The sequence below is a fragment of the Streptomyces sp. MP131-18 genome, assembly GCF_001984575.1.
Classification (GTDB): domain Bacteria; phylum Actinomycetota; class Actinomycetes; order Streptomycetales; family Streptomycetaceae; genus Streptomyces; species Streptomyces johnsoniae.
Window position 1 is genome coordinate 3,000,948 of the sequence record NZ_LZNS01000001.1, and the last position, 112,584, is coordinate 3,113,531.

104 protein-coding genes and 2 pseudogenes (1 of these 106 cut by a window edge) are annotated in these 112,584 nt (G+C 72.5%); 46 read left to right on the plus strand and 60 right to left on the minus strand.

The genetic code is table 11. From position 1 onward, the window contains the following. Positions 1 to 109: 109 nt before the first annotated feature. Positions 110 to 1,420 (minus strand): metallophosphoesterase, encoded by a 1,311-nt coding sequence (locus tag STBA_RS13265; RefSeq protein ID WP_077059445.1) that lies wholly within the window; start codon positions 1,418 to 1,420, stop codon positions 110 to 112. 198 nt (positions 1,421 to 1,618) lie between these two features. Here STBA_RS13265 and STBA_RS13270 point away from each other — a divergent pair, with 198 nt between their 5' ends. Then, positions 1,619 to 2,830: a serine hydrolase gene (locus STBA_RS13270; protein WP_253195227.1), complete on the plus strand. Its 1,212-nt coding sequence runs from the start codon at positions 1,619 to 1,621 to the stop codon at positions 2,828 to 2,830. 64 nt (positions 2,831 to 2,894) lie between these two features. Here STBA_RS13270 and STBA_RS13275 read toward each other — a convergent pair. The 3 genes and pseudogenes from STBA_RS13275 to trpS form a co-directional block, all read right to left on the minus strand. Beyond that, a pseudogene (locus STBA_RS13275) lies at positions 2,895 to 3,653 on the minus strand (YihY/virulence factor BrkB family protein); the annotation flags it as partial. Between the two features lie 84 nt (positions 3,654 to 3,737). Next, the gene (locus STBA_RS13280; protein ID WP_077059447.1) at positions 3,738 to 4,322 is read right to left on the minus strand and encodes a 2'-5' RNA ligase family protein; all 585 of its coding nucleotides are present in this window, start codon (positions 4,320 to 4,322) and stop codon (positions 3,738 to 3,740) included. Between the two features lie 59 nt (positions 4,323 to 4,381). Next, on the minus strand, positions 4,382 to 5,398 hold the full coding sequence (trpS, locus tag STBA_RS13285) for a tryptophan--tRNA ligase (protein WP_077063304.1): 1,017 nt from the start codon (positions 5,396 to 5,398) through the stop codon (positions 4,382 to 4,384). Between the two features lie 213 nt (positions 5,399 to 5,611). Between trpS and STBA_RS13290 the strand changes: the two genes are divergently transcribed. Continuing rightward, the gene (locus STBA_RS13290) at positions 5,612 to 6,601 is read left to right on the plus strand and encodes a malate dehydrogenase (RefSeq protein WP_077059448.1); all 990 of its coding nucleotides are present in this window, start codon (positions 5,612 to 5,614) and stop codon (positions 6,599 to 6,601) included. Between the two features lie 89 nt (positions 6,602 to 6,690). After that, positions 6,691 to 7,575, plus strand: a complete 885-nt coding sequence (locus tag STBA_RS13295; protein ID WP_077059449.1) for a glycine betaine ABC transporter substrate-binding protein — start codon at positions 6,691 to 6,693, stop codon at positions 7,573 to 7,575. 9 nt (positions 7,576 to 7,584) lie between these two features. Here STBA_RS13295 and STBA_RS13300 read toward each other — a convergent pair whose 3' ends face one another. Both STBA_RS13300 and STBA_RS13305 read right to left on the minus strand, forming a co-directional pair. Then, positions 7,585 to 7,998, minus strand: coding sequence for a DUF3017 domain-containing protein (locus STBA_RS13300; RefSeq protein WP_077059450.1), 414 nt, complete (start codon positions 7,996 to 7,998; stop codon positions 7,585 to 7,587). Between the two features lie 13 nt (positions 7,999 to 8,011). After that, the gene (locus STBA_RS13305; protein WP_077059451.1) at positions 8,012 to 8,875 is read right to left on the minus strand and encodes a bifunctional methylenetetrahydrofolate dehydrogenase/methenyltetrahydrofolate cyclohydrolase; all 864 of its coding nucleotides are present in this window, start codon (positions 8,873 to 8,875) and stop codon (positions 8,012 to 8,014) included. Between the two features lie 271 nt (positions 8,876 to 9,146). Here STBA_RS13305 and STBA_RS37135 point away from each other — a divergent pair, with 271 nt between their 5' ends. The 3 genes from STBA_RS37135 (at position 9,147) to STBA_RS13320 (ending at position 11,014) form a co-directional block, all read left to right on the plus strand. Continuing rightward, a complete protein-coding gene (locus STBA_RS37135) occupies positions 9,147 to 9,932 on the plus strand; it encodes a DUF4234 domain-containing protein (protein ID WP_077059452.1) in 786 nt (261 codons plus the stop codon). Positions 9,933 to 10,092: 160 nt separating this feature from the next. Then, entirely contained in the window at positions 10,093 to 10,722 is a 630-nt protein-coding gene (locus STBA_RS13315; protein ID WP_077059453.1) for an HNH endonuclease family protein, read from the plus strand. Between the two features lie 22 nt (positions 10,723 to 10,744). Then, positions 10,745 to 11,014 (plus strand): hypothetical protein, encoded by a 270-nt coding sequence (locus tag STBA_RS13320; RefSeq protein WP_253194710.1) that lies wholly within the window; start codon positions 10,745 to 10,747, stop codon positions 11,012 to 11,014. Between the two features lie 46 nt (positions 11,015 to 11,060). Here the strand turns inward: STBA_RS13320 and purH are convergent, their stop codons facing one another. Continuing rightward, positions 11,061 to 12,641 (minus strand): bifunctional phosphoribosylaminoimidazolecarboxamide formyltransferase/IMP cyclohydrolase, encoded by a 1,581-nt coding sequence (gene purH / locus STBA_RS13325; protein WP_077059454.1) that lies wholly within the window; start codon positions 12,639 to 12,641, stop codon positions 11,061 to 11,063. Continuing rightward, positions 12,638 to 13,273, minus strand: a complete 636-nt coding sequence (purN, locus tag STBA_RS13330) for a phosphoribosylglycinamide formyltransferase (protein ID WP_077059455.1) — start codon at positions 13,271 to 13,273, stop codon at positions 12,638 to 12,640. Before purN ends, purH begins: the two co-directional genes overlap by 4 nt. A gap of 155 nt (positions 13,274 to 13,428) precedes the next feature. Here purN and STBA_RS13335 point away from each other — a divergent pair, with 155 nt between their 5' ends. Further along, positions 13,429 to 14,175: a hypothetical protein gene (locus STBA_RS13335; protein ID WP_077059456.1), complete on the plus strand. Its 747-nt coding sequence runs from the start codon at positions 13,429 to 13,431 to the stop codon at positions 14,173 to 14,175. 19 nt (positions 14,176 to 14,194) lie between these two features. On the opposite strand, the gene STBA_RS13340 is transcribed toward STBA_RS13335, so the two are convergent. Together STBA_RS13340 and STBA_RS13345 are read right to left on the minus strand one after the other, a co-directional pair. After that, positions 14,195 to 15,091: a carbohydrate kinase family protein gene (locus STBA_RS13340; RefSeq protein WP_216355925.1), complete on the minus strand. Its 897-nt coding sequence runs from the start codon at positions 15,089 to 15,091 to the stop codon at positions 14,195 to 14,197. A 50-nt stretch (positions 15,092 to 15,141) separates the two neighbouring features. Next, complete coding sequence (locus tag STBA_RS13345) at positions 15,142 to 16,566, minus strand: DUF6350 family protein (RefSeq protein WP_077059457.1); 1,425 nt, start codon at positions 16,564 to 16,566, stop codon at positions 15,142 to 15,144. A 124-nt stretch (positions 16,567 to 16,690) separates the two neighbouring features. Between STBA_RS13345 and STBA_RS13350 the strand changes: the two genes are divergently transcribed. Then, positions 16,691 to 17,353, plus strand: a complete 663-nt coding sequence (locus STBA_RS13350; RefSeq protein ID WP_077059458.1) for a sigma-70 family RNA polymerase sigma factor — start codon at positions 16,691 to 16,693, stop codon at positions 17,351 to 17,353. 100 nt (positions 17,354 to 17,453) lie between these two features. Here the strand turns inward: STBA_RS13350 and sucD are convergent, their stop codons facing one another. The 3 genes from sucD to STBA_RS13365 form a co-directional block, all read right to left on the minus strand. Further along, a complete protein-coding gene (sucD, locus tag STBA_RS13355; RefSeq protein ID WP_077059459.1) occupies positions 17,454 to 18,338 on the minus strand; it encodes a succinate--CoA ligase subunit alpha in 885 nt (294 codons plus the stop codon). 28 nt (positions 18,339 to 18,366) lie between these two features. Beyond that, positions 18,367 to 19,542, minus strand: a complete 1,176-nt coding sequence (sucC, locus tag STBA_RS13360; RefSeq protein ID WP_077059460.1) for an ADP-forming succinate--CoA ligase subunit beta — start codon at positions 19,540 to 19,542, stop codon at positions 18,367 to 18,369. Positions 19,543 to 19,764: 222 nt separating this feature from the next. Then, entirely contained in the window at positions 19,765 to 20,169 is a 405-nt protein-coding gene (locus STBA_RS13365) for a cobalamin B12-binding domain-containing protein (protein ID WP_077059461.1), read from the minus strand. 316 nt (positions 20,170 to 20,485) lie between these two features. Between STBA_RS13365 and STBA_RS38780 the strand changes: the two genes are divergently transcribed. The 5 genes from STBA_RS38780 to STBA_RS13390 all read left to right on the plus strand — a co-directional run bounded on the left by STBA_RS38780 (position 20,486) and on the right by STBA_RS13390 (position 25,471). After that, complete coding sequence (locus tag STBA_RS38780; protein ID WP_077059462.1) at positions 20,486 to 21,820, plus strand: M23 family metallopeptidase; 1,335 nt, start codon at positions 20,486 to 20,488, stop codon at positions 21,818 to 21,820. Between the two features lie 199 nt (positions 21,821 to 22,019). Further along, complete coding sequence (locus tag STBA_RS13375; RefSeq protein ID WP_079251902.1) at positions 22,020 to 22,892, plus strand: ABC transporter permease; 873 nt, start codon at positions 22,020 to 22,022, stop codon at positions 22,890 to 22,892. Continuing rightward, positions 22,889 to 23,728, plus strand: a complete 840-nt coding sequence (locus STBA_RS13380) for an ABC transporter permease (protein WP_077059463.1) — start codon at positions 22,889 to 22,891, stop codon at positions 23,726 to 23,728. The genes STBA_RS13375 and STBA_RS13380 overlap by 4 nt, the downstream gene beginning before the upstream one ends. Further along, positions 23,721 to 24,488: an ABC transporter ATP-binding protein gene (locus tag STBA_RS13385; protein WP_077059464.1), complete on the plus strand. Its 768-nt coding sequence runs from the start codon at positions 23,721 to 23,723 to the stop codon at positions 24,486 to 24,488. Before STBA_RS13380 ends, STBA_RS13385 begins: the two co-directional genes overlap by 8 nt. Beyond that, entirely contained in the window at positions 24,485 to 25,471 is a 987-nt protein-coding gene (locus STBA_RS13390; protein WP_077059465.1) for an ABC transporter substrate-binding protein, read from the plus strand. Before STBA_RS13385 ends, STBA_RS13390 begins: the two co-directional genes overlap by 4 nt. A gap of 76 nt (positions 25,472 to 25,547) precedes the next feature. On the opposite strand, the gene STBA_RS13395 is transcribed toward STBA_RS13390, so the two are convergent. Continuing rightward, positions 25,548 to 25,733 (minus strand): hypothetical protein, encoded by a 186-nt coding sequence (locus tag STBA_RS13395; protein WP_077059466.1) that lies wholly within the window; start codon positions 25,731 to 25,733, stop codon positions 25,548 to 25,550. A gap of 59 nt (positions 25,734 to 25,792) precedes the next feature. On the opposite strand from STBA_RS13395, the gene STBA_RS13400 reads away from it, so the two are divergent. Beyond that, positions 25,793 to 26,116 carry a cupin domain-containing protein gene (locus STBA_RS13400; RefSeq protein ID WP_077059467.1) on the plus strand — a complete coding sequence of 108 codons (324 nt, stop codon included), beginning with the start codon at positions 25,793 to 25,795 and terminating at the stop codon, positions 26,114 to 26,116. Here the strand turns inward: STBA_RS13400 and STBA_RS13405 are convergent. After that, complete coding sequence (locus STBA_RS13405) at positions 26,091 to 27,374, minus strand: MFS transporter (protein WP_077059468.1); 1,284 nt, start codon at positions 27,372 to 27,374, stop codon at positions 26,091 to 26,093. The two genes, STBA_RS13400 and STBA_RS13405, sit on opposite strands and share 26 nt — an antisense overlap. 165 nt (positions 27,375 to 27,539) lie before the next feature. Between STBA_RS13405 and STBA_RS13410 the strand changes: the two genes are divergently transcribed. The 4 genes and pseudogenes from STBA_RS13410 (at position 27,540) to STBA_RS13420 (ending at position 30,004) form a co-directional block, all read left to right on the plus strand. Beyond that, positions 27,540 to 27,992, plus strand: coding sequence for a MarR family transcriptional regulator (locus tag STBA_RS13410; RefSeq protein WP_077059469.1), 453 nt, complete (start codon positions 27,540 to 27,542; stop codon positions 27,990 to 27,992). Positions 27,993 to 28,133: 141 nt separating this feature from the next. Beyond that, positions 28,134 to 28,361: a hypothetical protein gene (locus STBA_RS39470; protein ID WP_366510790.1), complete on the plus strand. Its 228-nt coding sequence runs from the start codon at positions 28,134 to 28,136 to the stop codon at positions 28,359 to 28,361. Continuing rightward, positions 28,345 to 28,731: pseudogene (locus STBA_RS38785) on the plus strand (VOC family protein); the annotation flags it as partial. The gene STBA_RS39470 and the pseudogene STBA_RS38785, both read left to right, overlap by 17 nt. Before the next feature lie 136 nt (positions 28,732 to 28,867). Continuing rightward, a complete protein-coding gene (locus tag STBA_RS13420; protein WP_077059470.1) occupies positions 28,868 to 30,004 on the plus strand; it encodes an aromatic acid exporter family protein in 1,137 nt (378 codons plus the stop codon). Positions 30,005 to 30,029: 25 nt separating this feature from the next. Here STBA_RS13420 and STBA_RS13425 read toward each other — a convergent pair whose 3' ends face one another. From STBA_RS13425 to pcrA, 6 genes are all read right to left on the minus strand, one after another. Beyond that, positions 30,030 to 30,812, minus strand: coding sequence for an IclR family transcriptional regulator (locus STBA_RS13425; RefSeq protein WP_077059471.1), 783 nt, complete (start codon positions 30,810 to 30,812; stop codon positions 30,030 to 30,032). A 51-nt stretch (positions 30,813 to 30,863) separates the two neighbouring features. Beyond that, complete coding sequence (locus STBA_RS13430) at positions 30,864 to 31,748, minus strand: fumarylacetoacetate hydrolase family protein (RefSeq protein ID WP_077059472.1); 885 nt, start codon at positions 31,746 to 31,748, stop codon at positions 30,864 to 30,866. Then, entirely contained in the window at positions 31,745 to 32,860 is a 1,116-nt protein-coding gene (locus STBA_RS13435; protein WP_077059473.1) for a cupin domain-containing protein, read from the minus strand. The genes STBA_RS13430 and STBA_RS13435 overlap by 4 nt, the downstream gene beginning before the upstream one ends. A gap of 33 nt (positions 32,861 to 32,893) precedes the next feature. Beyond that, positions 32,894 to 34,147: an NAD(P)/FAD-dependent oxidoreductase gene (locus STBA_RS13440; protein WP_077059474.1), complete on the minus strand. Its 1,254-nt coding sequence runs from the start codon at positions 34,145 to 34,147 to the stop codon at positions 32,894 to 32,896. A gap of 174 nt (positions 34,148 to 34,321) precedes the next feature. Next, the gene (locus STBA_RS37775) at positions 34,322 to 35,023 is read right to left on the minus strand and encodes a hypothetical protein (RefSeq protein ID WP_077059475.1); all 702 of its coding nucleotides are present in this window, start codon (positions 35,021 to 35,023) and stop codon (positions 34,322 to 34,324) included. Between the two features lie 154 nt (positions 35,024 to 35,177). Then, on the minus strand, positions 35,178 to 37,604 hold the full coding sequence (gene pcrA, locus STBA_RS13450) for a DNA helicase PcrA (protein WP_077059476.1): 2,427 nt from the start codon (positions 37,602 to 37,604) through the stop codon (positions 35,178 to 35,180). 122 nt (positions 37,605 to 37,726) lie between these two features. Here pcrA and STBA_RS13455 point away from each other — a divergent pair, with 122 nt between their 5' ends. From STBA_RS13455 to STBA_RS13470, 4 genes are all read left to right on the plus strand, one after another. Further along, the gene (locus tag STBA_RS13455; RefSeq protein WP_077059477.1) at positions 37,727 to 38,344 is read left to right on the plus strand and encodes a DUF1707 domain-containing protein; all 618 of its coding nucleotides are present in this window, start codon (positions 37,727 to 37,729) and stop codon (positions 38,342 to 38,344) included. Between the two features lie 218 nt (positions 38,345 to 38,562). Next, the gene (locus STBA_RS13460) at positions 38,563 to 39,789 is read left to right on the plus strand and encodes a C40 family peptidase (protein ID WP_077059478.1); all 1,227 of its coding nucleotides are present in this window, start codon (positions 38,563 to 38,565) and stop codon (positions 39,787 to 39,789) included. 80 nt (positions 39,790 to 39,869) lie between these two features. Then, positions 39,870 to 40,205 (plus strand): trypco2 family protein, encoded by a 336-nt coding sequence (locus STBA_RS13465; protein ID WP_077063308.1) that lies wholly within the window; start codon positions 39,870 to 39,872, stop codon positions 40,203 to 40,205. Next, positions 40,192 to 44,463 carry a trypsin-like peptidase domain-containing protein gene (locus STBA_RS13470; protein ID WP_077059479.1) on the plus strand — a complete coding sequence of 1,424 codons (4,272 nt, stop codon included), beginning with the start codon at positions 40,192 to 40,194 and terminating at the stop codon, positions 44,461 to 44,463. The genes STBA_RS13465 and STBA_RS13470 overlap by 14 nt, the downstream gene beginning before the upstream one ends. 45 nt (positions 44,464 to 44,508) lie before the next feature. On the opposite strand, the gene STBA_RS13475 is transcribed toward STBA_RS13470, so the two are convergent. Continuing rightward, positions 44,509 to 44,859: a hypothetical protein gene (locus tag STBA_RS13475; RefSeq protein WP_077059480.1), complete on the minus strand. Its 351-nt coding sequence runs from the start codon at positions 44,857 to 44,859 to the stop codon at positions 44,509 to 44,511. 240 nt (positions 44,860 to 45,099) lie between these two features. Here STBA_RS13475 and STBA_RS13480 point away from each other — a divergent pair, with 240 nt between their 5' ends. The 4 genes from STBA_RS13480 (at position 45,100) to STBA_RS13495 (ending at position 50,495) form a co-directional block, all read left to right on the plus strand. After that, positions 45,100 to 47,646, plus strand: coding sequence for a glycoside hydrolase family 9 protein (locus STBA_RS13480; RefSeq protein ID WP_253195228.1), 2,547 nt, complete (start codon positions 45,100 to 45,102; stop codon positions 47,644 to 47,646). A 108-nt stretch (positions 47,647 to 47,754) separates the two neighbouring features. Beyond that, positions 47,755 to 48,570 carry a thioredoxin domain-containing protein gene (locus STBA_RS13485; RefSeq protein ID WP_077059482.1) on the plus strand — a complete coding sequence of 272 codons (816 nt, stop codon included), beginning with the start codon at positions 47,755 to 47,757 and terminating at the stop codon, positions 48,568 to 48,570. A gap of 141 nt (positions 48,571 to 48,711) precedes the next feature. Continuing rightward, positions 48,712 to 49,785: a C40 family peptidase gene (locus tag STBA_RS13490; protein WP_079251904.1), complete on the plus strand. Its 1,074-nt coding sequence runs from the start codon at positions 48,712 to 48,714 to the stop codon at positions 49,783 to 49,785. A 155-nt stretch (positions 49,786 to 49,940) separates the two neighbouring features. Next, the gene (locus STBA_RS13495) at positions 49,941 to 50,495 is read left to right on the plus strand and encodes a DoxX family protein (RefSeq protein ID WP_077059484.1); all 555 of its coding nucleotides are present in this window, start codon (positions 49,941 to 49,943) and stop codon (positions 50,493 to 50,495) included. Here the strand turns inward: STBA_RS13495 and STBA_RS13500 are convergent. Both STBA_RS13500 and STBA_RS13505 read right to left on the minus strand, forming a co-directional pair. After that, positions 50,452 to 50,754: a hypothetical protein gene (locus STBA_RS13500; RefSeq protein ID WP_077059485.1), complete on the minus strand. Its 303-nt coding sequence runs from the start codon at positions 50,752 to 50,754 to the stop codon at positions 50,452 to 50,454. The genes STBA_RS13495 and STBA_RS13500 overlap by 44 nt on opposite strands. Further along, positions 50,751 to 52,085: a PspC domain-containing protein gene (locus tag STBA_RS13505; RefSeq protein WP_171987702.1), complete on the minus strand. Its 1,335-nt coding sequence runs from the start codon at positions 52,083 to 52,085 to the stop codon at positions 50,751 to 50,753. Before STBA_RS13505 ends, STBA_RS13500 begins: the two co-directional genes overlap by 4 nt. Before the next feature lie 121 nt (positions 52,086 to 52,206). On the opposite strand from STBA_RS13505, the gene STBA_RS13510 reads away from it, so the two are divergent. Next, positions 52,207 to 53,469 carry a PspC domain-containing protein gene (locus tag STBA_RS13510; protein WP_077059486.1) on the plus strand — a complete coding sequence of 421 codons (1,263 nt, stop codon included), beginning with the start codon at positions 52,207 to 52,209 and terminating at the stop codon, positions 53,467 to 53,469. Continuing rightward, positions 53,466 to 54,146, plus strand: a complete 681-nt coding sequence (locus STBA_RS13515; RefSeq protein ID WP_077059487.1) for a response regulator transcription factor — start codon at positions 53,466 to 53,468, stop codon at positions 54,144 to 54,146. The genes STBA_RS13510 and STBA_RS13515 overlap by 4 nt, the downstream gene beginning before the upstream one ends. Before the next feature lie 39 nt (positions 54,147 to 54,185). Here the strand turns inward: STBA_RS13515 and guaA are convergent, their stop codons facing one another. Next, positions 54,186 to 55,760, minus strand: coding sequence for a glutamine-hydrolyzing GMP synthase (gene guaA, locus STBA_RS13520; protein WP_077059488.1), 1,575 nt, complete (start codon positions 55,758 to 55,760; stop codon positions 54,186 to 54,188). Positions 55,761 to 55,892: 132 nt separating this feature from the next. On the opposite strand from guaA, the gene STBA_RS39275 reads away from it, so the two are divergent. Then, complete coding sequence (locus STBA_RS39275; protein ID WP_079251906.1) at positions 55,893 to 56,339, plus strand: chorismate mutase; 447 nt, start codon at positions 55,893 to 55,895, stop codon at positions 56,337 to 56,339. A gap of 622 nt (positions 56,340 to 56,961) precedes the next feature. Here STBA_RS39275 and STBA_RS13530 read toward each other — a convergent pair. The 5 genes from STBA_RS13530 to STBA_RS13550 all read right to left on the minus strand — a co-directional run bounded on the left by STBA_RS13530 (position 56,962) and on the right by STBA_RS13550 (position 66,937). After that, the gene (locus STBA_RS13530; RefSeq protein WP_077059490.1) at positions 56,962 to 58,785 is read right to left on the minus strand and encodes a GMC family oxidoreductase; all 1,824 of its coding nucleotides are present in this window, start codon (positions 58,783 to 58,785) and stop codon (positions 56,962 to 56,964) included. After that, the gene (locus STBA_RS13535) at positions 58,785 to 60,359 is read right to left on the minus strand and encodes a succinic semialdehyde dehydrogenase (protein WP_077059491.1); all 1,575 of its coding nucleotides are present in this window, start codon (positions 60,357 to 60,359) and stop codon (positions 58,785 to 58,787) included. Before STBA_RS13535 ends, STBA_RS13530 begins: the two co-directional genes overlap by 1 nt. Positions 60,360 to 60,458: 99 nt before the next feature. Next, the gene (locus STBA_RS13540; protein ID WP_107485045.1) at positions 60,459 to 62,999 is read right to left on the minus strand and encodes a serine/threonine protein kinase; all 2,541 of its coding nucleotides are present in this window, start codon (positions 62,997 to 62,999) and stop codon (positions 60,459 to 60,461) included. 101 nt (positions 63,000 to 63,100) lie between these two features. After that, positions 63,101 to 65,158 carry a serine/threonine-protein kinase gene (locus tag STBA_RS13545; RefSeq protein ID WP_079251907.1) on the minus strand — a complete coding sequence of 686 codons (2,058 nt, stop codon included), beginning with the start codon at positions 65,156 to 65,158 and terminating at the stop codon, positions 63,101 to 63,103. Positions 65,159 to 65,230: 72 nt separating this feature from the next. After that, complete coding sequence (locus STBA_RS13550; protein WP_077059492.1) at positions 65,231 to 66,937, minus strand: glycerol-3-phosphate dehydrogenase/oxidase; 1,707 nt, start codon at positions 66,935 to 66,937, stop codon at positions 65,231 to 65,233. A 206-nt stretch (positions 66,938 to 67,143) separates the two neighbouring features. On the opposite strand from STBA_RS13550, the gene STBA_RS13555 reads away from it, so the two are divergent. Together STBA_RS13555 and STBA_RS13560 are read left to right on the plus strand one after the other, a co-directional pair. Further along, positions 67,144 to 68,376, plus strand: a complete 1,233-nt coding sequence (locus STBA_RS13555) for a nucleotide sugar dehydrogenase (RefSeq protein ID WP_077059493.1) — start codon at positions 67,144 to 67,146, stop codon at positions 68,374 to 68,376. A gap of 63 nt (positions 68,377 to 68,439) precedes the next feature. Next, positions 68,440 to 69,915 carry an alkaline phosphatase PhoX gene (locus tag STBA_RS13560; RefSeq protein ID WP_077059494.1) on the plus strand — a complete coding sequence of 492 codons (1,476 nt, stop codon included), beginning with the start codon at positions 68,440 to 68,442 and terminating at the stop codon, positions 69,913 to 69,915. Positions 69,916 to 69,936: 21 nt separating this feature from the next. Here STBA_RS13560 and STBA_RS13565 read toward each other — a convergent pair whose 3' ends face one another. From STBA_RS13565 to STBA_RS13580, 4 genes are all read right to left on the minus strand, one after another. Beyond that, complete coding sequence (locus STBA_RS13565) at positions 69,937 to 71,052, minus strand: GuaB3 family IMP dehydrogenase-related protein (protein ID WP_077059495.1); 1,116 nt, start codon at positions 71,050 to 71,052, stop codon at positions 69,937 to 69,939. Between the two features lie 27 nt (positions 71,053 to 71,079). Next, entirely contained in the window at positions 71,080 to 72,585 is a 1,506-nt protein-coding gene (guaB, locus tag STBA_RS13570; protein ID WP_077059496.1) for an IMP dehydrogenase, read from the minus strand. Between the two features lie 59 nt (positions 72,586 to 72,644). Then, positions 72,645 to 73,220: an RNA polymerase sigma factor ShbA gene (gene shbA / locus STBA_RS13575; RefSeq protein WP_107485046.1), complete on the minus strand. Its 576-nt coding sequence runs from the start codon at positions 73,218 to 73,220 to the stop codon at positions 72,645 to 72,647. A 255-nt stretch (positions 73,221 to 73,475) separates the two neighbouring features. Beyond that, entirely contained in the window at positions 73,476 to 74,087 is a 612-nt protein-coding gene (locus STBA_RS13580; protein ID WP_019431595.1) for a response regulator transcription factor, read from the minus strand. A gap of 317 nt (positions 74,088 to 74,404) precedes the next feature. Here STBA_RS13580 and STBA_RS13585 point away from each other — a divergent pair, with 317 nt between their 5' ends. Beyond that, positions 74,405 to 74,722 carry a WhiB family transcriptional regulator gene (locus STBA_RS13585; RefSeq protein ID WP_077059498.1) on the plus strand — a complete coding sequence of 106 codons (318 nt, stop codon included), beginning with the start codon at positions 74,405 to 74,407 and terminating at the stop codon, positions 74,720 to 74,722. Between the two features lie 19 nt (positions 74,723 to 74,741). Beyond that, positions 74,742 to 75,527: an SDR family oxidoreductase gene (locus tag STBA_RS13590; RefSeq protein WP_077059499.1), complete on the plus strand. Its 786-nt coding sequence runs from the start codon at positions 74,742 to 74,744 to the stop codon at positions 75,525 to 75,527. A 99-nt stretch (positions 75,528 to 75,626) separates the two neighbouring features. Here the strand turns inward: STBA_RS13590 and groL are convergent, their stop codons facing one another. The 3 genes from groL to STBA_RS13605 form a co-directional block, all read right to left on the minus strand. Beyond that, on the minus strand, positions 75,627 to 77,252 hold the full coding sequence (gene groL, locus STBA_RS13595; protein ID WP_077059500.1) for a chaperonin GroEL: 1,626 nt from the start codon (positions 77,250 to 77,252) through the stop codon (positions 75,627 to 75,629). Between the two features lie 95 nt (positions 77,253 to 77,347). After that, the gene (gene groES, locus STBA_RS13600; protein WP_077059501.1) at positions 77,348 to 77,656 is read right to left on the minus strand and encodes a co-chaperone GroES; all 309 of its coding nucleotides are present in this window, start codon (positions 77,654 to 77,656) and stop codon (positions 77,348 to 77,350) included. Between the two features lie 299 nt (positions 77,657 to 77,955). Then, positions 77,956 to 78,906, minus strand: a complete 951-nt coding sequence (locus tag STBA_RS13605) for a polysaccharide deacetylase family protein (RefSeq protein ID WP_253194712.1) — start codon at positions 78,904 to 78,906, stop codon at positions 77,956 to 77,958. A 114-nt stretch (positions 78,907 to 79,020) separates the two neighbouring features. Between STBA_RS13605 and STBA_RS13610 the strand changes: the two genes are divergently transcribed. Next, the gene (locus STBA_RS13610; RefSeq protein WP_077059503.1) at positions 79,021 to 80,211 is read left to right on the plus strand and encodes a class I SAM-dependent methyltransferase; all 1,191 of its coding nucleotides are present in this window, start codon (positions 79,021 to 79,023) and stop codon (positions 80,209 to 80,211) included. A 31-nt stretch (positions 80,212 to 80,242) separates the two neighbouring features. Here the strand turns inward: STBA_RS13610 and STBA_RS13615 are convergent, their stop codons facing one another. Genes STBA_RS13615 through tsaB form a run of 4 tightly spaced genes read right to left on the minus strand, consistent with a single transcriptional unit; the run spans position 80,243 to position 82,719 of the window. Beyond that, complete coding sequence (locus tag STBA_RS13615) at positions 80,243 to 80,491, minus strand: hypothetical protein (protein ID WP_077059504.1); 249 nt, start codon at positions 80,489 to 80,491, stop codon at positions 80,243 to 80,245. Then, positions 80,488 to 81,540 (minus strand): tRNA (adenosine(37)-N6)-threonylcarbamoyltransferase complex transferase subunit TsaD, encoded by a 1,053-nt coding sequence (gene tsaD, locus STBA_RS13620; RefSeq protein ID WP_077059505.1) that lies wholly within the window; start codon positions 81,538 to 81,540, stop codon positions 80,488 to 80,490. Before tsaD ends, STBA_RS13615 begins: the two co-directional genes overlap by 4 nt. After that, entirely contained in the window at positions 81,533 to 82,063 is a 531-nt protein-coding gene (rimI, locus tag STBA_RS13625) for a ribosomal protein S18-alanine N-acetyltransferase (protein WP_077059506.1), read from the minus strand. Before rimI ends, tsaD begins: the two co-directional genes overlap by 8 nt. Further along, the gene (tsaB, locus tag STBA_RS13630) at positions 82,060 to 82,719 is read right to left on the minus strand and encodes a tRNA (adenosine(37)-N6)-threonylcarbamoyltransferase complex dimerization subunit type 1 TsaB (protein WP_077059507.1); all 660 of its coding nucleotides are present in this window, start codon (positions 82,717 to 82,719) and stop codon (positions 82,060 to 82,062) included. Before tsaB ends, rimI begins: the two co-directional genes overlap by 4 nt. A gap of 97 nt (positions 82,720 to 82,816) precedes the next feature. Here tsaB and STBA_RS13635 point away from each other — a divergent pair, with 97 nt between their 5' ends. Next, the gene (locus tag STBA_RS13635) at positions 82,817 to 83,413 is read left to right on the plus strand and encodes a hypothetical protein (protein ID WP_077059508.1); all 597 of its coding nucleotides are present in this window, start codon (positions 82,817 to 82,819) and stop codon (positions 83,411 to 83,413) included. A gap of 58 nt (positions 83,414 to 83,471) precedes the next feature. Here the strand turns inward: STBA_RS13635 and tsaE are convergent, their stop codons facing one another. From tsaE to alr, 3 genes are read right to left on the minus strand one after another with little or no spacing between them, the layout of a single operon-like run. Beyond that, positions 83,472 to 83,990, minus strand: coding sequence for a tRNA (adenosine(37)-N6)-threonylcarbamoyltransferase complex ATPase subunit type 1 TsaE (tsaE, locus tag STBA_RS13640; RefSeq protein WP_077059509.1), 519 nt, complete (start codon positions 83,988 to 83,990; stop codon positions 83,472 to 83,474). Next, entirely contained in the window at positions 83,974 to 85,161 is a 1,188-nt protein-coding gene (locus STBA_RS13645) for an alpha/beta hydrolase (RefSeq protein ID WP_253194714.1), read from the minus strand. The genes tsaE and STBA_RS13645 overlap by 17 nt, the downstream gene beginning before the upstream one ends. Next, positions 85,158 to 86,318, minus strand: a complete 1,161-nt coding sequence (gene alr, locus STBA_RS13650; RefSeq protein ID WP_077059511.1) for an alanine racemase — start codon at positions 86,316 to 86,318, stop codon at positions 85,158 to 85,160. The genes STBA_RS13645 and alr overlap by 4 nt, the downstream gene beginning before the upstream one ends. A 51-nt stretch (positions 86,319 to 86,369) precedes the next feature. Between alr and STBA_RS13655 the strand changes: the two genes are divergently transcribed. Then, positions 86,370 to 87,839 carry a bifunctional ADP-dependent NAD(P)H-hydrate dehydratase/NAD(P)H-hydrate epimerase gene (locus STBA_RS13655; RefSeq protein WP_077059512.1) on the plus strand — a complete coding sequence of 490 codons (1,470 nt, stop codon included), beginning with the start codon at positions 86,370 to 86,372 and terminating at the stop codon, positions 87,837 to 87,839. On the opposite strand, the gene STBA_RS13660 is transcribed toward STBA_RS13655, so the two are convergent. Both STBA_RS13660 and STBA_RS13665 read right to left on the minus strand, forming a co-directional pair. Further along, positions 87,823 to 88,191, minus strand: a complete 369-nt coding sequence (locus STBA_RS13660; protein ID WP_077059513.1) for a holo-ACP synthase — start codon at positions 88,189 to 88,191, stop codon at positions 87,823 to 87,825. The two genes, STBA_RS13655 and STBA_RS13660, sit on opposite strands and share 17 nt — an antisense overlap. Continuing rightward, positions 88,188 to 88,913, minus strand: a complete 726-nt coding sequence (locus tag STBA_RS13665) for a hypothetical protein (RefSeq protein ID WP_077059514.1) — start codon at positions 88,911 to 88,913, stop codon at positions 88,188 to 88,190. Before STBA_RS13665 ends, STBA_RS13660 begins: the two co-directional genes overlap by 4 nt. A gap of 34 nt (positions 88,914 to 88,947) precedes the next feature. Between STBA_RS13665 and coaA the strand changes: the two genes are divergently transcribed. Further along, positions 88,948 to 89,883: a type I pantothenate kinase gene (gene coaA / locus STBA_RS13670; RefSeq protein WP_253194716.1), complete on the plus strand. Its 936-nt coding sequence runs from the start codon at positions 88,948 to 88,950 to the stop codon at positions 89,881 to 89,883. A gap of 57 nt (positions 89,884 to 89,940) precedes the next feature. On the opposite strand, the gene glmM is transcribed toward coaA, so the two are convergent. The 4 genes from glmM to STBA_RS13690 all read right to left on the minus strand — a co-directional run bounded on the left by glmM (position 89,941) and on the right by STBA_RS13690 (position 94,256). After that, positions 89,941 to 91,299 carry a phosphoglucosamine mutase gene (gene glmM, locus STBA_RS13675; RefSeq protein ID WP_077059516.1) on the minus strand — a complete coding sequence of 453 codons (1,359 nt, stop codon included), beginning with the start codon at positions 91,297 to 91,299 and terminating at the stop codon, positions 89,941 to 89,943. A 112-nt stretch (positions 91,300 to 91,411) separates the two neighbouring features. Then, the gene (gene rpsI, locus STBA_RS13680) at positions 91,412 to 91,924 is read right to left on the minus strand and encodes a 30S ribosomal protein S9 (RefSeq protein WP_077059517.1); all 513 of its coding nucleotides are present in this window, start codon (positions 91,922 to 91,924) and stop codon (positions 91,412 to 91,414) included. A gap of 41 nt (positions 91,925 to 91,965) precedes the next feature. Next, on the minus strand, positions 91,966 to 92,409 hold the full coding sequence (gene rplM / locus STBA_RS13685; RefSeq protein WP_077059518.1) for a 50S ribosomal protein L13: 444 nt from the start codon (positions 92,407 to 92,409) through the stop codon (positions 91,966 to 91,968). Between the two features lie 233 nt (positions 92,410 to 92,642). Next, positions 92,643 to 94,256, minus strand: a complete 1,614-nt coding sequence (locus tag STBA_RS13690; RefSeq protein WP_077059519.1) for an ATP-binding cassette domain-containing protein — start codon at positions 94,254 to 94,256, stop codon at positions 92,643 to 92,645. A 75-nt stretch (positions 94,257 to 94,331) separates the two neighbouring features. On the opposite strand from STBA_RS13690, the gene STBA_RS13695 reads away from it, so the two are divergent. Beyond that, a complete protein-coding gene (locus STBA_RS13695; RefSeq protein ID WP_077059520.1) occupies positions 94,332 to 95,210 on the plus strand; it encodes a hypothetical protein in 879 nt (292 codons plus the stop codon). 3 nt (positions 95,211 to 95,213) lie between these two features. On the opposite strand, the gene truA is transcribed toward STBA_RS13695, so the two are convergent. Next, positions 95,214 to 96,074 (minus strand): tRNA pseudouridine(38-40) synthase TruA, encoded by an 861-nt coding sequence (gene truA, locus STBA_RS13700; RefSeq protein ID WP_077059521.1) that lies wholly within the window; start codon positions 96,072 to 96,074, stop codon positions 95,214 to 95,216. 185 nt (positions 96,075 to 96,259) lie between these two features. On the opposite strand from truA, the gene STBA_RS13705 reads away from it, so the two are divergent. The 5 genes from STBA_RS13705 (at position 96,260) to STBA_RS13725 (ending at position 105,707) form a co-directional block, all read left to right on the plus strand. Beyond that, positions 96,260 to 98,395, plus strand: a complete 2,136-nt coding sequence (locus STBA_RS13705) for an AIPR family protein (protein ID WP_077059522.1) — start codon at positions 96,260 to 96,262, stop codon at positions 98,393 to 98,395. A gap of 122 nt (positions 98,396 to 98,517) precedes the next feature. After that, entirely contained in the window at positions 98,518 to 102,078 is a 3,561-nt protein-coding gene (locus STBA_RS13710) for a DEAD/DEAH box helicase family protein (protein WP_077059523.1), read from the plus strand. After that, a complete protein-coding gene (locus tag STBA_RS13715) occupies positions 102,075 to 103,481 on the plus strand; it encodes a restriction endonuclease subunit S (protein WP_077059524.1) in 1,407 nt (468 codons plus the stop codon). Before STBA_RS13710 ends, STBA_RS13715 begins: the two co-directional genes overlap by 4 nt. Continuing rightward, a complete protein-coding gene (locus STBA_RS13720; RefSeq protein ID WP_077059525.1) occupies positions 103,478 to 105,046 on the plus strand; it encodes a class I SAM-dependent DNA methyltransferase in 1,569 nt (522 codons plus the stop codon). The genes STBA_RS13715 and STBA_RS13720 overlap by 4 nt, the downstream gene beginning before the upstream one ends. Positions 105,047 to 105,056: 10 nt before the next feature. Further along, positions 105,057 to 105,707 (plus strand): hypothetical protein, encoded by a 651-nt coding sequence (locus STBA_RS13725; protein ID WP_077059526.1) that lies wholly within the window; start codon positions 105,057 to 105,059, stop codon positions 105,705 to 105,707. A gap of 42 nt (positions 105,708 to 105,749) precedes the next feature. Here STBA_RS13725 and STBA_RS13730 read toward each other — a convergent pair whose 3' ends face one another. Beyond that, on the minus strand, positions 105,750 to 105,971 hold the full coding sequence (locus STBA_RS13730; protein ID WP_077059527.1) for a DUF397 domain-containing protein: 222 nt from the start codon (positions 105,969 to 105,971) through the stop codon (positions 105,750 to 105,752). Beyond that, entirely contained in the window at positions 105,949 to 106,803 is an 855-nt protein-coding gene (locus STBA_RS13735; protein ID WP_253194718.1) for a helix-turn-helix transcriptional regulator, read from the minus strand. The genes STBA_RS13730 and STBA_RS13735 overlap by 23 nt, the downstream gene beginning before the upstream one ends. Positions 106,804 to 106,920: 117 nt before the next feature. On the opposite strand from STBA_RS13735, the gene STBA_RS13740 reads away from it, so the two are divergent. The 3 genes from STBA_RS13740 (at position 106,921) to STBA_RS37780 (ending at position 108,652) form a co-directional block, all read left to right on the plus strand. Next, positions 106,921 to 107,268: a hypothetical protein gene (locus tag STBA_RS13740; protein ID WP_077059529.1), complete on the plus strand. Its 348-nt coding sequence runs from the start codon at positions 106,921 to 106,923 to the stop codon at positions 107,266 to 107,268. Positions 107,269 to 107,387: 119 nt separating this feature from the next. Beyond that, a complete protein-coding gene (locus STBA_RS13745; RefSeq protein WP_077059530.1) occupies positions 107,388 to 108,014 on the plus strand; it encodes a Uma2 family endonuclease in 627 nt (208 codons plus the stop codon). A 491-nt stretch (positions 108,015 to 108,505) separates the two neighbouring features. After that, positions 108,506 to 108,652, plus strand: a complete 147-nt coding sequence (locus STBA_RS37780) for a hypothetical protein (protein ID WP_171987703.1) — start codon at positions 108,506 to 108,508, stop codon at positions 108,650 to 108,652. Positions 108,653 to 108,799: 147 nt separating this feature from the next. Here STBA_RS37780 and rplQ read toward each other — a convergent pair whose 3' ends face one another. The 7 genes from rplQ to infA all read right to left on the minus strand — a co-directional run. Further along, positions 108,800 to 109,333: a 50S ribosomal protein L17 gene (rplQ, locus tag STBA_RS13750; RefSeq protein WP_077059531.1), complete on the minus strand. Its 534-nt coding sequence runs from the start codon at positions 109,331 to 109,333 to the stop codon at positions 108,800 to 108,802. A gap of 161 nt (positions 109,334 to 109,494) precedes the next feature. Then, positions 109,495 to 110,517: a DNA-directed RNA polymerase subunit alpha gene (locus STBA_RS13755; RefSeq protein WP_077059532.1), complete on the minus strand. Its 1,023-nt coding sequence runs from the start codon at positions 110,515 to 110,517 to the stop codon at positions 109,495 to 109,497. A gap of 115 nt (positions 110,518 to 110,632) precedes the next feature. After that, positions 110,633 to 111,259 carry a 30S ribosomal protein S4 gene (rpsD, locus tag STBA_RS13760; protein ID WP_077059533.1) on the minus strand — a complete coding sequence of 209 codons (627 nt, stop codon included), beginning with the start codon at positions 111,257 to 111,259 and terminating at the stop codon, positions 110,633 to 110,635. 29 nt (positions 111,260 to 111,288) lie between these two features. Next, the gene (gene rpsK, locus STBA_RS13765) at positions 111,289 to 111,693 is read right to left on the minus strand and encodes a 30S ribosomal protein S11 (RefSeq protein ID WP_016473404.1); all 405 of its coding nucleotides are present in this window, start codon (positions 111,691 to 111,693) and stop codon (positions 111,289 to 111,291) included. A gap of 66 nt (positions 111,694 to 111,759) precedes the next feature. After that, the gene (gene rpsM, locus STBA_RS13770) at positions 111,760 to 112,140 is read right to left on the minus strand and encodes a 30S ribosomal protein S13 (RefSeq protein WP_077059534.1); all 381 of its coding nucleotides are present in this window, start codon (positions 112,138 to 112,140) and stop codon (positions 111,760 to 111,762) included. A 160-nt stretch (positions 112,141 to 112,300) separates the two neighbouring features. Further along, positions 112,301 to 112,414 carry a 50S ribosomal protein L36 gene (rpmJ, locus tag STBA_RS13775; RefSeq protein ID WP_049567412.1) on the minus strand — a complete coding sequence of 38 codons (114 nt, stop codon included), beginning with the start codon at positions 112,412 to 112,414 and terminating at the stop codon, positions 112,301 to 112,303. A 43-nt stretch (positions 112,415 to 112,457) separates the two neighbouring features. Next, positions 112,458 to 112,584, minus strand: the 3' portion of a protein-coding gene (infA, locus tag STBA_RS13780; protein WP_003948620.1) for a translation initiation factor IF-1. The gene runs 95 nt beyond the window's last position; 127 of the gene's 222 nt are visible here — the last part of the coding sequence; its start codon lies beyond the right edge, outside the window; it ends in the stop codon at positions 112,458 to 112,460.

A 112,584-nucleotide genomic window follows, 5' to 3' on the forward strand; every position in this document is an offset into this window, starting at 1 on the left:
CAGCGTGGCGCGAATAGTTGACTCAGAAGCGAGCTTGAGACGAAAACTGGACAATCGCACGTTCTTTTTGGGCTTCGACCACGGGGCCGCGGGACCGCGGGACCGCGAGTCAGCTCTGGCGGGAGGCCAGTTCGACGACGGTGATGTCCGGGTCGGCGCCGATGCGGACCGGCGGGCCCCAGGCCCCCGCGCCGCGGGTGACGTAGAGCTGAGTGTCCCCGTACCGCTCCAGGCCCGCGAGGGTCGGGTTGGCCAGCCCGGCGAGATAGGTGACGGGCCACAGCTGCCCGCCGTGGGTGTGCCCGGACAGCTGGAGGTCCACCCCGTGGTCCACGGCCTCGTGTATCTGCACCGGCTGGTGCGCCATGAGCACCGTGGCCCGCTGCCGGTCCCGGTCGCCGAGCGCCGCCTCGTAGTCGGGGCCGCCGAAGTCGGTCCCCTTGCCGTCCTCGTCGTTGACGCCCGCCAGGTCGAAGTGGGCCAGTTCGTCGCGGGCGTTCTCCAGCGGCCGCAGCCCCAGCTCCGCCACGTGCTCCAGCCACTCGCGCGGGCCGACCCGGTACTCGTGGTTGCCGGTGACGAAGTAGGCGCCGTCGCGCGATCGCAGCTGCGCGAGCGGCGCGGCGGCCGACCGCAGGTCGTCCACCTCGGCGTCGACCAGGTCGCCGACGACGGCGATGAGGTCGGGCTGGGTCGCGTTCACCGCGTCCACCACGCGCTGGCAGTGCGAACGGCCCGCGACCGGGCCGAGGTGGATGTCGCTGACGACGGCGATGCGGTAACCGTGTCCTGCCCGCGGCAACTTGGCCAGCGGGACCGTCACGTGTTTGGTGGTCAGGTTCCGCGCGGCCCACGAGCCGTAGCCGAGCAGCCCGGCCGTCACCGTTCCCGCGCCGACCGCCACGCCGCGCGACAGCAGGACCCGGCGGCGCAGCCCCGCGGCATCGGGACCGCCCGCGGCCTCCGGGCTGCCGTCCCCGTCCCCGTCCCCGCCGGCCTCACCCACGGGCGCCGACGGCACGGCCGGCGCGGCCGGGCCGGCGGCGGCGCCGGCCGGCACCGGCTCGGCCACGGGCTCGGCCACGGGCTCCGCCTGCCGCTCCGGCGCCGCGCGCCGCGCCCTGCGCAGCACGGCGAAGCGGATCGGCTCGGAGACCAGGAGGGTCAGGACGAGGTAGAGGAGGGCCGCGTACCAGTAGAAGCCCGGCCAGCCCACGACCTGCTGGGCGGCGAACGGCACACCGAACTCGCCGCCGGTCGTCGCCGTGATGGCCAGTAAGGGCAGCGCCACCAGCAGCCCGGTGCCGGCTCTCCGGTACCAGCCGCCGGGCCGCGACACGTCCCGCACGAGGCGTTTCCAGAGGTACCAGTGGACCCCGGCCATGAGCAGGACCATGGGGATGATGGCGCCGATGGGCATGAGCGTCCTTCCTCGTCTGTGATGTCAGTATCCGTGGGCCCGCCGTCCCCCGGATGATCGGGGGCACTCACCGGTTTGGGCCGCTCCGCCCGACCGCTTCCCGGGCGGCAACGGTAGGTTCGCGGTGTGCCGTTCAATCGCTCGTCTTCTTTTCGGACGCCCGTTCGCGCCCTGGTGCTGTCGATAGTCACCACCGGGCTGCTCTCTCCCGCTCTCGCCGCCCGTGCCGAGGACCAGGCGCCCGCCATCGGCGGTGAACTCCTCGGCCGGCCGGGCACACAGGCGCACACCGGTGACGGGGTGCCCGCCGTGCCAGAGGAGCTGACCGCGGAGTCGTGGCTCGTCGCCGACGCCGAGACCGGCGAGGTGCTTGCCGCCCACGACGCCCACCAGCCGCTGCCGCCCGCGAGCACCATCAAGATGCTGTTCGCCGACGCGCTGCTGCCCAAGTTCGACCGCGATGACCTGTACCGGGCCCAGCCCGAGCACTTCGCGGACCTCGGGCCCGGCAGCAGCGCGGTGGGCATCGACGACCACAGGACCTACACGGTCGAGGACCTGTGGCACGGTGTCTTCCTCGCCTCCGGCAACGACGCCGTCTACGCGCTGACCGCCATGAACGGCGGCAAGGAGGAGACCGTCGCCGAGATGAACGCCCGCGCCGAGGAGCTCCAGGCCGCGGACACCCACGTGGTGAACCCGGACGGCTACGACGCCAGGGGCCAGGTCTCCTCCGCCTACGACCTCACCCTCATCGCCCGTTCCGGGCTCCAGAACGCCGACTTCCGCGAGTACGCCGCCACCCCGGACGCCGACTTCCCCGGCGAGGGCGAAGGCGAGGACCGGGAGACATACGAGATCCAGAACACCAACCGGCTGCTCGTCGGCGCCCCGGGGCTCGACCCGTACGAGGGCATCGCCGGCGTCAAGAACGGCTACACCAGCGCCGCGGGCTACACGTTCACCGGTGTCGCGGAACGGGACGGCCGCGTGCTGCTGGTCACCGTGATGGACCCGGACAGCGGCGACAACCTCGCCGTCTACCGGGAGACCGCGGCCCTGTTCGACTGGGGCTTCTCGGTGGCCGGGACGATCCGCCCCGTCGGCGAACTGGTGCGGCCGCTGAGCGAGACCGCCGGCGGGCCCGACGAGCCCGCGGAGGGCGAAGGCGGCAGCCCGCAGGGCGTCGGCGAGGGCAGCGGCGACGGCAAGAACGCCGGGGACGTGCCGCTCGAAGGCGCGGCGGGCGGCGGGAGTTCCGGGGTCGGGCCCGCGGTGGTCGGGTTCACGGCGGCGGGCCTTGCGGTGCTTGCGGCGGCTGCGTGGCTGTTCCACCGCCGTCATCCGCTGCCGGCCGCCGTTCGGGCTCCGCGTCCAGCGCGTCGGCCTCGGGACGCTCCCGGGGAGTGACCGCGGTGGCCGTCCAGGCGCAGCACACCAGCAGGAGTTTGGCCATCAGGTTGATCCAGACCAGAAGCGCGACGGGCACGCCGAAGGCGCCGTACACGTTCCGGGTGGCGACCTCCGTCAGGTAGCCGCCCAGCAGCTGCTTCAGCACCTCGAAGCCGACCGCGCCCATCGCGCAGGCCGTGAGCGTGGCGGTGCGCGGCGGCCTGACCCCGGGCAGCCACACCAGCAGGTACACCAGCAGGAAGAACGTGACGACCGTCGCCAGCAGGTAGGCCAGGAGCTGGAACGGCAGCGCGGTGTCCACCCGCCGCGAGGCCCAGTGCACCGCGCCCACGCCGAGCGCGGACGCGGCGAGCGACAGCAGCGTCACCGCGCCGAGCCCAACCAGCACGCCCATGTCCCTGGCACGGCGCAGGAAGACGTTGTCCTCGGGGTCGGCCAGGTCCCACAGCTCCCGCAGGCAGCCGCGCAGGGCGTCCACCCAGCCGGCGCCCATGGGCAGGACCAGCGCGAGCGAGACGAGGCCGATGGTGCCCGCGTGGTCGAAGAGCGCACCGAGGTTCATCTGGTCGGAGATGCCGGGCACCTGGTCGGACGCCCACTGCTCGATGTCTTCCAGGTGCTGGTCGCTGAGCAGCCAGGCGCCGGTGGCGGCTGCCAGGCCGAGCACGGGGAAGAGGGTGATGAAGCTGGTGAACGTGATCGCGGCGGCCAGCCGCGTCCACGTGCGGTCGTCGAGGTGCCGGTACACCTGCCAGGCACGGCTGCGCAGGAACCAGGCCACCGCCGGTCCGATCCCGGGCAGCCGGGTCAGTTTCTCCATAGCGCCGCTCACGCTATGGCCGTGTGCCCCCTCACGACCGGCCGACACGCGACCGGCCGCGGGCGCCCTCCGCGGCGGCGCGGGCTACGCCGCCTCCTGGGCCCGTTCGAACGCGGAGGAGGCGGGCCGCCGCTGCCGCGGGCAGGGCGCGAACCGGAACTCGCGCCGCAGCGCCCAGGCGCCGTCCCCGCCCTGCTCGTACAGCGCGAAGCCGGCCACCGTCCACGCCGCCTCGTACCGGGCGAGGTCCGCCTGCGCGGCGTCCATCGCGTCCTCGCCGATGCCGTGCGCGACGGTGACGTGCGGGTGGTAGGGGAACTGGAGCTCGCGGGCCAGCGGCCCGCCGTCCTCCCGGACGCGCTCCTGGAGCCAGCCGCACGCCGACCCGCCCTCGACGACCTGCACGAACACGACGGGCGACAGCGGGCGGAAGGTACCCGTGCCGTACAGCCGCATGCGGAACGGGCGCGCCGCCGCGGCGATGCCCGCGAGGTGCTCGTCGATGGCCGGCCGGGCCGCGGCCTCGACCGCGGTGGGCGGCAGCAGGGTCACGTGCGTGGGGATGCCGGCCGCGGCGGCGTCCCCGAAGCCCAGGCGGCGGCGCTGGAGGCGGCTGCCGTGCGGCTCCGGGACCGCGATCGACACGCCGAGCGTGACGGTCCCCGCCAATTCCCTCTCCTGTCAGTGCTGGTCGTGCTGGTCGTTCCGGGTGTCCGGCCGGGCGGCGCTCAGGTCCGGGCCGCGGGCAGGAAGCCCGTCTTCTCGTAGACGTCCGCCAGTGTGCCGACGGCGACCGAACGCGCCTTCTCCGCGCCCAGGGCGAGGATGCGGTCGAGCTCGGCCGGGTCGTCCAGGTACTCCTGGGTGCGGCTGCGGAACGGCGCCACCCAGTCCGCGAATATCCCGGCCAGCTCCGTCTTCAGCGGGCCGTAGAGCTGGCCGGCGAACTTCTCCTCCAGCTCGGCGACGCCTATCCCGGTGAGCGCCGAGTAGATCGACAGCAGGTTGCTGACGCCGGGCTTCTCCTCGGGGTCGAACCTGATCACCGTGCCGGTGTCGGTCACGGCGCTGCGGAACTTCTTCTCGGACTTCTTCGGCTCGTCCATCAGCCACACGATGCCGCGGGGCGAGGAGGCCGACTTGCTCATCTTGACCGAGGGGTCCTGGAGGTCGTAGATCTTCGCCGCGTCCTTCAGGATGTGGGCCCCCGGCACGGTGAACGTGTCGCCGAAGCGCCCGTTGAACCGCTCGGCGAGATCCCGGGTCAGCTCGATGTGCTGCCGCTGGTCCTCGCCTACGGGCACCTCGTTCGCCTGATACAGCAGGATGTCGGCGGCCTGGAGCACCGGGTACGTGAACAGGCCGACGGTGGTGCCCTCGGTGCCCTGCCTGGCCGACTTGTCCTTGAACTGCGTCATGCGGGCGGCCTCGCCGAAGCCCGTCAGGCAGTTGAGCACCCAGGCCAGCTGCGCGTGCTCGGGCACCTGGCTCTGGAGGAACAGCGTGCACCGGGCAGGGTCGAGGCCCGCACCCAGGAGCTGGGCCGCGGCGAGCCGCGTGGCCTCGCGCAGCGCCCCGGGGTCCTGCGGAATGGTGATGGCGTGCAGGTCGACGATCGAGTAGAAGGCGTCGTGCGTCTCCTGGAGCGCCACCCACTGGCGGACCGCGCCCAGGTAGTTGCCCAGGTGGAAGGAGCCCGCGGTGGGCTGGATTCCGGAGAACACGCGGAGACGTCTCAAGGCCATGCGGCCCATTGTCTCAGGTCCGCCTGCGCCCCCGGCAGCCCAGCCCGCGGCCGCGGTGGGGCGCGGAGGTATCTTGATGGCGAGACAGTGAACGGCCGGGAGGCGCGCGGCGCGGGCCGCGGTCGCCCGGCACGGACACCCGTCCGTCCCAGGGCGGACGGGCGGGGGATAATCTGGCCGCGAAGCGGCCGTCATTGACCCGGAAGGCCCCACATGCCCCGCACACCCGTCAACGTCACCGTCACCGGCGCGGCCGGCCAGATCGGCTACGCCCTGCTGTTCCGCATCGCCTCCGGGCACCTGCTCGGCCCGGACACCCCGGTCCGCCTGCGGCTGCTGGAGATCACCCCCGCCCTCGGCGCCGCCGAGGGCACCGCCATGGAGCTGGACGACTGCGCGTTCCCGCTGCTGGCCGGCATCGACATCAGCGACAACCCCGACGTGGCGTTCGACGGCGCGAACGTCGCGCTGCTCGTCGGCGCGCGCCCCCGCACCAAGGGCATGGAGCGCGGCGACCTGCTGGAGGCCAACGGCGGCATCTTCAAGCCGCAGGGCAAGGCCATCAACGACCATGCCGCGGACGACGTGAAGGTCCTGGTCGTGGGCAACCCGGCCAACACCAACGCGCTGATCGCCCGTTCGGCCGCCCCCGACGTGCCCGCCGAGCGGTTCACCGCCATGACGCGCCTGGACCACAACCGCGCGCTGTCCCAGCTGTCGAAGAAGACCGGCGTCCCGGTCGCCGAGATCCGCAGGCTCACCATCTGGGGCAACCACTCGGCGACCCAGTACCCGGACATCTTCCACGCCGAGGTCGCGGGCAAGAACGCGGCCGAGGCCGTCGCCGACGAGACCTGGCTGGCGGAGGACTTCATCCCGACGGTCGCCAAGCGCGGCGCGGCCATCATCGAGGCGCGCGGCGCCTCCTCGGCCGCCTCGGCGGCGAACGCGGCCATCGACCACGTCCACACCTGGGTGAACGGCACCGCGGAGGGCGACTGGACCTCCATGGCCGTGCCGTCCGACGGGTCCTACGGCGTTCCGGAGGGCCTGATCTCCTCGTTCCCCGTCACCACCGCGGGCGGCGAGTACCGCATTGTCCAGGACCTCGCCGTGAACGCGTTCTCCCGCCCCCGCATCGACGCCTCCGTCGCGGAGCTGGCGGATGAGCGCGAGGCGGTTCGCGCCCTCGGCCTCATCTGAAACACTGCGGACGTAACCCCTGTGGCCCCCACACACGCTGTCGGGGCCACACTGCGTCCGCCGCCGCACCTGTCGAAGGAACCCTGCCGATGCCCATACGTCACCCCCTCCTCGCCGGGGCAGGTGCCCTCAGCCTGGTCGCGATGAGCGCGTGCAGCCTGGCCGACGGGGTGACGGAGACCGAGGAGCGCCCGCCCGTGCTCATCGCCATGCCCGCATGGCCCGGCGGCCAGGCGAACGCCGCGGTCGCCGCCCACGTCCTGGAGAACGAGCTGGGCGTGCCGGTCGAGCGGGTCGAGTCGGGCCAGGCGGACGCCTGGGACGCGCTGGGCAGCGGCGCCATCCAGGCGATCCTGGAGGACTGGGGCGCGGTGCCGGACAAGGCCGAGCTGTACGTCGAGCACAAGAAGTACGTGGTGGACGCAGGTGCGCTCGGGATCACCGGGCACGTCGGCTGGTACGTGCCCAGGGCCTTCGCCGAGGCGCATCCCGAGGCCCTGGACTGGCACCGTCTCGGCGAGTTCACCGATCAGTTCGGCGGCCGGATACTCCAGGGCGACCCGCAGTTCGCCACCCGCGAAGAGACGATCATCGAGGACCTCGGCCTCGATCTGCGGACCGCGGCGGCGGGCAGCGAGGACGCCCTGGTCGCGGAGATATACCGCGCGGAGCGCGGCGGCACGCCGCTGCTCACCTACTTCTGGCAGCCGCACTGGCTGGCGGAAGAGGTCGAGCTGGTGGAGGTCGACCTGCCCGGCTACTATCCGCACATCGAGCTGCGCAAGTACCTCAACGCCGAGTTCGCGGCGGAGGGCGGCGAGGCCGCCGAGTTCCTCCAGCGGTTCTCCTGGACGGAGCACGACCAGAACGAGGTGGCCGGGCTCATCGCCAACGAGGGCATGACCCCGGCCGCCGCCGCCGAACGCTGGGTCACCGAGCACCCGGACGCGGTCGCGGCCTGGCTCGGGGAGTGACCCGGCCCGTCAGCCCGCGGAGAACCGCAGCACGTCGCTCAGGAACGGCACTTCCAGCCACGGGTCCGGCTCGGCCATCAGCGTCAGCAGCACGATCACGCCGCCCAGCAGCGAGTACGTCACCACGTCGGTGAACCGGGACCTGACCGCCAGCATGCCCACCGCGGGCAGCCAGCCGCGCAGCAGCCCGCCCCCGATCAGCCCGCCGCCCACCGCCAGGAGCCCGATCCGGAAGTCGGCGAGGGTGATGAGCAGCCCGGCCAGGACCGTACCGAGCACGGCGAGGAACGGCCACTGCCTGATCGGGGCCGGGGCGTCGCCGCCCGCGCTGCGCCGGCCGCCCTCGGGCCTGGCGGTGCCGCGCGTCGGGTACTTGTCGGCCGTCCTGCGGCGCCTGCGCCAGACGGTGCCGTTCGCGCCCATGGAACGCCTTCCCTCACTCTTCGGCCGCGGCCGCGCGCTCGGCGGCCTCGACCACGTTCGTCAGCAGCATCGCCCGGGTCATCGGGCCCACGCCGCCGGGGTTGGGCGAGATCCAGCCCGCGACCTCGGCCACCCCCGGGTGGACGTCGCCGACGATTTTGCCCTGCTCGTCGCGGCTGACGCCGACGTCGAGCACGGCCGCGCCCGGCTTCACGTCCTCCGGCTTGACCAGGTGCGGCACTCCCGCCGCGGCGACCACGATGTCCGCACGCCGCAGGTGCGCCGACATCTCGCGGGTGCCGGTGTGGACCTGCGTCACGGTCGCGTTCTCGCCGCGGCGGGTGAGCAGCAGCGGCAGGGAGCGGCCGACGGTGACGCCGCGGCCGATGACGACGACGTGCGCGCCGGCGAGGGCGACGCCGTACCGGCGCAGCAGCGCGATGATGCCGTTCGGCGTGCAGGGCAGCGGGGCGGGCTCGCCGAGTACGAGACGGCCGAGGTTCGTCGGGTGCAGCCCGTCGGCGTCCTTGGCCGGGTCCACCAGCTCCAGCACGCGGTTGACGTCGATGCCGCGGGGCAGCGGCAGCTGCACCAGGTAGCCGGTGCAGGCGGGGTCCGCGTTCAGCTCCTGGACGACGGCCTCGACCTCCGCCTGGGTGGCGGTGGCCGGCAGGGCGCGCCGGATCGAGGCGATGCCGACGGCGGCGCAGTCGCGGTGCTTGCCCGCGACGTACTTCTGGCTGCCGACGTCGTCGCCCACCAGCAGCGTGCCGAGCCCGGGGGTGACCCCGCGCTCCCGGAGGGCGGCGACCCGGGTGGTGAGATCGGATTTGATCGCGGCTGCGGTGGCCTTGCCATCGAGAATCTCGGCGCTCATGCCCCCATCCTCGCGGATGCGGGGGCCTGCCCACCAATCCGCCCCCGGAACACCGCACGCCCGCCGTGCCGGACGATGTATCAGCTTTGCCACAGTCCTGCCGCCCAGGTGGACAGCGGGGAAGGCGCGGCTGTGGAATAGCGGCCCTGGCCGGCCGGGGGAACGTGCCGTCGGCGCCGTGGGGCGCCCAGGTCGCTGCGGGCCTTCCGCGCCAGCGGGCCGAGCGGCCGTCCCGGCCATGCAGGACTTCATCGCAAGGAGCCCACTGGACGTGAGCAACTATCAGAATCCGCCCGGGCAGCCGCCGCAGGGGCCCGTGCCCCCGGGTGGGCAGCCAGGACCGTACCCGCCGCAGGGCGGGCCGCAGCCGGGCCCCTACCCGCCGCAGAACCCGCCGCCACCAGGACCGTACGGAGCGCCGGACGCGGCCACGCAGTCCGCCCCGCCGCCGCAGCAACCGGGTCCGTACCCGCCGCAGGGCCCGCCGCCCGCGCCGGGCCCGTACGGGGCGCCGGACGCGGCCACCCAGCCGGGTCCGCCGCCGCAGCAGCCGGGCGGCCTTCCGGCGCCCTACGCGCCGCAGGGCGGCCCGCCCGTGTCGTATCCGCCGGAGGGCCAGATGCCGCCGGGGATGCCCGGCATGCCGGGGCAGCCGGCCGGGTTCGGCTACGCGATGCCGCTGCGCGGGCCCGGTGTCACGTGGCTGCTCGGGCTCATCACCTGCGGGATCTACGCCCTGGTGTGGTGGTACAAGATCCAGAAAGAGCTGAACCAGTTCGACCAGCGCATCGAGGTCAGCCCGGGCATGAGCGTCCTGGCGTTCCTGCCGGGCGCATACCTGCTGGTCCCGCCGTTCGTCTCGGTGGCGAACACCGCCGGCCGCATTTCGGCGGCGCAGCGCGCCGCGGGCCTGCCGCCGACGTGCAGCGGCGGCCTGGGGATTCTGCTGTACATCCTGCTGGGGACGCACATGATCTACTACCAGTCGGAGATCAACAAGATCCACCACCACTACCAGGGCCCGCCGCCCGGTACCCCGCTCCCGCTGGTCGCCTGAGGGCTCCGGCGGGGACGCCACGCGCCGGTTCGTCCGCCGGTCGCGCGCCGGGCATCTCCGGCGCGCGCCCCGGGCGTTCCGGCGCAAACTGATCATGGACACTTCAGCCCGCGGGTAACGCTCCATCAGGCCACCTCCCCCCACCGCACGGAGCCGCCTGATGCGACGCAGCACCGCGACGTTTTCCGGCACGGTCCTCGCCCTCCTCCTCACCGCCGCCCTGCTCGCCCCGGCCGCGGCCGCGGCCCCGCCCGGCATTCCCGACGCCGCGACCGCGCGGGCCGAGCTGGCCGCCCTCACCGTGGCGCCCCCCGGCTCGATGGCGGGCTACTCGCGCCGCCTGTTCCCCCACTGGACCAGCCGCGACGGCTGTTCCACGCGGGAGGAGGTGCTGAAGCGGGACGGCGAGGGCGTCACGGTCGACGCGGACTGCCGGCCCGTCTCCGGCACCTGGTACAGCCCCTACGACGACGTCACGGTGCCCGCCTCGTCCCGCGTCGACATCGACCACGTCGTCCCGCTGGCCGAGGCGTGGCGTTCGGGCGCGGACGCCTGGACCACCGACCGGCGCGAGGCGTTCGCGAACGACCTCGGCCGCCCCCAGCTCATCGCGGCCAGCGCCGCGTCCAACCGTTCCAAGGGTGACCAGGACCCCGCGGAATGGCAGCCCCGCGCCGCCGCGTACCACTGCACCTACGGGAAGATGTGGGTCAGGGCCAAGTACCACTGGCAGCTGACGATCGACGACGCGGAACGCACGGCACTGCGGGAGATGCTCAGCACCTGCTGAGTTTCCTGCTGAAATACGCCACATGACCACGAAGAGCGACATGACCGAAAAGTTCTCCGTCTTCACGGCCCCGCGCGGCGGCGTGATGACCAAGGAGGTCGGGGTCGTCACCGGCGAACTCGAACTGCACACCGCCGCCGAGGCCGACGGCACCCTCACCCTCCGCATCCGCTACGCGGGCGCGGACGAGTGGTACACGGTGGACGGCGGCCCGTACCGGCTGCACGACCCGCGCGACCACGAGGTCCTGCACGACGTGCTGGTCGGCCTGCTGCACCGCCCGCAGCCGTGACCTGCGGGGGCGCGGCACCCGCGGGTGCCGCGCCCCCCGATCCGCGTCAGTGGAAGAAGTGCCGCGTACCGGTGAAGTACATCGTCACCGAGGCCGCGCGGGCCGCCTCGGTCACCTGCTCGTCGCGGACGGAGCCGCCCGGCTGCACCACGGCCCTGACGCCCGCCTCGGCCAGCACCTCGAAGCCGTCGGGGAACGGGAAGAACGCGTCCGACGCCGCGTACGCCCCCGCCGCGCGCTCCGCCCCCGCACGCTGCACCGCGAGCCTGGCGGAGTCCACCCGGTTGACCTGGCCCATCCCGACGCCGACGGTGGCACCGTCCTTGGCCAGCAGGATCGCGTTCGACTTCACGGCCCGGCAGGCGCGCCAGGCGAACGCCAGCTCGGCCAGCTCCCCCTCCGGCAGCGGCTCGCCCGCCGCCAGGCGCCACGTCGCCGGGTCGTCGCCCGGCGCCTGGAGGCGGTCGGTGACCTGCACCAGCGTCCCGCCGTCGATCGGCCGGTACTCGGTGGCCGCGGCCGGCGGCTCCAGGCAGCGCAGCACCCGGATGTTCTTCTTGCGGGCCAGCACCTCCACCGCGCCCTCCTCGTAGCCGGGCGCCACGATCACCTCGGTGAAGATCTCCGCGACCTGCTCCGCCATGGCCACCGACACCGGCCGGTTCGCGGCGATGACGCCGCCGAAGGCGGACAGCGGGTCGCAGGCGTGCGCCCTGCGGTGCGCCTGCGCCACGTCCGCCCCGACCGCGATGCCGCAGGGATTGGTGTGCTTGACGACCGCGACGCACGGCAGTTCGTGGTCGTAGGCCGCCCGGCGGGCCGCCTCGGTGTCCACGTAGTTGTTGTACGACATCTCCTTGCCGTGCAGCTGCTCGGCCGCCGCGAGGCCCGTGCCCGAGCCGTCCCCGTAGAGGGCCGCTGCCTGGTGCGGGTTCTCCCCGTAGCGCAGCACCCGTTCCAGCGAGAACGCCAGACGCGCGTTCTCCACGAACAGCTCGCCCTCCGCCGCCTCGGCGGGCCCGGCCGCGTCGAGCTGCGCGAACCAGCCGGCCACCGCGGCGTCGTAGGCCGCGGTGTGCGCGAACGCCTGCGCCGCGAGCCGGCGCCGCTCCTCCAGCGTGAACCCGCCGCCCGCCGCCGCGGCCAGCACGTCCGGGTAGCGCGCGGGGTCGGTGACCACCGCGACCGACGGGTGGTTCTTGGCCGCCGCGCGCAGCATCGCCGGGCCGCCGATGTCGATCTGCTCCACGCACTCGTCCGGCGAGGCACCGGACTCCACCGTCAGCTGGAACGGGTAGAGGTTGACCACGACCAGGTCGAACGCCTCGATGCCCAGCTCCTCCAGCTGCTCCCGGTGGGCGGGCAGGCGCTGGTCGGCCAGGAGGCCGGCGTGCACCCGCGGGTGCAGCGTCTTGACCCGGCCGTCCAGGCACTCGGGGAAGCCGGTCAGCTCCTCGACCGGCGTGACCGGCACCCCCGCGGCGGCGATGCGTGCCGCCGTGGAGCCGGTCGACACGATCCGCACCCCGGCCGCGTGGAGCCCGCCGGCCAGCTCCTCCAGGCCGGTCTTGTCGTAGACGCTGACCAGCGCGCGGCGAACGGGCCGCCTCGTCTCTTCCGCGGTCACGGGATATGCACCTTCCGTCCCTCGATCCTGTACCCGTCGCGGGCGAGCCGGCCCACGACGTCGACGAGGAGCCGCCGCTCGACGTCCTTGATGCGCTCGTGCAGCGCCGCCTCGTCGTCCGCCTCGCGGATCGCCACCGCCTCCTGGGCGATGATCGGCCCCGAGTCCACCCCGGCGTCCATGAAGTGCACCGTGCAGCCGGTCACCCTGACCCCGTGGGCCAGCGCGTCGCGCACCCCGTGCGCGCCGGGGAAGCTCGGCAGCAGCGCCGGATGCGTGTTGATGGTCCGGTCGCCGAAGGCGGCGAGGAACGCCGTGCCCACGATCTTCATGAACCCGGCCGACACCACCAGGTCCGGCCGGTGCGCGGCCACCGCGCCGGCCAGCGCCGCGTCCCACTCGGCGCGGGTCGCGAAGTCGCGGACCCGGCACACGAACGTCGGCACCCCCGCGCGCTCGGCGCGCCGCAGGCCCTCGATCCCGTCCCGGTCCGCCCCGACCGCCACCACCTCGGCGCCGTATGCGGCCCCGCCTTCGGCCACGGCGTCGAGCAGTGCCTGAAGGTTCGTGCCCGAACCGGAGACGAGGACGACGACGCGCGCCGGAGACGTACGCTCGGGGGCAGCAGCCACGATCGGGGTCTTTCGTCAGGGGGAGCCGTGAGCCGCAACGATACCGGTACGCCTCGCTCCCCCCGTGCCCCGGTGGGGCCCGGCTCCAGGTACCGTCGATGGCACCGGCGCCTTTCCAGCGGTCCGGCACCTAAGAGGGAGACTCGACGACCACGATGACGGACCGACGCCGCGCCGCCGGCCAGCAGGACCGGAAAGGCGAGGAGGACAACCCCTTCGCCCCGCCACCCGAGGGACAGCCGGACCGGCCGTGGCAGCCGCGTCGGCCGGAGGGGTCCGACGGGGGCGGCGAGGACGGATCGCAGGAGGGGCCACCGCGCCAGCGCTGGGGCAGCCAGTGGAGCAGGCGCCAGCCGAAGCGCCAGAACGGCGGGTTCGGCGAGCCGCCCTCCGACCCCGACCGCAAGCCCGGCGGCCCGGGCGGGGGTTCCCGCTGGGACCCGTCCGACCCCGCGCAGCGGCACGCCCGTTACGCCGTGCTGGCCGGCATGTGGGGAGTCTTCGGCGGTCTGCTCGGCTGGGAGTGGCTGGCGCTGCTGCTGGGGGCGCTCGCCCTGTACTGGGGCATCAGCGCCCTGCGCGGCGGCCCGAAGGAGAAGCCGGAGGGCAGGAACCGGCGCCTGGAGAAGCTGGAGGGCGAGCCGCTCCCGCCGTCCGGGCCCCCCTCCCCCGGCCCCGCGGCGCCCGGCGCGCGCCCCGCGCGCCCGCAGTTCGCCGCGGCGGTCTCCGGGGTCGTGCTGGCGTCCGCGGCGCTGGCGATCGTCGCGGCCACGTACACCGTGCAGCTCGTGTACAAGGACTACTTCGACTGCGTGAGCGACGCGCTGACCAGGCCGTCGCAGCAGGCGTGCGAGGAGCTGCTGCCCAGTCAGCTCCGCCCGATACTGGGCGAACAGGACTGACGACCGGCTCCTTCTGCGGTCAGGCGAGCGCGCGCGCCAGCTCTTCCGCGGTGATGAACGAGGTGTGCGTGCCCGCCGTCAGGCAGGCGTGCGCCCCCGCCACCGAGCCGGCCCGCATGCTCGCCCGCCAGTCCTTCCCCGCCAGGCGGCCGTGGAGGAACGCCGCGACGTAGGCGTCGCCCGCGCCGTCGGTGTCCACGACCGGTCCTGGCACGGTGGCGGCGGGCAGGTGGCGCAGCGGGCCGCCGGGCAGCGCGAGATAGCTGCCGTCCGCACCTGCCATCGCGACGACGGCCTCGGCCCGGCCCCGGGCGAGGATGTCCCGCGCGGTCTCCTCCGTACGGCCCCCGAGCGCGGAGGTGGAGATGAACACCAGGTCGGCGCCGTAGGCGAAGTCGCGGTGGTAGTCCTGCACGCCGTCCCAGTCGTGCAGGTCGGTCGAGGTGGACGGGCCGGCCCCGGCGGCCTCGGCCAGGGCGTGCCGCGCCCAGTCCGCGAGGGAGGCGTGCACGTGCCGGGTGCGGGCGAGCGCCGGACGGTACAGGCCGGGGTCGACGGTCATGCCCACGGGGTGGCGGCCGTCGTAGAGGGACACCCGCCTGCCGTTCGGGTCGACCAGGTTGACGCTGCGCCTCGTGCCGCTGGGATGGGTGCGGTGGTCGAAGGACAGGCCCGCCGCGGCGTAGGCGCCGCGCACCTGATCGCCCTCGGGGTCGGCGCCGATCACGTCCGCGAGGTGGGTGCGCAGTCCCAGGTGGTGGCAGCCGAACGCGACGCCGTTGCCGGTGTGCGCCACGTACCGTTCGATGGGCGGCACCATGATGGTCTCCCGCTCGGGCAGCGGCAGCCGGGGGACCCGGACGATGGTGTCCACCCCCGTCCCGCCGACCACGAACACGTCCAGTTCCGTTGTCACGTCCCTGCCTCCAGCTGGTTCCGGGAGACCTGGCCGCCGGCCTGCGGATGTCACGGGCGGTGCCGCGGCTCCTCCGTGATCTCGGGCACCAGGGTGCCCGAGGACTTCCTCAGCGCGGCCCAGCGCGTGTCGCGGGCGGCGGTGGTGTGCCACGCATCGGCCGCCGCGCCGCGCTTCCCGCGCCGCCGCCCGGGGCGGCGGGGCAGCAGCCGGGCGGCACGGGTGGCCGCGGCGCCCACGGCGGCCCTGATCCAGCGCGGTCTGCGCAGCCGCCAGGCGCGCAGCACCAGCGCCGCCGGTACGGCCGGGCCGGCCGTCCAGGCCGCCGCGGCCAGGCCGGTCGTCCAGGGCTCAGGACCGAACGTGGCGAGCGCACCGGTGCCGAGCGGCCCGCCGGCGAACGCGGCGAGCAGCCCGAACGCGGCACCGGCGCCGCAGGCGGCGAGCAGCACGGTGAGCGCGGTGCCGCCCCAGCCGGACGCGGTGGCCCGTTCGCCGCGCTCCGGCACCGCGAGCCGGGCGGCGGTCCACGCGACGGCCGCCGCCCCCGCCGCGGGGACGAGCGCGGCGGCGGTCAGCAGCCAGGGGCCGCCCGCGGTGGCGGGCAGCGCGGCGAGAAGCGGGAAGGGCGGCAGGTCGGGCGGGGTGCCGGTGACGGCGAGGGGCCCGAAGGCGCTGCCCGCGCCGGCGGTGAAGCCGGGGCCGAGGCCGTAGGCGACGGCCCAGACGACGGCGTTCGGGAGGAGGGCCAGGGTCAGCAGCAGTACCGCGAGCCGCCCGGCCCAGTCCGTGGCGAGCTGCCCGAACGCGGCTTGCGCGCTCGCGGCGCTGAGCAGCAGTCCGCCGAGGAACAGCAGCGTTCCCGCGGCGCAGCAGGCGGCGACGCCGGTCAGTGCCAGGCGCCGGGCGGCGGACAGGCGGCGGCCGTCGAGGGCGCCGCCGGTCCCGGGTCCGCCCGCGAACGGCGGCCCGCTGATGGTGAAGGCGGCGGTGAGGGTGACGGCGAGCGCGAACAGCGGCAGGTGCCAGGCGGCGCTGAGGGGCTGTGCGGCCAGGGTGGCGGGGGCGGTGCACAGGACGGCTCCGGCGGCGGCCAGGAGGTAGCCGCTGGTGATCCACAGCGCGGCGAGCGCGCCCTGTCCCGGCTGGGGCGCCCAGTCGCAGGCGCGCACCGCCCGGTTCAGCAGCCAGGCGGGCAGGGCGGCGAGCAGCAGCGGGGTGACGCCGACCGGGGCGGTGGACGCGCCGCCGGGGCCTTGGCGCACGAGGTCCGCGCCGTGTGCGAGCAGCCACAGGTCGGCGGCGACGCGCAGGGCGCCGCCGACACCGCCGTCCGGGTAGGGCGAGAGGGTCCACAGCAGGAGAACGGGGACGGCGAGCGCCCCGAGGCCGAGCCCGGCGGCGAGCAGCCCTTCGAGGAGCCACCGGGCGCGGGCGGGGCTGAGCGGGGCGAGGCGCCGGAGAACGTGTCGCACGCGGCCATGCTGCCAACAACACCCGGAGCGGAGAGGTAACCCGTTTTCGCCGATGTGTCGCTCAATATATGCGTATGTACCTTTTTACATACTTGTACCCCTTTGCCGGATCCTGGAGACGGCGGTGAGGGCGGGCCCGGCGGCGGCGTTCGACCGGCTCTACACGCGGCAGGCCGCCTCGCTCACCCGGCAGGCGTTCCTGCTCTGCGGCCACCGGCGGCTGGCCGAGCGCGCGGTGGTGTACGCGTTCCACCGGGCGTGGGAACGCTGGCCCGAGGTCGCCGTGGACCCCGACCCGGCCGGCTGGGTGCGGGCCGCGGCCCACGACTACGCGCTCTCGCCCTGGCACCGGCTCGTTCCCGGGCGGCGCGGCGGAGAGCTGCGCGCGGTGCCGCCCGAGGACCGCGGGTTGCTCGAAGCGCTGCTGAGCCTGCCGCGCTGCTACCGGCGCAGCCTCGTCCTGCACGACGGCGTCGGCCTCGGCCTGCCCGAGACCGCGGCCGAGACGGAGGCGACCACGCGCGCCGCGGCGCTGCGCATCCTGCACGCCCGCACCTGCCTGGCCGCCCGGCTGCCCGGCCTCGCGGATACCGCCCCCCGCAACCGCGGCGCCCTGCTGACCGGGCTGCTGCGGGACTTTGCGGCCGGCCACCCGGCCAAGACCTGCTCCCCCGCGGCCCTGCGCGCCTCGGGCGAACGGCGCACGCGCCGCTGGACGTGGGCCGCGTACGCGCTGGTCGCCACGGCCGTCTCCACGATCACCGCGGTCGCGATCCTCACCGGCTGACCCGGCTGACCCGGCGGACGCCGGGCAGCAGGAAGGCCCGGCCCCCTCGACGCGTTCGAGGGGGCCGGGCCTTCGCGGGGTGCGCCGGAAAACCGCGGTGTCACGCCGTGAGCAGCTCGCGCGCCAGCCGGGCGGTCTCCGAAGGGGTCTTGCCGACCTTGACACCAGCGGCCTCCAGCGCCTCCTTCTTGGCCTGGGCCGTGCCGGAGGAACCGGAGACGATCGCGCCCGCGTGCCCCATCGTCTTGCCCTCGGGCGCGGTGAAACCGGCCACGTAGCCGACGACGGGCTTGGAGACGTTCGCCTTGATGAAGTCGGCCGCCCGCTCCTCCGCATCGCCGCCGATCTCACCGATCATGACGATCAGGTCGGTCTCCTGGTCGGCCTCGAAGGCCGCCAGGGCGTCGATGTGCGTGGTGCCGATGACCGGGTCGCCGCCGATGCCGACACAGGAGCTGAAGCCGATGTCGCGCAGCTCGTACATCATCTGGTAGGTCAGCGTGCCGGACTTCGACACCAGGCCGATGCGGCCCGGCTTGGTGATGTCGGCCGGGATGATGCCCGCGTTGGACTGGCCGGGCGTGATCAGACCCGGGCAGTTGGGACCGATGATGCGGGTCTTGTTCCCCTTCTTGCCCGCGTAGGACCAGAAGGCGGCCGTGTCGTGGACCGCGATGCCCTCGGTGATCACGACCGCGAGCGGGATCTCCGCGTCGATGGCCTCGACGACCGCGTCCTTGGTGAACTTCTCCGGAACGAAGATGACCGTCACGTCCGCGCCGGTCGCCTCGATGGCGTCCTTGACGCTGCCGAAGACCGGTACCTCCGTGCCGTCGAAGTCGACGCTCTGACCGGCCTTGCGCGGGTTCACGCCGCCCACGATGTTCGTGCCGGCGCTGAGCATCCGCCGCGTGTGCTTCTGTCCTTCGGAGCCGGTCATCCCCTGGACGACGACCTTGCTCTCCTTGGTGAGGAAGATAGCCATGGTGTAAGTCGGTGTCCTTTACTCCGCGCTACTTCGCGGCCAGCTCTGCGGCGCGGTCGGCCGCTCCGTCCATGGTGTCCACCTGCTCGACGAGCGGGTGGTCGGCGTCGGTGAGGATCTTGCGCCCCAGCTCCGCGTTGTTGCCGTCGAGCCGGACGACGAGCGGCTTCTTCACGTCCTCACCCTTGGACTTCAGCAGCTCCAGGGCCTGCACGATGCCGTTCGCCACGGCGTCGCAGGCGGTGATGCCACCGAAGACGTTCACGAAGACGGAACGCACCTCCGGGTCGCCGAGGATGATCTCCAGGCCGTTCGCCATCACCTCGGCGGACGCGCCGCCGCCGATGTCGAGGAAGTTGGCCGGCTTCACGCCGCCGTGCGCCTCACCGGCGTACGCGACGACGTCCAGCGTGCTCATCACCAGACCCGCGCCGTTGCCGATGATGCCGACGGTACCGCCGTCGAGCTTCACGTAGTTGAGCCCGCGCTCCTTGGCCGCGGCCTCCAGCGGGTTGGCCGCGGCCTTGTCCTCCAGCGCGGCGTGCTCCGGCTGCCGGAACTCGGCGCCCGCGTCCAGGGACACCTTGCCGTCCAGCGCGACGATCTTGCCATCCCCGGTCTTCACCAGCGGATTGACCTCGACCAGCAGCGCGTCCTCCTTGATGAAGACGGTCCACAGCTGCTGGAGGACGTCGACCACCTGGTCCGCGACCTCGGCGGGGAAGCGCGCCGCCTCGACGATCTCGCGCGCCTTGTCCGCGGTGACGCCGTCGATCGCGTCCACCGGGATCTTGGCCAGCGCCTCGGGGCTGTTGGCCGCGACTTCCTCGATGTCCATGCCGCCCTCGACGGAGGCCATGGCGAGGAACGTGCGGTTGGTGCGGTCCAGGAGGAAGGAGACGTAGTACTCCTCCGCGATGTCCGCCGTCTGCGCCAGCATGACGCGCTGGACCGTGTGGCCCTTGATGTCCATGCCCAGAATGGCGCCCGCCTTGGCGACCGCGTCCTCCGGGTCGGAGGCCAGCTTGACGCCGCCCGCCTTGCCGCGTCCGCCGGTCTTCACCTGCGCCTTGACGACCGCGCGACCGCCGAGCCGCTCGGTCGCCTCGCGCGCCGCCTCGGGCGTGTCGATGACTTCGCCGGCCAGCACCGGTACGCCATGCTTGGCGAAGAGGTCCCTCGCCTGATACTCGAACAGGTCCACGCGCGTCCGTCCCTCAATCAATGGTCTCGCGGTCGTTGTCTGCGTGGGCGTGCCGCGTGGCCGCGTTGCGAGGCGACGTCGAAGCACGCGGCATGTCCGAAGTCGAGCGTATCCGTGCCCCGGCGGAGGGCTTGAATCCTGGGTCACACCAACGTGGTGAGTCCCGTCACACATCGCCCCCGCGGGCCGGTTCGCCCGCCGGCCGAGGGGGCCGGGGCCGCCTCAGGGAGCGGCCAGGGCCGAGCGCACCCAGTCCACGACCTCGCTGGTGGGCGCGCCGGGGGTGAAGATCGCGGCGACGCCGGCCGCCTTCAGCGGGGCGATGTCGTCCTCGGGAATGATGCCGCCGCCGAAGACGACGACGTCCGCCGCGTCCCGCTCGCGCAGCAGCTCGATGACACGGGTGAACAGGGTGTTGTGCGCGCCGGAGAGGATGGAAAGACCGATGGCGTCCGCGTCCTCCTGGATGGCGGTGTCCACGATCTGCTCGGGCGTCTGGTGCAGCCCGGTGTAGATGACCTCCAGGCCCGCGTCGCGCAGCGCGCGGGCGATGACCTTCGCTCCCCGGTCGTGGCCGTCGAGCCCGGGCTTGGCCACCACGACGCGAATCGGACCCGATACACCCATCAGCAGCCTCCCGGGGACGCGAGTTAACGCACGTTGACTACAGGATCTCCCAATCCGCGGCCGGCGGAACAGGTCCGAGGGGGAAATCACATCCGCGGACCGCGCGGACCCCTATTCGAACTCATGTCGAACATGACGTGCGGCACCCATGGTGAACCCCGCCGAAAATCGGCCTATTGACCGCTTACGCCCCTCGGAAACCTGCGAACAAGCCGGGAAAGATTGTCGCCGCCACGTACTGCCGGGTACAGTCACCGCCGAACCGCAGGGGCAGGTCCTTGCCCGGCCCCTGTTGTCGAGCCGAAGGGCCTTGTCGGTGAGCGATCGTCTGCTGTCGGAAGCCTCCGGGCACACGGATTATTCCGGCTTCGGCTCCCACGCCGCACACGGGCTGCTCGACCCGGCGTACGGTCACCAGGACGCCTACGGCGCTGGAGGCGGGTACGGAGCCGGGGACGGGTACGCAGCCGGGTACCAGGACGCACAGCAGTGGGCCGCCGTTCCGCAGGAGTCCTTCCCGCAGGAGTCCTTCCCGCAGGAGCCTTTTCCCCAGGAGCCGTTCCCGCAGGACGGCTACCAGCAGTTCCCCCCGTTCCAGCAGTTCCCGCAGGAGCCCTTTCACCAGGAACAGCAGCAGCCGTATCCGCCGGAGCAGTGGTACGGCGAAACCGGGTACGAATCCGGCACCTGGTACGCCGACGGGCCCGCGGCAGAGGATTTTCACGAAACCCCCGCGCCGCAGGGCGGGCCGGGCGCGGACACGGGCACCGCGCACGAACCCGGCCCCGGCGCCGGCCTGGACCTCGACGCCCCCGACGACGTGGCCGCGGACCCCGGCCAGGAGTGGGCCCCCGACGATCCGGCGCCCGAGTCCGGGCCGTCGGCCGCAGCGCCGCTGCGGCCGCGCGGCGGCCGACGGCGTTCGGCGCGTCCGCGGCGGTCCGCGTTCCTCAGCGTGGCCGCCCCCTCCCTCGCCGTCCTGGGCGTGACCGCCGTGGCCACGGCGGCGACCGTCTCCGAGTCCGACACCCCGCAGGGCGGCGAGCCGGCGCCGGTGGCCGCGCCCGACCCGGGCGAGGTCCAGCAGGTCGCCGCGAACCAGCAGTTCGACAGCCAGCTGGCGGGCCTGACCGAGGCCGTCGACGACTACAGCGACCGCGCCAGCCGCACGCAGGGCCGCCTCGACCTCCAGGCGCAGCAGGAGGCGGAGGCCGAGGCCGCGGCGGCGGAGGCCGCGCGCATCGAGGCCGAGCGGCCGAAGTTCTTCGTGCCGGTGGAGCAGGCCGGGCTCAGCGCCTACTTCGGCCAGTCGGGCATCAACTGGATGTCCACGCACACCGGCATCGACTTCCCGGTCAGCTACGGCACCCCCGTGGTGGCGGCCACCGACGGCTCCATCAGCACGCAGTGGCACCCGAGCTACGGGAACATGGTCATCCTGACCGCCCCCGACGGCACGGAGACCTGGTACGCGCACCTGGACAGCACCGTCTTCACCTCCGGCCACGTGCAGGCCGGCACGGTGATCGCCTACTCGGGCAACTCCGGCACCTCCACGGGGCCGCATCTGCACTTCGAGGTACGGCCGGGCGGCGGCTCGCCCATCGACCCGCTCACCTGGCTGCGGGGCCAGGGTCTCGAACCCACGTAACCACCGCTCACCACCGCTCACCACCGACGGCAGGCGCCGGACCGGGGACTCCCCGGTCCGGCGCTTTTCCGTGCGCCGAGGCGACTCCCCCCGGGCCCTCATTTTTCTTATAGAGGGAAATTCGATCACGCGTATTGCTGCATGCGGAATGAGACCGTAGTTTTCCAGCTACCCGCGATCGAGCACCGAAGGAGTCGCCATGAGCCTCGACGGGGCCGCAACCATCGACGCTCGCCGGGGCACCCCCGCGGCCGGGGCCCGGCTGCCCCCCGGACGGGCCGGCCGCCTCCTCGCCTCACGCCGGGTGCGCGACCTGGGGCTCAAGGTCTCCGGGGTACTCACCGTCCTCCTCGCCCTGGAGCTGTGCTCGCGCGTCGGCCTGCTGTCGCGTGACTGGTTTCCGCCGGTCACCGACACCTACGCGGAGCTGTTCCGGCTGGGCATGGGCCGCCCCCTGTGGGTGGAGATCGGGCGCACGCTGAACGGCTGGGCCATCGGGCTCGCCCTCGCCACGCTGCTGGCCGTCCCCTTCGGCATCCTGCTCGGGTCGAGCCCGGCGGCCTACCGCATGAGCCGGGTCGTCATCGAGTTCTGCCGGCCGGTGCCCTCCGTCGCGCTGATCCCGCTGGCCGTGCTCGTCTACGGCGTCGGCCTGGAGATGAAGGTCTTCCTCATCGTCTTCGTGACCTTCTGGCCCATCCTGCTCCAGGTCGTCTACGGCGTCACCGACGTCGACCCGGTGGTCCGCGACACCGCACGGGCCTACGGACTGCCCGCCCACGCGCGCTTCTTCCGCATCACCCTGCCGAGCGCCGCCCCCTACATCGCCACCGGGCTGCGGATCGCGGCCGCCATTGCGCTGGTGCTCGCGGTGACCGCCGAGCTGGTCGTGGGCGCGCCCGGCCTCGGCCAGTCCATCGTCGTCGCCCAGTCCAACGCGCAGCTGCCCCGCATGTACGCCCTGATCATCGTCACCGGCCTGGTCGGCTGGGTGCTCAACATGGCCTTCCAGGCCGTCGAGCGCCGCCTGCTGCGGTGGCACCCCTCGCAGCGTCAGGAGGAGAGCCGGTGAGCCGCCGCGTCCTCGGGTTCCTGCTGGAACTCGCCCTGCCCGCCGCCCTGCTCATCGGCTACGGGCTGTGGGCGCACCGGGCCGGGAGCTTCTACTTCCCGCCGCTCGACGAGATCTTCCGCTACTTCCGCGAGCTGTGGCTGTTCGACCGCGTCGGCAGCGACCTGCTGCCGAGCCTGGCGCGCATGCTGGCCGGGTACGCCGCGTCCGTCGTCATCGGCGTCGGGCTCGGGCTGCTGCTCGGCATGTACCGCCCGCTGCGCGTCGCGGCCGAGCCGGTCGTGGAGTTCCTGCGGGCGCTGCCCGCCCCGGCGCTGATCCCGTTCTCGCTGCTGATGTTCGGCGCGGGCAACGCGTCGAAGGTCTTCGTGATCGTGCTCGGCGCGGTCTGGCCGATCCTGCTGAACACGATCGACGGCGTCCGCGGCGTCGACCCGCAGGCGCTGGACATGGCGCGCGCCCACCGGATTCCGCCCGGGGCCCGCATCGTACGGATCATCCTGCCGGGCGCGGGCCCGCGGGTGTTCGCGGGCATGCGCACCAGCCTCGCCATCGCGATCATCCTGATGGTCGTCTCCGAGATGGTGGCCAGCAGCAACGGGCTCGGCTACTTCGTTCTGGAACAGCAGCGTTCGTTCGCCATCCCCGAGATGTGGACCGGCATCATCCTGCTCGGCGTCCTTGGCTTCGTCCTCAACTGGATCTTCCTGCGGGTGGAACGGCGGGTGCTGCGCTGGCACCGCGGCGCCCGCGGCCTCCTCGCGGAGCACGAGCCCGCCGCCGGCGCCCCTTCCTCCCTCAAGAAGACCCCGACCCCGGAGAAGTCCGATGCTTGAAGTCTCGAATCTGCGGAAGGTCTACGGCCCCGACCCGCACGCCGCGCCGGCCGTCGACGGCCTGTCCTTCGCCGTCGCCGACCAGGAGTTCGTCTGCATCCTCGGCTCGTCCGGCTGCGGCAAGACCACGATGCTGCGGTGCCTCTCCGGCCTGACGCCCGCCACCTCCGGGTCGGTCGTCCTGCGCGGCAAGCCGGTGAACGGGCCGCCGGAGGACATGGCGTTCGTCTTCCAGGACTACAGCCGCTCGCTGCTGCCGTGGATGACGGTGCGGCGCAACATCGCGTTCCCGCTGCGCTACAAGGGCGTCGACCGGCGCCGGGCGGCCGAGCTGACCGACGAGGCGCTGGACGCCGTCGGCCTCGCCGGCCGCGGGGACCGCTACCCGTGGCAGCTCTCCGGCGGCATGCAGCAGCGCGTGGCCATCGCGCGGGCCCTGGCGTACCGGCCGGGCATCCTGCTGATGGACGAGCCGTTCGCCTCGGTGGACGCGCAGACGCGTTCGGGCCTGGAGGACCTGCTGCTGAACGTGTGGCAGCGGTACGGAATCACCGTGCTGTTCGTCACGCACGACATCGACGAGGCCGTCTACCTCGCCGACCGGGTACTGGTGCTGCGGCCCCCGGCGAACGTCGGGCACGAGGCCGTGGTCGGCCTGCCGCGCCCGCGGAACCAGGTGGCGACCAAGCAGGAGCCGGAGTTCGGCAGGCTGCGCGGCGAGTTGTACGCCGCGCTCGACGGCCGGCCGGTGGTGGCGTGAACCGCGGCGGCCGGGCCGTCGCGGCCCTCGCGGTCCTGCTGATGCTCGCCACCACGGCCTGCACCGACTACGGCGGCGACCTGTCCGGCGTCGCGGCGGCGGGCGGCGGGGACGGCGACACCGTGATGGTCTCGGAGACCGCGGGGACCCCGGCCTCGTTCCTGGCCTACGGCATCCGCGAGGGCTACTTCGAGGCGGAGGGCCTGGACGTCCACGTCAGCCCGTCGAGCGGTGGCGCGAGCGTCATCCCGGCGCTGCTGAGCGGGGACATCGACGTCGCCGGGTCCAACGTGGTGTCGGCGCTGATCGCGATGGGGCGGCGCATGCCGGTCGAGATGATCGCGGCGGGCACGAGCACCGCGTCCGCGGCGGACGACGACTTCTCCGCGCTGATGGTCCCGGCGGACAGCCCGCTACGGGAGCCGGCGGACCTCGACGGGGCGCGCATCGCGGTCAACACCCTCCAGAACATCAACGATGTGGTCATCCACTCGGTCCTCTCCGAGGCCGGGCTCGGCAACGGGGACGTCGACTTCGTCGAGATGCCGCTGCCCGACATGCCCGCCGCCATCGAGCGCGGCGACGTCGACGCGGGGCTGCTGATCGAGCCGTTCGCCACCATCGGCAGGTCGCAGGGCCTGCGCGACGTCGCGCGCCCCTACACGGCCACCCGGCCGGAGCTGCAGATCGGCACGTACCTGATGACCTCGGAGCAGGTCGCGGAGGACCCGGAACGCGCCGCCGCGTTCCGCCGGGGCGTGACCGCGACGGCCGAGGCCATCGCCGCGGACCCGCAGGCGTTCCGCGACGCCCTGCCGGAGATCAGCGACCTGGCTCCGGAGCTGGCGGGCGACATGCACCTGCCGGTGTGGCGCGGGGCGACGGACCGGGAGTCCATCGAGACCATCCACGGCCTGATGCGCGACATCGGCCTGACCGACGCGGACCTCGACTACGCGGAGGCGGTCGCGGAGGACGGCTAGGTCCTGTCGGGCGATCTTCGCGGGCCCCGCCAGGACCTTGTGCCGCGTCAGCCCCAAGGCGCCCCTTGCTTCCGCCTCACCAGACCGGGCGCAGCGGCGGGGGAGTCTCGCCGCCCAGGTCCCGGATGACCAGGGTCAGATCCCGCCGCAGCCGGCCGGCGTCGGCGCGGCCCGCGAGCCGCGCGGCGAGCTCCGCCTCCAGGTCCCGCAGCGCGTTCCCGGCTACCGCCAGGTGGAGGTGGGCGGCCTCGGTCAGCACCACCAGTTTCCGCCTGCCACACCAGCACCCCCGACGACGTCTTCGCCACCCCCAACGCCGTGATGACCAGCCTGGCCACACCCAGCCGTGGCAGCACCGAGGTCAGTGCCTGGACCGTGGCCATGGAGCCCGGTGCCGCCGGCCCGCTCCACGCCATGGACCGCGAGCAGCTATGGGTGCCGTTGTCCGGCGCCATCACCGTCACCACCGACGACGGCACCCGCCGGATCGGCCCGGGCCGGGCGGCGATCCTCCCCGCCGGGGAGAACCGGCGGATCGCCACCTCCGGCACCGCCCCGGCCGAGGTGCTGGTCTGCATGGCCAACGGCGGCCGGGCCACGGTCGCCGACACCGGCGAGGTCAGACCCCTCCACTGGGCCGGGTGACACCGCCGCACAGCACGTCCACCGCCTCCGCCTCCTCCGCCGCGACCACCGGCCCCGCCGCAGCGCCTGCGGCCACCGCGGCCGGACGGCGTCCGCCCCGTTCCAGCCGCGCCGCGACCACCGCGAGCGCCAGGGCGCTGACGGCCATCGCCGCTCCCACCAGGTTCGGCAAGGTCGCCCCGGCGCCGGCCGACAGGGCCAGGCCGCCCAGCCAGGCGGCGAGGGCGTTGCCCAGGTTGAAGGCGCCGATGTTGACGGCGGAGGCCAGCGTGGCCGCCCCGGGCGCGTGGTCCAGGACGCGCTTCTGCAGCGGGGGCACCGTCGCGAAGCCGAAGGCCCCGATCAGCATCAGTGTGACGGCCGCCGCGACCTTGTTGTTGGCGGTGACCGTGAACGCCGCCAGCGCGACCGCGAGCGCGGCCAGCGAGGTGTACAGCATCGGCATCAGTGCCCGGTCCGCGTACCGGCCGCCGATCAGATTCCCGGCCACCAGCCCCACCCCGAAGAGCATGAGCAGCCAGGTGACACTGCTCTCGGCGTAACCGGCCGCGTCGGTCATCATCGGCGCGATATAGGTGATGGCCGCGAAGACACCGCCGAATCCCAGCACCGTCATCGCCATGGCCAGCAACACCTGGGAATCGCGGAACGCGGCCAGTTCCCGCCGCAGCCCTCCACCGGCGGCGGACCGTTCACCGGCGGGCGCGTCCCCGGCACCCCTGGGCACCAGCGCGGCCACGCCCACCAACGCCACCACCCCGATCAGCGTGATCGCGCCGAACGTCAGCCGCCAGCTGACCTGCTGGCCCAGCAGCGTTCCCGCGGGCACGCCGACGACGTTGGCGACGGTGAGCCCGGTGAACATCCACGCGATGGCACCGGCCCGCTTCTCCGGCGCCACCAGCGAGGCGGCCACGACGGAACCGATACCGAAGAAGGCGCCATGGGCCAGCGAGGCGACGACCCGGCCCGCCAGCATCACCCCGAAGGCGGGGGCGACGGCGGACACCAGGTTGCCCGCGATGAACAGGACCATCGTCACCAGCAGCATCCGCTTGCGCGTCACCCTCGCCCCGGCGATGGCCAGCACCGGTGCGCCGACCACGACACCGAGGGCGTAGCCGGACGTGGTGAAACCGGCCGTCGGCACGGATACCCCGTACTCGTCCGAGATCTCCGGCAGCAGGCCGGTGACCACGAACTCGGTGGTGCCGATCCCGAATGCTCCGATGGCCAGGGCCAAGAGCGCGAGTGGCATGAGGAGCCCCTCCAGATCTATGCGGACAACGATTGCCCGCGGACACAATAGTTGCAGACGCTCGCTACCGACACGCGCCGACTATCGCGATCCCGCGCTAAACTGGCCGAAGCGCCCGGCACGCCGACACCCGCCGTGCGGCCACGAGGAAGGCACGGAAGAGCAATGACGCGTCCCGAACCGGGCCTCGCCCAGGGCTGGTGCGCCCTGTCCGCACTCCACGACCGCATCGAGGCCCAGATCGAACGCGCCCTCCAGTCGGCGCACGGCCTGAGCGTCCGCGAGTACTCCGTGCTCAACGTCCTCAGCCAGCAGCACGACGGCGACCGCGGCCACTTCCGGATGAACGAGCTGGCCGACGCCGTCGTCCTCAGCCAGAGCGCCACCACCCGCCTGGTCAACCGCCTGGAGGACCGCGGCCTCCTCACCCGCTTCCTGTGCCCGACCGACCGCCGGGGCATCTACACCGACGTCACCGAAGCCGGCCGCCGCCTTCTCGACCAGGCGCGCCCCACCAACGACACCGCCCTGCGCGAGGCCCTCGACCAGGCCGAACAGCACCCCGCCCTCGCCCCCCTCGTCGCCGCCGTCCGCACCCTCCAGCCCGGGGCGAGCTGACCCGGCCCCCGGCGTTTCGGACAGCAGCCCGCAGTCGTCCTGGCAGGGACACAACTGACTTCCTTCAAGGAAGTCAGTGGGATCCGGTCGCGGAGCGCCTCGCTCGCCCTCTTCCCCCGGCGGACCGTTCTCAACGTCGCGATGCTCCTGCGGGACAGCGACGTCGCACGTCAGGTGCGTACGTACCTGCTGGACGCCGGGGACGCCGGTCGGGCGGCACCGGCGGCCGATCCTGTGGAAAACGTGCACGACGTGGAAACCGTGGGAGACGCCGCCGAGCAGGTCGCCGCCCCGGTCGACGCGTCCGATTCGTTCAGGACCGGGGCGTGGCCCTGTCCCTACGCCGCGGGACATGACACCACGCATTGACCTCATCGGCCTCATGACCGACGCGGCTTGGCCGCCTCGCTCGCCTTCTACCGGCGGCTCGGCCTCGACATCCCCGCCGGGGCGGAGGACCAGCCGCATGCCGAGGCCGAGTTGCCGGGCGGGCTGCGGATCGCCTGGGACACCGTGGCGACGGTCCAAAGCTTCCGCCCGGAGCGGACGCCGCCGCGCGGCGGGCGCCTGGGCCTGGCGTTCCTGTGCGAGGGCCCGGCCGAGGTGGACCAGTGGTACGCCGATCTCACCCGGGCCGGCCACGCCGGGGAGAAGGCCGCCCTGGGACGCCCCGTGGGGCCAGCGCTACGCCATCGTCCTGGACCCGGAGGGCAATTCCGTCGACCTGTTCGCCCCTCTCGGGCAGGGCCCTGGCCCGGTCTGGCCGGGTGGGCCCTTGTCCTGCCGGGTGGGCCGTGTCCGTTTCCGCCGGGTCCGATCGGGTTACCGGTTAGCGGTGCGGGCAGGGACGGCGGTCGAGGAAAGGGCGTGGAGCCATGGCGGGTCCCGCGGCGCTGGCGGAGCGGGCGCGCCGGCGGCTGGTGCGGGCCGTGCGCGGTCCGGGGTGGCAGCGCGTCGACCCGCTGCTGGCCGCGAAGACCGTGCTGGCGGCCGTCGTCGCGTGGTCGCTCGCCTCCTGGCTGCTCACCCCAGGCGTCACGACGTTCGCGCCGTTCACCTCGCTGCTGTCCTTGCAGGGAACGGTGTACCGGTCGCTGTGGCAGTCGCTGCGCTACATGGGGGCGGTGGCCGTGGGCGTGATGCTCGCGGCGGGCTTCGGCTCCACCGCCGGGCTGCACGCGTGGAGCCTGGCCATTCTGATGGCGGCGGCGCTGGCCACGATGCGGCTGCGGGCACTCGGCGCGCAGCGCCTCCAGGTGCCGGTGACGGCCCTGTTCGCGTTCTCCGCGGGCGGCGGTCAGCTCGAGTACAGCTTCCAGCTGCTCGCCGCGGTGCTCATCGGCGTCGGCTGCGGTCTGGCCACCTCCGTGCTCTGGGCGCCGCCCCTGCGCCACCGCGGCGCCGACGAGGCCGTGTCCACGCTGTCCCGGGAGGTGTGCGGGCTGCTGCGCGGCATCGCGGACGCGCTGCGCGAGACGACACCCGACGCGTCGCAGACCCGCGACTGGCTGGACCGCACGGAGAAGGTGGGAGTGCTGGCGCAGCAGGCCCGCGCCGCGGTGGAGAACGGCGAGGAGGCGGCGCGGCTCAATCCGCGCCGTCTCATCGCCGGCGAGCACCTGCGGCTGCCGGTCCACCACACGGCCGTCAACATCCTGGAACGCGTGGGCCACCAGGCCCAGTCGATCGCCCGGGGCCTGCACTACGCCGTGCACAGCGAGCACTACACGGCGCTGGCGCGCGACTTCCTCACGGGCTACGCCGAGTTGCTCGCGGACACCGCCGTTGCCGCGCGGGAACTGCGGGTGTCCGAGGTCCGCGGCGGCGAAGGCGACGACGAGGAGCTGCACGAGCACCTCGCGCGGGGCCGGCAATGCCACGACCGGCTGGCCGCGCGCAGCCGGCGGGAGCGCCTCGACGCGCCGGGCGAGTGGCCGCTGTACGGCGCCCTGCTGACCGACGCTTACCGCATCCTGGACGACCTGGGCACCAGCCTGCCCGCCCGCCCCTGACCCGGCGGGCGAACGCCCGCCCGCCTCAGGACCCGACCTGCGCGTGCAGCAGCTCCTGGAGGCGGTCGCGGACCGGCAGCAGGTCCTCGGCGAGCTTGCGCGCATCCGTGCGGACGGCGAGCCGGTGCGCGGGCACGACCACCGCGACCGAGGCCAGCGGCGTCTGCGCCCGGTCCCGCAGCACCGCGGCCACCGCGCTGATGCCGCGTTCGCCCTCCTCGACGTTCATCGCGAAGCCGGCGCGGCGGATCTCCGCCAGCTCCGCCCGGAGGGCCTGCCAGTCGGAGACGGAGAACTCGGTGCGCGTCGTCAGCTCCCGGTCGGCGAAGCGCCGGGACAGCTCCGCCTCGGGCATGGCGGCCAGGATGGCCTTGCCCGCGGCGGTGCAGTGCGCCGGCAGCACGACGCCGGTGCGGTCGCCGACGCGGACGGAACGCGGGCTCTCCACGCAGTCGATGAACCGCACGTTGCGCCCTTCCAGCAGCGACAGGCTCGTCGTCTCCTGGGTGCTGTCCCTCACCTGCTCCAGGAAAGGGCGGGCGACCTGGCGGATGTCGATGCGGCCGATGGCGGCGAGGCCGATCTCGCCCAGCACAGGGCCCGGCCGGTAGGCGCCGTTGGGCTTCTCCTGAAGGACGAATCCGCGCCTGCGCAGTGCGTTGAGCAGGCGGTGGGCGGTCGAGGGCGCGACGCCGAGCTCGGTCGCCGCGTCGGAGACCCGCAGCGCCTTCCGCTCGCCGATCAGCTCCAGGAGCCGCAGCGCATTGTCCACCGAACTCGTGACGCCTTCCCGGGCGTTATTCGACATGCAGGAATTCTAACGTAGTTCTTTTCTGCGCATCCACCGGCCGCGCCCCGCTCAGCCCTCGCGCACGGCGAGGGTCAGTTCGCCGATCCGCCCGATGCCCGCGCGCAGCCGGTCGCCCGGGACGATCGCCCCGACGCCGGGGGGCGCTCCGGTGAAGATGAGGTCCCCGGGCAGCAGCGTCATCATCGACGACGCGTACGAGACGATCGCGGGCACCGGCGTGATGAGGTCGCGGGTCAGCACATGCTGCCGCTGCACACCGTTGACGTCGAGCCGGATCTCCAGATCGCTCGCGTCGCCCAGCTCGTCGGCGGTGACGAGGAACGGGCCGAGCGGACTGAAGGTGTCGTAGCTCTTGCGCCGCGAACGGTCGGCCGCGCTGCGCACGGTGATGTCGAGGCCCAGCGTGTAGCCCAGCACGTGGTCGAGCGCCCGGTCCCGCGGGATGTCCGCGCCGCCCCTGCCGATCACCACGACCAGCTCGGACTCGTGGTGGATCTCCTGGCCCGCGGCGACGACCTCCGTGGGCAGCACGATGTCCTCGGCCGGACCCGACAGGGAGGACGGGGACTTCAGGAACACGTCGAAGTTCATCATCCACGACTCGACTCCGCCCAGCGTGCGTTCCTGCACACCGTGCATCTCGGCCACGTGGTCCGCGTAGTTGCAGGCGCAGGCCACGATCTTGCTCGGGTTCAGCGCGGGCGCGCGCAGCCGGCCGGGGTCGAGCGGCTCGGCCGCGCCCTTGGCCGCCGCGGCGGCGAGATCCGTTCGCAGCGCCGGGAAGTCCCGGCACAGCGCGCGCCACCAGCCCGCGGTGAGCGGGTCCGGATCGTGCGGCCGGCCGATCGCGGCGGTGACGTCGGTCACCGTCGTGCCCTGCGGGCCCTCCTCGACCACGCCGAGACGGTGGTCGTCGAACAGTGCCAGTTTCATGCCGCGGTCCCTTCCCCGAACACGCCCGTGACCTCCTGCCGCCGCGGCAGCGTCTCCTCGCGGTACAGGCCGAGCGCCCGCAGCACCGGGGCGTCGCCCAGGCCGAACAGGTCCGCCCCGCCGTCCGAGAAGTGCTCCGCCACCGACCAGGACGGCACGACGAACATGTCGCCCGCCGTCCAGTCGAACCTGCACCCGTCGACGACGCTGCTGCCCTCGCCGCGGAACACGACGAACACCGTGTTCCCGCTGCGCCGCACCGGCGCGGACGCGCCGCCCGGCAGCACCCGGTGCATGCCGCAGGACAGGGTCGGCAGCACGCTGGCGCCCGAGTGCGGATTGGTGAACTCCACGCTCACCAGCGGCCCTTCGCCCGCCGCGGCCAGACGGGACAGGTGCGCGTCGGTCTCCGCCCAGCGGTAGACCAGCAGCGGTGAGGGCGCCGGGTCGAGCGCGCGGGTGACCGCGCCCCGCGTCATGGTGCGCGCGGCATCGCCGCCCCCGCCGGCCCAGGCGGCTTCGGAACGGTTGTGCGGGCCGGTCACGGGCTGCCGCAGGTCGGGGTGCGGCTCGAAGAACACGGCGTCCAGCGCCTCGACCATCGGCAGGTCGAGGCCGTCGAACCAGAACATGCTGCCGTCGCCGCCGTTGGCGTGGTCGTGCCAGGCGCCGCCCGGGGTGAGGATCAGGTCGCCGGGCCGCATGTCGCAGGCGTCCCCGTCGACGGTGGTCCACACTCCCTCGCCCTCGATGACGAAACGGATCGCGCCGGGCGTGTGCCGGTGCGCGGGCGCCGTCTCGTTCGGCCCGAGGCACTGGAGCGCGCCCCACAGCGTGCCGGCCGCGTAGGGCCGCCCGCCCAGACCCGGGTTGGCGAGGGACAGCACGCGCCGCTCGCCGCCGCGCTCCACCGGCACCAGCCGGATGGCGCGTTCGGCCAGCGGGCGCAGCACCGCGGAGCGCCACAGCCAGGGCACGGCCCGTGGCCTGGGGGTGGGCGTCAGCAGCTGCTCGGTGATCGTCCACAGGGGACGCAGTCCGGCGGCGGCGATGTCCTCGTAGAGGGAACGCAAGCGCGGATCGCCGACCCCGGGTTCGTCGACGAGGGACATGGAGACCTCCTGGGGTAGGGGGTTGGATACGCCTCAGCGGGCGGGCGCGGGCGCGGGGGCGCCGGGGGGCAGGCCGACGCCGAAGCGGCGCACGCTTTCGAGGAGCGAGGCGCGCCGCATGTAGGCGCGGGCGCGGTCCGGATCGGCCGCGGTGGCGCGCATCTCCTCGTGCGCGGCGCGGCGGCGGCTCTCGTCGGCCTCGCTCAGCCGCTGCGTATTGCGCTGCGTGTCGGCCTGCACGTACTCCACGGCCACCCGCCGCCGCACGCCGGCGAAGGCGGTCAGCTCCGCCTCGGCCGCGGCGCCTTCGGCGATGCGGGCGAGGCGCCGGGTGATGTCGACGGCGTCGTGGATGCCGCTGTTCAGACCGACCCCGCCCATGGGGCTGTTGATGTGGGCCGCGTCCCCGATGAGGACGGCGCGGCCGGCGCGGAACGACCCGGCCACCCGCTGGTGCACGCGGTACAGCTGCCGGTCGATGATCGGGTAGTCGGCCCGGCGGGGCGCGACGCCCTGGAACTGCCGCTCCAGCGTCGCCCCGGCGAGCGCGTCGGCCTCGCTCTGCCCGGCGGGCACCGGCCAGACCGCCCGCCAGGACTCGGGGGTGCGCAGCAGGAACAGCCACTCGCGGGGGTCGGCCACGTAGTTGACCTCCGCGATGCCGGGCAGCGCCTCGGCGAGGTCGACGCTCGTGCTGGCGATGAGGAAGCGCTCGGGGTAGGTCCAGCCGGTGAAGTCGACGCCGAGTGCCCGCCGCACGGTGCTGCCCGCGCCGTCGGCGCCGATCACCCACGAGCCGTGCACCTCGCGGGTGCCGGTCGCGGTGCTGACGACGACGGAGGCCCCGTTCCCCGCACGCGGGTCGACGCCGGTGACGCGGGCGCCGAACAGCAGCTCGACGCCGGGCGTCCGGGCCAGCCTCTCGTGCAGCATGCGCACCAGGTGCTGCTGGTTGAGCTGGAGGCGGTAGGGGAAGGGCGTCTCGTCGGCGAGGAGCGAGAAGTCGAACGCGGCGATCAGCCCGTCCCGCCGGTCGCGGAAGTGGTACACGGGCACGACCAGGCCCTCGGCGTGCATCCGGTCCGCGATGCCCAGCTCGTCGAGCAGTTCGAGCGTCGCCGCGTGGAACGTGGAGGCGCGCCAGTCCGTCTTCGGCCGCTTCTCGGCCTCGATCAGCACCACGGGGATGCCGAAGCGGGCGAGGGAGGCGGCGGCGACCATTCCGACCGGACCGCCGCCGACGACGACCACCGGGCCGCCGGGGAGTCCGCGCTCAATTCCTGGCATGCGGCAAACATCTCATACGTTCCGCATGCATGAAAGAAGATCGATTAGATTTCTGCTATGCCGAAATAATGCTGCCGCGCGCCCGGCAGCCGCGCGGACACAAAAGGCCCGCCGCTCCCCGGAGGGAGCGGCGGGCCTGCCGTCCGTGCGAGCCGGCCGCGGGGCCGACGGATCTCACCTGCTGCGGCGCGCGACCGCCTGGCCGATGGCGAAGACGCCGACGGGGGCCAGGATCAGGAAGAAGTAGTTGATCGGATCGTTGGACTCGGTCCAGACGTCCCAGAGGTGGTTGAACTCCTCGAAGAAGATCTTCGTGGCGCTCCACTCACCGTTGGTGAGGTACTCGCTCAGGATCATTGCCGTGCCGTACAGCTCGCCGAGCACGGCCGCCACGAGAGCCAGCGCCGCGGCGACGGCCTGTATCGCGACGTTCCGCCGGGCGAGGAACGCCGGACCGGCGCCGACCGCCGCACCGATGGCCAGCGACACGTAGCCGATCTTGGTGACCTCACCGCTGCTCTCGTCGAACATCGCGTCGTAGAAGAACGCGTAGAGGATCGCCATGACCAGCGCGGCACCCACCGCGGAAAGGACCGCGAGCGCGATGTTCTGGTTCGCCGGGCCGCCCGAGGGGGGCGGGGCCGGCCAGCCGCCACCTGGCGCACCCTGCGGGGCGCCGTACGGCTGGGGCGGCTGGGGCTGGGGCGGCGGATAGCCGTAGCCCTGCTGCGGCGGCTGGCCATACGGCTGCGCGGGCGGCTGGGGCGGCTGGGGCTGGCCGTACGGGTTGGGCTGGGGCTGGCCGTATCCGCCCGGCTGTTGCGGCTGCTGTCCGTATCCGCCGCCGTCCGGCTGTTGCTGCCAGGGCTGGCTCATTGTGTTCCCCCTGGGAATCTCAAGATGGTACGTACTCCGGGGACAGAAGGAACTGGAGTACGAACATTGCCGCAGGCAGCTAATCGCTCCCCGCGGCTCTACCACAAGCCCTTTCCCCGGTCTGTGACATACCGGGGACACTACAGGGTAAGAATCAAAGCTTCTCCACGGGGGCGTAACGGAGCAGAAGCCGCTTGGGCTTCTCGCCGCCGAAGTCGATCGTCGCCTCGGCCCGGTCGCCGCTGCCCTGGACCGACACCACCGTGCCCATGCCGAAGCTGTCGTGCGTCACCCGGTCCCCGGCGGAAAGCGCCACCACCGGCCGGTCCTTCATGCGGCCCGTGGCGAACCCGCCGGCCCCCCGCCGCTCCCGCGCCGCGGGAGCGGCGGCCGCGCCCTGCGGCGGCGCCTGGCCCGCGCCGCCCGTGCGGCGCCACTCCACGTGGACGTCGGGGATCTCCTCCAGGAAGCGGGACGGCGGGTTGTGCTGGGGCTGCCCCCACGCGCTGCGCAGCGCGGACCGCGTCACGTACAGCCGCTGCCGCGCGCGGGTGATCCCCACATACGCGAGCCGCCGTTCCTCCTCCAACTCCTTCGTCTTGCCGAGCGAGCGCATGTGCGGGAAGACGCCGTCCTCCATACCGCTCAGGAACACCACGGGGAATTCGAGGCCCTTCGCGGTGTGCAACGTCATCAGCGTGACCACACCGTCACCCTCGTCATCCGGGATCTCGTCGGAATCCGCGACGAGCGCGACCTGTTCGAGAAAGTCCGCGAGCGTTCCGGGGTCGTCCTCCTCCCGCTGCTGCTCGAACTCCAGCGCAACGGCGGCCAGTTCCTGGAGGTTTTCCACGCGGGTCTCGTCCTGCGGATCGGTCGACGCCTGCAACTCCGCCAGATACCCGGTCCGCTCCAGCACCGCCTCCAGCACGGTCGCGGGCCCCGCGCCCGACTCCACGACGGTGCGCAGCTCCTCCAGCAGCGTGTTGAACCGCTTGACCGCGTTCGCCGAACGCGCCGCCATCCCGTACGCCTCGTCCACGCGGCGCAGCGCCTGCGCGAAGGAGATCCGCTCGCGCAGCGCCAGCGCCTCGATCATCGCCTCGGCGCGGTCGCCGATGCCGCGCTTGGGCACGTTGAGGATGCGGCGCAGCGGGACGGTGTCCTCGGGATTGGCCAGGACCCGCAGGTAGGCGAGCACGTCCCGGACCTCGCGGCGCTCGTAGAAGCGGACGCCGCCGACCACCTTATAGGGCAGGCCGACGCGGATGAAGATCTCCTCGAAGACACGGGACTGGGCGTTGGTCCGGTAGAAGACGGCGATGTCGCCGGCGCGGGCGTCCCCCGCGTCGGAGAGGCGGTCGATCTCCTCGGCGACGAACTGCGCCTCGTCGTGCTCGGTGTCCGCGACGTAGCCGACGATGCGGGCACCGGCGCCCGCGTTCGTCCACAGATTCTTCTTGCGGCGGCCCTCGTTGCGCTCGATGACGGCGTTGGCGGCGGAGAGGATCGTCTGCGTGGAGCGGTAGTTCCGTTCGAGCAGCAGTGTCGTCGCGTCGGGGTAATCCTGCTCGAACTGGAGAATGTTGCGGATCGTCGCGCCGCGGAACGCGTAGATCGACTGGTCGGCATCGCCGACGACGCACAGCTCCGCCGGCTCCCGCTCGCCCACCAGCAGCCGGATCAGCGTGTACTGGGCGATGTTGGTGTCCTGGTACTCGTCGACCAGCACGTGCCGGAAACGGCGCCGGTAGTGCTCGGCGACGTCGGGGAACGCGTCGAGCAGATGCACCGTGGTCATGATGATGTCGTCGAAGTCCAGCGCGTTGGCCTCGCGCAGCCGGGACTGGTACAGCGTGTACGCCTCGGCGACGGTCCGCTCGTAGGGCTCGCTCGCCTGCGCGGCGAAGTCCTCGGAGTCGATCAGCTCGTTCTTCAGGTTGGAGACCTTGGCGCTGAACGACTTCGGCGGGAACCGTTTCGGGTCCAGGTCCAGATCGCGGCAGACCAGGGCCATCAGCCGCCTGGCATCGGCCGCGTCGTAGATCGAGAAGCTGGAGGTGAAGCCGAGCAGCTTGCTCTCGCGGCGCAGGATGCGCACGCAGGCGCTGTGGAACGTCATCACCCACATCGCGTTCGCGCGCGGGCCGATCAACTCGCCGACGCGCTCCTTCATCTCGCCCGCGGCCTTGTTGGTGAACGTGATCGCCAGGATCTGGCCCGGGTGCACCGAACGGGCGGCGAGCAGGTGCGCGATGCGGTGCGTGAGCACCCGGGTCTTGCCCGAGCCCGCACCCGCCACGATCAGCAGCGGCGCGCCACTGTGCGTGACGGCGGCGCGCTGCTCCTCGTTCAGCCCGGCCAGCAGCTCGGCCGGGTCCGTGACGGGCTTGCGGGCGCCGTTGCGGTAGAAGGCGTCCTCGTCGGCGGCCTTCGGCTCCGCGAAGGTGCCCGCGAACAGGTCGTCCGGCACCTCTTCACGCACGTCGTGGGCGAAGTCGTGCTCGGACGGCGGCTCCTCGTCGGAGGGCCCGGAAGGGCCGAGGTCCGCCAGCGCGTTGTCATCGAAAAGGCCGCTCATCGCTGACCGAGTCTAGGCCGTGCCCCGACGGACGCCCGGGCCCGATGCTCCGCGCGCCCCCACGCGGGCGGCGGAAGCCGGGCGGCGCACGGCCGCCGCCCCCCTCGGCTATCGTGAAAGGCATGACATCCGAGCCGCGGCCGCACGCGGAGCTGCGCGCCTCGTACGAGGACCGGGAAGCCGTTGCGGAGCGGCTGCGGGAAGCGGCGGGCGAGGGGCGGATCGACCTCGAAGAGCTGGAGGAGCGCCTGGAGAAGGCGCTCACCGCCAAGACCTACGGCGACCTCGAGCCGCTGATCGCCGACCTCCCCGCCCAGCCCGGCCTGGCTCGGAGCCTCGGCTCCGCGCCGCCCGTTCCCGACGGCCGGCCGCTGGTACTCAAGGGCGGCATCCACGGCGCGAATCAGGTGGGCCGCTGGCAGGTCCCGCCGAAGGTGATCGCGCGCGGCGGCCTCGGCGGCGTCAAGGTCGACTACTCACGCGCGGACTGCGCCTGGCCGGAGACCGAGATCGAGGTGCACGGCGACATGGCGGGCATCACGATCATCGTGCCGCCCGGCTGGGAGGTCGACATCAGCGGCGCCGACCCCGGCTTCGGCGGCATCAAGAACAAGACGACGGGCGAACGGCTGCGCGGCGCCCCGGTGCTGCGCCTGACGGGCACGGGCGGTGTGGCGGGCGTGACGGTGCGCCACCCCAACCGCTGGGAACGCCGCCGCCTGCGCGACAACCCGGCCTGACCCGCGGGCGGGCCGCCCGCCCCGGCGTACGTGACGTCCACCACACCGGAGCACCCGCGGGGCCGCCACTACGGCTTTTGGTCACGAATCGGTTTCGGTCGGATCGCACTTCGCCTTCACAAACACCCCTTCGAGTGGCTACCGTGCAGCGCCAAGTGCCCCGGACCTCCTTGACCATTCCGGGGGCCTCCCGTTCGTGCAGAGGGAAGGACACGGCCTTGGGTTCCCACCGCAAGCCGCGCCCCGGCATTCTGGAATCCCCCGCGGCCCGCAGGGGCGCCGTCGGCGCAGGTGCCGTGGCCCTCGCCTCGGCCTCGCTGCTCACGCAGTCCGCCGCCTACGCGGACGACGACGACACCCCCGCGATCGAGGAGCAGCGCGAACGCGCGAACGACGCGCGCCAGCGCGCACTCGACGTGCGCGAGCGCGTCGACGCGCTGTACCGGGAGGCGGGGACCGCCACCCAGCACTACAACGAGGCGCGCGAGGCAAGCGAGGCACAGCAGGAGCGGGCGGACGAGCTGATGTCGCAGGCCGCCGAGGCCACCGAGCGCGTCAACGAGGCCCGCCGCACTCTCGGCACGTTCGCCGCCGCCCAGTACCGCACCGGCGGCGGCGGGCTCTCGGACACCGCGGCCCTGCTGCTGGCCCCCGACCCGCGCAGCTTCTTCGCCACGGACCATACGCTCGACCGGCTGAGCGAGGCCCAGAACCAGGCCGTCGACGACTTCACCGACCGCCGCGAGGAGGCCGAGGCGCAGCGCGACGAGGCCACCGACGCCCTGGCGGACCTGGAGGAGCGCGAGACCGAGCTGGCGGACCAGAAGGAGACGGTCCAGGGAAAGCTGGCTGAGGCCCGCGCCCTGATGGACCAGCTGACGGAAGACGAAGCGGCCGAGCTCGCCGAGCTGGAACGGCTGGAGCGCGAGGAGGCCGAACGCCGCGCGGAGCAGGCGCGGCGCGAACGCGAGGAGCGCGAGGAGGCCGAGCGCGCCCGGCAGGCACAGGAGGCCCAGGATGCGGCAGAGGCAGAGGCGGAGGCCGAGGAACAGCCGGCCGACCCGGGCACCCCGCCCGCGGACGGCGGCTCGAACGCCTCGCAGGCCCAGGCGGCCATTGCGTTCGCCGAGGCGCAGCTCGGCAAGCCGTACGTGTGGGGCGCGACCGGGCCCAACTCGTTCGACTGCTCAGGGCTGACACAGGCCGCCTGGCGCGCGGCGGGCGTGGAGATCCCCCGCGTCACCTGGGACCAGGTGAACACCGGCACCCAGGTGTCCCGCGACGCCCTTCAGCCCGGCGACCTGGTCTTCTTCTACGACGACATCAGCCACGTCGGCCTCTACACCGGCGACGGCATGATGATCCACGCCCCGCGGCCGGGGGAAGCCGTGAGGTACGAGTCGATCGACGTGATGCCCTGGCACAGCGCGGTCCGCCCCAGCTGAGCGGGGGCACCGGAACGCGCCGGGTACGGCCGCGCCGCTGCCGCATGGACGGTGCCCCCGTTGCCTCCTACCATCTCGACATGGCATCGGGCGGGGAAAGCGAAGTTGAACTGGCGGACTTGATACGTCAGTTGCGGGAGGAAATCAAGGCCGCGGCGACAGCGGGCGCGGAGCCGGGAGAGACGCTCCGGTTCGAAGTGGGGCCGGTCGAGGTCGAGGTGACCGTCGCGGTCTCACGTGAAGCCGGCGCGAACGGCAAGGTGCGGTTCTGGGTCGTCGACGCGGGCGGCGACAGCAGGTTCGCCCGATCCGCGACCCAGCGCATCACGCTCACCCTGCATCCCAAGGAGGTGACACCGGACGGCACGACGCGCTCCCCGCTGATCTCCGGGGACGAAGTCGATGGCGAACGCTGAAGCCACCGGACGGCAGGGCGCCAGGTGGGACGAGCCCGGCCGTATCGCCGAGGTGATCGTCAGCCGTTCGGCGGGCACGGGTTCCCGGGCCTCCGGCTACCTCGTGGCGGACGGCAGAGTGCTGACCGCGTGGCATCCGCTCATCGGAGCGTCCGGTGTCCTGGTGCGGTTCAACGCCGACCGGCAGGACGAGGCCGCGTACGAAGCGTCGGTGGAGTGGTGGGACGAGGACGGCGATATCGCCGTGCTCGTCTTCGACTCCCCGGCCGCCGCGCCCGCGCCGGCCCCGGCATCGTTCGGCTGTGTCGGCGAGCGGGCGGCCCGAGTCGAGTGCATAGCCTTCGGCTTTCCGCTCTTCAAGCTCCGCGAGGGGACCTATCGGGACCTGGAGGCCGCGGAGGCTACCTGTGTACCGTTCGCCAATCGACGGGAAGGCACGCTCGACCTGAAGGTCGTGGGGCCTCCCTCACCGGACGAAGACCCGCGCAAGGCAGCGAAACCAACGGACGCGGACGGCCCGGCCGGCTCCGCCGCCGACCCGTACTCGCCGTGGGCGGGCATGTCGGGGGCGGCGGTCTTCAGCCGCGGGCGGATCATCGGCGTCGTCACCAAGCACCATGCCTCCGACGGTGGCGCGCTCACCGCGGCCAGGATCGACGGTCTCCAGGACCGCCTGCCCCCCGGCGAACTGGACCGGCTGGAGCGGCTGCTGGGCTGCGGCAACCTGCGCGCCGGTGACCTGGCCGATGTCGGCCTGCCGAAGCTCCCGGCGGGCATCCGCACCCACCGGCAGACGCTCAGCCGGGACTCGAACCGTGACAAGTACCTGACGGGCGACCAGTTCTCCTTCGTCAGCCCCGGCGAAGGCCACGAGGCCGAGCCGGACGTTCTCCTGGAGCGGTTGACGGCAGCCGCCGCACCGGGGTCGAGGTCACTGGGGGTGGTGCTCGTAGGCGCCGCGGGGACCGGCAAGACCCGTACGTGTTTCGAGGTGGCGGCCAGGGCGGAAAAGCAAGGCTGGACCGTACTGCATCTGGCGCCGAAGAACCCCATCACGGCGGAGTCCCTGGCCGAGGCCGTGGGCGAGCTGCACGCGCGGAACAGGGACGTCCTGCTCGTGCTCGACTACCTCGACAGTTACGAGCACCTCGACCTCTCCGGCTTCGCGGAACAAGTGAACGCGGAGCGCACCTCCCGGGCCGGACTGGCGTGTATCGCCGCACTGCGCCCCGGGGCGGTCCAGCGCGCCCAGGACATGAAACAGCTCTCGCTCCTCAAGGAGGTGCAGGTCTCCCAGGAGAGAGGGCACCAGGAAGCCGTCGCCACCCGGATCATCGAAAGCGTCGCCCCGAAGGCCGTGGACGCCTACGGCACCGCGCAGCTCGCCGCCGTCTGCGGGCACCGCCCGGCGCTCACCCTGCTGATCGCGCGGGCCATCGAGTCGCGCCTGCACGACGACGCCGAGGGCGCGCTCGTCCTCTCCGGGCTGCGCGACGAGCTCCAGGATCTGTCGTTCTGGCTACGGACGCGCACCAAAGAGGAGCTGAGTGACTCGCCGACCTCCCTCCTCGCCTCCGCGGTCGCTGCCGCCTCCTGTCAGCAGGAGCAGGAGTCGGTGGAGACGGCTGTCGAAGCCTTCCTCGACCTGCACCAGGACCACGGCTACCTGGACGGCGGAATCGGCACCGTGCAGCAGTTGCTCAGACTGGGCTGGCTCGTCAGCTCCGAGGGCGGTGTTCTCCACGTCATCCACGACTTCGTGGCCGACGAGCTTCTCCGGCAGGCATTGCAGCCGAGCACGGTGCGCCTGAAAGCCGACGCCGCGAAGCGGATGTTCTCCGCGTTCCTCGTCAGCACCAGGACGTTCCGGCTCGCTTCCGCCACCGTGCGACGGTGGTCGGCCGACCTCGAACCGGGTGTGCGGGACAATGTGCGCCGAGTCTGCGAACAGTGGCTCGCGGACGACAACGGCCTCGCCGAACGGCTGGCGGGCGAGCCCGATCTGGAGGAGGTCAGGCGGACCCTGCTGACGCTGCTGTCGGGGCCGCCGTGGCAGTCGGCGGTCGTCGCGTCCTGGGACTCCCTGGTGCGGCCCTGGCTCCAGAAGGCCGAGGCCGACGCGCCGCACCTGCCGAGCAGGCTTTTCGAGAACGCGATCCGCAACACCTCCGACGCCGTCCCCGCGCGTCTGGCCTCGGCGGCTCTGACGTGGCAAGCCGAGAACCGCGACCGGCCGGAGGACACCCATCCCGTCCTCGAAGCCCTGCTCCGGGCACCCGGAGTGCAGGCCGAGCACCTGGACAAGGCCGCCGAGGAAGCGATCGAGTGGTTGCGACACCCCTATATGAAGGGCGGCCTCCCCCTCGCCAACGCGCTGATGGCACGCAATGATCTGCGTGAGGACCGCATCGCGCAAGCAGTCGACCGGGCCCTCGGCGTGGTCAGCCGGCGCCTGCCGGCATCCGCCACCGCCCATGTGCTGCGCGCGCTCCTGCGCCGTGACAACTTCGGCGGCGACGGCCGGGCCGACAGAACGCTCGGGCTCGCGTTCGACTGGCTCAGACGCCATCCCGACGCCGATACGGCCTCCCTCGTTCTCGCCGAGCTGCTCAGGCGGGACGGTCTGGACGAGAGCCGGACGAGGGAAATCATCGACCGCTCCCTCAACTGGCTGGCCGGCCGCAGCACCTCCCCGGTGTCATCGTTCGTCCTGAGAAATCTGCTCGGACACCCAGCCCTGCGCGGAAAGCCCGCCGACACCGCCGTGGACCACGCCCGCGCCTGGCTTGAGGAGCACGGCACCGAGCACGACGCGACGTTCGTACTGGCCCCCCTGCTCGCGCTTGTCCCTGCGGCCCCGGACGGGCAGGACGACGTCGTCCGCCAGGCCCTCGCCTGGCTCGAGAAGCACGGCACCCGCGGGGACGCCTACTTCGTGCTGCGGAGGCTGCTGGAAAAGACGGACCTGCCCCGGGAGGCGGCCGAACGCACCGCGCAGCACGCCTTGCGGTGGCTGGCCACGGGGCAGCACGGCACGCAGCCTGACGCCAAGTCGGTACTCGGGTCGCTGCTCCAGCGCCGTGGACTGCGCATCGCCGACAAGCCCTGTGCGGCCGGGGTCCGCTGGCTCACCGCCCCCGGCAATCTGAGCCGGGAGGACGCGAGTTTCGTCCTCCGGCCGCTGCTGGCGCATCCGAAACTCGGCCCCCACGGCGAGGCGGCTGCCCGGCTCGCCCTCGCCTGGCTCGGGGACCACGCCGAATCGCCGAACACCTCATACGTACTCCAGCATCTGCTCCGCCTCGACACTCACATCGGCCCCGCCGACGGCAGCGACACCCGTGTCCTCGACGCCGCGCTCGCCTGGCTCACCACGGGTTCGCGCGGCTCTTCCCCTGAGGCACGCTTCGTGCTGCAACCCCTGCTCAAGCACCGGGCGGCCGAAGTGCGCGCGGTGCCGCTCGCCCTCGCATGGCTGGAAAAGCCCGGCAACCGCTCGAGCGACGCGGCGTCGTTCGTGCTCGGCCCGCTGCTGGAGTTCCCCGAGCTGACGGAGGTGGCCCGGGCCGACGCCCTCCGCCCCGCCCTCGACTGGCTGGACACCCACCACACGGCCGAGGCCGCACCGCGGATGCTGAAACTCCTGCTCAGCTGCCGCGTGTCCGACGAGGGGCTCCGACGGCGAACCGTGGAGCGGGTACTGGAGTGCGCGGACCACGGCCATGTGGTGCTGGCGAAGAAGACACTCCCGGCCCTGTGCCGACTGGGTCTTGTACCGCTCCCCGACCGGACGCGCGCCTTCCTCGTGCACCTCGCGCTCGAAGAGGCTTGCGGCGGGCAGCCGATCAGTTCGCACGGGCAGCGGGTGCTGCGTGCTCTGCTGGCTCGCACGGACCTCGACCCCGAGCAGGCCCGTGCCGTCACGGCGCGGGCCCGGGTGTGGCTCGGCGAGAGAGAATTCTCGTCGTTCAGCGGGGCCGTTCTTGGACCGCTCCTGGACCCGCGCCTGCCCGCTTCCGGGCAGATCGAGCGAACGGCCGTCGTGGCCATGGCGCTCGACTGGCTGAAGACGTACGCCGGGTCCTGGTACGCCGGGCACGTGCTTGCGGCACTGCTCGAAGGGCCAGGGCTGACGCGGCCGCAGACGGAAGACTGCCGCACGAAGGCAGCCGACTGGCTGAGCATGCCGGAGAACGCCGGCAGAGGCGAGGCCGACGAAGTCGCCGCCCGCCTGGCGGGACTTCTCGGGCGCGGATAGCCGCCGGGGCAGCCGGAACGACCGGGTGAGCCCCGCCCAGCGGGCTCACCAGAGGGTCGCGAGGAAGATGTTGACGACGGTGAGCGCGCCGACCGCTCCGAACACCGGGGTCTCCACGCGCTCGTCGTCCCGCTTGATGTAGACGAGCACGGTGATGACCAGGAGCACCACCAGCTTGACGGCGATCTTGGTGTTGTTGACCTCCTGGTCGTCCGCCTGGTTCAGGCCGACCAGCGCCAGGCCCGTCACCAGCATCGTCAGCGCACCGTGCAGCATGCCGGGCGTCATGCGCGCCCCGCCGCCCTTCATGGCCTTCACCTGCCCGAGGAAGCCCCCGAGCAATGCGGCGATCCCGATGATGTGGAGGGCGAGAAAGATGTTGATCAGCGGCTCCATGGGCCGGAGTTTAACTGCCGTACTCGCGCACGGATTTAGGGCCCTCCCAAGGTCTTGACGGGGTCCTGCCACGCACACACCATGCTTGGGAGCGCTCCCATGCCCATGTCCGCACGTACGAAGGATCGAGCCGTGACCCAACGTCCTTCCCACCCCCCACGCGCGTCGCGCCGTGCACCGCGCGGCAGACGCCTCATGGGCGCAGCCCTCGCCACCGGTCTTGCCACCGGTGTCCTCGGCATGACCAGCGCCTCCTCCTCGGCCGCCGAGGGCCCCGAGCTGATCGTGAACGGCGACTTCTCCTCGGGTGTCATCGACCCGTGGTGGTCGACGCCCAACGCCCCGGGCGCGGTCGTGGACGGCCAGTTGTGCGCCGAGGTCGAGGGCGGCACCGTCAACCCCTGGGATGCCATCGTCGGGCAGGACGGCCTCCCCCTCACCGCAGGAGAGTCCTACGAGCTGAGCTACACCGCCACCGCCACCGCGCCGGTCACCAGCCGCACCAACGTGCAGCTGGCCGAGGAGCCGTGGACGCAGGAACTTGCGGCGGCCGACCAGATCTCCGGGACCGCGGAGACGTTCACGCACGTCTTCACCGCGAGCGCCGACTACGAGGCCGCGCAGCTGGCGTTCCAGATCGGCGGGAGCGACGACCCGCTGACCTTCTGCCTGGACGACGTCTCGCTGACCGGCGGGGCGGAGCCGCCCGTGTACGAGCCGGACACCGGCTCCCCGGTGCGGGTCAACCAGGTCGGCTACCTCACCGAGGGCCCGAAGGCCGGCACCTACGTCACGGAAGCAACCGAGGCTCTGCCGTGGACGCTGAACGCGGCGGACGGCACCGAGGTCGCGACCGGCACCACCACGCCGCAGGGCGTGGACCCGACGTCGGAAGAGAACGTCCACACCTTCGACTTCGGTGACGTCACCGAGGCGGGGGACGGCTACACCGTCACCGTCGGCGAGCACGTCAGCGAGCCGTTCGCGATCGGCGACGACCTGTACGCCGACCTGCGCACCGACGCGCTCGCGTACTTCTACCACAACCGCAGCGGCATCGAGATCGACGCCGAGCTGGTCGGTGAGGAGTACGCGCGGCCGGCCGGGCACGTGAACGTGGCGCCCAACCAGGGCGACGACGGCGTGACCTGCTGGGCGACGACCCCGTGCGACTACACCCTGGACGCGGCCGGCGGCTGGTACGACGCGGGCGACCACGGCAAGTACGTCGTCAACGGCGGCATAGCGACCGCGCAGGTGCTGTCCACGTGGGAACGCACCCTGACCGCGGAGGGCGCGGACGGCGAGGCGCTGGGCGACGGCGCGCTGGCCGTTCCCGAGCAGGGCAACGACGTTCCCGACATCCTCGACGAGGCGCGCTGGGAGCTGGACTTCCTCACCGCCATGCAGGTCCCGGCGGGCGAGGAGCTGGCCGGCATGGCGCACCACAAGCTGCACGACCGGGCGTGGACCGGCCTGCCGCTGCTGCCGCACGAGGACTCGCAGGCGCGCGAGCTGCACCCGCCGTCCACCGCGGCGACGCTCAACGTGGCGGCTGCGGCCGCGCAGGGTGCCCGGCTGTTCGAGCCGTACGACGCGGCATACGCGGCGGAGCTGCTGACCGCGGCGACCACGGCGTACGAGGCGGCCCTGGCCAACCCGGACATGCTGGCCGACCCGAACGACGGCGTGGGCGGCGGCGCGTACAGCGACAACAATGTGACCGACGAGTTCTACTGGGCCGCGGCCGAGCTGTTCATCACGACCGGTGAGGACACCTACCGCCAGGACGTCCTGTCCTCCGAGCTGCACGGCGACGCCGAGGCGGTCTTCCCGCCCGGCGGCTTCAGCTGGGGCTCGACCGCGGCGCTCGGCGCGCTGAACCTGGCCACCACGGACAACGGCCTGACCGACGGCGAGCGCGACGGCGTCCTCGCCATGGTCACCGAGGCCGCCGACGGCCTGGCCGCCACCGCCCAGGACGCCCTGTACGGGGTGCCGCTGGCCGGCACGGAGAACTACGTGTGGGGTTCGAACAGCCAGGTCATGAACAACATGGTGGTCCTGGCGACCGCGCACGACCTGACGGGTGCGGCGGAGTACCGCGACGCGGTGCTCAGTGGCCTCGACTACCTGCTCGGCCGCAACCCGCTGAACCTGTCGTACGTCACCGGCTACGGCGAGCGGGACGTGCACAACCAGCACCACAGGCACTGGGCCAACCAGCTCGACGCCACCCTGCCGAACCCGCCGGCCGGTTCGGTGGCGGGCGGCCCGAACAGCGCGCTCCAGGACCCGATCGCCGAGGACCTGCTCCAGGGCTGCGCCCCGGCGATGTGCTACGTCGACCACATCGAGTCGTTCGCGACCAACGAGGTCACGATCAACTGGAACGCGCCGCTGGCCTGGCTCGCCTCCTACGCCGACGACCTCGGCGCGGGCGCGGGCGGGGACCCGGGCGAGGAGCCCGCGACGTGTGAGGTGACCTACACCTCGCACCGCTGGTCCGCCGGCTTCACCTCGTCCGTGACGGTGGAGAACACCGGTGGGACGCCGATCAGCCCCTGGGAGCTGACCTGGACGTTCGCCGACGACCAGCGGATCACGAACGCGTGGAACGCCGTCGTCACCCAGTCCGGCCAGGACGTGCTCGCCCGCCCGGTCAACTGGAACGGCACGGTGCCGCCCGGGGGTTCGGTGAGCTTCGGGTTCCAGGGCACCGCGTCGGGCCAGGCGGCCGACCCGCAGGCGTTCACGCTGAACGGCGGCGGCTGCACCACCGGCTGACCACCCCCCACACGGCCGTCCCGCCGCCCGCCCTTCAGGCGGGGCGGCCCCCGGGCCCGTCGGCCGCACCGGCCGACGGGCCCGTTCCCGCGGGCCTACGCTTGCCTCATGCCCGTGGCACGGACGAGAAAGACCAAAAACAATAAAAAAAGCAATAAAAGGCGCACTTCGGGTGCCCCCGGCGCCTCGGGGCCGCAGGCCGCCCGGCCGGTCACGAAGCGCCGCAAGCTCGCCGCCGCCCTGCTGGCCGCGGTCCTCGTGGGCGTGCTGATGATCGGCGTGCTCTCGGCGATCGGCCCGCCGGGCGGGGACGAGGAGGGCGACGCGCAGGAGCAGGGGGAGGTCCAGCCGCTGCCCGAGGGGCATCCCGCGCTCGACCTGGCCCGCCGCGACGCGGACGACCCGCTGGCCGTGGGCCCGGCCGACGCCCCGGTCGTCATGATCGAGTACGTGGACTTCCAGGACGCGTTCGCGGGCATCCACGCCCGCGGGACGCACGGCGAGCTGGTCGAGGAGTACGTCGGGACGGGCGCGCTGCGCATCGAGGTCCGCAACTTCCCGATCAACGGCCCCGAGTCCGACGCCGCGGCGCGCGCCGCCTGGGCCGCGGGGCAGCAGGACCGGTTCTGGGAGTTCCACGACGCGGCGTTCGCGGAGGAGTTCCACCGGGACAGCGGGCGGTTCGACGAGGACGGCGTCCTCGCCCTCGCCGAGGCGGCGGACGTGCCGGACCTGGCGCGGTTCGAGGCCGACATGGCATCCGATGAGGCGGGGGAGGCCGTGGGCCGCGACGCGCAGGAGGCGTACGACCTGGGCGTCACCTCGACGCCCTCGTTCCTCCTCAACGGTCAGGCGCTGCACGGCGCGCGGTCGGCCGACGAGTTCCGCGATGTGATCGACCAGCTGTACGAGGCTGCGGAATAGTCACAGATCACACAGGAGCGATCACCTAACGCCAGCCCATGGCGGGTGACATGGTCAGCATCCACCAGTTTCCACGGGATTGGCACCAATCCCGGTCGGACGGCCATGACCACGGGCGCGCCCGGTTTAGCGTCCTGCTCCATGGCCCAGCATCGAAAGCAGCGGCTCGGGCGGCTCCGGCACCGGCGCGTCCACCGAAAACCCGTGCCCGCCGCCCTCCGTGCCGCCGCCACCCTGACCCTGGCCGGTGCCGCGTCGGCCGCCGCGTTCGACGGTGCGGCGCTCGCCGACCCCGAGCCCACCCTCGCCGAGGTCGAGGAGCGCGTCGACACGCTGCACCGCGAGGCCGAGGAGGCGACCGAGGCGTTCAACGCCGCCACCGAGGCCGCCCGCCAGGCCGAACGGGACATGGACCGGCTCCGCGACAGCGCCGCGCTGCGCACCGAGGAGCTGAACACGGCCCGCGACGCCCTCGGCTCGCAGGCGAGCGCCGAGTACCGGGCCGCCGGGCTGCCCGCCGCCGTACAACTCGCCCTGTCCGCCGACCCCGAGGTCTTCCTGCACCGCGCCGGTGTCGCCCACCGCAGCGGCGACCGCCAAGCCCGCGCCGCCCTCGGCATCGAGGAACGGCTGCGCGCCGTCGAGCAGTTGCGCGCCGAGGCCGCCGAGCGCTCCGAGGCGCTCGCCGACGCCCAGGACCGCGCGCGCCGGCACCGCGCGGTGGTGACCGACCGGCTCGCCGAGGCCGAGGACCTGCTGGCCACCCGCACCGCCCGGGAGCGCGAGGCCCTGCTGCGCGAGGAGGGCACGGGCGAGACCACCGCGGCGAGCGGCGAACGCGCCGGCCGCCCCGCCACCGCGCCGAACCGGCGGGCCTCCGCCGCCGTCGCGTTCGCCTGGGGCCAGTTGGGCAAGCCCTACGGCTGGGGCTCGGCAGGGCCCGACGCCTACGACTGCTCCGGCCTGACCCAGGCCGCCTGGCGCGCCGCGGGCGTCTCGCTCCCCCGCACCAGCTACAGCCAGGTCTCGGCCGGCACCAGGGTCCCGCGTGACGAGCTTGCCCCCGGCGACCTTGTGTTCTACTACTCCGGCATCAGCCACGTCGGGATCTACGTCGGGAACGGCCAGATCGTGCACGCCTCCCGCCCCGGCACGCCGGTCCGGCTCGCCCCCGTCGACTCCATGCCCTTCGCCGCCGCCACCCGCCCCGGCTAGCCGCCCGGGGCTCGCGGGCGCTCCCGGTCCCTTTTCCGCGGCCCGAGTTGACGCGTCGGCGGCGGGTCCGTGGTGGCGGCCTTGCGGTGGCGGCTCACCGTGGCAGACTGGCCGACCCACCGGTCCCCCACCGATGCAGAAAGGCCGGACCCCCCATGTCCGTGACCCAACAGCTGGGCGGCCGCGGAGCCCACGGGCGCCTGCCGGGCGCCGGCGCTCCGGGCGGCGGCCCCCGGGAGGCCGCCGCCCGGTACGCGGTGCTGCCGCTGCGGCTCTTCCTCGGCCTCACCTTCCTCTACGCCGGCATCGACAAGTTCACCGATGCCGGACCGTTCAGCAGCGCGATGAGCACCGACGCGATGGAGCAGATGCTCCGCTTCTCCCGCGAGGACGCGGCGGCCGGCTGGCTCGCCGACCTCGCCCTCGACCATCCGGGGCCGCTCCTCGGCGGCGCGGCCGTCGCCGAGATCGCGGTGGGCGCGGGCGTGCTGTTCGGGCTGCTGACGCGCGTGGCCGCCGCGGGCGGTGCGCTGCTGTCGTTCTCGTTCTGGCTCACGGTCAGCTGGAACGCCGACCCGTACTACTTCGGACAGGATCTGCCGTACCTGTTCGGCTTCGTGACACTCCTGCTCGCCGGGCCAGGGCCGTTCGCCCTCGGCCGCCTCCTCAGCGCGCGTCAGGCCCAGCGGAACCGGCGCCTGTTCGGCTGACGTCCGGCTGGCCCCGCGGCTCGTCCCGCGGCTCGTCCCGGGGCCGGCCCCGCGCCCGCCGCGCCGCCATGGCCGCGACGGCCACGCCCGCCGTGCACAGCAGCGCGGCGGGCAGCAGCGCGAACAGCACCGGCAGCGGTACGTCGCCCCGCCCGGCGGCGTCCACCAGGTACACGCACGCCACGCCGATCAGCGCCACGCCCAGCACCAGCCGCGCCGGCTCGAACCGGTGCCGCCAGATCCGCCCGTTCCCGCTCATGACCGCTCCACCGCCACGTGTCCGATGCCCATGTCCAGCCACAGCTCCACGTCGCCGCCCGGCTCCGCGCCCGGCTCGGCCGGATAGCTGCGTGTCCGCTCCTGGCCGAGCCCGCCCCAGGAGTCCTCAAGCCCCTCCCACGTGCCGGAGGCCGGCGACTCGTAGGTGAACGCGCCCACGCCGATCTCCGTGTGCACCGTCACCTCCGCGCCGCGCGGCACCAGCACCCGGATCTGCCCGGCCCCGGCCGCCACGGTCGTGCTCAGCGTCTCCCCCTTGTCCAGCTCGAAGCCGGTCAGGTCCAGCTCGGCGTCGCCCGAGCCCAGCTCGTACCGCTCAGTCACCGCCGCCGCGGACTCCGGCCGCCACTGGGTGCCGACCCAGCTGGTCGTGATGTTGTCCGGCAGCACCGCGGCGCCGGCGAGCAATGCGCCGGTGAGGATCACCGCCACGACCGTGCCGCCGCCGAGGCGCCCCACGAACGCGCTCACCACGAAGCCGACGCCGTACACGATCAGCGCGGCGGACAGACCGATCACCAGGGTCGTGCCCAGCGGCTGGTGCTCCCACGCCACCGCGGAACCGACCAGGCACGCGCCCGCCGCCAGCAGGAACAGCAGCCCGCCCAGCCGGAGTTCGCGCGGCTCCGCCGGCCGCCGCGCCGGACGCCCCTGGCACGACGGCGCCGCGCCCGGCGGCGCCCCCGCCACGGGCGGGGCGGTCGGCGCGTAGTCGCCCGGCTCCGCCTCCTCCGGGCCCCACAGATAGGCGCGCCGCCACCCCGCGCCCCCGCCCTGCCACCAGGACGGGCCGAGCGGCGCGGGCGGGGCCTGCGCCTCCGGCGGGGCCTCCGCGACGACCTGCGCGGTGGCCGCGTTCCCCTGCTCGCCGCCCTCCCCCGCGCCCTGCGACTCGCTGCGCCGCCGCGACCAGTACGCCGCCCCGGCCAGCGCGCCGAGCAGCATGACGGAGAACCAGGTGGCCGGGCCGCGGTTGCCGAGCGACGCGAGCAGCAGCCCGCAGCCCGCGACGATGAACAGCAGCGCCGTCAGCCCCGGGCCCTCCACCCGGCCGGACAGCAGCCGGCGGCCCTCGTTCTCCTCCTCCCGCTCGAACGGGATCAGCAGCCACGCGATCCCGTACGCGACGAGCCCGAGACCGCCGATGACCGACAGCACCGCGAGCGGGACGCGGAAGATCACCGGATCGAGGTTGTAGTACCGGCCGAAGCCGCCGCACACACCGCCGACCACCTTGTGTCGACGGCTGCGGGACAGCCGCGTCGCGGCCGCGGTGCCGGGCGGCGGCTCCGTCGTCAGATCGTCGGTCATGCCCACCATGGTGACGCAGGCGCGCCCCGGCGTGATCCGGGTGCGTCCCCCATCGGTCCCTGACGTCTCCTCCGGGTCGCCCCTGATGACCCGCCGCGCCCGTTCGTGTGACGATCGGGTCATGACGACCGCGACCCCCACCGGCGCCGCCCTGGACGAGGCGCCGGTGCGCAAGCTGTACCGCAGCGTCGAGGGCCGCTGGCTCGGCGGCGTGGCACAGGGGCTCGCGGGGCATCTGGCGCTGCCCGTCTCCTGGGTGCGGCTGGTCTTTTTCATGCTGATGCCGGCGAACGGGCTCGGCGTGCTGCTGTACGGCATCTTCTGGTTCGTCGTGCCGCTGGGCGCACCCCAGGCGGCGCCCGCCGCGCCCGTCCGCAAGAGCCTGCTGCACCGGCCCGACAAGGGTCAGATCTTCGCGTTCCTCGTGCTCGCCGCCACACTGGGCGTGCTGGCCGCCAACGTCCAGTTCCCCATCCAGGACGGCTACCTGTGGCCGCTGCTGATCATCGGCGTCGGCGCCGCCGTGGTGTGGCGGCAGGCGGACAACTCGCGCCGCGCGCACTGGGCCGAGGCGACCCGCCGCAGCCGCTGGCTGCCGCTGCTGCGCAGCGCGGCGGGCGCGGTGCTGGTGTGCCTCGGCGTCGGCAGCTTCGTCGTGGGCCGCAGCGCCTCGGAGTCGACAGAGAGCCTGAGCCTGGTCTTCCAGGCGTCCGTCGCGCTGCTCGTCGGCATCGCGCTGCTCGTCGGGCCCTACCTGGTGCGCATGGTGCAGGACCTGTCCCAGGAGCGCACCATGCGCATCCGTGCGCAGGAGCGGGCCGAGGTCGCCGCGCACATCCACGACTCGGTGCTGCACACACTCACGCTGATCCAGCGCAACGCGGAACGCCCGCGCGAGGTGGCCCGCCTGGCCCGCGCGCAGGAACGTGACCTGCGCGCCTGGCTGTACAAGTCAGCGGAGGCGCAGGAGGTGGCCGAGGAGGAGGACGAGCCGCAGACGTTCGCGGCCGCGATCCGCGCGACCGTCGCCGAGGTGGAGGACCACCACGGGGTGCCGATCGAGGTCGTGTGCGTCGGGGACTGCCCGGTGGACGAAGCACTGGGCGCGCAGTTGCAGGCCGCCCGCGAGGCAATGGTGAACGCCGCCAAGTACGGTGGCGAAGGCGGCCCCGTGCGGGTCTTCGCCGAGGTCGAGGGGCGTACTGTCTTCGTGTCGGTGCGCGACCGCGGCCCCGGCTTCGACCCGGACTCGGTGCCGGGGGACCGGATGGGCGTGCGCGAGTCCATCATCGGCCGCATGCAGCGCAACGGCGGCTCGGCGCGGGTGCGTTCCACCCCCGGCGAGGGCACAGAGGTGGAGCTGACGATGGAGCGAGCGGAATGAACCCGACATCCGAGGAGCGCAGGGCCCGCGTGGTCCTGGTGGACGACCACCGCATGTTCCGCGCCGGGGTGCAGGCCGAGATCGGCCGCACCGAGGAGACCGGCGTCGAGGTGGTCGGCGAGGCGGGCGACGTCGACCAGGCGGTGACCGTGATCAAGGCGGCCCGCCCAGACGTCGTTCTCCTGGACGTGCACCTGCCGGGCGGCGGCGGGGTCGAGGTGCTGCGGCGCAGCGCGGAGCTGATGTCCGCGGCCGAGGACCCGGTGCGTTTCCTGGCGCTGTCCGTCTCCGACGCGGCGGAGGACGTGATCGGCGTGATCCGCGGCGGCGCCCGCGGCTACGTCACCAAGACCATCACGGGCGCCGACCTGGTGGACGCCATCTTCCGGGTCGCGGAGGGCGACGCGGTGTTCTCGCCGCGGCTGGCCGGCTTCGTGCTGGACGCGTTCGCGTCCTCGGAGGCGGCCCCGGTGGACGAGGACCTGGACCGCCTGACGCAGCGGGAGCGCGAGGTGCTGCGGCTGATCGCCCGCGGCTACGCGTACAAGGAGGTCGGCAAGGAGCTGTTCATCTCGGTGAAGACGGTGGAGAGCCACGTCTCCGCGGTGCTGCGCAAGCTCCAGCTGTCCAACCGCCACGAGCTGACCCGCTGGGCGACCGCACGCCGCCTGGTGTGACGCCGCCTGGGGTGACGGGCGAACCGGCCGCGGGGCCGCTCACTCCCACTCGATGGTGCCCGGCGGCTTGCTGGTGATGTCGAGCGTCACGCGGTTGACGTCGCGCACCTCGTTCGTGATGCGGGTGGAGATCCTCGCCAGCAGGTCGTAGGGCAGGCGGGACCAGTCCGCCGTCATCGCGTCCTCGGACGAGACCGGCCGCAGCACCACCGGGTGGCCGTAGGTGCGGCCGTCGCCCTGGACGCCGACGCTGCGCACGTCGGCGAGGAGCACCACGGGGCACTGCCAGATGTCCCGGTCGAGGCCCGCGGCCGTCAGCTCCTCGCGGGCGATCGCGTCGGCCGCGCGCAGCACGTCGAGGCGCTCCCTGGTCACCTCGCCGATGATGCGGATGCCGAGCCCGGGCCCGGGGAACGGCTGCCGGTGGACGATCTCCTCCGGCAGGCCCAGCTCCTGCCCGACCATCCGCACCTCGTCCTTGAACAGGCGGCGCAGCGGCTCGATCAGCTCGAACTCCAGGTCCTCGGGCAGGCCGCCCACATTGTGGTGCGACTTGATGTTCGCGGCGCCGGTGCCGCCGCCCGACTCCACCACGTCCGGGTAGAGGGTGCCCTGTACGAGGAACGCGACGTCCTCGCCCGCCGCGCCCGCCTCGGCGACCAGCTCGGCCTGCGCCTGCTCGAAGACCCGGATGAACTCCCGGCCGATGATCTTCCGCTTCTCCTCGGGGTCGGTGACCCCGGCGAGCGCGCCGAGGAACCGCTCCGAGGCGTCCACGACCCGCAGCCGCACCCCGGTGGAGGCCACGAAGTCCTTCTCCACCTGCTCCGTCTCGCCCCGGCGCATCAGCCCGTGGTCCACGTACACGCAGGTGAGCTGGTCGCCGATGGCCCGGTTGACCAGGGCGGCGGCGACCGCGGAGTCCACGCCGCCGGACAGCGCGCAGATCGCGCGCCTGCCGCCGACGCGGGCGCGGATCTCGGCGACCTGCTCCTCCACGATGCTGCCGGTGGTCCAGTCCGGCGCGATACCGGCGCCGCGGTACAGGAAGTGCTCGAGCACCTGCTGCCCGTAGGTGGAGTGCATCACCTCGGGGTGGTGCTGCACGCCGTACAGCCGCCGTTCGTCGTCCTCGAACGCGGCCACCGGAACGGTCGCGGTGGCGGCCGTCACGGCGAAGCCTGCGGGGGCGGCCGAGCAGGCGTCCCCGTGCGACATCCACACCTGCTGCTCGGCGGGCGTGCCCTCGAAGAGGGTCGAGGACGGCCGGGACACGCTCAGCGCGGTGCGCCCGTACTCGCGGGCGCCGGTGTTGTCGACCGTGCCGCCGAGCGCCTGTGCCATCAGCTGGAAGCCGTAGCAGAGGCCGAGCACCGGGACGCCCGCCTCGAACAGCGCACGGTCGAGGCCGGGTGCGTCCTCGGCGTAGACGGAGGAGGGGCCGCCGGAGAGGATGATCGCGCGCGGCTTCCTGGCCAGGATCTCCGCCACCGGGGTGGTCGAGGGGACGATCTCGCTGTAGACCCGGGCCTCCCGCACCCGGCGCGCGATGAGCTGGGCGTACTGGGCGCCGAAATCGACGACGAGAACGGTGTCGGTGTCCGTGTCTGCCACGAAAAAGCTGCCTTCCTTGCCTTCCCCGGTGCGTAGGGAAAGTCTACGGGCCCGCCGCGGCTTGGCCGCACGCCGCGGAGGCTGGCATACTCGCGGGCATGCGTCACGACGTGCGTTTCCGCTCCTTTACCTATGGCACCGGCCCGGCCGGCTGCCGCAAGGAGCGCTGCGCACCCCACTGACCAGCGACTTTCCCAGCGAACGCCCCGGGCACCGCTCTCTGCGGCCCGGGGCGCATCCGTTCCGCGGGCGGCAGCCGGGCCGGGGCACCCACCACCACCCCACCAGGAGACCCGCATGACCACCAGCGAGAGCATCACCGCCGAGCACGCCACCGCCGAGCACACCATTGCCGACGCGCGCGGCCGGATCGACGCCCTGGACGACAGCATCATCAGCCTGATCGAGGAACGGATCTCGGTCTCGGAGCAGATCCAGGCCACCCGCATCGCGGCGGGCGGCCGCCGTGTGCACCTGGCCCGCGAGATGGAGGTGCTGCGCCGGTACCGGGACGGCCTCGGCGCCCCCGGCACCGGCCTGGCGATGACGCTGCTCGACCTGTGCCGCGGCCGGGTCTGACCGCCCGGCGGCACGCGTCGCGCACCGGGGCGCACCGGAGCGCGAAGAGTCACCCGTCCGGAGCGTGACCGCCCGCGGAGGGCTTCGTTGAAGGGATTGTCCCCGGGGCGATGAGGCGCCCCGGTCCCCGCGGTGTGGCGGGGGCCGCGCGCCGTGGGACCTCGCCCCGGTGCGGTGGCCGGGCAGCAGGGGACAGCAGGCCGGTCACGTCCTGGCGGGCGGCCGGTTCCCGGGACGCCGGGAGCCGGCCGCCGCGCTCACAGCTCCGACGACCAAGACCAGCCAGACCTGTTGGCGGACCACGGCGCACCCCCTCCAGTGGTCCGGCCAACGGCAGCGGTGCCTACCCCCGGGCACCGCTTCCCAGCACCGGCGCCGCCCTGTCGCCCGTGCTGCGCGGGAGCCCCGGCCTTCGTGGCCGGGGCTCCTCGCCGCGGAACCCCCGTCGCACCTGCATGTTTCCGTGGCTGTTTCGTGATCGGGCCGTGCACAACCTCAGGGCCCCGCCGCCTGTCGTATCAGGAGTAACCGGTCCTGGCCCGGGAGGGCCCGCACAGACCGAAGGGGTCCGCTCCCATTCCCCCGGGGAGCGGGCCCCTTCGCCGCGTCCTGCCGCGCCGCGCTACGCGGTGTCCGCGGCCCGCCGCGGCACCTCGGGGACGGGCAGGACGACGGTGGTGCGCAGTTCCCCGAACGCCCCGCCGGGCACGGCGGGCGCGCGCGGGGATACGGGCGGGAGCGTCGTATAGGCGGCGCCCTGTCCTGGCCTCGGGTCGGGCTCGCCCTTGTTGGGCCACAGCGCCATCGCCCGTTCGGCCTGCGCGGTGATGGTGAGCGCCGGGTTGACGCCGAGGTTGGCGGACACCGCGGAGCCGTCGACGACCGAGATCCCGGGGTGCCCGTGCAGCCGGTGGTACGGGTCGACCACGCCCTGCCCGGCGTCGGCGCCGATGGGGCAGCCGCCGAGGAAGTGCGCGGTCAGCGGGGAGCCGATCAGCTCGCCGACGTTCGTACCCGCGAAGCCGTTGATGTCCTCGGCGAGCCTGCGGGCGGCCTCGGCCCCCTCGGGTATGTGGTCCGGGTTCGGCGCGCCGTGTCCCTGCCTGGCCGACAGGGCTCCCTTCCCGAGCCCGCGCCGCTTCCGGAACGTGGTCAGGGAATTGTCGTGGGTTTGCATGACCAGGCCGATGATGGTCCGTTCCGACCATCTCCGGTTGGACATCGATATCAGGAACAGCAGCGGGTGGCGCAGCGACGTCAACGCGTACGACAGCGCCCGCGGCAGGCCGCCCCTGGGGAACTGCTCGATCGACAGGAACCCCATCGCGTTGGAGCCCTTGCCGTAGCGCACCGGCTCGATGTGGGTGTGCTCGTTCGGGTGAATGGACGAGGTGATGGTGACGCCATGCGTGAAGTCGGGCTCCGCGTCCCGGCCGTGCCTGGCGCGGTAGCGCCGCGGGCTGGTGCGGGCGCCGACCAGCGCCTCGGAGTTGGTGCGGGTCAGCGTGCCGAGCCGGTCGGATATGCGGGGCAGCGCGCCGCTGTCGCGCATGCGGTGCAGCAGCGTCTGCGTGCCGTAGGTGCCCGCCGCGAGCACGACGTGCCGCGCGCGCAGCGTGCGCCCGCGACGCCGCCGCCCGCGCGCCGAGGCGTCGGTCGGCACGGCGGTGACCAGGTGGCCGTCCCCGCCGGGCAGTTCGGTCACGGCGGTCACGGTGGTCAGCGGGTGGACCTCGGCGCCCGCGCGCTCGGCGAGGTACAGGTAGTTCTCGTTCAGCGTGTTCTTCGCGCCGTGCCGGCAGCCGGTCATGCACTCGCCGCATTCGGTGCAGGCCCGGCGGGCGGGCCCGGCGCCGCCGAAGTACGGGTCGGGCACCTCGCCGCCCGGGCCGGCCGCGGCGGTGCCGTCGCCGTCGTGCTCGTCGCCGAAAAAGACGCCGACCGGCGCCAGGTGGAACGTGTCGCCGCAGCCCATCTTCTCGGCCGCCGCCTTCAGATGCCGGTCCACCGCGGTGACCGTCGGGTTGGTGCGGACCCCGAGCATGCGCGCGGCCTGGTCGTAGTACGGCGCCAGCTCCTGCCGCCAGTCGGTGATGCCGCGCCACTGGCGGTCCTCGAAGAACGCCGCGGGCGGCACGTACAGCGTGTTCGCGTAGTTGAGCGAACCGCCGCCGACGCCCGCGCCCGCGAGGATCATCACCTTGCGCAGCAGGTGGATGCGCTGGATGCCGTACAGCCGCAGCCGCGGCGCCCACAGGTAGTTCCGCAGATCCCAGGAGTTCTTCGGGAGGTCGGCGCGGCCGAAGCGGCGGCCGGCTTCGAGCACCGCGACCCGGTAGCCCTTCTCGGTCAGCCGCAGCGCGGACACCGCGCCGCCGAACCCCGAGCCGACGATCACCACGTCGTAGTCGAAGTCCTGCGCGTCGCGTCCGTCATCGCCTGTCATCAGCGGAACCTCAGCGTCTTGAGCGCCCGCAGGGAACGGGTCATCAGCTCGGCGTAGCGGCGGTCGTCGAGGCCGAGCGACGGCGCCATCGGCAGCAGCCGCTGCTGGGCGACCGTCTGCGACTCGGTGTACTTGAGGATGCCCTCCGCGCCGTGGCGGCGGCCGATCCCGGAGTCGCCCATGCCGCCCATCGGCGCCTGGATGCTGCCGTAGGCCGCGGCGTACGCCTCGTTGATGTTGACGCTGCCGGTCCGCAGCCGCGCCGCGATACGCCGGGCGCGCCGCGCGTCCCGGGACCACACCGAGGAGTTGAGGCCGTACCTGCTGGCGTTGGCACGGGCGACCGCCTCCGCCTCGTCGGCGAACCGGTGGACCGAGACGACCGGGCCGAACGTCTCGTTCTCGCACACCAGCATCGACGGCTCGACGCCCGCCAGGACGGTCGGCTCGTAGAAGAACGGGCCCAGGTCCGGGCGCGGCTTCCCGCCGGTGAGTACCTCGGCCCCGAGCGCCACCGCGTCCTCGACGTGCCGCACCACGGTGTCCAGCTGCCGCTGGGAGGCCAGCGAGCCCAGGTCCGTGCCCCAGTCGAGCGGCGCGCCGAGCCGCAGCGCCCCGACCCGTTCGAGGAAGCGCGCCAGGAACGCGTCGGCCACGCGCTCGTGCACGAGCAGCCGCTCCACGGAGATGCACAGCTGCCCCGCGGAGGCGAAGCAGGCCCGGACCGCCCCGGCCGCGGCCTTGTCGAGGTCCGCGTCGTCGAGCACCAGCATGGCGTTCTTGCCGCCGAGTTCGAGACTGGTGCCGATCAGGCGGGCCGCGGCCCGCTCGGCCACCTCGCGCCCCGTTCTGGTGGAGCCGGTGAACGTGACGTAGTCGGCGTGCCGGACGACGTGCGGGCCGACGACCGGGCCCTCGCCCAGCACGATCTGCCACACCTCGGGCGGCAGCCCGGCGTCGATCAGCTGCGCCCGCGCCCACAGCGCGGTCAGCGCGGTCTCGGTGTCCGGTTTCATCACGACGGCGTTGCCCGCGGCGAGCGCGGGCAGGGCGTCGCCGACGGACAGTTCGAGTGGGTAGTTCCACGGCGAGATGTGGCCGACGACGCCGCGCGGGTGGCGCAGCTCGCTCACCCGCGTCAGCACGGGGATGGCCCCGGCGTGCCGCCTCGGCCGCAGGTAGGCGGGCGCCCTGCGGCCGTAGTGCCGGGCGGCCATCGCGACCGCCTGCACCTCCTCGTGGGCGTGCAGTCTGGCCTTGCCCGTCTCCAGCTGGATCAGGTCGAGGACGAGCTTCTGACGGCGCAACAGCAGGTCGTGGAAGCGCAGCAGCACGGCGGCCCGCTGCCGCACGGGTCTCGCCGCCCAGGCGGGCTGGGCCGCCCTGGCCCGCTCGAAGGCCATGGCGACGTCGTCCTCCGTGGCCTCGGGCAGCTCGGCGAGCCGGTCGCCGGTGAGCGGCGAGTGGCAGGCCGTCCTGCCCCGGCCGATGACGCCCCGGGTCAGCTGCTTCACCAGATCCTCGGTGACCACGCGCGGCGGGCGGGCCGGGGAATCGGACTGCACTGTCGTCATAGCCGGAGAGTACGACCGTCCGACCACGGCTGACTACCTATTGGTAACTGGTTTTCGCCAGCGAACACTGGCGCGAATTGCCGGGCCGCGGCGCCCGGGTCAGCCGCCGGCACGGTAGCTCTCGGCCACGACGTCGTAGATCTCGCCGAGCCGGTCCCGCTGGGCCGCGGGGCCGCGCACCTGCACGACGTGGTAGGCGCCGTCGATCAGGAACGCCCGGTTGTGCGCCACCCGGTCGCCCTGGTCGTTCCGCCAGGTGAAGATGCCCTCCGCCCATAGGATGTCGCCGACCCGCGTCTCGTACAGGTGCTCCGCCGACCTGAACTGGTAGGCGCGGTACTCGGCCAGCTCCGGCTCCTGCCCCATCTGGTAGTCCCTGGGCTCCTCGGCGAACTCGCCGACCCGGTCCCGGCCCGGCACCACCAGGACTTCCAGGCCGTCCCCGGCGTAGATGATCTGGCCCTCCCCGTTCTCCCCCTGCCGCTCCCACCCTTCGGGAACGGTCAGCGCGAACCCGCCCTCGTCCTCCTGCACGACGTAGCCGTCCGGCGGCGGCGCGAGCTGCTGGTCCTCCTCCGCGGGCGAGGGCTGCGTGGCGTCCTCGGTGGGCTCCGGCGCCGGGTCCTCCTCCTCGACCGGCGGCGACTCGTCCGCCGTCGGGTCGCCCCCCGGCTGCGCATCCGGCGCCTCCGGCGCCGGCGCGGCCCCGCGCGTCGTCCCCTCGTCCGACATGAACGCCAGCACCGAGGCGACCGCCCCGGCCAGGCCGAGCAGCACGAGGACGAGTATCGCCCGGCCGAGGCGGCGCGGGCTGCGCGGGCGCCGCGGGCGCCGGCGCGGGCCGACCAGCTCGCCCCGGCGGCGCACGATCGGCAGGCGCCGCGGGTCGGCGGGCCGCCCCGGTTCGAGCGCGGGCGGGGCCGTCACCGTATTGCGGCCCACCTCGGGCTCCGGCGCGCTGCGCAGCAGCGACCGCAGCCAGCCCCGCAGATCCTCGGCGCGCGGCCGGTCGGTCGGGTCCTGCCGCAGCAGCGACTCGATGATGGGACGCAGGGCGCCGCAGTCCTCGGCGAACGCCGGCTGCTCCGCGCAGACCGCCTGCGTCAGCTCCGCCGCGTTCTCCTCCGGATAGGGCGGATACCCCTGAACGGCGCGGAACAGCAGCGCGCCCAGCGCCCAGAAGTCCGCGGGCGGGCCGACCGGCGGGGCGAGCCGCCAGTTCTCGTACACCGGCCCGGCCTGCTCCGGCGCCCAGCGCTCGGTGACGGCGCCCACGGTCATGATGCGCGCCTGCCGCGCACGCTCGGCGGCCAGCGCGGTGTCAGGGCCGCGGTAACGGGTCCCCGCGCGCCGTACGGCGGCGGCGGGCGCCGGCTCCTGCGCCGGCTCCGGCCGGGGCTGCGGCGGCTCCTGGCCCCGCTCCTGGCGGGGCATCGGCTCCCAACCGGTGCGCACCGGATGCGTCGGCCGCCCGGTCCCCGGCACATCCGTCGGCCCGGTGGAAGAACCGTTGCCGCCGCGGCGCGCCGCGCCCGCCTGGGTGCCCGCCCGGTAGGCGGCGATGGCGCCGCTGCGGGCGGCCCGGTCCGTGCCGCCCGGCCGCGCGGTGTCGTCCCCGCGGCGGGCACCGCCCTCGAAGTCCCAGGTGGCCGGCAGCTGTTCACCACTGCCCGCGTGCCCCGCGCGCCCCGCGTCCGGCGGTCGTTCGTGCGGCTGCTGGGGCGCCCCGCCCTGCTCCCGCACCCGCGCCACGAGCCCGGCCGCACCGCCCGGGTCCGCCGGGCCGCCGTCGTCCTGCTCGTCGACGCGGGGCATGCTCCCGGTGTCCCAGCGCCGGTACGCCTCCGGCCCGAACGGCTGCGCCTCGAAGCCAGGCGGCAGCCCGCCCTGCTCCCGCACCCGGGCGGCCAGCTCGCCGTGCTCCGACGCCCGGCCCTGGTCCTGCCAGGGCGCGCCCGGCTGCGGGCCCTGCGGCGGCGGGGCCGGCGCGGGGGCCGCGGGCAGAGCGGGCTCCTGCGCCGGCGCGAACGTGTCGGGCACGCCCGCGGGCAGCGGGTCGTAGCCGCACAGCGCCTCCTCCGCCGCGCCTGCCGCGAGGCCCGTCAGCACCGCGCGGCCGTCCTCGCAGATCAGCACCGTACGAGCCGTGACGTTCCGATGGGTCCAGCCGTGCGCGTGCACGATGCGCAGCGCCGCCAGCAGATCGGCCGCCACCTCGGCGGCCCGGAACGGGCCGAGCCGCTCCTCCGCCAGCACCGCGGCGAGCGGCCGGGCCGGTACTAACTCACTGACGATCCACAGGCCGTCGCCCTGGACGAAAACGTCGAAGACCTGGTCGAGACGCGGGTGGTCCGGCACCCCCGCCGCCGCGACCGCGGCCTCCACCGCCCGCCGCACCACCGGATCATCCGGCGTGCGCGTGGCACTCTCCTCGTGGCCGCGCGCCACCGGCCGCACCCCGCGACCGTCGTCGTCGAGCGTCTCCGCCTCGACGACCTCGGGCAACGGCACCTGGCGCACCAGGACTTCCTGCCCGCTCGCAGTGTCGAAGGCCCGTGACTCGATCAGCTCGAACTCGTCCGAAGGCGTCCTCGGAAGCCGATAGCGATTGGCCAACAGCCGTCCCGCGTAACTGTCCACGATGCCTCCCCACCGCGTGCGAACCTCCGCGCCCGATCCGGTGTCTCACCATACGCGCCGCGGACAAGACGCGCCTACGGTCCGTCAACTCTCAATCATTCTCAGTTCAACGGCTGGAATGTGGCGAAAGCCGTCTCCCTGAGCGTGCGGCAGGAGGCGTCATCCCACTCCTCCGCCGGGCACGTGATCATCACGGCGTAGCCGCGGTCGTCGTCGACCCGGAAACCCCTGTTGAGCACACGTACCCGTTCACCGCGCTCGGTACGCTCGAACTGCCAGTCCGCAACGGTCGGATAGTCGCGCCACTCGATCGTCTCCAGGCTGATCAGCTCGTAGTCCGTGCTGTTCTGCCTGACCGCGGGCTCGAGAGAACGCCAGGCGGCCTCCGCGTCCTCCCCCGGGCTGCTGTTGAAGTCGACCTGCACCTTGGGCGCCGAGCCGTCCGGAGCGCTGTATATCGCCCCCGAGTTCTGACCCGCTATGCCCGTGCGCTCCCAGCCGCGCGGCAGGGACATGCTGAAGTTGAAGTCCCCGTCGACGACTTCGGCGTACCCGGCCGGGCTGTCCGGCACGGACGCGTCCGGATCGTTCTCGGGCGTCGCGCCCGGCGGCCCATCCTCGGCCGGCGGATCGCCGTCCTCCTCCGACGCGTCCCCCGACGGGCCTTCCCCGGCCGGGTCCTCTCCGGCCGGGTCCTCCTCCGACGGCTCGTCATCGGCGGGAGCGGACGGCTCACCGCTGCCGTCCCCGCCCTGCGCGCCGCCGTCGTCGCCCTCGTCGCCGCTCCCGAGCTGCGCGGCGAGCAGCACACCGACCAGCGCGAGCAGCGCCACGACCACACCCGCGGCGATCAGAACGCGCCGGCGCCCGTCGTCCTGCCCGGTGCGCGTCGCGGGCATCGGCCCGGTGGAACCCCCGGACGCGCCCTCGGACGACGCCGGGGAAGCGGCGGGCGCCGCCGGCGCGACGGCTGCGGCCGGCTGCGCCGGCGTGGGCGCCGCCTCCGGCACGTCCACCGCGACCGTCGGGTCCTCAACGGCGGCCAGCGCCGCGGTCAGGAGCCGGCGTGCGCCCGGCTCGTCGATCCGCTGTGCCGGCTTCTTCATCAGCAGCTGGGTGATGACCTCGGTCAGCGGCCCCGCGCTGAGCGGCGGCGGCACCGGGTCGTGCATCACGGCCGCCAGCGTGGCGATGGCGCCGCCCTCGTCATAGGGCGGGCGGCCTTCCACGCAGCAGTACAGCAGCGCGCCGAGCGACCACAGGTCGGCGGGCGGCCCGGGCGCCTCGCCGGTGGCCCGCTCCGGCGAGATGTACGACGGGGCCCCGACGAGCATGCCGGTCGAGGTGATGGACGGGTCGCCCTCCACCTTCGCGATGCCGAAGTCGGTGAGCACCACGCGGTTGTCCTCGTCCGCGATGATCACATTGGACGGCTTGACGTCGCGGTGCAGAATCCCGGCGGCGTGCGCGGCACGCAGCACGTCGAGCACGGCCAGCCCGATCTCGGCGGCGCGGCGCGGCGGCATGGGGCCGTCGTTCCTGATGATGTCGGCCAGCGAACGGCCCTCGATCAGCTCCATCACGATCCACGGCCTGGACCCCTCGTCCACGACGTCGTAGATCGTGACGACGCCGCGGCTGCGGATCGTCGCGATCGCCTTGGCCTCCCGCAGCGTCCTGGTGATCATCCGCTTGCGCTCGGCATCGTCGACACCGGGCGGCAGCCGCAGCTCCTTCACGGCGACAGCCCGCCCCAGCACCTCGTCGGTGGCGTGCCACACCGTGCCCATGCCGCCCCGCCCGACGACGGCCCCGAGCCGGTACCGCCCGTTCAGCAGCCGGACTCCCCGCACCACCTGGGTCGCCTTGTCCTCGCCCGCCCCGGCAGCGGAGGACTCCGAACGGTCCCCCGAACCGTCCTTCCGCTCCCCCGACTTCGCGGCCCCCGCCGCGGCTGCGGGCTCCGGCTCCGGCTCCGCGCCGGACTCCGCGCTCACCCGCGGATCGGCAACCCGGCCCGCCCCCTCGGCCCGCGGAGCGGGCTTCTCGGGGGGCGGAGGCGCCGCGTCCCGTGGTGTCTTCGCCGCCTCGGGCGGCGGCTCTGCGGCGTCGGGTGTCTTCTTCTCGCGCGGCTCGATGTCCCCGTTGTCTTGGCCCATGCGTCCCCTCCGGCTTCCCCGGCCATTGTCACCCATGCCGCCGACTCCCTGGGCCCGGGGAGCCGCGCCGCCTCAGAGCGGGACCGTGTCAGGGGCGCCGAGGCGGGCCGCGTCTGCGGTCTGGTCGTCGGGCTGCAACTGCGACTCGCGCTCCGCCTCGACCCGCTTCTCGTAGTGCTCCACCTCGCGTTCGACCTGCTCCGGCGTCCAGCCCAGCACGCCCGCCATGAGCCGGGCGCACTCCCGCGCACTGCGCGTGCCCCGGTCGAACGTCTCGATCGAAATACGGGTCCTGCGCGTCAGCACGTCCTCCAGGTGCCGGGCACCCTCGTGTGAACAGGCGTACACGATCTCGGCCTTGAGGTAGTCGTCCGCCGCGGGCAGCGGTTCCCCGAGGGCCGGGTCGGCGGCGACCAGATCGAGCAGCTCCTCCGTCAGGGAGCCGTAGCGGTGCAGCAGATGCTCCACCCTGGCCTCGTGCAGCCCGGCCCGCGCCGCCAGCCTGGCCCGCGCGTTCCACAGCGCGTGGAACCCTTCCGCCCCGGCCAGCCGCACCTCTTCCGTGCAGCAGGCGGCGACCCGCTGGTCCAGGCCGTGGACGGCCGCGTCCACCGCGTCCTTCGCCATCACCCGGTACGTCGTGTACTTGCCGCCGGCCACCACCACGAGGCCCGGCACGGGGTGGGCCACCGTGTGCTCGCGGGACAGCTTGCTCGTCGCGTCCGACTCCCCCGCGAGCAGCGGGCGCAGGCCCGCGTACACGCCTTCGACGTCGTCGCGCGACAGCGGAACGGCCAGGACCGAGTTGACGTGGTCGAGCAGGTAGTCGATGTCCGCGCTCGACGCGGCCGGGTGGGCCTTGTCCAGGTCCCAGGCGGTGTCGGTCGTGCCGACGATCCAGTGCCTGCCCCACGGGATGACGAACAGCACGCTGGTCTCGGTGCGCAGGATGAGGCCGGTCGAGGAGTGGATGCGGTCCTTGGGCACCACCAGGTGGATGCCCTTGGAGGCCGTGACGTGGAACTGACCGCGCTCGGCGATCATCGACTGCGTGTCGTCCGTCCACACCCCCGTGGCGTTCACGACCTGCTTCGCGCGCACCTCGTAGGTGCCGTCCTGCTCCAGGTCCCTGACCCGCACGCCGACCACGCGCTCGCCCTCGCGCAGGAACTCGGCCACCCGCGCGCGGTTCGCCACGTGTGCCCCGTAGCCGGCCGCCGTGCGCACCAGCGCGGCCACGTAGCGGGCGTCGTCCACCTGCGCGTCGTAGTACTGCAACGCGCCGACCAGCGCCTCCTTCTTCAGGCAGGGCGCCACCCGCAGGGCCCGGTGCCGTGACAGGTGCCGGTGCCGCGGCAGGCCGCGGCCGTGTCCCGAGGACATCGACATCGCGTCGTACAGCGCCACGCCCGAGCCCGCGTACAGCCGCTCCCAGCCGCGGTGCCGCAGCGGGTACAGGAACGGGACCGGCCGCACGAGGTGCGGGGCGATGCGGCTCAGCAGCAGTCCGCGTTCCTTGAGGGCCTCGCGGACCAGGCCGAAGTCCAGCATCTCCAGGTAGCGCAGCCCGCCGTGGATCAGCTTGCTCGACCGGCTCGACGTGCCCGACGCCCAGTCCCTGGCCTCGACCAGGCCGGTGGCCAGGCCGCGGGTCACGGCGTCGAGGGCGGTGCCCGCGCCGACCACGCCGCCGCCGATCACCAGCACGTCCAGCTCACGTTCCGCCATCCGGGCAAGTGCTTCGGCCCGCTGCTCCGGCCCCATTGCGGCTGTCCTCACGCCTCTGCCTCCTTCAAGTCCGGCTGCTGTCCCACCAGACGGTCCCGCCCGGATTCCTACCGCTGTTCCCCCTCCGTGTGCCCTCTCGATGATTCCCCATTTCCTCCGCTTTGGCGCGCCGTCGGTCCGGCCCAGGGGGTCAATCAGCTACATCTGTCATATATGCCCCTAAGCTGACCACCGGGGAGAAGGGAGCGGTACCGCGAATGCCCGCTGATCTCGCCGTGCTCGGCCTGGGGCAGCTGGGGCTGCCCGCCGCCCGCGCCGCCACCGCCGCCGGCATCGGCACCGTCGGCTTCCTCGCGGACCCCCGTGCCGCCGCCGGGATCAATGCGGGCCGGCCGCCCGCCGGCGGCTCACTGTCCGCGGCCGAGCTGCGCCGCATGCTCGCCGCGGGGTTCCGCGCCAGCAGCGACCCGGCGGACCTCGGCCGGGTACGCACCGCGCTGATCTGCGCGGCCACCCCGCCCGGCGCGGGGCACGCCCCGGATCTGAGCGCGGTGCGGGAGGCCGCACAGGCGCTGGCCCCGGTGCTGCGCCCGCGCATGCTGGTGGTGCTGGAGTCCACGGTGCACCCCGGCACCACGCGGGACGTGCTGCGCCCGCTGCTCGAACGCGGCTCCGGCCTGCGCGCCGGGCGCGACTTCCACCTCGCGCACGCCCCGGGGCGGCTCGACCCGGGCAGCAGAACGGTCGGCTACGCCGGCATCCCCCGCGTCATCGGCGGCCTCACCCCGGCCTGCACCGAGGCCGCCGCGGCGTTCTACGGGCGGCTGGCCGACAAGGTGGTGCGGGCGCGGGGCGTTCAGGAGGCCGAGGCGGTGAAGCTGCTCGAAACGAACTTCCGGCACGTCAACATCGCGCTGGTCAACGAAATGGCCGTGCTGTGCCACGAGTTGGGCATCGATGTGTGGGACGTGGTGCGCTGCGCGGAGTCCAAACCGTTCGGCTTCCTCGCCTTCCGTCCCGGGCCCGGGGTCGGGGGCCGCGCGGCGGCCTGCGATCCGGGCGGGCGGCTGCGCCTGGTCGAGCTGGCGCGCGAGGTCAACGAACGGATGCCGCGCTACGTCACCCAGCGCGCCGCCGCGCTGCTCAACGAGCACGGCAAGTCGGCGCGCGGCGCCCACGTCCTGCTGCTCGGCGTCACCTACCGGCCCGACCTGCCCGACCGGCAGGGCGCGCCCGCGGGCGAGATCGCCTCCCGGCTGCTGGCGCTCGGCGCGGAGCTGATGTTCCACGACCCGTTCGTCGCCGAGTGGAGCGTGGCGGGCCGGCCGGTCGCCAGGGCGGACTCGCTCTACGAGTCGGCCGCCGCCGCCGACCTGACGCTGCTGCTCCAGCACCACAGCACGTACGACCTCCAAGGGCTGGCCGCCAAGGCGCAGTTGCTGCTCGACACGCGCGGCGCCACCCCGGCGGGAGCCGCCCACCGGTTGTAACGTCCGGCCCACGTCGCCTAGCGTTCAGGCGCCATTTCCTCCGCGGCGCCAAGGTGATGCCACATGAGCGCAGACGAACGCACGACCGAAGCAGGCGGAAGGCCGGGGTTCAGCCGCCGGACCTTCGTGGGACGCTCCGCCCTCGGCTCGGGGGTGGCGCTGACCGGAAGCGTGGGCGTGCTGGCGAGTGCGCCCGGCGCGCTGGCCTGCGAGGCGGCTCAGCAGACGGGCGGCGCCGGATACGGGCCGCTGGTGGCCGATCCCGACGGAATCCTGTCGCTGCCCGAGGACTTCTCCTATCGCATCCTCACCCGCACCGGCCGCACGACGCTGACCACGGGCGAGACGACACCGGGCAACCACGACGGCACCGGTACCTTCGAGGGCCCGCGCGGCACGGTCCTCCTGGTCGTCAACCACGAGATGGACGGCCCCCGTTCCGAGTGGGAGCACCCCGTGCCGCTCACCGAGGGACTGGTGTACGACCCGGCGGCGCCCGGCGGCTGCACGGTCGTGGAGGTCGACGCGGACGGGCGGCAGGTCGCCGAATGGGTCGGCGTGGCCGGTACCTCGAACAACTGCGCCGGCGGCGCCATGCCCTGGGGCACCTGGCTGACCTGCGAGGAGAACTCCGACCTGGCCGGGGAGAACGGTATGACCCGCGACCACGGGTACGTCTTCGAGGTCGTCCCGGAGGACCCGGAGGCCAACCGGAGCCCGCGGCCGATCAAGGCGCTGGGCCGCTTCGACCACGAGGCCGTCGTCGTCGACCCCGAGCGCGGCCACCTTTACCTGACGGAGGACGCGGACGAGCCGAGCGGGCTGTTCTACCGCTGGACCCCGCCGTCCGGCTTCCGCCACGGCCGCGGCCGGCTCGGCACGCTGGCGGACGAGGACGGCGCGTTCGAGGCGTTCCGCTGCTTCGACGACCGCGGCCGGTTCGTCGACGACCTCTCCCGGGTGAGCGAGCCGGGCACGGTCCTCGGCGTGGACTGGGTGCCCGTGCCCGACCGCGACGCGCGGGACACTCCGGTGCGCGAACAGTTCGAGGACGGCCGCGTCACGCGCGGCCGGAAGCTCGAAGGCATGTGGTGGGGCGACGGCGGCGCGTACTTCGTGTCGTCCTACGCCCGGGAGGAGAGCCCGGGCGAGCCGCACGACGGGCAGGTCTGGTTCTACGACCCGAAGCGGCGCACCGCCACCCTGAAGATCCGCTTCGGGGTGAACCCCGACCCGGACGGCGGTGACCGCCCGGACGGCGGTGACCGCCCGGACGGCCCGGACAACATCACCGTCTCCCCGTACGGCGGCCTGGTCATCGCCGAGGACGGCGAGGGGCTTCAGCACCTGTTCGGCACCGACGAGGACGGCGGCACGTATCCGATGGCCCGCAACGAGGTGAACATCGGCACGGAGGACGAGCCCGAGTACAGCGAGTTCGCCGGGGTGACGTTCTCGCCGGACGGCGAAACCCTGTACGCGAGCATTCAGGAGCCCGGCATCCTGCTGGCGATCACCGGCCCCTGGCGCCGCGGCTGAGGCGCCGCGGGGCCGGCAGGGTCAGCGGGACCTGGCGACCATGACCTCGACCCGCTGGAACTCCTTCAGCTCCGAGTAGCCCGTCGTCGCCATCGCGCGGCGCAGGGCCCCGAAGAAGTTCATCGAGCCGTCGGGGATGTGCGAGGGGCCCGTGAGGATCTCCTCCGTCGTCCCGACGGTGCCGAGGTGCACCTTCTTGCCGCGCGGCACGTCCTCGTGCACGGCCTCCATGCCCCAGTGGTGGCCGCGGCCGGGGGCGTCCGCGGCGCGCGCCAGCGGCGAGCCCATCATCACCGCGTCCGCGCCGCAGGCGACCGCCTTCGGCAGATCGCCCGACCAGCCCACGCCGCCGTCCGCGATGACGTGCACGTAGCGCCCGCCCGACTCGTCCATGTAGTCCCTGCGCGCCGCCGCGACATCGGCCACCGCGGTGGCCATGGGCACCTGGATGCCCAGCACGTTCCGCGTGGTGTGCGCGGCGCCGCCGCCGAAGCCGACGAGCACGCCGGCGGCGCCGGTGCGCATCAGGTGCAGGGCGGCGGTGTAGGTGGCGCAGCCGCCGACGATCACCGGCACGTCCAGCTCGTAGATGAACTGCTTCAGGTTCAGCGGCTCGGCGGCCCCCGACACGTGCTCGGCGGAGACCGTGGTGCCGCGGATGACGAAGATGTCGACGCCCGCGTCCAGCACCGCCTTGGAGAACTGCGCGGTGCGCTGCGGCGAGAGCGCCGCCGCGGTGACCACGCCGGCTTCCCTGACCTCACGAATCCGCCGGAAGATCAGCTCCTCCTGGATCGGCGCGGCGTAGATCTCCTGGAGCCGCCGGTTCGCCGCGGTCTCGTCGAGACCGGCGATCTCGGCGAGCAGGGGCTCCGGGTCCTCGTAGCGGGTCCACAGACCCTCCAGGTTGAGAACGCCGAGCCCGCCGAACTCGCCGATGCGGATGGCGGTGGCGGGCGAGACCACGGAATCCATCGGCGCGGCGAGGAACGGCAGCTCGAACCGGTAGGCGTCGATCTGCCAGGCGATCGAGACCTCCTTGGGGTCACGCGTGCGCCGGCTCGGCACCACGGCGATGTCATCGAACGCGTAAGCCTGCCGCCCGCGCTTGCCGCGGCCGATCTCGATTTCAGTCACGGAGGATTCTCCTTGCGTCGCGGCCGGTCAGCGCCGCGAGTAGTTCGGGGCCTCGGTCGTCATCTGGATGTCGTGCGGGTGGCTCTCCTTGAGCCCCGCCGAGGTGATGCGCACGAACCGGCCGCGCTCCTTGATCTCCGGAACGGTCCGGCCGCCGAGGTAGTACATCGACTGGTGCAGGCCGCCGACCAGCTGATGCACCACGGACGCGAGCGGCCCGCGGAAGGGCACCTGCCCCTCGATGCCCTCCGGGACCAGCCTGTCGTCGTCGGCCACCTCGTCCTGGAAGTAACGGTCCTTCGAGTACGAACGCTGCTCCCCGCGCGACTGCATGGCACCGAGCGAGCCCATGCCGCGGTAGGACTTGAACTGCTTGCCGTTGATGAACATCAGCTCGCCGGGCGACTCCTCGCAGCCGGCGAGGAGGCTGCCGAGCATCACCGTGTCGGCGCCCGCTACCAGCGCCTTCGCGATGTCGCCGCTGTACTGGAGGCCGCCGTCCCCGATGACCGGGATGCCCGCCTCGCGCGCGGCGAGGGACGCCTCGTGGATCGCGGTGACCTGGGGCACGCCGATCCCGGCGACCACCCGGGTCGTACAGATGGAGCCGGGGCCGACACCGACCTTGATGCCGTCCACACCGGCGTCCACCAGCGCCTGCGCGCCGTCCCTGGTGGCCACGTTCCCCGCGACGACGTCCACCCGGTCGTAGTTCGACTTGATCTTCGCTGCCATATCGGGCACGAGACGGGAGTGCCCGTGCGCGATGTCCACCACGACGAAGTCCACCCCGGCCTCGATCAGCGCCTGGGCCCGCTCGTACGCGTCACCGGCCACGCCGACGGCCGCGCCGACGATGAGCCGGCCCTCCGCGTCCTTCGCCGCGTTCGGATACTGCTCGGCCTTGACGAAGTCCTTGACGGTGATCAGGCCCTTGAGCAGGCCCTCGCCGTCCACCAGCGGCAGCTTCTCGATCTTGTGCCGCCGCAGCAGCTCCATGGCGTCCGGACCGGAGATCCCGACCCGGCCGGTGACCAGCGGCATCGGCGTCATGACCTCGCGCACCTGACGGCTGCGGTCCGGCTCGAAGGCCATGTCGCGGTTGGTCACGATGCCGAGCAGCCGCCCCGCCGCGTCGGTGACCGGCACACCGCTGATGCGGAACCGGGCGCACAGCTCGTCGGCCTCCCGCAGCGTCGCGTCCGGGCGGATCGTGATCGGATCGGTGACCATACCCGCCTCCGACCGCTTCACGCGGTCGACCTGGGCGGCCTGCTCCTCGATCGAAAGATTCCGGTGGAGGACCCCGGCGCCGCCCTGCCGGGCCATGGCGATGGCCATGCGCGCCTCGGTCACCCGGTCCATCGCGGCCGAGAGCAGCGGCACGCGCACCCGCACGTTGCGGGAGATGTGCGAGGAGGTGTCGATGTCGCCCGGCGCCATGTCCGCGGAACCAGGCAGCAGCAGCACATCGTCGAAGGTCAGCCCGAGCGCCGCGAACTTCTCCGGCACCTCACCCGCGTAATCAGTCATGACAGCCTTTCCCGCGCTACCCGCATGAAGGTCCATGCTACGGCCATCACCGGGATGGCTCAGCGCCCGGCCAGCGCCCGCAGCCTGCTCAGCGCCCGGTGCTGCGCGACCCGCACCGCGCCCGGCGACATCCCGAGCTTCTGGCCGGTCTCCTCCGCGGTCAGCCCCACCGCGACCCGCAGCAGCACCAGCTCGCGCAGGTGGTCCGGCAGGCTGGCCAGCAGGGTGCGGGCCCACTCGGCGTCGCTGCTCAGCAGGGCGCGCTCCTCCGGGCCGAGCGAGTCGTCCGGCCGCTCGGGCATCTGGTCGGAGGGGACCGCGGTGCTGCCGGGGTGACGCAGGGCGGCACGCTGGAGATCGGCGACCTTGTGCTGCGCGATGGCGACGACGAACGCGTCGAACGGCCGCCCGGTGTCCCGGTAGCGGGGCAGCGCGCAGAGGACCGCGAGACAGACCTCCTGCGCGAGATCGTCCACGAAGTGCCGCGCCTCGCCCGGCAGCCGGGCCAGACGCATCCGGCAGTAGCGCAGCGCGAGCGGGTGCACATGGGCCAGCAGGTCGTGCGTGGCCTGCGCGTCACCCTCGGCGGCGCGATGCACGAGGGCGCCGATCGCCGTGTGCTCGTCATCGCGCATCGGTCCATGGTGCACCGTCGCCGCAGGGTCCGGACCACCGCGGGCGGAGTTGTGCACCGAAGCGTTATGTGCGGCGGGAGCGTTGTGGGCGGGAGTGCCGAACGACATGTCCCGGGCCCTCCCCTCGCACCTGGCCGACTCGTCCCCAAGGAGCGTCATACTCTCAAGGATGCGGCACCCGCGATCCTTTTGGGTCACCGCTCCTCACCGGACGGGGTGCCGACTCGTGGCCGCGTCCCCGTCCGGTCGCGTCGCTCAGCGCACCAGCCCCCACCGGAACCCCAGGGCAACGGCGTGCGCGCGGTCCGAAGCACCCAGCTTTTTGAACAGCCGGCGGGCGTGCGTCTTGACCGTGTCCTCGGAGAGAAAAAGCTCACGGCCGATCTCGGCGTTGGACCGGCCGTGGCTCATCCCCTCCAGGACCTGGATCTCGCGGGCGGTCAGCGTCGGGGCCGCCCCCATGTCCGAGGAACGCAGCCGGCGCGGTGCCAGCCGCCAGGTCGGATCGGCGAGCGCCTGCGTGACGGTGGCCCGCAGCTCCGCGCGCGAGGCGTCCTTGTGGAGATAGCCGCGCGCCCCCGCGGCCACGGCGAGCGCCACGCCGTCCAGGTCCTCGGCGACGGTGAGCATGATGATGCGGGCGCCGGGGTCCGCGGAAAGAAGCCGCCGCACGGTTTCCACTCCGCCGAGGCCGGGCATTCGGACGTCCATCAGAATCAGGTCGGAACGGTCGGCACCCCAGCGGCGCAGGACCTCCTCGCCGTTGGCGGCCGTAGTGACCCGCTCAACGCCGGGCACGGTCGCGACCGCGCGGCGGAGCGCCTCCCGGGCGAGCGGGGAGTCGTCGCAGACAAGGACGGAAGTCATGGTCGCCCTCCGCAGCTGATGCGCACTTGAGCCTCCAGGCAGTCGTGTGTCGTCACCTGTGCGATTGACAAGCCGTGTCAACCGCCTCCGCCCTCTCAACGACGGTCACCCGAAAGAGTTACGGCCTCCAACCTCACAGCAGCAGCACTGTACGTGACCGGCCCGTCACGCCACCGCCGCGCTCAGCCAAACACGCCGAACATTCGTTTTTGCCCTTTTTAGACCTTATCGCCCGACTTGGAGTGCATAGATATATATTCAGCTGGTAGTCATATTTACATCCCCTTCCTCAGCCTCGATGACGATGGGACACTGTCATGGCAGATTTCTCCCGCCTTCCTGGCCCCAACGCCGACCTGTGGGACTGGCAACTGCTGGCCGCATGCCGGGGCGTGGACAGCTCACTGTTCTTCCATCCCGAGGGGGAGCGCGGAGCGGCGCGCAGCTCCCGCGAAGAAGCGGCGAAGGAAGTGTGCATGCGCTGCCCGGTGCGCGCCGAGTGCGCCGCGCACGCGCTGTCGGTGCGCGAGCCGTACGGCGTCTGGGGCGGCCTGACCGAGGACGAGCGCGAGGAGCTGCTCGGCCGCGCACGCCGCGATCTGGTGAACGCGAACGCGCCGCACGCCCGCGGATAGCGCCCACTACGGTCTTCGTATGACAACTGCATTGGTGACCGGAGCGACGTCGGGGATCGGCGCCGCGTTCGCCCGCCGGCTGGCCCGTGACCGGCACGACCTGGTGCTGGTGGCCCGTGACGCACAGGCGCTGGGACACCAGGCCGCCGAACTGCACGACCGGCACGGGATCGAGGCCGCCGTGCTGCGGGCGGACCTGTCGACCGACGAGGGCATCGCCGCGGTCGAAGCGCGGTTGTCCGAGCGGGCGCACCCGGTCGACCTGCTGATCAACAACGCCGGCTTCGGGCAGCGGGGCAGCTACCTGGACGTGCCCGTGGCCGACGAACTGCGGATGCTCAAGGTCCACTGCGAGGCGGTGCTGCGGCTGACCTCGGCCGCCGCGGAGCCGATGCGGCGGCGCGGCCGGGGCGGCGTGGTGAACGTGGCGTCGGTGGCCGCGTTCCTGCCGCGCGGTACCTACGGGGCGTCCAAGGCGTGGGTGGTGCAGTTCACGGAGGGCGCGGCCCGGGACCTCGCGGCCGACGGCGTGCGGCTGATGGCGCTGTGCCCCGGATTCGTGCGCACCGACTTCCACCAGCGGGCGGGGCTCGGGACGGACAACATCCCGGGCTGGATGTGGCTGGACGCGGACCGGGTGGTGGACGCGGCACTGCGGGATCTGGCCAGACGGCGGACGGTGTGCATTCCCGATCCGCGGTACAAGGTGCTGATGGGCGCGGCCCGGCTGGCGCCGCGCGGCGCGCTCGGCGGCCTGTCGTCCCGGGCGGGCCGCAAGTACGGGCCGCGGCACGGCGGGCAGTGAGCCGGCCGGGGAACGGGAGCGGGGACGGCGGCGGGCCCCCGGCCGCCGCCCGTGCTCAGGGCGGCGGGCCGGAGGCCCGCGGGGTCGTGCGCGACCGCGTCAGTGGGCGTGGCCGTGGCCGTGCCCGCCGGACTGCTCCGGCTCCTCTTCCTTCTTCTCCACCACCAGGGTCTCGGTGGTGAGCAGCAGGGAGGCGATGGAGGCCGCGTTCTGCAGCGCGGAACGGGTCACCTTCACCGGGTCGATCACGCCGTCGCCGACCAGGTCGCCGTAGGTCCCGGTGGCCGCATTGAAGCCCTGGCCCTTGTCCAGCTCGGCCACCTTGGCGGTGATCACGTAGCCTTCGAGGCCCGCGTTCTCGGCGATCCAGCGCAGCGGCTCGACCGCGGCACGGCGCACGATGGCCACGCCGGTGGCCTCGTCGCCGGTCTTGCCGAGGCCGCCGTCGAGCACCTTGGCCGAGTGGACCAGCGAGGCGCCACCGCCGGGGACGATGCCCTCCTCGACGGCCGCACGGGTGGCGGAGATGGCGTCCTCCAGGCGGTGCTTCTTCTCCTTCAGCTCCACCTCGGTGGCGGCGCCGACCCGGATGACGCACACGCCGCCGGCCAGCTTGGCCAGCCGCTCCTGGAGCTTCTCCCGGTCCCAGTCGGAGTCGGTGGCCTCGATCTCGGCGCGGATCTGCGCGACCCGGCCCTCGATGTCGGCCGCCTTGCCCGCGCCGTCGACGATGGTGGTGTCGTCCTTGGTGATGGTCACGCGGCGCGCGGTGCCCAGCACGTCGAGACCGGCCTGGTCGAGCTTGAGGCCGACCTCTTCGGAGATCACGGTGCCGCCGGTGAGGGTGGCCATGTCGCCGAGCATCGCCTTGCGGCGGTCGCCGAAGCCGGGGGCCTTGACGGCCACCGAGTTGAACGTGCCGCGGATCTTGTTGACGACGAGGGTGGACAGCGCCTCGCCCTCCACGTCCTCGGCGACGATCAGCAGCGGCCGGGAGCCGCCGGCCTGCATGATCTTCTCCAGCAGCGGGAGCAGGTCCTGGATGGAGCCGATCTTGCCCTGGTGGATCAGGATGTAGGGGTCGTCGAGGACGGCCTCCATGCGCTCCTGGTCGGTCACCATGTAGTGCGAGAGGTAGCCCTTGTCGAAGGCCATGCCCTCGGTGAAGTCGAGGTCGAGGCCGAAGGTCTGGGATTCCTCGACGGTGATGACACCGTCCTTGCCGACCTTGTCCATGGCCTCGGCGATCAGCTCTCCGACCTGCTTCTCCTGGGCGGACAGCGCGGCGACGGCGGCGATGTCCTCCTTGGAGTCGATGGGCCGGGCGCTGGCGCGCAGGTCGTCGGCGACGGCCTCCACGGCGGCGTCGATGCCGCGCTTGAGGCCGGAGGGGGAGGCACCGGCGGCCACGTTGCGCAGACCCTCGCGGACGAGCGCCTGCGCCAGCACGGTGGCGGTGGTGGTGCCGTCACCAGCGATGTCGTTGGTCTTGGTCGCCACCTCCTTCACCAGCTGCGCGCCCAGGTTTTCGTACGGGTCCTCGGACTCGACCTCGCGCGCGATGGTGACACCGTCGTTGGTGATGGTCGGCGCGCCGAACTTCTTGTCGATCACGACATTCCGGCCGCGGGGACCGATGGTCACCTTGACCGCGTCGGCAAGCTGGTTCACGCCGCGTTCGAGGGCGCGCCGGGCGTCCTCGTCAAACTTCAGGATCTTCGCCATGGGTGTGGATGTCCCTTGCGTTCCTCGGGGAAAACGAAACCGCGCCCCGGGCCGTGAACGGCTGCGTCAGCCGTGGACCCAGGGGCGCGGTGCGATCACTTCTCGATGATCGCGAGCACGTCGCGAGCGGAGAGGACGAGGTATTCCTCGTTGTTGTACTTCACCTCGGTGCCGCCGTACTTGCTGTACAGAACGATGTCGCCGACCTTGACGTCGAGCGGCAGGCGGTTGCCGTCCTCGAAGCGGCCGGGGCCGACGGCCAGGACGGTGCCCTCCTGGGGCTTCTCCTTGGCCGTGTCGGGAATGACCAGGCCCGAGGCCGTGGTCTGCTCGGCGTCGAGCGGCTGGACCACAATGCGGTCCTCAAGCGGCTTGATGGCAACCTTGGAGCTGGCGGTCGTCACGATCCGACCTCCCCCTTCGGAGATCTCACGGGGTCTTCTATGGCTGGACGGCGACGTGGTGGACCCGTCGTCGCGGGTGCCGGATCAACCTGTCGCGCAATGTCTGGCACTCCCGCAGTGAGAGTGCCAGCATCGAGACTATGCGTCGGTTAGCACTCAGTCAACTAGAGTGCCAGTTCCCCTGGTGGGCGGTGGCGCGAGGGGGCGCGCGCGCCGGTGAAACGCCCCCCGTCCGGGGCCGGTTGGCCGTCGGGACGCGGCCCGCGGATCGCGCCGCCCGGCGCGTTGAGCGAAAGCTCCTAGAGGTAGTCCTCCAGCCGGGCGAGGGCGAAGCCCTGCTCGGTCGCGGTGGCGAGCACCCGCCGCACCATGTCGGTCATGGTGCCGTCCCACTCCCCCGGGCCGCGGAAGTGGGTGAGGATGATGTCCCCGGGGTGGAACTTCCGGTCGGCGCGCCCCCACTCGATGCGGTCGGGGAACGCCTCCTCCGCCCACAGCGGCACCGCCGTCACCCCGCAGGACGCGGCCGCGCGCAGCGTGTCACGGTCGTAGGCGCCGTAGGGCGGCCGGAAGAGGACGGGGCGCTCGCCGATCTCCCGTTCCAGGTTGTCCTGCTGGCGGCAGATCTCGGCGCGCTGCTGCCGGTAGGACAGCCGGGGCAGCTCCGGGTGGGTCACGGTGTGGTTGTGCACACCGGAGCCGTTCCGGTGGGCCCTGCGGAAGTAGCCGTAGTCGTCGCGCGCGACGTAGTCGGTGAGGAAGCTGCTGTAGGGCACGTCGAGTTCGCGCAGCATGTCCAGCAGCTTCGGGTCCTTGTCCGCGCCGTCGTCAATGGTGAGGAAGACGACCTTGTCCTCGGTGGGGGCCCGGACGACGACCGGCGGCAGCCCGGGCCCCGACAGGTGGCCGGGTTCGGTGGCGAGCTTCGGCTTGTGCGCCGGGGGTGCGGGGGCGCGCAGCGGCGCGCGGCGCAGTCCCCAGCGTTTTGCGGCGACGACGCGCCGCGCCTCGGCCCGTTCGAGCCGCTTGGCGTAGGCCGCGGTGGCGTCGGCGACGGCCTGTGCCCGGAGGTGCCGCGGGAGGCCGAGGACCGTGCGCGCGCCGAGCGCGCCCGGCGGGTTGGCGTCCACGGTGGACGCGAGGTGCGACACCGGCTCCTCCGCTCCGGGCAGGAGATACGGGGGCAGGCCGGCCCCCGAGCAGACGAGGGCGAGCATCGCCGCGCCGCCGAGGGTGCCGTAGCGTCGCACTCCCCGCCCAACCCGACAATCCTTTTGCCCTACTTGTCGGATAATCTTCATGGCTCGGGATGCTGCCACCCCCACCGCCGGACCCGCGCACGCCGTTCCGCGCCGGCGGGGAGAATGACCCGTGTGGCCGCAACCGAACTCGACGCCTTCCGCGCCCTGCTGACCGACCCGGGACGGCGCCTGCTCGACGACCTCGGAGGGCTCGCGCCCGGCGACGAGCTGGCCGCCGCCACCCGCCTGCGCCGCACCCACCCGGCCGACCTGGTCTCCGCGGCCATCGGACAGGCCCGCCTGCGGGACCGCGCCGCGGCGAAATTCGGGCCCGAGGCCGCGGAGATGTACTTCACGCCCGACGGCGTCGAGCAGGCCACCCGCGCCCCGGTCGCCGCCTGGCGGGCCCGCCGCTTCGCCGCGCTCGGCGTCCGGCGCGTGGCCGATCTGTGCTGCGGCATCGGCGGCGACGCCATCGCCCTGGCCAGGGCAGGGCTGAGCGTGCTCGCCGTCGACCGCTCCCCGCTGGCCTGCGCCGCCGCGGAAGCCAACGCCGCGGCGCTCGGCCTCGCCGACCGCATCACCGTGCGCTGCGCCGCCGTCGAGGACGTCGACGTCTCCGGCTGCGACGGCGCGTTCGTCGACCCCGCGCGCCGGAGGACCGGCGGCGGCCGGATCTTCGCGCCCGAGGCGTACTCGCCCCCGCTGTCCTGGGCCGTCGGGCTGGCCGAACGGCTGCCGCACGCCGTGCTGAAGATCGCACCGGGCGTGCCGCACGAGGCGATCCCCGGCGACGCCGAGGCGGAGTGGGTCTCCTACCGCGGCGACGTGAAGGAGGCCGTGCTGTGGTTCGGCACCGGACCTGCCGCCCCCCGCCGCGCCACGCTGCTGCCCGGCGGCGACAGCCTCACCGGCACCGCGCGCCCCGCACCGGCCGGGCCGCCGGGCCGCTACCTCTACGAGCCCGACGGCGCGGTCATCAGGGCCGGCCTCGTCGCGGACGTCGCCGAGCACGTCGAAGGCCGCCTGCTCGACCCGCACATCGCCTACGTCACGGCCGACACGCTGTGCCCCACCCCGTTCGCCACGGCCTACGCGATCACCGACGTGCTGCCGTTCAACGTGAAACGGCTGCGCGCCCTCCTGCGCGAGCGGAACGTCGGCACCCTCACCGTCAAGAAGCGCGGCTTCGCGGTCACCCCCGAGGAGCTGCGCGGCCGCCTGAAGCCCCGCGGCCCGGCCGCGGCCACCGTGTTCCTCACCCGCATCGCGGAAGCACCCACCGTGCTGATCGGCCGCCCCGCGGGGCCGTAGGCCCTGCCCTGACCACTCCGGCGGGCGCCGTTCAGTCGGGCACCTGCGTGAACCGCCAGCGGTGCACCGGCCGGTGCAGCAGCTCCCGCGGCGGCTCGGACAACGGGTCCCCCTCGGCTCCGGCGGGCCACCAGGTGATGACCAGCACCCGGTCCCCGGGCGCGGTGAACGTCTCCCGGCGCAGCGGGGCGCGCGCCGGCCGCTGGGCGCGCACCCAGGCCAGCAGCTCCGCGCCGCGCCCCTCGGCCGCCCGCGCCTCCCACATCAGCGCCACGGTCACGGACGGCCGCCCGGCACGTGGGGCTCCGTCACCGGCAGCGACGAGTCGGCGGGCAGGCCGAGCGCGGAGGGCTCCCGGCCGCGGGCGGCCATCTCGGCGCCCAGCGCGGCGACCATCGCGCCGTTGTCCGTGCACAGGCCGGGACGCGGCACCCGCAGCGTGATACCGGCCGCGGCGCACCGTTCCTCGGCCATGGCGCGCAGCCGCGAGTTCGCGGCGACGCCGCCGCCGATCATCAGGTGGTCCACGCCCTCCTCGCGGCAGGCCCGGACGGCCTTGCGCGTCAGCACGTCGGTGACGGCCTCCTGGAACGAGGCGGCCACGTCCGCCACCGGCACGTCCTCGCCCGCGTTCCGCCGCGCCTCGACCCAGCGGGCCACCGCCGTCTTCAGGCCGGAGAACGAGAAGTCGTAGGGCGCGTCCCGCGGCCCGGTCAGCCCGCGAGGGAAACGGACCGCGTCCCGGTCGCCCTCGCGCGCGAGCCGGTCGATGACCGGGCCGCCCGGGAAGCCGAGGCCGAGCACCCGGGCGATCTTGTCGAACGCCTCACCCGCCGCATCGTCGATCGTCGTGCCCAGCGGCCTGACATCCGCCGTGATGTCCGGGGCGAGCAGCAGCGAGGAGTGGCCGCCGGAAACCAGCAGCGCCATGGTCGGCTCGGGCAGCGGCCCGTGTTCGAGCTGGTCCACGCACACGTGCGAGGCCAGGTGGTTCACGCCGTACAGCGGCTTGCCCAGGGCGTAGGCGTACGCCTTGGCCGCCGAGACCCCGACCAGCAGTGCGCCCGCGAGTCCGGGCCCGGCGGTGACGGCGACGGCGTCGAGGTCGGACGCGGTGACGCCGGCCTCCTTCAGCGCCCGTTCGATCGTGGGAACCATCGCCTCCAGGTGCGCCCTGCTGGCGATCTCCGGAACGACGCCCCCGTAGCGGGCGTGGTCGTCCACGCTGGAGGCGACGGCGTCGGCGAGCAGCGTATGGCCACGGACGATGCCGACCCCCGTCTCGTCGCAGGACGTCTCGATGCCGAGCACGAGCGGTTCGTCAGCCATGCGTTCCCGCTTCCCCTTCCGTTGCTTCCTTCGCCAGGGCGCCGCCCGCGGGCAGTTCGCGCCGCATGACCAGGGCGTCGTGGTTCCCCGGCTGGTAGTAGCCGCGGCGGACGCCGACCCTGGTGAACCCGAACCGCTGGTACAGGCGCCTGGCGGGCCGGTTGTCGACGCGCACCTCCAGCAGCACCTCGCGGCAGGTGAACGGGCCGGCCGCCGCGCCGAGCAGCGCGCCCAGCAGCCGGGCGCCGAGCCCGGCGCCCTGCCGGCCCGCGGTGACCCCGATGGTCATGACCTCGCCGGTGTCCCCCGCGACGCCGAGGCCCGCATAGCCGACGAGCGTGCCGTCCGACTCCGCGACCAGGTAGAGGCGCCGCCGCCCGGGCCCGCGGGCCTGGGCCAGCTCGGCCCAGTAGGTGGCCTCCGACCAGGCGTCCTGGGGGAACAGCTCCTTCTCCAGCGCCAGCACGCCCGGAATGTCCCACCAGCGCATCTCGCGGAGCGCGGGCCCTTCCGCGTCCGTCATGCCCGCGTGACCGCCTTGTACCCGGCGGGCACCCGCGCGTCCGGGCGGCGCAGGTAGCGCGGGACCGGCTCCTGGAGCGGCTGCCCGGCGGCCATCAGCTCCGCCGCGAGCCCGGCGAGCGCCGCCGCCGAGGCGTGCCGCGGCAGGTCCTCCCGGGCGCCGGGGAACGCCTCCCGGTACAGCAGCGCGCCCGCCCCCACGGCCGGCAGCCCCGCCGCCCCGGCCGCGACGTCCGCGGGCCGGCCGACCGCGGGACCGGCCACGCGGGTGCGGGCGTCGGCGTACCGCGCCCAGTAGACCTCCTTGCGCCGCGCGTCGGTGGCCACCAGGAACGGCTCGGTCAGGCCCGTGGCCCAGGCGATGCCGTCCAGCGTGCACAGACCGTGCACGGGCAGGCCGCGCGCGGCCCCGAACGCCGCGGCGGTGGCCAGGCCGACGCGCAGCCCCGTGTACGGTCCCGGGCCGGTGCCGACGACGATGGCCGTCACCTCGCCGAGGCTCCGGCCGGCCGCGGCGAGCACCCGGTCCACGGCGGGGAGCAGCAGCTCCCCGTGCCTGCGGGCGTCGGTCTCCTCGGCGGCGGCGAGCACCCCGGTCCCGTCGTGGAGCGCAACGGTGACGGCGGGGGTGGCGGTGTCCAGGGCGAGCAGCAGCACGCAGCAAGCCTAAAGCTCCCCGGGAGGCGCCGGCGTCCCTGGTACCGTCGCCCTCTGGACTCTCGGGCGGGTTTCCGTGAAAGGCGGCGGCAGAACAGTGGCGCGGCATACCTCTGGCTCCCATTCCGGCGCCTTCGTCACCCTGCTGACGGCTGCCGCGATCGCCGTCGTCGCCTTCTTCGCCTACCAGGCATCCGCGGCGGACGACCGCCCGGGGAACGGCGGGGCGCCCTCCCAGTCGGCGTCCCCCTCGGGCGAAGGGGGCGGGGAGCAGGCGGACCCGTCAGAAGGCCCGCCGCCGGTGCCCGCCGAGTCCGGCACCGGCAAGCGCGTCGTCTACTCCGTGGAGCAGCGGCGGGTGTGGCTGGTCGACCTGAGCGAGGACGGAACGGGAGAGGTCGTCGCCGACACCTACGAGGTGTTCCCCAGCTCGGTGACCCCGCCGCCCGGCGAGTACGCCGTGGAGTGGCGGACCGCGCAGGGCAGCGGCTCCGACGGGGTCCCGACCGAGCACACCGTCGGCTTCCACCAGGACGCGGACGGTATCGCGTTCGGCTTCTCCGCCGCGCTGGACGGCTCGACACCCGACCCGGAGTCGAGCCAGCGCACGGGCGCCCTCCGGCAGACGCGGGAGGACGGGGACACGATGTGGCTGTTCGCCACCGCCGGCATCCCGGTGATCGTCGTCCCCTGAACGCGTCGACGACGGGCGTGGCTGCGGGCGTGGCTGCCGGCGGACCGGCGCCGCCGCGTCAGTCCAGCAGCCGCAGGCCGATGCCCTGCCACCGGGCGCCGACGCCGGTCAGCGTGACCTTCCGCTCCTCGTCACCGGCGTCCCCGGCGTCGGTGCCCTCCGCCCGCCGGATCACCACGTGCAGCCGGTCCTCCGACAGCTCCTCGACGCGGCCCTCGCCCCACTCCACGACCACCACGGACTCCGGCAGCGCCACGTCGAGGTCCAGGTCCTCCATCTCGTCGAGGCCGCCCGCCAGCCGGTAGGCGTCCACGTGCACGAGGGGCGGGCCGCCGCCGAGGGGCGGGTGCACCCGCGCGATCACGAACGTCGGCGACGTCACCGCGCCGCGCACGCCGAGCCCCTCGCCGATGCCGCGGGTCAGCGTCGTCTTGCCCGCGCCGAGCGGCCCGGTGAGCAGTACCAGGTCCCCCGGCCGCAGCAGCGCCGCCAGGCGCCGCCCGGCCTCCCGCATCCGCTCCGCCCCGCCGACGGTGAACGACGCCGTGGACACCGGCGCCTCAGACAGCTGGCTCATGGAACGGGATGCTACGCGCAAGCAGCCGCGTCAGCTGCTCGTTGACCTGCCGCGGACGTTCGAGCAGGAGCAGATGCCCGGCGCCCGGCAGCACCGCGCGCTCCGCGCCGGGCAGCGCGGCGGCGATGCGTTCGCTGTGCGAGGCGGGCGTCACCTCGTCCCGCTCGGCGGCGAGCACGAGCACCGGCAGGTCGTCGGCCAGCCCGTTGAGCACGGCGAGCGCCCGCTGCTTGTCGTGCTCGGCGAACGCCGGGTAGAACGCGGCGACCACCTCCACCGGCACCGAGTCGATCAGCCGCTCCGCGAACCGCGCCACCCCGGCGTCGACCTCGTCCGGCGTGCCGAACGCGTACCGGCGCACGAGCCCGGCGTACAGGTCGCCCGCGAGGCGCCGGGCGCGGTCCACCAGCTCCTGCTGCGAGCCGAGCGCCCGCAGCACGCCGGGCACCACCCGGCGCACCGCGCGCACCGCCGAGGCCGGGAAGCCGTACGTCACCTCCGCCAGGTCCCCCGCCGAGGTCGCCAGCAGCGCGATGCCCGCGACCCGGCGCGCCACGTAGTCCGGGTACTGCTCGGCCAGCGCCATGATCGTCATACCGCCCATCGAGTGCCCCACCAGCACCACCGGGCCCTCCGGCGCCACCGCGTCGAGCACCGCCTTCAGATCGCGGCCGAGCAGGTCGATGCTGACCGGGTCGCCGCCCTCCCGCAGCGCCCGGCCGCGCCCCGAACGGCCGTGCCCGCGCTGGTCCCAGTACACCGCCCGCACCGAGCCGCGCAGCGCGGCCCGCTGGAAGTGCCACACGTCCTGGTGCAGGCAGTACCCGTGGCTGAACACCACGGTGGGCGGCGGCTGCCGCCGCCGCGCCCGCCGCCGCGCCCGGCCGGCCGGGGCCGCAGGGCCGGGGCCGGGGGCCGGGCCGCCCGGCCGGTCGTCCGCCGGGCGCACGTACTCCCCGACGTCCTCCACCTCGAAGTACAGCTCGGTCCCGTCCTCGGCGACCGCCGCGCCAGGGGTGCCGCGCAGCGTCCCGTACGGGCCTGCCGCGTCCAGCGCCAGCTGCGCCTCGCGCCGCACCGAACGCCCCACCGATATCCGTTCCACGGCGACCGTCGTGGCCACCGCCCCGAGTGCGAGGCCCGCTATCCCCGCCCGCCGCGCCCAGCTCACGACGCCCGCTCCCCCCGGTACACGCGCGGCACGCGGTGCCCCACCCGGGTCACGATCTCGTACCCGATGGTGCCCGCGGCCCGCGCCCAGTCCTCCGCCGTCGGCTCCCCCGCGTCGCCGGGGCCGAACAGCACCGCCTCGTCCCCCGCGGCCGCCACGTCACCGCCCAGGTCCACCACGAACTGGTCCATCGCCACCCGGCCCGCGACCGTCCGCCACTTCCCCGCGACCAGCACCGGGCCGGTGTTCGAGGCGTGCCGCGGAACACCGTCCGCGTAACCCGCGGGCACCAGCGCCAGCGTCGTCGCGCCCGATGTCGTGTAGCTGTGCCCGTAGCCGACTCCGTGCCCGCCCGGCACCTGCTTCACCGAGGCGAGCCGCGCCCGCAGCGTCATCACCGGCCGCAGCCCGAAGTCCTGCGGCGTGCCGACCTCCGCGGACGGTGAGAGCCCGTACACGGCGACGCCCGGCCGGATCAGGTCGTAGTGCGCGTCGGGCAGCGTCAGCGTGGCCGGTGAGTTGGCCAGGTGCCGCACCTCGGGGTCGAGGCCGGCCCGCGCCGCCGCGCCGAGGGCGTCGGCGAACGCGGCCTGCTGGAGCCCGATCGAGGGGTGCCCCGGCTCGTCGGCGCACGCGAAGTGCGACCACACGCCGGTCACCCGCACGGTGCCCGCCACTTCGGCGGCCCGCGCCGCGGCCACCAGGTCGGGCCAGTCCGCGGGCTGGCACCCGTTCCTCCCGAGGCCCGTGTCCGCCTTCAGCTGCACCCGCGCGACGCGCCCCGCGGCCCGCGCCGCGTCCGCCGCCTCCGTCAGCGCCCACCGGCCGCTGACCGAGACGTCGATGCCCGCCTCGACGGCCTGCCGCCACGGGTCGCCCGGCGTCCACAGCCAGCACAGCAGCGGCCCCGTATCGCCCGCCGCGCGCAGCGCAAGCGCCTCCTGCGGGGTGGCGGTGCCCAGCCACGCCGCCCCGGCCTCCCGCGCCGCGGCGGCGCTCGGCAGCAGCCCGTGCCCATATCCGTCGGCCTTCACCACGGCCATCAACTGGGCGCCATCGACGGCACGTTCGCGCAGCGTGCGCACATTGGCGCGCAACGCGTCGAGATCGATGTCGGCCCACAGCCGCCGGCTGCCGGCCGGTGAGTGATCGTTCATCACCCTCCAGTGTCGCAGGAATCGCGCGGGCGTACGGGTCAGACTGGGACCATGAGGACCGCATACCGAGTGGAGACCGTACGCGCCGCGGAACGGGCCCTGATGGCGCGGCTGCCCGCGGGCACGCTGATGGCCAGGGCCGCCGCGGGGCTCGCCGCCGCCTGCGCGGAGCTGCTGAAGCCGCGCCTGTACGGCGCCCGGGTCGTGCTGCTCGTCGGCAGCGGCGACAACGGCGGCGACGCCCTGTACGCCGGGGCGCGGCTCGCCCGGCGCGGCGCCGCGGTGACGGCCGTGCTGCTGAACGAGGAGCGCGCCCACCCCGGCGGCCTCGCGGCGCTGCGCGCGGCCGGCGGCCGGGCCGCGGGCGCGGCGGGCGCGGAGCGGCTGATCGCCCGCGCCCGGCTCGTCGTCGACGGCATCACCGGCATCGGCGGGCGCGGCGGCCTGCGCCAGGACGCCGCCGGGCCGGCCGCCGCCGCGGCGGAGCACGGCGTTCCCGTGGTCGCCGTGGACCTGCCGAGCGGCGTCGACGCGGACACCGGCGAGGTGCACGGCGCGGCCGTGCGGGCGGAGCTGACCGTCACGTTCGGCGCGTGGAAGCCGGGCCTGCTCGTGGACCCGGCGCGCGCCCTCGCGGGCGAGGTGCGGCTGGTCGACATCGGCCTCGGGCCCGAACTGCCGCCGGAGCCCGACCTCGTGGCACTCGACGACGCCGACGCCGCCGCGCTCCTGCCACGTCCCGAGGCCGAGTCCGACAAGTACCGGCGCGGCGTGATCGGCATCGCGGCCGGCTCGGCCCGCTACCCGGGCGCCGCCGTGCTCACCGTCGGCGGCGCGCTGCACGGCGGCGCGGGCGCCGTGCGGTACGCGGGCCCGGCCGGCGGCGGCGTCATCGGCCGCTATCCCGAGACGCTGGTGTCCGAGGGGCGGCCGAGCGAGGCCGGGCGGGTGCAGGCGTGGGTGGTCGGCCCGGGGCTCGGCGGCGGCCCGGAGGCCGGGACGACCGTCGCCGACGTGCTGGCCGCCGACGTGCCGGTCCTGGTGGACGCGGACGGCCTGCACAGCATCGATCCGGAACGGCTGCGCGCCCGTTCCGCGCCCACGGTGCTCACCCCGCACGCCGGGGAGGCCGCGGCGCTGCTCGGCACGTCCCGCGACCGCGTGGAGTCCGCGCGGCTCGCGTCCGTGTCCGAACTCGCCGCCCGCTACGGCGCGGTGGCGCTGCTGAAGGGGTCCACGACGCTGATCGCCGAGCCGGGCCCCGAGGGGCGCGGGCGCGGGCGCGGGCGCGTGCTGGCCAACACCACCGGCACCCCGTGGCTCGCGACCGCGGGCAGTGGCGACGTGCTCTCCGGCCTGATCGGCGCGCTTCTCGCGGCCGGCCTTGCCCCGCTGGACGCCGCCGCGCTCGGCGCGCACCTGCACGGCCTGGCGGGGCAGGCCGCACCCGTGCCGCCGATGGCCTCCACGGTCACCGAGGCGCTGCCCGGGGTGTGGGCCGCGCTCAGCCCTCGGCGATGACCACCGCGGAGGCGACACCCGCGTCGTGGCTCAGCGAGACGTGCCAGGCACGCACGCCCAGCTCCGCCGCCCGCGCGGCCACCGAGCCGCGCACGGCGAGCCGCGGGCGCCCGTCGGCGTCCGTGATGACCTCGGCGTCCGTCCAGCTCAGCCCGGCCGGCGCGCCCAGCGCCTTGGCCAGCGCCTCCTTCGCCGCGAACCTGGCCGCGAGGGAGGCCACGCCGCGCCGCTCCCCGCCGGGCAGCAGCAGCTCCCGCGTGACGAACAGCCGCCGGGCCAGCTGCGGCGTGCGCTCCAGTGCCTCGGCGAACCGGTCGATCCCCGCCACGTCGATGCCCACACCGACGATCACGCCTGCACCACGCTCCCGTGCGCGTCGGTGACTTCGCACCGCACCTCGTCGAACTCCCGCCGCAGCAGCACCACATGATCCTCCGGCAGGCCGCGCACCTCGTGCGCGTGCCCGCCGAAGGCCACCGCGTCCGAGGCCAGGAACGATTCGCCGTCCCCGACCCCCGCCACCAGCGGCAGCCCGCGCCGCACGCCCGCCACGGTGTCCGGCTCGTCGGCGTGCACGGCGATCAGCGCGAACGAGCCGCGCAGCGAACGGCACACCTGCCGCAGCGCCTCGCCGAGGTCGACGCACGACGAGAACTGCTCGGCCAGCAGGTGCGCCGCCACCTCGCCCTCGGTGCCGGACGGCAGCAGATGGCCGCGCCCGGTCAGCGCGTCGCGCAGCTCGGCCCGGTTGCCGAAGAACCCGTCGTGCACCACCGCGACCCGCCCCGCGGCGTCGAGACACGGCTGCGCGCAGGTCGTCGCCCCGTTCCCCGTCCCGGCTTTCCCGCGCAGCTGCCCGACGCCGGTGCCGCCCGTGGGCAGCGGACGGCGCGCCAGCACGCCGCGCAGCTGCGCCAGCGGCCCCGCGGCGCCCGCCGCCGCGAGGCCGCCGTCGGACAGCACCGCCACCCCCGACGCGTCGTGCTCCGCCCGCTCCAGCCGTCCCAGGCCAGCGAGTACGGCCTCCAGGGCCGACTGCGCCTGTGCTCCCGCGTACCCGACCATCCCGCACATGCGGGCAGACTAACGGGGCCGACACAATGTGCGCGTGGCAACCTCGCTCCAGCACCCGACGCCGTACGTGGATCTCAGCCGCACGGAGTGGAGCGCGCTCCGCGCGCGCACGCCGCTGCCCCTCACGGCGGAGGAGGTGGAAGAGCTGCGCGGCCTCGGCGACGTGATCGACCTGACCGAGGTCGCGGAGGTCTACCTGCCGCTGTCCCGCCTGCTCAACCTGTACGTCGGCGCCACCGGCCGGCTGCGCGGTGCGGTCAGCACGTTCCTCGGCGGCCCGCAGCCCGCGACCCCGTTCGTCATCGCGGTGGCGGGCAGCGTCGCGGTCGGCAAGTCGACCGTCTCGCGCCTGCTGCGCGTGCTCCTCGCCCGCTGGCCCGAGCACCCGCGGGTCGAACTCGTCACCACCGACGGCTTCCTGCTGCCCAACGCCGAGCTGCACCGCCGCGGGCTGATGGCGCGGAAAGGTTTCCCCGAGTCGTACGACAGGCGGGCGCTGGCCCGGTTCGTGGCCCGGGTCAAATCGGGCAGTGACGAGGTCGGGGCGCCGGTCTACTCCCACCTCACGTACGACATCATGCCGGGCGAGCGCCAGGTGGTCCGCCGCCCCGACATCCTGATCCTGGAGGGCCTGAACGTCCTCCAGCCCGCCCAGCACGGCCAGGTCGGCCTGGCCGACTACTTCGACTTCTCCGTCTACGTCGACGCACGCCCGGCGGATATCCGCCGCTGGTACCTCGACCGCTTCAGAAAACTCCGCGCGACGGCATTCCAGAACCCGGACTCCTACTTCAGGAAATACGCCTCGGTTCCGGAAGCCGCCGCCATGGAATACGCCGAACGGAATTGGCGGACCATCAACGAGCCCAACCTGCTGACCAACATCGCCCCCACCCGGGCCAGGGCGACCCTGATCCTCCAGAAGGACGCCGGCCACGCCGTCCGCCGCCTGCGCCTGCGCAAGCTGTGACGCCCGCGGGGCCTGGGCTGACCCCGCCGCCCCGCCAGGTCAGCCGGGTCAGCCGGGTCAGCCCAGGGCCGACTTCACGACGTCCGCGAGCCCCGACGCCACCGCGCGGGCCTGCGCGGCGTCGGCCGCCTCGACCATCACCCGCACCAGCGGCTCGGTGCCCGAGGGCCGCAGCAGCACGCGCCCGGTGTCGCCGAGCTGCCGTTCGGCCTCGGTCACCGCCTCGGCCAGCTCGCGGCTGTCCGCCACGCGCGCCCGGTCGACGTCCGGCACGTTGATCAGCACCTGCGGGAGCCGTTCCATCACCCGGGCCAGCTCCGCCAGCGGGCGGCGCGTCGCCGCGACCCGCGCCGCCAGCATCAGCCCGGTCAGCGTGCCGTCGCCGGTCGTCGCGTGGTCCAGCACGATGACGTGCCCGGACTGCTCACCGCCCAGCGAGTAGCCACCGCGCTTCATCTCCTCCAGCACGTAGCGGTCGCCCACCGCCGTCTGCCGCAGGCGCAGCCCCTCGCGCTGCATGGCCAGGGTGAAGCCGAGGTTCGACATGACGGTCGCCACCACCGTGCCGTGCCGCAGCGTGCCCGCGTCCCGCATCGCCACGCCCAGCACGGCGAGGATCTGGTCACCGTCGATGTCGGCGCCCGTGCCGTCCGCCGCCAGGCAGCGGTCCGCGTCGCCGTCCACGGCGATGCCCAGGTCCGCGCCGTGGGCGGGCACGGCGGCGCGCAGCGCGCCGAGGTGCGTCGAGCCGTAGCCGTCGTTGATGTTGAGGCCGTCGGGCTCCGCGCCGATCGTGACGACGTCCGCGCCCGCCCGCGCGAACGCCTCGGGCGCCACCCGGGAGGCCGCGCCGTGCGCCGCGTCGATGACGACCTTCAGTCCGTCGAGGCGGTGCGGCAGCACGCCGACCAGATGGGACACGTAACGGTCGAAGCCCTCGCCGAAGTCCGTGACGCGGCCGACGCCCGCGCCGACCGGGCGGTCCCACGGCAGGCCCGCCGCATGGTCCCAGTAGGCCGCTTCGATGCGGTCCTCCAGCTCGTCGGCGAGCTTGTGGCCGCCCCTGGCGAAAAACTTGACGCCGTTGTCCGGCATCGGATTGTGGCTGGCGGACAGCATCACGCCGAAGTCCGCGCCGAGCGAGCCCGTCAGGTAGGCGACGGCCGGGGTCGGCAGCACACCCACCCGCAGGACGTCGACGCCCGCGCTGGCGAGGCCCGCGACGACGGCCGCCTCAAGGAACTCGCCGGACGCCCGCGGGTCGCGCCCCACGACGGCCAGCGGCCGGCGCCCCGGCTCACCGCCCGCACCGGCGAGCACGCCCGCCGCCGCAACAGAAAGGCCGAGGGCCATCTCTGCCGTGAGATCCGCGTTGGCGACACCGCGCACGCCGTCCGTGCCGAAGAGTCGTCCCACAGTAATTCCTCCGAGTTCACCAGAGCGGCCCGACGCGTTAACCCTATAAAAGGAGCGCCCCGACAGCACGGAGGTGCTGTCGGGGCGTCAGCAGGAATGATCCAGCCGAGGGTCAGCGCTTGCTGTACTGCGTCCCCTTACGGGCCTTCTTCAGACCCGCCTTCTTCCGCTCGACCGCACGGGCGTCACGGGTGAGGAAGCCGGCCTTCTTCAGGGGGCCGCGGTTGTTGTCGATGTCCGCCTCGTTCAGCGCGCGGGCCACGCCGAGGCGCAGCGCACCGGCCTGACCCGAGATGCCGCCGCCGGAGATACGGGCGACGACGTCGTAGCGCTCGTCGAGCTCGAGCACCTTGAAGGGCTCGTTCACGGACTGCTGGTGCACCTTGTTGGGGAAGTAGCCCTCCAGGGTGCGGCCATTGATCTTCCACTTGCCGTTGCCCGGGACGATCCGGACGCGGGCAATGGCGTTCTTGCGCCGCCCGGTGCCGGCGCCCGGCTGCGGGTCGCCGAACTGCGCCGCCGCGGGCTCGCCGTCGACGGCGAACTCCTCGGGCGTGCTCTCGGTCGTGTACTCCTCGACCTCGGGGACCTCGGCGTCAAGCGTTTCAGGGGTGGTCTCGGCCACGATTCTCCTCAGATTCTCTTCCGTGTCGGGGGTGGCCGGGACTACTGCGCGACCTGGATGATCTCGAACGGCACGGGCCGCTGGGCGGCGTGCGGGTGCTCGGGGCCCGCGTACACCTTCAGCTTGGAGAACATCTGGCGGCCCAGCGTGTTCTTCGGGAGCATGCCCTTGACCGCCTTCTCCACCGCCTTCTCCGGGTTGTTCTTCAGCAGGTCCTCGTAACGGACCGACCGCAGACCGCCCGGGTAGCCCGAGTGACGGTAGGCAAGCTTCTGCGTGGCCTTGTTGCCGGAGAGGTGCACCTTGTCGGCGTTGATGATGACGACGAAGTCACCGGTGTCGACGTGCGGCGCGTAGATCGGCTTGTGCTTGCCCCGCAGAAGGGTGGCGGCCTGGGAGGCCAGGCGGCCCAGTACGACATCGGCGGCGTCGATGACGTGCCACTGACGCTGGATGTCGGCGGGCTTGGGGCTGTACGTACGCACGGGTCGTAGCCTTCGCTTCTTCAGTGTTGGGTTCCTGACAAGGCCACCCGGGGGAGAAACCGGCGCTGGCCGCACTCCGGTGACGCAAACCGGGTGCCGACCGCCGGCAGCCATCCTGGTGGACCGGCGCAGGCCCCTCACGTGAGATCGAGCAAGCCATACGCATTATTTTTCTTTGTTCGACGTTGCAGCGTACTGCCCGCGCCCACGCGCGGTCAAAACGGCCCGGGCCGCTACCGGTCCGCCCTTTCCTCGTCCCACACCGGCTCCGGCGCCTGGCGCACCCGGCCGTCCGCACCGAAGACCAGAAACCGGTCGAAGGACCGCGCGAACCAGCGGTCGTGGGTCACCGCGAGCACCGTGCCGGCGAAGCTCGCGAGCCCCTCCTGCAACGCCTCCGCACTCTCCAGGTCCAAGTTGTCCGTCGGCTCGTCGAGCAGCAGCGCGGTCGTCCCGGCCAGCTCCAGCAGCAGGATCTGGAAGCGGGCCTGCTGACCGCCGGAGAGCCGGTCGAACGGCTGGAGCGCCTGCCGGTCCATCTCGTACCTGCGCAGCGCCGACGTCGCCGCGCCCCGGTCGAGCGCGTACTCGGTCCACAGGATGTCGAGGAGCGTCCTGCCGAACAGCTCGGGGTGCGCGTGCGTCTGCGCGAAATGTCCCGGAACGACACGCGCGCCGGCACGCCAGGTGCCGGTGTGCGCCACGTCCTCACCGGCCAGCAGCCGCAGGAAGTGCGACTTGCCCGAGCCGTTCGCCCCCAGCACCGCGACCCGCTCCCCGTAGAAGACCTCCAGGTCGAACGGCTTCATCAGGCCGGTCAGCTCCAGGCGCTCGCAGGTGAACGCCCGCACCCCCGTCCGGCCGCCGCCAAGACGCATCCGGATGTTCTGCCGGCGCGGCGGCTCCTGCGGCGGGCCCGCCTCCTCGAACTTCCGCAGCCTTGTCACCGCCGCCCGGTACCGCGAGGCCATCTCGTCGCTGCGCGCCGCGTACTGCCGCAGCTCCACGACCAGCCGCTTCAGCTGCGCGCGCCGCTCGTCCCAGCGCCGCTTCAGCTCCTCGAAGCGCTCGAAGCGCTGCTGCCGCGCCTCGTGGTACGTCGCGAAGCCGCCGCCGTGCGTCCACACGTCGGAGCCCGCGGGGCCCGGCTCCACGCTGATGATCTTGCGCGCGGCGCGCGCCAGCAGCTCCCGGTCGTGGGAGACGAACAGCACCGTCTTGCGCGTCTGGCGCAGCCGCTCCTCCAGCCACCGCTTGCCCGGCACATCCAGGTAGTTGTCCGGCTCGTCCAGCAGCAGCACCCCGTCGGGGCCGCGCAGCAGCGCTTCGAGCACCAGCCGCTTCTGCTCGCCGCCGGACAGCGTGCGCACCTCGCGCCACCTCGCCCGTTCGTACGGGGTCTTCAGCGCGGCCATGGTGCACATGTCCCACATTGTCTCGGCCTCGTAGCCGCCCGCCTCGCCCCAGTCGGCCAGCGCCTGCGCGTACGCCATCTGCGCGGCCTGGTCGTCGTCCGTCATCACGGCCAGCTCGGCCGTCTCCACGGCCCGCGCGGCCTCCCTGAGCCGCGGAGCGGCGACCGAGACCAGCAGGTCGTGCACCGTCCGGTCGTCGCGCACGCTCCCCACGAACTGCGGCATCACGCCGAGCCCGCCGCTGACCGTGACCGTCCCTGCGCGCGGCTTCAGCTCCCCCGTCACGAGCCGGAGCAGCGTCGTCTTGCCCGCACCGTTCGCCCCGACCAGCGCCGCCGCGTCGCCGTCGCCGACGCGGAACGACACGTCGTCGAGCAGGACCCGCCCGTCGGGCAGGTCATATTCCAGATGCGCGGCCTCCACATGTCCCACCCGCGCATTGTGCCGTCATTGCAGCGTCTCGTCCCAGCCGTTTTTGCGGCGTCGCCGGGCGGATAAGCTTCGGCCATGAGTTACGGGCAGGGGGGCTCCAACTGGGTCCCCGGGGGATCGAACACACCGGACTGGGACGCGCTCGCCGCCGACGCCGACCGGCGCAGGCGCCGCAAGCGCACCACCACGATCATCGCCTCCGCCGCCGCGGCGGCCGTGATCGGCACCGTGGTGGCGTTCGCCGTGGTGAGCCAGAGCGACGACGGCGGCAGTGCGTCCGACGAGGCGTCCGCCACGCTGCCCGAGCCCACCGACGTGCCGTCGGGCAGCGCCGGGTCCGAGCCCTCGTGGGACGAGGTGTCGCTGCCGCCGCTGCCGCAGCCGCGCGAGTTCATATCGGACGCCGAGAAGGACACCGCGCCCTTCGACGTCGAGGGCTTCTGGGCCGGCGACACCATGGAGATCGACGGCAGGAGCTACACCAAGGCCGCGACCGGCTCCGCGGCGGACTGCACGGAGGCCGCGAGCGCCGAGCTGGGCACGATCCTCACCGACCACGGCTGCACGGCACTGCTGCGCGCCACCTACACCGGCGGCGGCGTCGCGGTGACGGTGGGCGTCGCCCAGTTCGGCAGCGAGGCGGACGCCCAGGCCGCCCGCCAGGCGCAGGAAGGGGCCGACGGCGCCAGCCTCCAGGCCCTCACCGGCGACGGGGCCCCCGAGTTCTGCCAGCAGGGCGGCTGCCGCACCACCGCCAACCAGGTCGGCCGCTACGCCTACTACACCATCGCGGGCAACAGCGACGGCTCCCCCGACAGCGGCGACGGCACCCCGGCCCAGCAGGGCGCCCGCGACGGGAACGACCACGCGTTCAACCGCATCATCCAGCGCGGCGAGGCCCAGGCATCGGCCTCCGCGAGCGCCCTCGTCGAGGAGCGGCAGGGCGGCGGCTGAGGCTCAGCCCTCCGCGCCCTCCGCACCGGCGAGCGTCCGGCGGCGGCGGGCCTGCGCGTTGCGCGCCGCCAGCTCGCCGTCCGGCGGGTACGCCACCTCCTCCAGCGTGAGGCCGTGCGGGCGCACCACGTGCACCGCCGAGTCCCGCACCCGGGCCGCGAGCACCCGCGCGGGCCAGTCCGGCGGCCGGTGCCCGTCGCCGACGAACAGCAGCGCGCCCACCAGCGCACGCACCATGTTGTGGCAGAACGCGTCGGCCCGCACCGTGCCCTCCACGACGCCGTCCGCGCGCCGCTCCCAGCGCAGGTCCCCCAGCGCGCGGATGGTCGTCGCGCCCTCGCGCCTGCGGCAGAACGCGGCGAAGTCGTGCTCGCCCAGCAGCAGCCGGGACGCCTCGTTCATCGCGGCCACGTCCAGCGGCCAGTTGTGCCACAGCACGTGGCCCCGCAGCAGCGGGTCGACGCCGCCCGGATGGTCGGCGACGCGGTAGGCGTAGCGCCGCCACACCGCGGAGAACCGCGCGTTGAAGTACGGCGGCGCCGGCTCGGCCCGCCACACCCGCACATCGTGCGGCAGCCGCCCCGCGAGCCTGCGCAGCAGGCGCCCCTTCCCCTGCCCGGCCCAGACCTCGTCCGGCAGGTCCACGTGCGCGACCTGCCCGCGCGCGTGCACCCCCGCATCCGTCCGCCCCGCCACGGTCAGCTCGTAACGCCCCGGCGAACGCGTCACCACCCGCAGCGCCTCCTCGATCTCCTCCTGAACGGTGCGCCGCCCCGCCTGCCGAGCCCACCCGGAGAACCCGGCCCCGTCATAGGCCAGATCCAGGCGCACCCGCGTGAACCCGGTCGGTGCTTCATCAGTCACACGACCGATCCTTTCAGACGACCGCGGCCGGCCCGGGGCACACCGTGCCCCAGAGGGAAGCCGCGTGCACCGTCCTCGATTTCGCCTCGGCCCGCCTTCGCACCCTGTACACGGACAACCACCCAACCGATGCATCGACGCTTAAACTGTGGCGGGCACGGAGGCAACGAGCGCTGGGGGCGGACATGGACGAGACAGAACGCAGGGCTGCGACAGCTCCCATCCGCATCCACCAGATCCGCACCGCGCTTCTGCAGCAGTACCAGGGACTCATCTACGACGAAGACCTCAAGGGCTACGACCAGAGGGGCTACGAGCAGCGTTTCCTCTCCCGCGCACTGACGGCTGCGGCCGTACGCGAAGTGACGGGCTGCGACCACAAGGCCGCCGGCGCCTCCGTTATCGACGGGGAGGACGACCAAGGCATCGACGGCGTGGCCGTCACCGAGGGCACACAGGAAGTCTGGCTCGTTCAGGCCAAGTGGAGTGACGAAGGAAAGGGCAAGCTCGACACCAACGCGGCGCACAAGCTCATCGCCGGCCTCCGCCTCATCGAGCAGCGCAGTTTCGACCGCTTCAACGACCGGCTCGAGCCGATCGCCGCTCGTGTCAATGCCGCGATGCATGACGCCAGACTCAAGGTGACCCTGGTCATTGCCGTGATGGGCACGGGAACACTCAGCAGGGAAACCCTGACCGTTCTCGACGACGCCCGGAACGAGTTCAACGGACTCGGCCCGGTCCTCGAGTACCGGGTGGTCCACGCCGCGGACATCCTGCGGCAGATCCGGGATGACCTCGCTCCCGCACCGGTACAGGTGACGGTGCGCATGACGAGCTGGCTCCGACGTAACACACCGCTCGCCGCTTTTCAAGGCCCGGTCCCGGCGAGCAATCTCGCCGAGTGGTACCAAACCCATGGGGACCGCTTGTATGAGCAGAACCTGCGCCAGTCCCTTGGCACGACCCGGGTCAATTCCGGCATGCTCGGGACCCTGGTGGACGAGCCGGAGAACTTCTGGCTTTTCAACAATGGGGTGACGGTGCTGTGTGACCAGCTAAAAGAAGAATGGCCGGGGCGCCGTCGTCCGGACGAGCCGGTGCATCTGCACATCTCGGGGGTCAGCGTCGTGAACGGCGCGCAAACCGTCGCGGCGGCGCACCGCGCCGCGCAGACGTCCCCCGACACGGTCGAGGACGCCGAGGTCACGGTCAAGGTGATCGTCGTCGACAAGAAGGCACCCGATCTTGCGCAGCGCATCACCGAAACGACCAACACACAGAACCATGTGGAGCAGCGCGACTTCATCGCCCTGGACGAAGTACAGGCGATGATTCGCGAGGACTTCATGCTGTCCCTGCAAAAGACCTACGTGTTCAAGCGAGGCGAGCCCGATCCCGCGCCGGACGAGGGTTGCTCCGTGGTGCACGCGGCCATCGCGCTGGCGTGCGCGCATCGCAACACCGAGCTTGCGGTACGAGCGAAGCGGGACACCGATCTTCTCTGGGAACGCGGCAGCGGAGGCGCCTACCCTCGCCTCTTCGGGGAGCGGCCGGGAGCCTTCCAGATCTGGCGCTCGGTACTGGTTCACCGCACCGTGGGCGCCGCCCTCAACGAGGAGCGCAAGCGTTTCCAGAAGCGCGCCGCCGATGTGAGCCAGCGCGGCGATCTTCTCGTCACTCACCTTGTCTTTCAGCTTCTCGACCAGGACCGCATCGACGATCCGGAAGACGACTGGGAGGCCGTTCTGCGTGAGGTGCCCGCTCTCACCCACCGAGTCCTGTCGTGGCTGATCCACCACATCGATACGGAGTACGGGCCCACATCATTCCTCAGCGGCACACTCACCGACACCGGACGCTGCAAACGGCTCGCGGAGCTGGTACTGCGGGACGCCCAACGTGCGGGAGTGATCCCCGATCTGCCGGCCGCCTACAGAACGGGTAAAGGAAGCAAGCGCAAGCCGCGCCGCCCCAATGCGGTCCCCACCCTGGTGGACCACGCGAAGATCGCGAACGGAACGCCGGTGCGCCTCAGGCTTCTGAACAAGCCCGAGATCGACGCGCTCACCCCGTGGCTCGCCGCGGACCCCAGGCGGGGCGAGGCGACCTGGGTAAACGAACGGACCCGTTGCCTCGTATGGGCGGTCGACGGGCGTGCTTACTCACCGACACGCCTGATTCTCAACTTCTACGAACTCGCGGGCTGGGAGGAAGCCCCGGTAGCCGTCCAGGGCCCGGCGCGTTGGGCGCTGGACGACGGCACAACGCTCTCGGAACTGGCACAGACGCTGATCGACGAGCAGGCCGAACGGGAATAGACGGACGTCGGCGGCCGAGACGCCGGCTCACCACCCGCACCGCAGGGGGGAGTCGGCAGCCGCCCGCTGACTTTGCGTAAGCTGAATTCCCGCAGGCGACGAGGCGATCCGGGGGTGGGACCGTGGACGAGCGGCTTGAGGACTTCGCGAGGCAGTCACCGAACTTCGGCATGCTCCATAGACATCAGCCCCTGTTGTCCCTCTACGGCTCCCTGGCCGAGACGACGGTTTTCACCAATCCCAATTCCTCGCTCGTACAGGCGGGACAGTTCGGTGAGGTCCTGGCCCAGGAACTCGTCACCCGCATCGGTGTGCGTGTGACGGGCGACCGCCAGGTCGACCGTCTCGACGCCCTCGTGCGCGAGGGCGTTCTGGTGCGGGAGATCCGCGACGACTTCGACCGGCTGCGCAGGGATCGCAACCGGGCCGCACACCGTCACCTTTTCGACACGGCACTGGCTCTCGAAGCCGTACGCACCTGCTACAAGCTCGGCCTGTGGTTCCACAACGCCATCGAGGACCGCCGCACCGTCGCCGAGTTCGTTCCGCCCACCGGCCCCGACGACGCGGCACGGATCACCGACCCCACCGAGCTGGCAGAGCTCAGGGAAGCGCTCGACGGCCACCGCAAGGCACTCACCCAGGCCCGTGTCAGGCTCACCGAGTCAGCAGATGCCCTGGAAGCCGAACGCAGGGCACGGGCCGAGGCCGAGCATCTGATCGCCAGCGCCGAGGCCCACAAGACGGCGCTGCTCGCCGAGCTCCAGCAGCTCACCGAGGAGACCACGCTCCTGCGGAACGCGCAGGACGCCGAGTACGCAACGGCTGGCAGACAGCCGCGGCAGGTGGACCCCGTCCGCCGGGACGCCATCATCCACCGCGCGCAGCGTCCGGCCCCGCTCAACGAGGTGCAGGCCAGAGACGCCATCGATGCGATGCTGCGCGCCGCCGGCTGGGAGGTGCAGGAGCGCGACCGGATGGAGGTCGACGGCCGGACGGGCGTGGCCGTCAGGGAGTTCACCCTGGCCACCGGCCGTGCGGACTACGTGCTGTACGTGAACGGCCGGCTGGTCGGCGTGGTGGAGGCCAAGCGGGAGGGAGACCACCTTTCCAGCGCGGTCGAGCAGAACGACCGGTACGCGGCCGGCGTGCTCGACGAGCACCGCCTGGCCGTCTGGCGCGAGGAAGAGCCGTTTGCCTTCCGCTACGCGACGACCGGCTCCGAGACCTCGTTCATCAACCGCCTGGACCCGGACGCCCGTTCCCGGGAGGTGTTTTCCTTCCACCGCCCGGAGACGGTCGCGGCCTGGATGCGGCGCGCCGAGGAAACGCCCGACGCACCCACCTTCCGCGCGGGCCTGCGGCGACTGCCGCCCCTGGAGCCGAACGGGCTGCGTCTGGCGCAGATCGACGCGATCACCGGTCTTGAGGACTCACTGGCTCGCGACTTGGCACGGGCTTTGATCCAGATGGCGACCGGCGCGGGCAAGACCTTCCTGGCCGTGGCCCAGACGTACCGCCTGCTCAAGTACGCGGGCGCCCGGCGTGTCCTCTTCCTCGTCGACCGCAACAACCTCGGCAAGCAGGCGCACGACGAATTCCGGATGTTCATGACGCCGGACGACGGCCGAAAGCTGGCCGATGTCTACAACGTGGACCGGCTCGGCCCGGCCGGGCTCCAGGACACCTCCTCGGTCGTCATGTGCACGATTCAGCGCATGTACGACGCGCTGCGCGGCAAGTCCTTGTCCGACGGAGACGCCGCCGAGGAGGCGGAGGACGCCCTCGCCTATGAGGCCGCCTACGAGTCCGACCGGCCCATCGAGGTGTCCTACAACCCGGACATTCCGATCGAAAGCTTCGACCTGATCATCGTGGACGAGTGCCACCGTTCCATCTACGGCCAGTGGCGGGGCGTACTGGAGTACTTCGATGCCCACCTCGTGGGTCTGACGGCGACTCCCACGAACCAGACACTGGGATTCTTCGGGCACAACCTGGTGTCGGAGTACACCTACCCACAGGCCGTCGCGGACGGTGTCAACGTCGACTTCGATGTCGTACGGATGCGGACCGACTTGCGGGAGAAGGGCGCCGCCACCATCGAGTCGGGCACGACCGTGCGGGTCAAAGACCGGGCAACGCGACGACAGCGGTACCAGAAGCTCGATAAGGACTTCACCTACTCAATACGGCAGATCGGCCGGTCCGTGGTGACCGTCGACGAGATCCGGGCCGTGCTCGTCGCGTACCGGGACAACTGGCAACGCTGGTTCCCCGGACGCAAGGAGCTGCCCAAAACGTTGATCTTCGCCGTCGGTGAGGACCACGCCGAGGACGTTCTCGCACAGGTCAAGGAGGTCTTCGCACGTGGCGACGACTTCGCGAAGAAGATCACCTACAAGAGCCGGCAGGCGGGCGAGGACCCGGACCAGCTCATTCGCGACCTGAGGACTTCGCCCCGCCTGCGGGTCGCCGTCACCGTCGACATGATCGCCACCGGGACGGACGTCAAGGCACTGGAGTGTGTGCTCTTCCTGCGTGACGTGCGCAGCGCCGTGCTGTTCGAGCAGATGAAGGGCCGCGGCGCGCGCACCATCGACCCGACCGAGTTGCAGGAGGTCACACCGGAGGCGGACGCGTCCGTGCGCAAGGAGCGGTTCCTGCTCATCGACGCCGTGGGTGTCACCGAATCCGACCTGGTGGACGCCAAGCCGCTGGTGCCTGCGGGCGAGCGTCAGGTCTCGCTGTCGAAGCTGCTGGACAAGGCAGGCACGAAGTCGATCAGCGCGAGCGAAGCCGAGATCCTGGCCGGCCGCCTCGCACGCCTGAACCAGCAGCTCACGGACGGGGAACGCGAGCGGCTGACGCGGGCGGCCGACGGCACGCTCCTGTCCACCATCACGCGGGCCATCATCGACGCGGTGGACCCCGACCGCCAGGAACGCGCGCGCGACGAAGGCGGCCCGGCGGCGGCCAGGAAGCTGATCGAGGACGCCATCGCACCGCTGAGCGGCAACGCGGAGCTGCGGCGGCAGATCATCGAGATCCGCCGGGACAAGGACTACCTGATCGACGAGTTCACGGCCGTGCGGATGGAGCGGGTCGAGGAAGTGCCCCGCGAGAAGCGGGCGCGAGCGGAGATCGACCGCTGGCACCAGCTCCTGACCGAGCAACGCGACCGCTTCGCCGCCGTCAACATCGCTATCACCAGCCCACGCCCGACACCGCCCGGCGAGGCGTACAACGCCCTGAAGGACCTGGAACGAGAAATCCGCCGCCCCCAGTACGCCTGGAGCCCGCAGGTCCTGTGGACCTACTATGCGGACCTGGGCGTCACCACCCACCGCGAAAACGGCGAGGTGGACGTGCCGGACCTGATCCCACTCATCCGGTACGAGCTCAAGGCGGACGAGGACCTGCGACCGTACCGAGAGCGGGTCGAGGAACGCTTCGAGCAGTGGCTCCAGCGGCAGCACCAGTCGGGCATCGAGTACACCGAAGAGCAGATGTGGTGGCTGCGGGCGATCAGGGACGTGATAGTGAGCGACATCGGCATCAGCCCAACCGAATTCAACGCCGAACCCTTCACAGCCCGAGGCGGCGGCCGAGGCTTCGCCCACGCCTTCCCTGGACGCGATGTGCGGGCATTGTTGAACGAGCTGAATCGAGAACTGGCTTGAGTAGTACGGAACTTCCGCCGGGTTGGGCTTGGGCGACCCTGGGCGACCTGGGCAAATGGTACGGCGGCGGCACGCCGTCCAAAAGTCGGCCCGACTTTTGGACCGACGGCACTATCCCGTGGCTTTCACCGAAAGACATGGGCCCGGAGTCCATTACGGCAACACAAGACCACATCACGGACGCTGCTGTCAGAGAATCTGCAACTCGTCTCGTCCCTCCCGGCTCCGTAACCATTGTCACCCGGTCAGGAATCCTCGAACGATTCATCCCAGTCGCCTATGTCTCCTTTGCGACGACTCTCAACCAGGACATGAAGGCTCTGCACCCCCACGAGGGCGTAACACCACACTGGATCGCCTGGTGCCTACGCGCATTCGAGTCAGATATTCTGAGGAACTGTCGCAAGGCAGGGACCACGGTCGCTTCCTTGTCAACCAAAGCGCTGATGAATTGCGAGGTACCAATCGCTCCACCTGCGGAGCAGCGTCGCATTATCGAAGCCCTGGAAGGCCACCTTTCCCGACTCGACGCCAGCGACAGTCTGCTTCATTCATGCAACGCGCGCACGAACAGCCTGGTGACAGGCACTATGGCTGCGTCACTTCGTCAGGCGCATGCGCAAGCAGTGCGCCTCGACGAGGTCGCGGAGGTAAGGCTGGGGCGACAGCGTTCACCCAAAAACCATTCAGGAGACCAAATGCGCTCCTATCTCCGGGCAGCGAATGTAGGCTGGGACGGACTACGGCTCGGCGACGTAAAGAAAATGAACTTCTCCGACACAGAAGCCGAGATTTACCGCCTACACCCGGGCGATATTCTCCTAACCGAGGCGTCCGGCAGCGCGGGAGAAGTCGGAAAGGCCGCGATCTGGAACGGCGAGATCAACGACTGTTCCTTTCAGAACACCTTGCTGCGCGTCAGGGCATCTGAGGCCGTCAGCCCCGCCTATCTGCACCACTTCTTGCGTCATGAGGCACTGCGAGGAGCTTTCCGCGCGAGCACCCGAGGAGTCGGAATTCACCACCTAGGGGCTGCCAAACTCGCCGCATGGCCCGTACCTCTACCCCCTCCTGGGGAACAAAGTCGCATCGTTCGAACTATTGAGGAGACGAGTTTCTGCGTCGAGAAGCTACGCAATACGCTGCAAGGCGCGTCTGATCGATCCCGGTCTCTACGCAAGGCACTTCTCGACCGTGCCTTCAGCGGCCGGCTCGTCCCCCAGGACCCCGACGACGAGCCCGCGTCCGTGCTGCTCGACCGCATCCGCGCCGAGCGCGAAGCTGAAGGGCCCAAACGCCGACGGACGCCCCGGCCCCGCAAGGCCGCGACTCCGCCGCCCCCGCCCCCCGCATCCTCAACGCCCCTCCCCGCGCAAGCCGTTCAGCAGGAGTTCGAGCTGTGACCCCCGCAAGTCCCGCACAAGCAACCGCCCAGGTCAACTCGCTGGTCGCCAAGCTATGGAACTACTGCAACGTGCTGCGCGACAACGGCCTGTCCACCATCGAGTACGTCGAGCAGCTTTCGTACCTGCTCTTCCTCAAGATGGCCGACGAGCGCGCGAGTGATAACCCGTTCAACGAGGCTGAAGCCCAGCCCGTCGTACCGGCAGGGCACGACTGGCAGTCTCTCGTCTCCAAAAAGGGGCTCGCGCTAGAGGCTCACTACCGGGACATCCTGACGACCCTGGCGCAAAGTCCGGGCACCACCCTCGGCACCATCTTCGCCAAGGCGCAGAACCGCATCACCGAGCCCGCCCTTCTGGAAAAGCTCGTCGTCGACCTCATCGGCAAGGAGGACTGGACGATCCAGGGCGCCGACCTCAAGGGCGACGCCTACGAGGGCCTGCTTGCCAAGGGCGCGGAGGACACCAAGACCGGGTCCGGGCAGTACTTCACGCCCCGCCCCCTCATCGACGCCATGGTCGACGTGATGCAGCCGCAGCCGGACGACACGATCACCGATCCGGCCTGCGGTACCGGTGGCTTCCTCATCGCCGCCCACAGCTACATCCGCGAGCACCACATGCGGCGGCTCACACGCGAGCAACGTCTCGGCCTCAGCTCGGGTCGGATCTGGGGCAATGAACTGGTCACCGGCACCGCGCGCCTCGCTGCTATGAACATGCTGCTGCACGGCATCGGGGACGCCGAGGGCGAATCTCTCATCTCCGAGGGCGACGCCCTGGCCGCCAAGCCCAAGCGGCACGCCTCCCTCGTCCTGGCCAACCCACCGTTCGGCAAGAAGTCGGCCATCACCGTCATCGGAACGGAAGGCAAAGCCGAGAGGGAGGAAGTCTCCTATGAACGCGACGATTTCCGCGCCACCACCACCAACAAGCAGCTCAACTTCCTCCAGCACATCATGTCGCTGCTGGACATGAACGGCCGCGCCGCCGTCGTTCTCCCCGACAACGTCCTGTTCGAGGGCGGTGCGGGCGAGAAGATCCGCCGCCGCCTCCTCGACGAGTTCGACCTGCACACCATCCTGCGGCTGCCCACCGGCATCTTCTACGCCGGCGGCGTCAAGGCGAACGTGCTGTTCTTCGAAAAGAGGCCGCCCCGCGCCGGCGGCGCGCCGAACACCACAAAGCTCTGGGTCTACGATTTCCGGACCGGTAAGCACTTCACCCTCAAGCAGCGACCGCTCCGCCGCGCCGATCTGGACGAGTTCGTCGACGCCTACCTTCCGGACGGACCGCGTTCGGAGCGCACGGAGACCGAGCGGTTCAAGTGCTTCAGCTACGACGACCTGATCGCACGCGACAAGGTCAACCTCGACATCACATGGATGAAGGACCCCGCCCTCGACGATGCCGACAGCCTGTTGCCGCCCGAGGTGATCGCCCAGGAGATCGTCGAGGACCTTCAGGCCGCCCTGAGTGAGTTCGCCGCCCTCGCCGAAGCCCTCGGCGGTGAGGTGAAGGCAGACGCCGAAACCGTTGTGACCGAGACAGGCCCGACTGACTGACGAGGAGCACATGCCCGTTCCGCCTCCGCAGACCCGCGAGTTTCAGGCGTTCAGCCGGAACATCGAGTACGCCCGGCAGATGGTCACTGCTGGGCATCACTTGGCGCCGTTCCAGTCACCGGTCATCGACATCGGCGACTTTTACCGTGCCGCGTGGGTGCAGGCCGTCAGCGCCATCGACCATTGGTTCCACGAGGAGTTGTACCGGCGGGTCGCGGAGATCGCGGCCCAGGACAGCCCCGATATGCCGCACCAATTGACCAGATTTGAGTTGCCCCTTGCGAAGGTCGAAGAGGTCCGGCGGGGCACCACGACGCTGGCCGAAGCCGTCTCGGAGCACGTCAGGACCAAGTGGGGCAATGCCTCGCTCCAGAACCCGCGCAAGATCAGCGAAGCCCTGAAGCTGGTCACGGAAGATGACGTCTGGGGCAAGGCCGCCGCCGAGATCAACACCTGGAGCCACAACCGGACGGCGTTCACCGGGCAGAAGCTCAAGCAGCGGTACGTCGAGATCACCGAGCGCCGCAACAAGATCGCGCACGACGCCGACCTGCTGGACGGCGACCTCAAGCGCCGACGCCCCATCACCGAGGCCGAGGTGACGGACGCGATCAACTGGATCGAACGCATCGCACTCGCCATCGCCACGGCCCTGGGCTAACGCCGGTCCGCAACGGGTGCCGTCGCGGACCGGCCTCAGCGATCAGCCGTCAAACGCCCCGCCCCGCACCGCGGCGACGAATCCGGACCAGCCCCCCGCCGGGAGGACAAGCACAGCACCACTGCGGTTCTTGCTGTCCCGCACCGGAACAACACCGGGAACGCCGCCGGCAACCTCCAGGCAACTGCCACCGTCGCCACCGCTGTAGCTGGACTTGCGCCAGGCCGAGAGCTGCGACACGTCAGGGATGCTTTTGCTCCGCATGCTCGTACTCCTCCGCCACCGACTCGATCAACTGAAGGGACGCCTCGAGGGACAACGCGGCGGCCCTAGCCAGATCATATGCGTCCCGATAGCGCCTCACCGTCGCCGGATCGTCGTTCAGCGCTCCCGTGTAAAGCACTTCGAAGTACACCTCATCGGGCCCATCCGAGAAGCGCATGAGAGTCGTCATGGTGCTCAGGAACGGATGAGCGCCCGCCGAGAACGGCAGTACCTGTACCTGTACCCGCCCGGATCGGATCAGCGCGGCAATGTGCCGCAACTGCTCCGCCATCACGCCCCGACCGCCAACGACCGTGCGCAGCACGCTCTCACCCAGGATGGCCCACATCCGGGGCTTCAACGGGTCTTCGAGGATGCGGGCACGGCCGATCCTATTGACAACGCGTTCGTCAAGCTCTTTCGCCGGAAGGCTGGGCTCGGTCCCGAGGGCAAGGGCCCGTGCATAGGCCGCTGTCTGCAACAGGCCGGGCACGGAGCCGACCGCGTACTCCTCGATAACGTCGGCCCGTCGTTCCGACTCCGCCGCGTCCCTGAAGTGCGGCGGAAACTGGCCCTCGTCGAGCGTGGGCAGCCATCGTTCGAAAAACTTCCCCGAACCCAGCTCCTTGTCGATTCGCCGCGCGTCCTCAAGTCGTGGCCGCCTCCTTCCCGCCTCGATGTGGGCGATCATCGACGGAGACATGATCACCGCGTCCCCCAGGGACTGCTGGGTATGCCCGGCCTCCTGTCGCCGCAGGAACAGTTCCTCGCCGTACTTCCGCCGCGTCATCGCCGGTTCCTGGCCACCACGGCGCGTCGAATCGTTGGTCACAGCTCAACTCCCGTCTTGTCCGCGGCCGTGGAGGGGTGCGGCTCCTTCCACCGTAGCCACGCCACCGGCAATCTGTATCCGAATCAGCACACACAGCAACGATCGAGTGGTGATCCGATGAGCTACGACCGCGAGCGCGGCCAGGCCGCTCAGGAGCCGGGACTCCGGCTACTCCCCTGGGAGACGCCGGAGGGCAAGCCGTGTTTTCTGCGCACGGACAACAGCGAGAGTCTGCTCTCGCGCGTCGCTGACGATCTAGAGGAGGCGCAACTCCGGGCGGGCGCCGAGGTGCTGGCCGACGCGGAAACCGTTCTGGCCGACCGGGCCGCAGGACCGCTGGCGCTCCGGGTCGCGCTCGGGCGGACCACCACCGCTCTCGGCCACGCGATCCGCATCGCCGACAGCCGCGCCGCCCGCCCGACCCCGCGCGTGCCTGGCCCGGACGGCCCCACCCCGAATGGGTGAAGGGTCCCGAACTCGCCGCACGCGCCTCGCCCGGGGCGCTACGGTGCCGTCGGGCGGCCGTTGCGGCGTAGCCTGGCGGGTGACGAGGGCCGTTGCGGACGGTGTGAGGAGAGATCGCGATGAGCGTCCATCCCGTTACTCAACCAGGGGGACCCCAGCGGCCCGATCCCACCGACCTGCTGATCGCGATCGAAGAGGCGTCCCAGGAGCCGATCCGGCCCGAGTACGTCGAGGGGTTGATCCTCGTGCCACCGCAGCCCGACCACGAGCACAACGCAGCGGCCTTCGAGCTGAGCAGCCAGCTGCGCTCCGCCGGGTTCGCTCTCGCGGGCCTCGGCAATGGCTACCGGGTGGGACTCGGCGACGGCCGGACTATTGCCCTGCTGATCCCGGACTTCTATGTGCTCCGCCGCGAGCCGACCGATCTCGACGAGGCCTACCGGGCGGCGCGCAAGGGCTGGTATCCCATCGACATGCTCGCCCTCGCGGGTGAGGTGACGTCGGGCAACCACGAGACCGACACGGGGCCCAAGCTCCGTGCCTACGCGACAGCCGGGGTCCCCGTGTACGTTCTGGTGCACCGCCAGGAGGGCCGGGCCTACGTCCACTCGGACCCCGCACCCGCTTCTGGGATGCCGGCCGAGAGCCACTACCGGGCCGTCGCCTCCGTCGAACTCGGCGGCAAGCTCCAACTGCCCGAGCCCTACCCGGCGCTCGACACCGGATTCCTCGCCCGGCGGGCTTGACGCCGCTCGTCGATAGGATCGGCCGCGTGGAGAAGGCGGAGGCCCAAGAAGTACCCGACGTGGTCGAGGATGTTTTCGACGGTCAGGCGACCGGCGTCGGAGTGGAGCAGGAGGACCGAACGGCCCGGAGCCGGATTCCGTAATCGTGAAACCGTGGGACCCGGCGCAGATCCGCGTCACCACCAGTACGTTCTCGCTGCGAAACATCCTGGACATGATCGACGAGGGGTCGCTGGAGCTGGCCTCGGACTTCCAGCGCGGCGTGGCGCGGAAGGTCGAAGAAAAGTTTCGCCTCGTGGAATCTTTGCTCTCCAGATCCCCCTGCCCGCGTTCTACTTCGCCGAGGACAGCGATGGGGCCTTCCGGGTCGTGGACGGTCTACAGCGGCTCTCCACCCTCCACGCCTTCGTCCGGGGCGGTGACCAAGGCTTCCCCGCCTCAAAGGGCTGGATTACCTGGAGCGGAACAGCAGCAGCTTCCCGGACCTGCCCATGCAGTGGCAGCGCCGCGTCAACAATACCCAGCTCGTGATGAACGTCATCGACCCGAGGACGCCGTCCGACGTCATGTACGACATCTTCAAGCGCAGCAACACCGGCGGTACCCCGCTGCACGCGCAGAGATCCGGCACTGCATGAGCAAGGACCGCAGCCGGAGCGTTCTCAAGCACATGACGGGCATGCGCGAGTTCAACACCGCGGCATTTTCGTCGGCCACCTCGACACCTGAGGGCCCGCTTCCCTCACGGGACGCGGGCCCTCGGGCACAAGGAGTTGCCGAACGGCTCAGGCGTCCTTCTCGTCCTTCTTCTCGTCCCCGGCGTCCGCGGACTCCGCGGTCTCCTGGGACTCGTCGGCCGCGGTGTCCTGCTTCGCCAGGTCCGCGGTCGGTGCCTGCTCCTGCTCCTTCACGGAGCGCCGCGTCGCGGCCTCGGCCTCGCCGACCGCCTCCTGCTGCACGGTCAGCGCCTCGACCAGCTCGATGACGGCCATGGGCGCGTTGTCGCCGCGCCGCGGGCCGATCTTCGTGATGCGGGTGTAGCCGCCGGGCCGGTTGGCGAACTTGGGCCCGATCTCCGTGAACAGCGTGTGCACGACGCTCTTGTCGCGGATGGTCTGCATCACCTGGCGGCGGTTGTGCAGGTCGCCCTTCTTCGCCTTGGTGATCAGACGCTCGGCCACCGGGCGCAGCCGCCGGGCCTTCGCGACGGTCGTGGTGATGCGGCCGTGCTCGAACAGCGCGGTCGCGAGGTTCGCCACGAGCATCCGCTCGTGGGCGGGGCTGCCGCCCAGCCTGCGGCCCTTGGTAGGCGTCGGCATGTCTCTCTCCTGTCGGGTCTGCACCGGCCGTACCAGGTACCGGTGTCAGCGGACGCCCCCGGGTGGTCCCGGGAACGTGCGCCCCCGGCGCGCGGGGCGCCGGAGGCGGGCCGCACCGGCCGTGCCAGGTACCGGTGTCGGCATGGCGCCGAGGGCGCGGGTCAGTACTGCTCGGTCTCCACGAAGCCCGTGTCGCCGTCGTCCTCCGCGCCGAAGGCGTCGGCCGCGGTGGTCGGGTCGAATCCGGGCGGGCTGTCCTTGAGGGCCAGGCCCATGCCGGCCAGCTTCGCCTTGACCTCGTCGATCGACTTGGCACCGAAGTTGCGGATGTCCAGCAGGTCCGCCTCGGAACGGGCCACCAGCTCGCCCACCGAGTGGATGCCCTCACGCTTGAGGCAGTTGTAGGAGCGGACCGTCAGCTCCAGCTCCTCGATCGGCAGTGCCAGGTCGGCGGCGAGCGCGGCGTCCGTCGGGGACGGGCCCATGTCGATGCCCTCGGCGTCGACATTCAGCTCGCGCGCCAGGCCGAACAGCTCGACGAGGGTCTTGCCCGCGGATGCCATGGCGTCGCGCGGACGCATGGCCTCCTTGGTCTCCACGTCGACGATCAGCTTGTCGAAGTCGGTGCGCTGCTCGACACGGGTGGCCTCCACCTTGTAGGTGACCTTCAGCACGGGGCTGTAGATGGAGTCCACCGGGATGCGGCCGATCTCCTGGCCGAGCTGCTTGTTCTGCACGGCGGAGACGTAGCCGCGACCGCGCTCGACGGTCAGCTCCATCTCCAGCTTGCCCTTGTTGTTCAGCGTGGCCAGGACCAGGTCGGGGTTGTGCACCTCGACGCCGGCCGGCGGGGCGATGTCCGCGGCGGTCACCAGGCCCGGGCCCTGCTTGCGCAGGTACATCACGACCGGCTCGTCGTGCTCGGAGGAGACGACGAGCTGCTTGATGTTGAGGATGAGGTCGGTCACGTCCTCCTTGACGCCCGGCACGGTGGTGAACTCGTGCAGTACGCCGTCGATGCGGATGCTGGTGACAGCCGCACCGGGGATGGAGGACAGCAGCGTACGCCGCAGGGAATTGCCGAGGGTGTAGCCGAAGCCCGGCTCCAGCGGCTCGATCACGAACCGGGAACGGAACTCGTCGACGACCTCTTCGGTCAGGGAAGGACGCTGAGCGATCAGCATGTTACGACTCCAGTCTTCGGCACCCGCTATTTGATGCCGAGCCAGACGATGTGTACTTCAAGGGTACGGGCGGAGCCGCGTTCCTCACGCGACCCCGCCCGCGCCCGGGTCGGGCTTACTTCGAGTAGAGCTCGACGATGAGCTGCTCCTGCACCTGGGTGTCGATCACCTGGCGCTCGGGCAGCGAGTGGACGAGGATGCGCAGCCGCGACGGGATGGACTCCAGCCACGCCGGCACCGTCTTGTCCCCGGCCTCCGCGACGGCGACCTGGAAGGGGGTCAGCGCACGGGAGGACTCACGGACCTCGACGATGTCGTTCGGCGACACCCGCGCCGAGGGAATGTCGTTCTTCCGGCCGTTGAGCAGGATGTGCCCGTGCCGGACGAGCTGACGGGCGTGGTCGCGGGACTTGGCGAAGCCGGCCCGGTAGACCACGTTGTCCAGGCGGGACTCGAGGATGCGCAGCAGGTTTTCACCTGTCTTGCCCTGCTGGCGGTTCGCCTCGTTGTAATACCCGCGAAACTGCTTCTCCAGAACACCGTAGATACGCGCGCACTTCTGCTTCTCACGCTTCTGAAGCAGGTACTCGCTGTCCTTGGTGCGCCCGCGCCCGTGCTCACCCGGGGGGTAAGGACGGATCTCGATCGGGCACTTAGCGCTCTCGCACTTGGCTCCCTTGAGGAAGAGCTTCTGCTTCTCCCGACGGCAACGCTTGCAGTCGGCCCCGGTGTAACGCGCCATGATTTCTTCTCGTCTCCTACTTCACCTGGTCAGACACGGCGGCGCTTGGGAGGGCGGCAGCCGTTGTGCGGGGTCGGGGTCACGTCCTGGATCGAGCCGACCTCGAGGCCGGTCGCCTGGAGGGACCGGATCGCGGTCTCACGGCCGGAGCCGGGACCCTTGACGAAGACGTCGACCTTGCGCATCCCGTGCTCCTGGGCCCGGCGAGCGGCATTCTCCGCGGCCATCTGCGCGGCGAACGGCGTCGACTTGCGCGACCCCTTGAAGCCGACGTGGCCGGCGGAGGCCCAGGAGATCACGTTCCCGGTGGGGTCGGTGATCGAGACGATCGTGTTGTTGAACGTGCTCTTGATGTGGGCGTGCCCATGAGCAACGTTCTTCTTTTCCTTGCGGCGCACCTTCTTGGCGCCGGCTGTACGGCCCTTCGGAGGCATGTGCTTGGTCTCTCCCGTGGAGGTGGTCGGTCCTTGTGCACGGACCGGTGTCGGCGTCCGTGCGGACTACTTCTTGCCCGGCTTCTTCTTGCCGGCGATCGCGCGACGCGGACCCTTGCGGGTGCGGGCGTTGGTCTTGGTGCGCTGGCCGTGGACGGGCAGGCCGCGGCGGTGGCGCAGCCCCTCGTAGCACTGGATCTCGACCTTGCGACGGATGTCGGCCTGGATCTCGCGACGGAGGTCACCCTCGGTCCTGAAGTTGTTGTCCACGTACTCGCGGATCTTGACGAGGTCCTCCTCGGCCAGATCACGCACGCGGGTGTCCGGGTGCACCCCGGTCTGGGTGAGCGTCTCCTTGGCAAGGGTGCGACCGATGCCGAAGACGTAGGTGAGAGCGACCTCGACGCGCTTTTCGCGCGGGAGATCGACGCCTGCGAGGCGTGCCATGGATGTGGCTCCTGATGTTCGGGAGGTCTGCCGCAGCACCGTTCCCGACTGCCACGTCGGGTCCCCGGCCTCCGACCGGGGGTATCGTCCCCGCGCTGCGCGAGGGGTCGGGCGTCTGCGTTATTCATATGTCGCGCGAAAAAGAACTACGAAAGTGCGGTCAGCCCTGACGCTGCTTGTGGCGCAGGTTCTCGCAGATGACCATGACGCGCCCGTGGCGGCGGATCACCTTGCACTTGTCGCAGATCTTCTTGACGCTCGGCCTGACCTTCATGGGGTGAAGCTCTCCGGGTCGTGTGAGAAACGATCTGCTTGATCTACTTGTAGCGGTAGACGATCCGCCCGCGGGTCAGGTCGTAGGGAGACAGCTCCACCACGACCCGGTCGTCGGGAAGAATACGGATATAGTGCATCCGCATCTTGCCGCTGATGTGCGCGAGGACC

Excerpts from the sequence above, each read along its gene's own strand:
- STBA_RS13365 (WP_077059461.1), bottom strand. The coding sequence starts at position 20,169 with ATGGGTGTATCGGGTCCGATTCGCGTCGTGGTGGCCAAGCCCGGGCTC.
- tsaE (WP_077059509.1), bottom strand. The coding sequence starts at position 83,990 with ATGAGCCAGCTGTCTGAGGCGCCGGTGTCCACGGCGTCGTTCACCGTC.
- STBA_RS13430 (WP_077059472.1), bottom strand. The coding sequence starts at position 31,748 with ATGAAACTGGCACTGTTCGACGACCACCGTCTCGGCGTGGTCGAGGAG.
- STBA_RS13435 (WP_077059473.1), bottom strand. The coding sequence starts at position 32,860 with ATGTCCCTCGTCGACGAACCCGGGGTCGGCGATCCGCGCTTGCGTTCC.
- STBA_RS13490 (WP_079251904.1), top strand. The coding sequence starts at position 48,712 with ATGGCCCAGCATCGAAAGCAGCGGCTCGGGCGGCTCCGGCACCGGCGC.
- STBA_RS13500 (WP_077059485.1), bottom strand. The coding sequence starts at position 50,754 with ATGAGCGGGAACGGGCGGATCTGGCGGCACCGGTTCGAGCCGGCGCGG.
- rpsK (WP_016473404.1), bottom strand. The coding sequence starts at position 111,693 with ATGCCTCCGAAGGGCCGTACAGCCGGCGCCAAGAAGGTGCGCCGCAAG.
- STBA_RS13695 (WP_077059520.1), top strand. The coding sequence starts at position 94,332 with ATGAGTTACGGGCAGGGGGGCTCCAACTGGGTCCCCGGGGGATCGAAC.
- STBA_RS13505 (WP_171987702.1), bottom strand. The coding sequence starts at position 52,085 with ATGACCGACGATCTGACGACGGAGCCGCCGCCCGGCACCGCGGCCGCG.
- STBA_RS13610 (WP_077059503.1), top strand. The coding sequence starts at position 79,021 with ATGACCCGTGTGGCCGCAACCGAACTCGACGCCTTCCGCGCCCTGCTG.
- pcrA (WP_077059476.1), bottom strand. The coding sequence starts at position 37,604 with ATGAGCGGCCTTTTCGATGACAACGCGCTGGCGGACCTCGGCCCTTCC.
- STBA_RS13590 (WP_077059499.1), top strand. The coding sequence starts at position 74,742 with ATGACAACTGCATTGGTGACCGGAGCGACGTCGGGGATCGGCGCCGCG.
- STBA_RS13535 (WP_077059491.1), bottom strand. The coding sequence starts at position 60,359 with ATGACGACAGTGCAGTCCGATTCCCCGGCCCGCCCGCCGCGCGTGGTC.
- STBA_RS13375 (WP_079251902.1), top strand. The coding sequence starts at position 22,020 with ATGAGCCTCGACGGGGCCGCAACCATCGACGCTCGCCGGGGCACCCCC.
- STBA_RS39470 (WP_366510790.1), top strand. The coding sequence starts at position 28,134 with ATGCTCCTGCGGGACAGCGACGTCGCACGTCAGGTGCGTACGTACCTG.
- guaB (WP_077059496.1), bottom strand. The coding sequence starts at position 72,585 with ATGACTGATTACGCGGGTGAGGTGCCGGAGAAGTTCGCGGCGCTCGGG.
- STBA_RS37775 (WP_077059475.1), bottom strand. The coding sequence starts at position 35,023 with ATGAGCCAGCCCTGGCAGCAACAGCCGGACGGCGGCGGATACGGACAG.
- STBA_RS13405 (WP_077059468.1), bottom strand. The coding sequence starts at position 27,374 with ATGCCACTCGCGCTCTTGGCCCTGGCCATCGGAGCATTCGGGATCGGC.
- STBA_RS13495 (WP_077059484.1), top strand. The coding sequence starts at position 49,941 with ATGTCCGTGACCCAACAGCTGGGCGGCCGCGGAGCCCACGGGCGCCTG.
- rimI (WP_077059506.1), bottom strand. The coding sequence starts at position 82,063 with ATGACGGACGCGGAAGGGCCCGCGCTCCGCGAGATGCGCTGGTGGGAC.
- STBA_RS13745 (WP_077059530.1), top strand. The coding sequence starts at position 107,388 with ATGAGCGTCCATCCCGTTACTCAACCAGGGGGACCCCAGCGGCCCGAT.
- shbA (WP_107485046.1), bottom strand. The coding sequence starts at position 73,220 with ATGCGCGATGACGAGCACACGGCGATCGGCGCCCTCGTGCATCGCGCC.
- STBA_RS13305 (WP_077059451.1), bottom strand. The coding sequence starts at position 8,875 with ATGAGCGCCGAGATTCTCGATGGCAAGGCCACCGCAGCCGCGATCAAA.
- STBA_RS13455 (WP_077059477.1), top strand. The coding sequence starts at position 37,727 with ATGACATCCGAGCCGCGGCCGCACGCGGAGCTGCGCGCCTCGTACGAG.
- rpsD (WP_077059533.1), bottom strand. The coding sequence starts at position 111,259 with ATGGCGCGTTACACCGGGGCCGACTGCAAGCGTTGCCGTCGGGAGAAG.
- STBA_RS13740 (WP_077059529.1), top strand. The coding sequence starts at position 106,921 with ATGAGCTACGACCGCGAGCGCGGCCAGGCCGCTCAGGAGCCGGGACTC.
- STBA_RS13730 (WP_077059527.1), bottom strand. The coding sequence starts at position 105,971 with ATGCGGAGCAAAAGCATCCCTGACGTGTCGCAGCTCTCGGCCTGGCGC.
- rplQ (WP_077059531.1), bottom strand. The coding sequence starts at position 109,333 with ATGCCGACGCCTACCAAGGGCCGCAGGCTGGGCGGCAGCCCCGCCCAC.
- STBA_RS13410 (WP_077059469.1), top strand. The coding sequence starts at position 27,540 with ATGACGCGTCCCGAACCGGGCCTCGCCCAGGGCTGGTGCGCCCTGTCC.
- STBA_RS13320 (WP_253194710.1), top strand. The coding sequence starts at position 10,745 with ATGACCACGAAGAGCGACATGACCGAAAAGTTCTCCGTCTTCACGGCC.
- STBA_RS13295 (WP_077059449.1), top strand. The coding sequence starts at position 6,691 with ATGCCCATACGTCACCCCCTCCTCGCCGGGGCAGGTGCCCTCAGCCTG.
- STBA_RS13515 (WP_077059487.1), top strand. The coding sequence starts at position 53,466 with ATGAACCCGACATCCGAGGAGCGCAGGGCCCGCGTGGTCCTGGTGGAC.
- rpsM (WP_077059534.1), bottom strand. The coding sequence starts at position 112,140 with ATGGCACGCCTCGCAGGCGTCGATCTCCCGCGCGAAAAGCGCGTCGAG.
- STBA_RS13385 (WP_077059464.1), top strand. The coding sequence starts at position 23,721 with ATGCTTGAAGTCTCGAATCTGCGGAAGGTCTACGGCCCCGACCCGCAC.
- STBA_RS13560 (WP_077059494.1), top strand. The coding sequence starts at position 68,440 with ATGAGCGCAGACGAACGCACGACCGAAGCAGGCGGAAGGCCGGGGTTC.
- STBA_RS13545 (WP_079251907.1), bottom strand. The coding sequence starts at position 65,158 with ATGGGCCAAGACAACGGGGACATCGAGCCGCGCGAGAAGAAGACACCC.
- STBA_RS13315 (WP_077059453.1), top strand. The coding sequence starts at position 10,093 with ATGCGACGCAGCACCGCGACGTTTTCCGGCACGGTCCTCGCCCTCCTC.
- sucD (WP_077059459.1), bottom strand. The coding sequence starts at position 18,338 with ATGGCTATCTTCCTCACCAAGGAGAGCAAGGTCGTCGTCCAGGGGATG.
- STBA_RS13725 (WP_077059526.1), top strand. The coding sequence starts at position 105,057 with ATGCCCGTTCCGCCTCCGCAGACCCGCGAGTTTCAGGCGTTCAGCCGG.
- STBA_RS13475 (WP_077059480.1), bottom strand. The coding sequence starts at position 44,859 with ATGGAGCCGCTGATCAACATCTTTCTCGCCCTCCACATCATCGGGATC.
- STBA_RS13465 (WP_077063308.1), top strand. The coding sequence starts at position 39,870 with ATGGCATCGGGCGGGGAAAGCGAAGTTGAACTGGCGGACTTGATACGT.
- STBA_RS13485 (WP_077059482.1), top strand. The coding sequence starts at position 47,755 with ATGCCCGTGGCACGGACGAGAAAGACCAAAAACAATAAAAAAAGCAAT.
- STBA_RS13300 (WP_077059450.1), bottom strand. The coding sequence starts at position 7,998 with ATGGGCGCGAACGGCACCGTCTGGCGCAGGCGCCGCAGGACGGCCGAC.
- STBA_RS13425 (WP_077059471.1), bottom strand. The coding sequence starts at position 30,812 with ATGTCGAATAACGCCCGGGAAGGCGTCACGAGTTCGGTGGACAATGCG.
- STBA_RS13705 (WP_077059522.1), top strand. The coding sequence starts at position 96,260 with ATGGACGAGACAGAACGCAGGGCTGCGACAGCTCCCATCCGCATCCAC.
- tsaD (WP_077059505.1), bottom strand. The coding sequence starts at position 81,540 with ATGGCTGACGAACCGCTCGTGCTCGGCATCGAGACGTCCTGCGACGAG.
- STBA_RS39275 (WP_079251906.1), top strand. The coding sequence starts at position 55,893 with ATGGCACCGGCCCGGCCGGCTGCCGCAAGGAGCGCTGCGCACCCCACT.
- STBA_RS13755 (WP_077059532.1), bottom strand. The coding sequence starts at position 110,517 with ATGCTGATCGCTCAGCGTCCTTCCCTGACCGAAGAGGTCGTCGACGAG.
- STBA_RS13400 (WP_077059467.1), top strand. The coding sequence starts at position 25,793 with ATGACCAGCCTGGCCACACCCAGCCGTGGCAGCACCGAGGTCAGTGCC.
- STBA_RS13510 (WP_077059486.1), top strand. The coding sequence starts at position 52,207 with ATGACGACCGCGACCCCCACCGGCGCCGCCCTGGACGAGGCGCCGGTG.
- STBA_RS13290 (WP_077059448.1), top strand. The coding sequence starts at position 5,612 with ATGCCCCGCACACCCGTCAACGTCACCGTCACCGGCGCGGCCGGCCAG.
- rpmJ (WP_049567412.1), bottom strand. The coding sequence starts at position 112,414 with ATGAAGGTCAGGCCGAGCGTCAAGAAGATCTGCGACAAGTGCAAGGTG.
- STBA_RS13580 (WP_019431595.1), bottom strand. The coding sequence starts at position 74,087 with ATGACTTCCGTCCTTGTCTGCGACGACTCCCCGCTCGCCCGGGAGGCG.
- STBA_RS13530 (WP_077059490.1), bottom strand. The coding sequence starts at position 58,785 with ATGACAGGCGATGACGGACGCGACGCGCAGGACTTCGACTACGACGTG.
- STBA_RS13440 (WP_077059474.1), bottom strand. The coding sequence starts at position 34,147 with ATGCCAGGAATTGAGCGCGGACTCCCCGGCGGCCCGGTGGTCGTCGTC.
- STBA_RS13470 (WP_077059479.1), top strand. The coding sequence starts at position 40,192 with ATGGCGAACGCTGAAGCCACCGGACGGCAGGGCGCCAGGTGGGACGAG.
- trpS (WP_077063304.1), bottom strand. The coding sequence starts at position 5,398 with ATGGCCTTGAGACGTCTCCGCGTGTTCTCCGGAATCCAGCCCACCGCG.
- STBA_RS13585 (WP_077059498.1), top strand. The coding sequence starts at position 74,405 with ATGGCAGATTTCTCCCGCCTTCCTGGCCCCAACGCCGACCTGTGGGAC.
- STBA_RS37780 (WP_171987703.1), top strand. The coding sequence starts at position 108,506 with ATGCAGTGGCAGCGCCGCGTCAACAATACCCAGCTCGTGATGAACGTC.
- alr (WP_077059511.1), bottom strand. The coding sequence starts at position 86,318 with ATGAACGATCACTCACCGGCCGGCAGCCGGCGGCTGTGGGCCGACATC.
- STBA_RS13480 (WP_253195228.1), top strand. The coding sequence starts at position 45,100 with ATGACCAGCGCCTCCTCCTCGGCCGCCGAGGGCCCCGAGCTGATCGTG.
- groL (WP_077059500.1), bottom strand. The coding sequence starts at position 77,252 with ATGGCGAAGATCCTGAAGTTTGACGAGGACGCCCGGCGCGCCCTCGAA.
- STBA_RS13555 (WP_077059493.1), top strand. The coding sequence starts at position 67,144 with ATGCCCGCTGATCTCGCCGTGCTCGGCCTGGGGCAGCTGGGGCTGCCC.
- STBA_RS13335 (WP_077059456.1), top strand. The coding sequence starts at position 13,429 with ATGACGGACCGACGCCGCGCCGCCGGCCAGCAGGACCGGAAAGGCGAG.
- STBA_RS13420 (WP_077059470.1), top strand. The coding sequence starts at position 28,868 with ATGGCGGGTCCCGCGGCGCTGGCGGAGCGGGCGCGCCGGCGGCTGGTG.
- STBA_RS13665 (WP_077059514.1), bottom strand. The coding sequence starts at position 88,913 with ATGTGCGGGATGGTCGGGTACGCGGGAGCACAGGCGCAGTCGGCCCTG.
- STBA_RS13265 (WP_077059445.1), bottom strand. The coding sequence starts at position 1,420 with ATGCCCATCGGCGCCATCATCCCCATGGTCCTGCTCATGGCCGGGGTC.
- STBA_RS13655 (WP_077059512.1), top strand. The coding sequence starts at position 86,370 with ATGAGGACCGCATACCGAGTGGAGACCGTACGCGCCGCGGAACGGGCC.